A 115343-nucleotide genomic window follows, 5' to 3' on the forward strand; every position below is an offset into this window, starting at 1 on the left:
ACATGGCCCTACTCAATCTCATGAAATAAAGAGTGTAGAAGAACATTAGTAATCAAATCGGGAATAATCAATTGATAAAACCGATTGTTTCAATTGATTTGTTTGAACCACTTCATCGCTTTTAATCATCGATTCAACATTTCGTTGCTAAAGGATTGTTCCAGAAACCAAAAACCTACGTATAATCCGCCTGCACACCTTTTTGGATCCTGGAGAGTCATGTTTCGATTTTATCCCCCCCTCGCATTGTTCGGTTTTATTTTAAGTTCCTCAGCGTTAGCACAAACACCATCTGCTGATATTGAAGTCATCACGGTTTCTGCGGTTCGCGCACAAAATTCACTAGACTCACTTTCATCTAACGCGACAGTGCTTAACAACCAAACTGTGAATACCGCGCAAGCTGAACATATTAATCAGCTTATGGTGCGAGTCCCTGGAGCCTGGATAAGTCGAGGAAATGGACAGGAACACCTTACCGCAATTCGTTCGCCAGTGTTAACTGGCGCAGGAGGCTGTGGCGCATTTTTCATGGCACAAGACGGGATCTCCGCGCGGGCACCGGGATTTTGTAATACGAACCAATTGTTTGACTTAAATACCGAGCAAGCGCAAAGCGTTGAAGTTATCCGCGGCCCTTCAGGTGTTTTATACGGTTCAAATGCTGTGCATGGCGTGATTAATGTCACCACGCCTGCAATCGCAGCCATAGATGGTCTGAATTTTAGCGTGGAAAATGGCGCAAATGATTATTTCCGGGCAAAAGTCGCTGCTGCCACACAAGGCAACAAACATGGTTTTGCGATTTTAGCAAACGGCACCAGTGATGGTGGCTACAAACAAGACAGTGGTTATGACCAACAAAAAGTCACCTTGATACATCAATTTGCACAAGACAACCTGTCCGTTAAAAATGTCTTCGCAGCTACCAATCTTAATCAGGAAACCGCTGGCTTTATTCGAGGATTTGATGCATATCGAGATCCGCAATTAAAAAGCACGAATCCAAATCCCGAAGCGTTTCGAGACAATCAAACCGCCCGTTTGTACAGCATTATTGAGATCACTGGACGTAACGGCGGGTTGTTTACCCTCAAGCCTTATTTGCGCTGGGCGAACATGCGGTTCTTGCAACACTTTTTGCCCTGGCAACCAACAGAGACCAACCGGCAGCGAAGCGCAGGCGCGCAAGCACAATTCGAGCAGACCTTTGATTCCATTACAGTTTTAACGGGTTTTGATACAGATATTACAAACGGGTATCTGAACGAAACTCAAGCACAGCCATTCTCACCGACGTTACCAGCTGGCGAACACTACGATTACTCGGTTGACGCACAAACCTATTCTCCCTTTGCCAAATTTTCTTGGGCCAGCTCACAAAAGTTGACATTGGATGCCGGATTACGTTTTGAAAAAACACGTTACGACTACGATAACCAACTTACGGATGGAAGCGCGTGTGAAGAAGGTGTCGAGAATTGCCGTTTTACCCGCCCCAGTGATCAAGTTGTCGATTTTGAAGAGTGGAGTTATCAAATAGGTTTTAATTACGCTGCGACTCCCACGCAGTATCTCTACGGACAGATCTCTAGTGGCTATCGTGCCCCGCAAGCGACAGAATTATTCAGACTACAGGCGGGTCAAAACGTGGCTGACTTAAACGCTGAATCTATCACAGGTACAGAGCTTGGGTGGCGAGGTGTATTGCCCAATCTAAGTTTCGATATCACTGTTTTTAATATGCAAAAAGACAATTTTATTTTTCAGGATACCGACCGCCAAAACATCAGCAACGGTAGCACTAGCCATCGCGGTGTTGAAGTGGCAGGCAGGATGAATTTATCACCGAGCTGGCACTTGGGTTTCAGTGGCACATTGGCAAGACACCGCTATGAGAATGATCTCACGCTAAGCAGAACGCCAATAAAAGGCAATGAAATCGATACTGCACCAGAGCATATGGCAAGTTTGCAATTAGGATGGCAATCACCTTTAGGGCATAGTGCAGAAGTAGAATATGTTCATCAAGGCAATTATTTCTTAGACCCGCAAAATACCGCCTCCTACGATGGCCATAACCTTATCAATCTGCGTGCAAATTATCAGATTAACGAGTCAGTAAACCTTGGGCTAAGGGTAATCAATCTGACCAATGTCGATTATGCTGAAAGAGCCGACTTTGCCTTTGGTGGCTACCGTTATTTTGTCGGCGAACCCAGAGCAGTTTTTGTCACTTTAGGGTTCAATATTTGATTCTGTGTTGTGGTTAATTCTGGACCACACGAGGCTAATTTTATCGGCGACAAAGCAGTGTTTGTGCTTATAATAATGACACACAAACACTAAAGAACACTGAACATGCTCTGTGCACCACAATTACTTCCTGAGTGGGCTAAGCAAGAAGCCATTATTCTTGCATGGCCAGACGAATTTACCGATTGGAAGCCTTGGTTAAAAGAGGTTAGAGAAACCTATCGAGAACTTATCAACGGGATTACAAATAATGAAACCGGGGTCATTTTACTGATCAGAGAAGCACAGGTCGAAAACGTCAAAGCGTTCTTACAAAATATGAAGAATGTTTTGTTAGTAAGCGCTGACTACAACGATACGTGGTGTAGAGATTATGCTTTTTTGACCTGCAGGGCAGGTGAGGAAAATATTCCGGTGGAGTTCACATTCAATGGCTGGGGTAACAAGTTCGATGCGCAAAAAGACAATGGCATCAATCAGTCGGTGTTAGCAAAATTGTGCAAAAATCCCCTGATTTCAATTCCTTTAGTAGCGGAAGGCGGGGCGCTGGAAATAAATCAAGATGGCTATTTGTTGTCCACCGAATTGTGCCTGACTAATCCACAACGTAACGGTGAAATGACCTTGTCTTCATATGCTGATCATTTTAAGAAACATCTGGGTGCAACTCAGTTTAGTGCACTTAAACATGGCCATTTGCAAGGTGATGATACCGATGGTCACATTGACACCTTAGCGCGTTTTACACCGCACAACGGGTTGGTTATTCAGTCATGTTTTAATCGTCCAAATGATGATCATTATCAAGGGTTAAGTGCATTGGTGAATGAAGTAAAACAATGTTTTCCTTCAGCCTCATTATTCGAACTTCCTTTACCTTACATCGTAAATAATGTTGGTGAGCGCTTACCAGCATCCTATGCCAACTATCTAGTAAACAACGGACAAGTTCTGGTGCCTACATATCAACAACCCGAGGATCAAGAAGCGCTTGAAATTGTTCAAAAAGCTCACCCTGATTATTCCGTCATTGGCGTAGACAGCCTATCTTTGATTCAACAGTTTGGTAGTATTCATTGCATTAGCATGCAGGTCCCCAAAGGGACGCTTAAAACTGACGTATTGGCTGAGTTTGGTCCAGCATTAACAGTTCACAAAAATGGTTAAACTATGAGTAAAAAATCCCTAAAAGTTGGTCTGGTCCAACAGGCCATCGCTGACAATGATAAAATGAAAAATTGGCAAAAAAGCGCTGAACAGATTGCCAATTTATCTTCACAAGGTTGCGAATTAGTGCTGCTTCAAGAACTGCACAGTACCCTGTACTTTTGTCAGGAAGAGAACACCGATAATTTTGATTTGGCGGAACCTATTCCGGGCCCTGCCACTGACTACTTTGCCAAGATTGCCGCTGAGAATGACATTGTGCTGGTCACTTCCTTGTTTGAAAAACGCGGTTCCGGCCTTTACCACAATACAGCGGTTGTATTTGACAAACAGCAGGGCATGGTCGGTACATATCGAAAAATGCATATTCCTGACGACCCAGGATTTTATGAAAAATTCTACTTCACACCCGGCGATTTGGGCTTTACCCCCATAGATACAAGTGTTGGTCGGTTGGGTGTGCTGGTTTGCTGGGATCAGTGGTATCCAGAAGCTGCTAGGCTGATGGCTATGGCAGGCGCAGATATGTTGTTTTATCCCACCGCAATTGGCTGGGACAAGACGGACACTGACGAAGAGCAACAGCGCCAACTTGATGCTTGGGTAACCATACAACGTTCTCATGCAGTGGCCAATTCAGTCCCTGTTATCGTGGCAAATAGAACCGGATTTGAGCCCTCTCCTACTCAAGGTGACCCTGGTATTGAGTTTTGGGGTAAAAGTTTTGTTGCTGGGCCTCAGGGCGAGATCCTCGCACAAGCCGAGCGTCAGCAAGAACAAACGCTTATGGTCGAATTAGACTTACAACGGACGGAAACAATCAAAAGGATCTGGCCATATTTTAGAGATCGCCGTATTGATGATTATGACGATTTGACGAAACGCTGGCGCGACTAAAATTTCCCTTGGCTTGAGTGTTTTTACGCTATGCTTTGATAGAATTTTATCAGTTTTTCGACTTGACCAGATGGTAGGCGCAGCGCACAAAGAAATGGAGTAAACATTGTTCAAATTCATCATCCTTGTTTTCGTCGTTGTTCAATGTGCAGCACAGGCGCAGACGGTGAAGTATATCGATAACACCGACGACGTAGACAAACACGGAAAGTATTTTGTGCAGTTACTTGAGCTTGCTTTCGAAAAATCCAAAGAACAATACGGAAGTTATAACCTTGAACCTGTTCCAGTTAGTATGCGTCAAGACCGTCTATTTAAAAGTATCGAAACCGGCATGATTGACTTGATGTGGACCGTGACCTCCAAGCCAAGAGAAAAAAATGCGTTAGCGATCCCTATTCCATTGCTCAAAGGGCTAATTGGCCATCGTGTGCTGGTCATTGAGCGGAGTAAGTTAAATGAGTTTGCACAAATTAAGTCTATTCAACAGCTTGCTAATTATACCGGAGTACAAGGTCACGATTGGCCTGACACTGTTATTCTTGATAATGCGGGTCTAAAGGTCGAGCGGATTGTGTGGCACAGCTCAATGTACAAGCTGGTTTCAAGCGGTATTATCGATTACTTTCCTCGATCGGTGCTTGAAGTCATAGAAGAGCTGGAACGAGCGAAGGACCCAACACTCGTCATTGATCCTTACCACCTCATTGTTTATCCCAGCGCCATTTACTACTTTGTAAATAAAGACAAAAAAGAACTTGCGAAACGGATCGAGTTTGGCCTCAGAGAGGCTATCAAAGACGGTTCGTTTGACAAACTTTTTTATAGCTTTCCAGGCCACTTCAAAGCGATGCGAGACATACCCACCAAAGATAGGATCATTTTTAATATCGATAACCCTTTGATGCCTGAGTCGGCATTACTAGACGAAAAAGCGTTGTGGATCGAACCGATCCAAGAATAAAATCTTGCGCTTCACTTCAGCCTAATACGCCTGTACAGAACAACCATTAAGCCGAAGCACTTGGACGCCCGCTGACTTCCTTATACCAACGTGTAAGATGAGTTTGTTCTTCGGATATTTTTATTTTCACCACTCGCGCAAAATCGATTGCACACAAAGTTGTAATGTCAGCTATGGAAAAATGCTTGCCCGCGACAAATTCATGATTCGATAATTGTCGTTCCAACACATTCAGATATTTACTCGCGATCTTACCTGCCACAGCACCATACTCGGGAACCGGAGTCATGCGATCTTTGAAGTAGCCCGTAGAATGTTGAAAGCACATGCCGATTTGCATGAAAAGACCAAACTCTACCTGACGCTGCCACATTTCTATTTGGGCTTGCTCTAATGCGCTTTCCCCCATTAGCGATGGGTTGGGATGCAGCACCTCAAAGTAACGACAAATCGCAACAGACTCACTGATACAAGTCCCATCATCCAATTCAAGCACAGGAACTTTGCCAATAGGATTTTTCAGACGCATCTCTGGCGTGATGTTTTCACCTTTTTGCAGATCAAGCTGCACATACTCCATTTCAATGCCTTTTTCTGCCAGAAAAATCCTGACTCGTCGAGGGGTCGGTGCGGTGTGAGTATCGTATATTTTCATTATGATTTATCGATGCGTAGTAGGTGATAAATAGCATAGACGCCAATAGGTGCTAACGGCAAATCACCAAAAATGGGAATAAATCATTAGGATCAGTGATAGCTGAAATGTTGTGGTTTCAATCGTGTTTGAAACTCAAAACATAGTTGACTGACAAATTGTTGTGTAACGACCATACTTTCGAGAAAGGGTTTAGCGACAACCCAACAGAATCTGTTTGTCTAAATCCTGATTTTGCGCACCACTGCGTAAGCTCTTCAGGTTTGACAAACTTACTCCAGCTATGTGTTCCGATTGGCAAGTAGCCCATGACATATTCTGCGCCTAAAATCGCCACTATCCATGATTTAACCGTGCGATTTAACGTCGCAAGAATAAGCAACCCGCCAGGTTTGACCATAGCACAACACTGTTCGATGAGTTGCTGCTGGTCAGGAACGTGTTCAACCACCTCGGCATTGATCACCACGTCATACTGCTTGGCCTTAGCATCGAGCTGTCCCACTAGACCATGAATATACGTCACATCAACCTGACTTTTTTGAGCATGAGCTTTGGCTACCTCAATACTCACCGCACTTGGATCGATGCCAGTCACCTCAAAACCTTGCTTAGCAAGTGGTTCACTAATCAATCCGCCACCACTTCCTACATCTAGTATCGTCAATGGCGACTGCCCGTCCAGGTCGGTGCCAAAATGATGACGAATTTTTTGAACAATGAATTCCAGGCGAGCACGATTAAACTCTAAGGCAGTCTTGTATTTTCCATCAGGATCCCACCATTGGTCCGCTAAGGCATCAAATCGCGCGATTTCCTGCTCGGAGAGATTTTTTAAGCTTGTGCTGAGTGAACTTTTATCTAACATAGTGAATATATACTGATGTGAATACGATTCGGATTGAAACATGCCAAACGCGGTGAACGTTTTAGACACACCTTTGCAACTATGTTGCGCCAACGGGGGCTATACCCGTGAAGGATTCTGTTATGTCCCTAATGGTGATTTTGGAAATCACAGTGTCTGTGCCATAGTGACCGAGGCTTTTCTAACTTACTCCAAACAAATTGGCAATGACCTGTCCACACCGAGGCCAGAATATGCTTTTGATGGTTTGAAGCCTGGCGACAAATGGTGTTTATGCGCGGCCCGATGGGAACAGGCAAGACTCGCCGGATGTGCGCCCAAAGTAATCTTAAAGTCGACCAATAAAGCCTGTCTCAAAGTGATTAAGTTCGAACATTTAAAAGAGTATGCCTGTGATAATTAATTCCAATAATGAACAAGTCTGGACTACTAGGTTCTAGACAAAGTCCAAATCTGCCGAGTTCTTACAATTACAGATCAGAAATTAACCGTCTTTATAGCGCCGCCATCTACACGTAAATTGGCAGCAGTGATATTTGAAGCACAATCACTGGCAAGGAATACCGCTGCATTAGCAACCTCTTGAGAAGTTCCTAAACGACCAAAAACCGAAACAGCCTTTGCTCGTTTGTATAGATCCGGTTTCTGCTGCTCTACCTGCTGCCAAAACCCTCCCTCGTGATAAATTGGACCAGGTGATACTAGGTTAACGCGAATATTGTTTTTACCTAATTTAGTAGCAAGCTGAGTCGCATAGGATATGAGCGCGGCTTTGATTGCTCCATATTCTGTTTCAGTAGGCATATTTGATGTCATCACAGAAGCGATAGAAGCAATAAAAATAATGTTCGGGGATTTCCCTTTCTGTAGATGTGGGATGGCCATTTCTGTAGTACGTATATGTTGTAACAAGTCAGCTTCAAATGCTTGTTTCCAGCGTTTAATACCTTGTTCTTGATTCATACTGGTTACATTACTTATTAAGATATCTAATCCTCCAAGCTGCTCAACCGCCTCGGAAAACCATTGTTCATAGGCCAAAGTGTCAGATACATCGACACTTTTTCCATAAGCCGTCGCACCAGCTTCACGCCATTTTTTTAGCGCCTCACTTAGCGCAACGTCTCCTCTAGCGCAGGTAGCAATTGCAGCTTTTTCCGCTATCAAAGTATCGGCAATGGCATGTCCAATACCTCTACTACCACCTGTAATAATTGCCCTTTTGTTTGCTAAACCTAGATCCATAATTTAATTCTCCAACTTACACTTTCTCTAAAACTTAAGATATGCGAACAAAAAACGGCCCCGCCACATCAACGGGGCTCGAAAGTCCCCGCTTCACGAGAGGGGCAGGACAGGGTGAATTATTCGAAGCGATAATGAACACGTAGCCCGAATATACGTGGTTCTAGATAACGAGGTTTTCGGAACCGACCTATGAAGGCCCCCTCTACACTTAGTGCGGCAAGGGAAGCTTCATCGTCGACATTTTTAACAAAAGCCTCCAGCTCCCAAATGTCATCATTATCTTTGATTGAAATGCCTAAATCTGTTTGCTGCCAACTGTCTAATCTGTCCGTAGGAATATTGTACAAACGTGCCCAATATTCGTCCTGCCAGTAGCTCTGCAGTCGGTAAGTGACATTCCAACCTTCAGTCAGGTCTGTAGAGTACTGAATCCCCAGTTGCACAGATTTTTCAGGTGCATACTGCAATTCCTTGCCTTGTAGGTTGACTGGCTCACTGGACGAAGAGAATGCCACGTCAGGAGAGGTGAAAAAATCTTCTACAATTTCTGTGTCGAGAAACGCTAAATTGAGATCTATTCTGAGACCTTCAACAGGGGCCAAGACAAATTCAAATTCCGCCCCTTTTACCTCAGCATCTACATTGGTATTAAATGTCGTGCTATCCGCTAGGATCCCGCCGACTTGAAGCCCGTCATATTTATAAAAAAACGTGGTAACGTTGGCCTGAAATGTTCGGTCGAACATAGTATTTTTTGTCCCAATTTCAATCGCGTTGATGTATTCGGGATCAAATGTTGGAAACGAGGTTGAGCTTGCACCTGGGTTGATTCCGCCACCTTTATAACCTCTTGAAAGAGTTCCAAAGAACAGGGAGTCATCCGTCATACTGAGGTCGGGAGTATAACTGAGCCCAATTTTTCCGGTGAATTCTTCCCACGCCCCCTCTCCTTCATTAAATTCAGTAGAACCGCCAGTCACAAATGTGATGGGAGATATTTGTCTAGTGCGTATATCTTTTTCTTCTTCGGTGTATCTCAATCCTACAGTCAATTTTAAATCTTCACTAAAGTCATAATAAGACTCACCAAACACAGCCCAAGATGTAGTTTCAAATTCGGGAGTTTGGAAACTGAAAGGCTCTTGTTCAGGTGTTAACCCCAATATGCCTGCTAGAAGTCCAAGTTCTGGAAGATAAAAGTCCACCTGAATGTCTGATTCGTACTTTAAATAGAAAGCCCCTAATGTGTAATTGAAATCGCCTGGAGAATAAGAAGCGAGTCTAATTTCCTGACTAAACTGTGAGCTCCCGCCCTCGTCATGGCGCACCATGCTATGACGAGTGGTGTCGGTTAGCCTTTGATCAGGTGTCAATTGATACGATATTGGAACAACAAACGCATCAGCGCCGTCAGCATTGTCAAAATCATCGAGCGAATCGAAGGATTTATGATGATAAGCCGTCACTGAGGTAAAGGTATGATCATCAAATTCATAGTTAAATTCGAACGATGCAAGTAATTCATCACTATCAATCTTTGGTTGAAAATCCAACCTAACTTGTCTTGGAGCATTTGGGTTAGATCTGACAGAACCATCCAAGTTTGTATTGTAAAAATCTGATCTTCGTAAACCCGCCAGTCCCAGCAACGCAGCTATTGAGCCATCGGTAAAATCTGAATTAGGAAAACCATTACCTAAAACATTTGGGTTGCAGCCTAGCTCTGCGTCTGGCTCACAAATTACGCCCGCTTGTACCGCTCTATCACTATGTTCCTTGAAATATTGTACAAACAAAAGACCATCCGCTTTTTCGCTAAATTCAATAGCCGTGGTACTTCTGATTGACCATTGGTCACGCCCGTCCACCTCATCAAACCCCACATTTTCTGCGATATTGTCGTTGTAACCATCTCTTTTCACCGTATTAAAAGCGAATCGCTGTTGAACATGATCAGACAGCGGAATGTTAATAAACCCAGTTGTTCGTAAACTGTTAAAACTTGCTATTTCGGCCGTTAATTTGGCTTCGAATGTGTCTTCAGGACGATTGGTGATAGCGTTGATCACTCCGGCAGTTGTATTACGTCCGTACAATGTTCCTTGCGGTCCACGTAAGACTTCTATCGACTGCAAATCGTAGAATTCGTTCTGAATTGTATTTGAGGTTAAGTAAACACCATTTATATGCACACCAGCACCCGGATCAGAAGAGGATGAAACGGCATTATTCCCAACTCCGCGGATATTGTAATTTGAGTTACTTGAAATCATCGTATTAGGTATCGCGAACTGAATGTCTAGTGCATCCTCAATATCCCTATCAGCGAGCATATCCTCGTTAAAAGCGCTAATAGCAATTGGTGTTTCTTGTAGCGATGTGACCCGTTTCTGCGCAACAACATCTATAACCTCTATACCAATCGAATCATTCTCTGTATCGGCTGAAACTGAGTTTCCGACTTCTTCAGCAAGCGCTGAAAAAGCGAATGGCAACATAAATGCGAATTTAATTGCGGCTGGAATTTCTGCGTGCTTTGACATCGTATCCCCTCATACTTTCCAATCTATTACGAAATTATTGTTTAAATCGTCAATAAGGGGAATTTATTGACTATTGTTATAATAGTCAACCAGTATTTGTAATTATTTTGTTAATTAATAGAAATATGTTTAATTATTTGCCTTCTTTACAATTAGGATGAGAAACATCAATAATGCAAACAGCCCTATAAACAGCAGAATTGTCTGTCCTATTGATATCTACACTTGTTATTGCTGATAACTAATTTTTTATTGACTATAATTTCAATAAAGTTTAATAATAAACTTTACTAATAGGATTTGACACAAATACATGTCATTGGCGCGACGCTATTTAGATATAAACAAGCCACCCCAACTAAGAGGTATTGAATATGCTTGGAAAAACAAACCATATATTGACTATGTTTGCATTTATTCAATTTATCTCAACATACGCCAGTGCTTCACCAGCTTTAGATGAGCGAGACAAAAAACTGGGCCAACAAGCATTTGATGCATACTGCAAGGCGTGTCATATGGGTGCACTGCCAGAAGCGCCAAAAACGGCGGCACTCGAGCTTTACCCTCCTTCTCGCATTGTCGAGTCCTTGGAATCAGGTGTCATGAGCACTCAGGGAATGCAATTATCTCGAGCCGAAAAAAGACAAATCGCTTTTTTCCTGACCGGCAAAAGGGCAGATAGCGCGTCGGTAGTACCCACTATGTTAGCGTGTAGTAGTGCAAAAAAAGACTCGATGCCCAAGTCTTCTGAAACCATTTGGAACGGATGGGGCAATGACCATAATAATTCACGTCATCAAAGCAATGAATCCAAACTCACAACAAATAATGTGAAGAACTTGAGTCTTCAATGGGCTGTTTCATTTCCAGATGCTACTCGCGTACGTTCACAACCTTTGGTAACCAAGAAAATAACTTATATTGGTAGTCAGTCGGGAACTATCTATGCACTTGATACTGACACAGGCTGCCTACACTGGCAGTTTGAAGCCAGTGCGGAGGTTAGAAGCGCGTTATATATGCAACACGATGAAGTCGGCTCACCAAAGGCACTTTTATTTGGCGATTTCAAGACTAATGTCTATGCAATTGACCCGCTATCAGGTCAATTGCGTTGGAAAAAGCATATAGGTTATCACCCGGTTGCAACCATCACAGGATCGCTGATTGCCGATCAAGAAAAAGTATATGTGCCTTTATCGTCAATGGAAGTCATCCCTGCCGCAAGATCCGATTATGAATGCTGTACTTTCCGAGGAAGCCTAGTCGCATTGGATATAGAAACAGGGGAGCAGCGCTGGACTAGTTACACTACAGAACCGCCGACTCTTAGGGGTAAAAATTCTGCAGGGGCATTTCAATATGGACCATCAGGTGCACCTATATGGTCAAGTCCTACTATAGATATAAAACGAGGCCTTATTTATGTCGGCACAGGCCAAAATTACTCTTCACCAGCTACCGGCACGAGTGACGCGATTCTAGCAATAGACATACTAGATGGAAAAAGACGCTGGGTATCTCAGGTTACACAAAATGATGCTTGGAACGGCGGTTGTGTTCGCAAAACTGCAAATTGCCCTAAAGAAAATGGTCCGGACTTTGATATCGGCGCTTCACCCATTTTAAGTTCGGATGATAAGGGGCGTGAATGGCTCATTGTAGGTCAAAAATCGGGGTTGGTTTATGGTCTTGACCCCGACCAACAGGGCAAGGTCATATGGACAACTCGAGTTGGTAGTGGGGGCACTATGGGTGGCGTGCATTGGGGAATGAGTGCCGCTCATCAAGATGTTTTTGTAGGTGTATCTGACCTGCCCACAAACAATCCATACAAGAAAGGCGAACCTAAACCGGGAGTTGCCAAATTAAACTTATCAGATGGACAAATTAAGTGGCATTACTCTCCTCCTAACGTGTGCAAAAAAGGAAGTAAATATATGTGTTTCAACGGTATTTCGGCAGCTGTCAGCAGCTCACCTGGGTTGGTCTATTTCGGTGGATTGGATGGTATGTTTCGAATATTGGCTGCTGATGATGGAAAACTGCTGTGGGAATTTAATACAAAACAAAGTATTTGGACCGTAAATGGTGTGAAAGGTTTTGGAGGTTCGATTGAGGCAGACGGCCCTGTAATAGCTGATGGCAAAGTGTTTGTGACGTCGGGTTATGACAAATGGGGAGAAGCGCCAGGTAACCTTTTGTTAGTTTTTTCACTTGATAAGAAATAAATACGATTAAAGTAGGAAACAAAAACAATGACCAAATACAATAATTTGTGGCTATTCACCTTAGTCTTTAGTTTTGCTTTACAAGGCAGTGTTTTGGAGGTTGACGAGTCGGCTTCAATAAAAAATACCACCACGACTATTGTTGGTATTAATCATATTGGATTATCGGTCAAAAATCTTGATCAGGTGCTAAAATTTTATCAACGGGCCACTGGTTTTGAAATCGTCAAACAAGAAGTGATCACCTTCAACGACACAGCTGATATGTTGTATGCAACAAACAATGTTGAGTTGAGAAAGGCTACGCTTAAAGCACCTAATATGTTGTTTGAACTCACTCAATTTAGTGGCAATGAAGACATTCCGCTGGAAAGAAAGCCAGTGATAGGCCCAGGCATGACGCATACTTGCTTTCAATCTCCCATAACAGATCCCGCCTTCACAAAATTCGTGCATGCTGGCGCACAGGTACTGACAAAAAGTAACGCGCCTGTAGACATTGGTGGTTATGGAGTCACCTACGCTTATGCCTACGATCCTGAAGGAAATATGTTTGAAATTGAACAATTGGATAAGACCATATTGACCCGTTCCGGTTATGACGCTTCTTGGCAGGACGCCGGCAAAAAAATGTGGATGTCCCAAGTAGCGCTAGCGACTCACGACATAGAAAGATTGATGCAATTCTATCAAAAGGTATTGGGGTTCAAGCCTTATCGGATGGGAACATATAGCAATAGCAGCAAACTCGATGACATAGTCAATATCGATGGAGTGTCTTTGAAAGGGGGATGGTTTAAGTTAGGAAAACGATCCAAAGTCATGGAGCTATGGCAGTTTGTCAATCCGCAAACACCGTCTACAACGTATAAACGAAAACCGACAGACTTGGGTTATACCTATTCACTAGAAGTCACTGACATACAAGCAGAATACAAGAGGCTCACAAATTTGGGCGTATATTTTTTCAGTAAGCCTTTACCCTTAGGTGAATTTTGGCATGCCTATGCAAGAGATATAGATGGCAACGTGTTTTCTTTAAGACAACCGCTAAACCCAGAATCCTCCTATGCTCTAGCATCAATTGAAGACTAATAGCAGGAACCAAAATGTCGATTTTTTATCTTTACATGCTCTCGAGAAACATCAAATTAGTAAAGGGTGTATTTTGCGGTATTGTCCTGCTTATCAGTCCCCTACTACATGCAAAAACACCGGGGCATACGATGGATTTCCCTAGTGAATATGTGACAGTCAATGGTGTGAATTTGCACGTAATTGAAAGTGGTGAGGGTCAGGCTATGCTGTTCTTGCACGGTTACCCGTTTTTCGGTGCTGGATGGCAACCTTTATTAAAGCGGTTTAAATCTACACATCATGTTATTGCGCCGGACAATCGCGGATACGCATACAGTGACAAGCCACAAGGCGTTAATCAGTACCATATAAGCAAATTAGTCGACGATGTGCTCGGCCTAATTAACACATATTCGAAAGATCGAAAGGTGATATTGGTAGGACATGATTGGGGAGGGACACTAGCCTGGACAGTGGCACAAGTTTACCCAGGACACATTGAAAAAGTCATCGCAATAAATGCACCGCCACTAAACGTGTTATTAAAAAGTTTGGCGACAATTCCAGAACAGCAAAAAGCGTCTAGCTACATGGAGATATTGAAAAGCGATCGGGTTGAAGAGCACTTCTCCAAGTTGGGACCAGAAATCCTGTGGCGATATGGTTTTGATAAAATGCAGGACCGTGGATACATCAATCAAGATTATAAAGATGCATTTTTTGATGCATGGCGCCAGCCTGGGACGATTCGTGCTGCGCTGAATTGGTATCGTGCCAACCTGCCTGCAATCAATGATATCAAGGATGAGATTTATTGGCCTGATAAAAATGCCAGGGTGACAATTCCTAGTTTATTGATAACTTCTGAAAACGAAAAAGTATTTGTCCCCGAAACCTTTGCTTTAATTTCAGAATATGTAGATAACCTGGCAATTGAGGTGATACCTAATGCTGGACATACGCCATATTTTGAACAACCTGATGAGGTCGAAGCAGCAATACGCGCGTTTATTGAGCCGCAGCCACGTTAAGAATTTAATTTTTTTTGCAATGGTTTGAGGGACGTCTCGTATTTGCCAAGCAATGCTTCAAATGTGCCAAGGATCATAGTGACTGAAATATTTTCAACAGTCTGACGATCAACGTCATGCCTGGTTAGATAATGGCCAGCTGCAGCAGGAATACCAAAGGATATATCTACCGCAGGCACTGCAATACTCATATCAATACCAAAGTTGACATGAACCACTTTTGCTAAAGAGTACACTGCACTCTCTCTACTATATTCAGTAGGATCACCTTGTTCAGAAAGACTAGGCTCCGCTGCAAGTCTGTCTAAAATAAGCCCGCGCTCTTCAATGTATGACAGATAAGCTCGCGTTACTCGCCTCACTAGTTGCTCAAATGTTTCTGCCTTGATCGCTTCTTCATTTTGAATGTTTCTCAGTCGTTTGTACTCACGACGCAATAAAGTTTGAAGCAAATCTTTCATACTAGGAAAGTAGGCGTAAACTAACGACTTACTCACACCTGCTTCTTTGCCCAACCTATCCATGCTCAAAGCCGATACCCCCTCTGCACTTATCACTTCAGCAGCATGGTCGAGTATCAAGTTTTTGCGCACATCAGGAGAAAGCCGAGTTCTTGTTTTACCAGTTTGCGACATCTTACAAGCTTATCCAATTTGACTAAGGTAATTGAACCAATAGTATGGATACTCGTAATAATTGCAAGAAAAGCAATAAACTAGCAATAATGTAACTCCAAGTGTTGAGTGAACGCAGCATAGTTGCATTGCTTAATCCCAAGCTAAAATGAAGTGTCGTACTTCTAAGCGAAAAAACAATAACAAAGGCAAAGTGAATGAAAGCAGGTTTCGCCATTCTTTTTATAATTTTACTTACTGAAAATGTCCTAGCTAATCCAGGCTACTTTAGACATCCATCAATGCACAATAACACCGTGGTTTTTACCGCTGAAGGTGACCTATGGCGCATGCCTTTGGATGCAGAGGGTGCCGCTATTCGTCTCACCACTCATCCAGCAGAAGAGCATAGCGCGGTCATTTCACCGGACGGTAACGAGGTCGCATTTGCCGCCAACTATGAAGGTACAACCGAAGTTTATGTCATGCCAATAGATGGTGGATTAGCTAAAAGAGTGACCTTTGAAAGTAGCAGCCTGCGATTGCATCAGTGGGATAAAAGCGGTCATATTGTCTATGCAACAAATAGCCGTGTTGGCCCAACTGGCAGCTGGATCTTAAAACGAGTTGACCCTAATTCGCTGAATGTTCAAGCAATCCCATTATCAGACGCGGTTGAAGGAGTGATAGATGATAAAGCCAAAGAAGTCTTTTTTACGCAGTTTGGCTTGCAAGTTTCTAGCGACAACGCCAATCAGTACAAAGGTGGTGCAAAAGGTGAAATTTGGCGTTTCCAACTCGGAGGAGCCCGCGAAGCAACGAAATTAACATCGGATCATGATGGCTCCTTTAGGTCCCCTATGTTGGCAAACAATACACTGTATTTTGTGAGCAACCAGAGCGGTTTAGATAATATCTGGTCGATGTCACTCAATGGAAAAAACAAGCGCCAAATTACCCAGTTTGACGACTGGGGGGTGCGCGACCCGATGTTGTACGGTGAGCGAATTATTTTTCAGCATGGTGCTGATCTTAAACTACTAAACCTTTCAGATGATTCATTAAAAAGCTTAGCCATCAAGCTCACCTCAGATTTCCCAAATTTGCGCGAAAAGTGGGTCAATAAGCCGCTCAAATATCTCAATTCAGCACGCTTTAACGAGAAACAAAAGAAGGTTGTGATGACCGCGAGAGGAAAAGTCGCTGTTGCCGGTACCACTGCCGCCAGACTTGTAGAAATTGCCACGGATCCTGCGTCAAGGACACGCAACGCGCTGCTCAGTCATGATGGGAAGTGGGTGTATGCGTTAAACGATAGCAGTGGCGAAATGGAGATATGGCGCTATGCTGCAGATGGAAGTAGTAAAGCAGAACAATTGACCAATGATGGCCGCGTGTTTCGTTGGAATCTATACCTCTCACCTGACGGAAAATGGCTCGCTCATGATGACAAAGCAGGCAATGTTTGGCTCTTAGAGCTAGCCAGCGGTAATAACAAACGTATCATTGATGACAATACCGGCACTAGCGAGTTAGCCAGCCTAGCTTGGTCACCAGACAGCCGACATATTGCTGTTACCTACAACAAACGACATAGTGAACGCCGTGCCGTTTTACTTTACTCGCTTGATGAAGATAAAAAGCAAGTACTTACTTCGCAGAAATATGAGTCATTTTCTCCGACGTTTAGCCCAGATGGCAAATGGTTATATTTCCTCTCGAATAGAAACTTCAAGGCAACGCCAGGAGCCCCATGGGGAGATAGAAACCTTGGACCTACGTTTGACCGCAGAACACAGATCTTTGCTTTGAGTTTAACGGAAGATGTCGCTTTTCCATTTGAGGCTCCTAATGAATTAGACCATAACAATGTCGACAAAAGCGCTGAAAAAAATAACGACGATTCAAGCGAGCAAAACGAAGACGACACTTCTTCTTCTAACGTTGATTGGGAGGGTCTTAGTAGTCGATTGTGGCAGGTGCCTGTCGGTTCGGGCAACTATTCAAAGCTGTCCATGAATAAAGGCTTTTTGTATGTCGTCGACAATGTGACAGAGCCTGGCAGCAAACCGAGTCTCAAATCCATTGCGGTTAAACACAAAACCAAAGTCGAAACCTTCACAAATGGTGTGGAGGATTATCAACTTGGACAGGATGGGAAACTTTTGTACGTTCGAAAACAGGGCGGTGATAACAGCAACCAGTTTGTTGTTGCAGCCACGGCGAAATTCCCCAAAAATGTCAATGATTCACAAGTCCAGAGCAAGGATTGGAAATTGCGGATAAGCCCTCAACAGGAGTGGGCAATGATATTCAAAGATGCCTGGTTGATGCATCGTGACTCCTTGTTTGATGCAAATATGCGTGGAACCGATTGGAATGAAGTGAAATCCAAATATTTGCCACTATTAAGCAGAGTGACGGATAGACACGAACTTAATGACATCTTCAAACAGATGATGGGTGAACTTAATGCACTGCATTCGCAAGTAAGAGGTGGAGACACCTCTAACGACCCCAACTCACCGCGAGCGGCTAGCCTCGGTGCTACGTTTGAAGAGACGCAAGATGGTTTGAGAATAGCGCATATTTATCGCCACGACATCGAGATCCCAAGTCTAGCCTCTCCTTTGAACGCATCAGGTGTCGATGCGCAAATAGCAGACGTGATCACCCACTTAAATGGCCAAAAAATCACGAATAAAGCATCCCTTGTAAAACGTCTACGCAATCAAGCAGGAAAACAGGTTCGACTCTCTTTGATGCGCAAAGGCACTAGTCATGAAACCATTGTTAAACCCGTTAGTGCATCCCGTGATTTTCGCTTGCGTTATCAAGATTGGGTGCATACCAATGCTGCCATTGTCGAAAACGAAAACCAAAACATCGGCTATTTACACTTATATGCCATGGGGTCAAATGACATTGCATCATTTGCCAAAGAATTCTATGCGCAATACAAGAAACCAGGTTTGATTATCGATGTACGACGTAACCGAGGCGGTAACATTGATGCATGGGTGTTAGAAAAATTGCTTAAAAGAACGTGGATGTTTTGGCAAACCACCAATGGTGAGAAATTTGCTAACATGCAACAAACGTTTCGCGGTCATTTGGTCGTACTTGCCGATGAATTTACCTACTCTGACGGCGAGACATTCACGGCCGGCATCAAAGCTCTAGGCTTAGGCAAAGTTATTGGCAAGCAAACCGCTGGCGCCGGAGTGTGGTTGTCAGGTAGGAACCGTGTAGTCGATGGGGGCATTGCTCGCGTCGCCGAGTACCCAGTATTTGCCATGGATGGGCGTTGGATAGTAGAAGGCACTGGGGTTAAACCAGACATTGAAGTTAACAACCTACCCAACGCGACTTTTAATGGAGAAGATGCGCAGCTTGCAGCCGCTCTTAAATACCTTCAGAAAAAAATGAAAGATGAGCCGATTGACGATTTCGAGGCGGCGCCGCTGCCCAAAAGCACAGCGCCTGCAGGTGGAATTAACTGATCAGGTTATGACGAAAAGGCAACAGTAAGCGTCTGTTGCCTTTTAACAAATCAGCGGCTTTTGTCTATCTTGACTAGGATGTAAATACCGGATTGCGAGTGAAGATATTCCAATCCAACTTGGGCTTTTTGGGTTAGCTATTTTCTTTTTCCCATTGTTCGAGCATTTGAGCTGTTCGCTCATCCAAATCGGTTTTGTTTGATTGCAGCCACCACAGCTCCATGATCCGTACGTTCTTCTGATTAGACTTATAGAAAATATCGACAACATCACCAATGAGCGGGATCAGGCCCAATATAAAGTCTAATGCACTGTTCCTGAACATCGCCCAAAGCAGTGTTTTGGGCATGCCTATCGAGTGCCCCATGACGATGATACTCCCTGCCACTGCAAGCATGATCGCATCGCCAATACCGGGTATCAGTCCAATTAAAAAATCTAAACCCAGTTTTATTCGGGTAAAAGGAATGCGCACAGCTGTATCCGTGATATTTGCGATTTTTTGCGTCATGAGCAATGACTTTGGGACTTTCAGAACTTCGGTTTTATTCACTGTTTGGCTCCTAGCTCTTTGGCCAGTGAGGCTCGTTGAGAATTATCCGATTGCACTCGCCAACCGGCTATATTTTCTTCAACAAGTTGGTCGAGGAGATCAATGTGTGAGGGATCACTGTTGAGGGCAGCAATGTATTCATAGCGCTCCCCACCAGCTTCCAAAAAGTAGTCACGGTTTTCCATGCCAATTTCTTCAATGGTTTCCAAACAATCTGAACTAAACCCAGGGCAGACCACCTGAACAGACTTCACTCCTTTTTCAGGAAGGCTTTGCAAAGTGTGATCGGTGTAAGGTTTCAACCATTCTTCACGACCAAATCGCGACTGGAAGGTTGTCATATATTCGTCGCTGCTAATGCCAAGCTCTTGCGCTATCAATCGGGAAGTTTTGTGACACTGACAATGATAAGGATCGCCATTGGTTAGATAGCGCTTGGGGATCCCATGGTAGGAAAAAAGTAACTTATCGGCTTTTGCATGCTGTTGCCAGTGAGCACGGATCTTGTTAGCAACGGCTTTTATGTACATGTCATGATCACAATACTGATTTACGAATCGCAGCTCAGGTAACCAACGTCGCGATTGAAAATCTTGCGCCACGGCATCGAAAGTTGAGCCTGTTGTCGATGCACAATATTGAGGATAAAGCGGTAACACCACCAGTTTTCTCACACCCTGTTGCAACATGTGATCAATCGTTGTTGCCATTGCGGGATTACCATAGCGCATGGCAAATTCGACGACTACATCTTGTCCATACTTGTCCTGTAACCTTTTTCGTAATGCTTCTGCCTGATTCTTGGTGTGTGTTAGCAAAGGAGAACCACTCTCTTCCCATACTTCGGCATAGGCTTTGGCAGACCGTGCCGGGCGGATATTGAGGATCACCAAATTCAGAATCATCCACCAAATGAATCTTGGTATTTCTACCACTCTAGGATCAGACAAAAACTCTTTTAAATAGGGTTTTAATGCCTTTTTTGTTGGTGCATCAGGGGTACCTAAATTGGTGATCAACACACCAATCTTATCGCCTTGGGAATGAGTAAATTTAGGGCTACCAGTGTATTTCATCTATCTTCTTTTTGAATTATTGAACTCAGTTGCAATAATTACGCAACAAATCAGAATATGGACTTGGCCAATGAAGGGTTTTCTTCATCGGCCATTTTATTCTATGGCGTAAAATAAGTTGCGGCGCCAGGACCAACAGGCATACCAAAAACGAATACCCATAAATAAAACAAGCAAGTCCAGCCCACAAAGAACGTCAATGAGTAAGGTAACATCGTAGCGATTAGCGTGCCCATCCCCAGATCTTTTTTATACCTCGCAGCAATAGCTAAGATAAGACCAAAATAACTCATCATGGGGGAAATAACGTTAGTGACCGAATCACCGATACGGTATGCAGCTTGTATCACTTCGGGCGCAAAGCCAATTAGCATTAGCATGGGAACAAAAATAGGTGCTGTTACAGCCCATTGCGCGGAAGCACTGCCCAAAGACAAGTTCACCACGCCACACATTAGTATGAATAGAACAAATACTTCTGGGCCGTCAAGGCCGAGAGATGTAAGCAGTGCAGCACCTTTTACTGCGAGCACTGTTCCCAAATTCGTCCACTTAAAGAACGCGACAAACTGCGCAGCAAAAAATACTAATGTGATGTAAAGCCCCATTGAGCCCATGCTTTTCGACATCGCATTGATAATATCTTTATCATTTTTCATGGTTCCTGCAACGCGGCCATATACAAAACCCGGGATAGCGAAAGTGATAAAAATGAAGGCAACGATACCCTTTAAGAACGGCGAACCGGCCACAGCGCCGGTTTCAGGATGCCTTAATATACCGTCTTCAGGAACAATAGTAAGCGCCAGAACTGCACACACTGCAACAAAGGCCAGGCCAGCCATTTTAAGCGCTTTTTTCTCCTGCGCTGTAGGCGAGGTCATCTCTTGATGGTCGAGTTCAATCGACGCTTCACTGGGATCATAAGTACCTAGGCGTGGCTCGACGATTTTTTCTGTCACAAATGCCCCCATCGCAGCCACGGCAAAGGTGCTAATTGCCATGAAGTAATAATTAACTTCCGGCCCAACAACATAGCCTGGAGCAATCATATGGGATGCAGGTTCGGTAATTCCCGACAGTAGCGGGTCGACAGTACCTAACAAAAGATTGGCACTGTAACCACCAGAAACACCGGCAAAAGCAGCGGCTAATCCCGCTAATGGATGGCGACCAAGGGAATGAAATATCATTGCGGCTAGGGGGATGAGTACGACATAACCAAGCTCAGACGCAGTATTCGACAAGATGCCTGCCAGTACGATTGTCACCGTAACCATGCGTTTTGATGCATTCATTACCATTGCACGCATAGCGGTAGACAGTAAACCTGAGTGTTCAGCGACGGACACCCCTAACAAGGCAACTAGCACAGTGCCAAGGGGGGCAAAACCGGTGAAGTTGGTCACCAATCCTGTGACAATTCGTTGCAAGCCCTCGGCATTAAAAAGTGAAATCACTTCTATCATGCCATCAGGGTCACGACCTTTAGCGCCTAAAGGTCTTGGGTCTGCGACTGCAACGTCAAAGTAGCCTAAAATGCCACTGAGCACGACGATAAAAAGGGCTAAACTTGCAAATAATGTGATGGGGTGTGGGAGTAAATTACCCAGCCATTCAACGGTTGCCAGAAATCGATTAAACCAACCCGAATTCTGCGCAACAGGCGGCTGCTTGCCTGCTTGATTTTTAATCAAAACGGTTCCTCTGTCGTATTATTATTGTTTTCCACTTTCACTAGTCGTGTCTTTGTGCACGTTTACTGCTAAGGGATTATATTTTTTCACCATAATAACGAATTTTGTCTATAAAGGGCAGTTTCGATTCAATTCGAGCGGGCTTTTAACCAATCTTCAGTCACGGCTTTCAATAATAAAGTTATCCATAGTCCGTTGCAGTGTTTTACCGTTAGTATCCATATTGCTGAAAATTCTTTCCAATTCTTTTGCAGTATCTAAACCAATATTGGCTGCATCTAATACTTCGCCAGTGTCCTGCGCAATCTGGCGAATAGTGATGGCTTGTTGCTCAGACGCTGTGGCAACGGTAGTGGACAACTGCTCTACTCCCGTGACTTGTGCCACAAGCTCACTGGATAACAATTTTACGTCCGCCGCTCGTTTTAAAGATTGCTCAGCGGTAGAAACGTTACTCTCAATTGAAACCACCACATTATTACTGGCATCTTGCAAATCCGTAAGCAGATTGGAAATTCTGTCGGAGCTCTCTTTACTGCCTTTGGCCAGGTTTCTGACTTCATCCGCTACCACAGCAAAACCACGTCCCGCTTCACCAGCTCTCGCAGCTTCGATTGCAGCATTTAACGCAAGTAAATTTGTCTGTTCAGCAAGTGAATTGATAGTCTCTAAGATCCCACTAATAGAAGAGACTTGCTCTTCCATTCGGCTTGCTTTTTCTCTCACCTCGAGCATATTTGTTGATATTTGTTCAAGTGCTTCACTATTAGCCAGGTTAGCTTCAATATTTACACTCACTTTTTCTTGTAAAGCGCCGCTTGCATCAAACGTCTGTGACGCTGAACGCGCTATCTCTTCACTTGTCTGCGACATTTCTTCCAAAGAGGTTGCTATGTTATTGGCTAATAAGTGGGTTTTATCAGCGCCTAGCAGGACATTTTGAGTCGCTGTATTTAAATCGTCACTAAGCCTGGCACCCGAGCGGATTGATGAGGCTAAGCCAACGATCAAGTCTTTAAACGCGTAAATGGTTTGGTAAATCGCTCTGGAAATATCACCCAATTCATCATCGCCTTTCATTCTGACATCTAAGGTCAAGTCGCCATTTTCAGCAATTTTTCGCAGCAGCACAGTCAAACGATGCAGGCGGATCCTTAGTGAGCGCACCAAATGAATATTTACGATAGCCAACATAGTAATAACGACTACAAGTGCTACGACTTCAAACCAAAGCATCGCTGATGCATTCATCCTATTAGTCTCGGCTTCTTCGTGTTGAAGTATCCACTGCGAATCCAAAATCTGTTTTATCTGACCAATCTGTCCTGTGGCCAACCCAAACCATTGCTCTGCTGGCATTAAATTTTGGTCAATGGTGCCCGGCTGACTGTTGATTATCGTCTGATGAACGAGTTGAATTTGCTTAGATTGCCCAGATGACATGGCGCTGCTGAATTTATTGATTTGTGCTTCGTTCAATAAAATCCGGATGTATTGTGATGCTCCGTTGATACCGTTGACGTAACTCGTTATATCGGCCTTAGCCTGTTGAGTTAGGTTTCTGCGTGCAAGCAGTCCGTTTATTTTACCTCTTGCCTGTCCTGCATACTCCTTGAACCAAGCTAAAGCAAGCGCACCATTTGTTCCCTTTCTTATGGTTTTGGTATTGATATAAAGTCGCAAATTTTGAGCCGCTTCAAGGGCATAGCGGTTCAATAAACTGTAGTAGGTAAATGCCCCAGGAGCATTTTGAGCGTTAACTTGCGAGCGAATATTCTGTTTGCTTTTAACATGCTCGAGTAGACTACTGGCGTACCGCTGTACATTGATTTCGTCTGGCCATGACCGAGACAAAAAACTTTGCATGTCACGAATGGATTGATCGGCTTTTTCTCGTTGAGTTGTTAATTTCGATTTAGCTGATTCGTTTGGAGAGCCGAGAAAACCCGCTGTAAGACCCCTTTCTACGGCGTGGTTGTGAGCAACTTTTTCAAAGGCATCAAGCAAGAACAGTAGCTGTCTGTCATAGTTGCTATCTTGCACATCTTTCCAAGCAGAATATATACTCAGAACGGCAAAAAATAACACAGTCGTTGAAAATGTGAATAGGCTGATAAAGGTTATTTGAACAATTGAAAATTTATTAAGCAGGCGATTGATTAGAGAAAGCACAACAAGTCCTCTTTGTTTGGCGTTTACGGTTCCATTTCCATCCTATACCAATATGGTAAAAAAAATAGCCTGCGCATTAAAAAAACTGACAGCTTAGGTAAAAAAGAAGTAACTTTGTGGTTAACAGCGTTGATTTTCCTTAATTCACAGGAAATTCGATAAAATCAAAGCATCGGCAATACTATCGTGAAGCATGCGCCATTGAGGATCTTTGATTGATTAACGGTGACATGTCCTTTGTGCCAGTGCACCACCCGACTCACAATGGCAAGGCCTAAGCCATAACTGTTGGATTGCCGATTTCGACTTCCTTCTGCTGTCACAAACGGGCTAAATATAGAATCCCATTTTTCATGTGGCACCCCAGGTCCGTCATCATGTACTTCTATTGTCAGTTTATTGGAGTGTTCGTTTAAAACGATCAACACCTTTTCTTGTGCATAATCGATAGCGTTAGACAACAAATTAGTGACTGCTCGCTGTATCCAATGAGGATCAATTTTTACCAGACTTTTACACAAAACTTTTCTTTCCAGAATGATATTGTTTTGTGCAGCCAGCGGCTCAAGTTCAATCGCACAAGACTCAACTATATCCTTCAAGTTCACCTCTTCGAGCAACAATGCCTGAGCTTTTCTTTCCATACTGGCGTAGGACAAAAAGGCATCTAGCATAGATTCTAGACGGGTAAGTTCATCCTCCACACGTTCCAGATAATGAGACTTTTTGTCAACATCATGGGTATCCATAGCTGCTTCGATGCCAAATCTTAGACAGGAAACTGGCGTGCGAAGATCATGTGAAAGACTTTCGGCCAAGAGTTTATTGTCAGCGACCAGCGTTTCAATTTGTGCCGCCATACGATTGAAATTTAATTCTAAGTCTTGAATATAAGAAAACTTACTCGGGACAATGCGTTTTTCCAGTTTGCCTGCGCCAAAGTCTTCGGCGGCACGGGTTAACAGCGATAACCTTGTGGTCAGAGGCACGAGCCACAATGCTAAAGAAATACCCACGCCAATATACAGAGCTAACGTCAGTGCAATTTCTAGGTTTTCATTCACTGGGCGTAGTTGAGCAATCTGCATTTGTAATAACATGTCTGGATGATTGCTCAGCGTTTTAAATAGCAGCGCAGTATCACTGGTTTGTAGGAGTAGTTTTCCACTTTGCCCAAGTTCGGTATTTAACTGTGCAGGAAGTGCCAAGTTTGCCAATGGCTCGATCGACAATGCCAGATCAAACTGTGAAGCAAGTTGTTCTGTTAAATCATCCAGATCTTGTTCCGGTGTTATATTAAGCTGCTTGGCGATACCATCTACAATGCGTTCATATATTTGCAGCTCTGAAACAGGCTCATATTGCAGCTCATTTTCAGCAATTAGATCTAGGATCCAACCAATCAATATCAGGCTGCCTACAACGGTAAATAGAACGCTGAGATAAATCCTTTTCATTTTGACCGCGGCTTAAAAAGTGGTTTACCCTGGTTATTCATCCCAAGCGTCCGCAACAAAAAGATATCCTTTACCCCAAATCGTTTTAATTTTTTTAGGCTCTTGCGGATTATCATTGAATTTTTTTCGAAGATTGGACACCAGCACATCCATACGCCTGTCCAAACCATCGTATTCTCGACCAATTAGTGCTTTAAATACAGCATCGCGATCTAGCACTGTTCCAGCATTATTGGCCAGTAGCCACAACAGTGAGAACAAACTTGTTGATAATTCAACATTGTCGCCCTTAAAACTTACTCGCTTCGAATCAGCGTTTACGTGGAGCTGTCCAAAAACTAACTCGTTAACGCTACGTACAGGATTGGTTTCCTGCATTCTTAAAATTGCTTTAATTCTTGCTAACAACGCTCTAGGACGCACCGGTTTAATGACATAGTCGTTTGCACCTACTTCCAAACCAACCACTTCATCAAATTCATCCGCACGGGCAGTCATCATGATTATCGGTACATGGGAAAACTGACGGAGAGCTTTACATACATCAATTCCATCCATTCCCGGTAACATCACATCCAACAAAATCAGGTTAAACGTGTTCTGTTTTACACAGTCGACGACCTCGTCACCCCGAGCGATGTGGGTGACATTAAATCCATGTTCTTGTAGATATTCCGTTACCCATTGTGCCAGTGTGATGTCGTCTTCCACCAACAGGATATTTGCGTACTCAATCATAATATTGTGACTCTCTCACCATAAATTAAAATAGCCGCCAGCGCCGTTTCCTTGCGCTTCCTTCATATAACCAACTTACCTCGATAGTAGCACTTGTAATCACTAAAGGCTCTTCTGCAGGTGAGCTGCCTAATGGCATAAGAGACAAAGTTACATCTTCCGCTGACGCCATTTCATAGGTAAATTGACCTTGACGTTTTTGCTCCCAACAATTTAATTTTAACGATGTATTCGATTCGATCAGACACACAGTGGTTGGGATCTCTGATTGCCAGGTAATGTTCACTTGCGCATAACAACGCCTTCCTTGAGTTAATGCCACACATTTATTCGGCTGCACGATCATCTCAATATCATTAACAGGCATAGACTCTTTGCCCAATTGCTCTTGCGCGTCTCCAGACTTGATGAAGGCAAACAACCCGACAACGACTGCAATCCGTTTGCAGTTAAAATACATAGCTGACACTCATTTTAAAACGCAATACGTTTTGACGAGCCACCAAGGGACTGTCATAAATACTATTTGAGTAATGACTAAAGGTTGAGCCTATGGTGAACAACCAATCTTCGGCAATGGGATAATGAGCAACGGCCTCTAATTCAACGCGATAGCCCGAACCTGGTTCGTAGAACGGCCGATTTTCTCTTATTTCATGACTATCCACCCCAAAGAAATAATCCGTCATATCCTCTGAAAATAAACTGGCGCCGATACCATAAGACACGTCCCAGTTTCGATACTCCATCGTACGATTGTAAAACGCGTCGACAACCCAACCGCGATGATAACCGGTAAGCAAATCTACAGATACGTCTACCCAAGCGACGGCATTATCTAAATAGCGTAAATATCGAATACCCTGATTTGGAGCAAACTTCCGTGTATCAATACCTGACAATTCTGCAATTTCTTGGTCACTTATTAGGCCAACGTTGCGCTGATCAAATCCGGCAAGATAATTTTTATTGATAATGTTAATTTCAAAGTCTTTGTCTAAGTGCAGTTCGTAACCGATTTCTGTCGCACCAATGACACCAGATGATCGATAGCGATTAGATTGAATAAAAAAACCTTTGTAATAAAGGTCGATCCATACACTCAGCGCCGCAAAGTCATCAAAGTCATCTTGTTCACCGCCAACAATCAATGTCGAATCTTTGACCAAACCTAGTTCAATAGTTAGATTCCAATTAAACTCGTCTGAAAAATCCTGATCAGTGCTTGCATAAACGGGACAGCAAAGCAAAGCTAGGAAACTGCTAATCAGGAAGTAGGGTTTGAACATGAAAGGCCACTGTAAATTATTGTTATCACGATGAATAATAACAAATCCACTTGATTGAGGGCAGAATCTATCCCGCTTAAAGTGTTTATAAATTGTAATTTTTTGTACAGTTTGGCAAAAGCTTGCACAAAGATGCCTGTTACAACACGAGCTGTTTACATACAGCTTGGCATATACCGATGTATTAAAAACGGTATAAAATTCAAATATATCCACTGCCTATGTGACAATTTTTAGGCTATGCTTGTCGAATAATGCATCAATATTAGGAAGGCAGCATGGCAGCGAAAAAGAATCAATCGACTTCAAGTGAGCAGACCCCCCCAGAAAATAACGATGTTCATTCAGAGTTAGACACTCTGCGGCACATTGTGTTTGGTGTTGCTAAAGCACAAATTGAAGCGGATCTTGCAGATCTAAGAAGCCAGATGGGAATCCAATTTGAGCAGCTTCAACATTCTATGGAGAGCAAATTTGAACAAATGCATAAAGACATGCAGCAAGGATTTGATGCGCTCAACGCACGACTAGAGGACGTCAACAAACATCACGAAAATCGCTCGGATGAGATACAGTCTTACGCTGATAAGTTGTCTTCTGAACTTGAAATGTCCGACACCAATAGTCGACAAGATGCTGATGAGTTGCATTCTCGAGTTGACAAAGAAGTGAGTAAACTAACTGAGAAATATGATGCTCGCTTTGCAGAAGCACTAGAAAGGCTGGATCAAGTTACCAAAGAGCTTAGCTCTTCAAAAACAGACCGCAAAACCTTGGCCAAACTACTTTCGACTATGGCTGTGAACCTTGAGACAGACGAAGATTAACCTTGCATGACAAAGGATGTTAAAAGCACTACGCGGGAATCTGATCAGGCTGATTTAGAAAAGCTTAGAGAGATCTTGCTAGGCAATGAAAAACAACAGATCAAGCAGGTCTTACAAGACAATGCACGACAGGTCGTCGGTGATGTGGTGATCGAAGCGCTGCATGACCGACAAAGGCAGGATGGCGGATTGAACAGTGTGTTGGTGCCCATTGTCGAAAAATCCGTGGAAAAATCGGTTAACGATCACAGTGATCAATTTGTTGGCTATTTATATCCACTGGTAGGCCGGTTGGTGCGAAAATCGGTTACCGCATTTTTAGCGGAATTTCTCGAAAAAACCAATGAGCTAATTGAAAATAGTTTGACCTTTAAAGGTATAGCTTGGAGGTTTAAGGCTTGGCAGGCTGGAGTCAGTTTTTCTCAGTATGTAGCAAGTAGAACCTTTGTATTCCGGGTTGAACAAGTCTTGTTGATTCATGCTGATACCGGCATCTTGCTGAATTCAGTGTCGCGTAATGAAAGTGATTCAAAAAACGCCGACTTAGTATCTAGTATGCTAACGGCCATCAATGACTTTGTTGCAGATTCTTTTAATGTTCAAAATGACAACAGTGAGCAAAATCTCGAAGTTGTAAAAACCGAAGATTTTTCGTTGGTAATAAAGCGCGGCCCTCAATTAGTTTTGGTGGCAGCAGTCACTGGCAATATTCCACAGGATATCTCCACCCAATTTCAGGTTTCACTCGAATATATTCACAAACTTTTTGCCAAGGAAATCGCAGAATTTTGTGGTGACACCATTCCCTTTGAAAGTACTGAACAACAACTTCAGGAATGTTTAGTTGCAGAGCTTCACCCAGACGCCGAGAAGAAAAAGAAGACGCCGTTTTTAGCCATCTTTGTTGTTCTACTTGTGCTTTGCGGTGTTGGCTATTTTGCCTGGTTAAGTTACGAGCAGAATAGTCTTTTTGATAAGGTGAGTGAGCTAAATAACGAACCAGGGATCGTGATAAATGAAATAGAGACACTGGGGATAAGCGAGATTTCGGTGCAACTATTGAGAGATCCTTTAGCGATCAATGTTGAACAGTGGATAACTGAAAATGGGCTTAATCCAGCACTCGTACATATTGAGGAAACTCAGTTTTTGTCACTTGAAGCCGATATAGTGAAGTCGCGGTTACAAAAAATCGCAGACCGTTATTCAGGTGTATCGTTACAATGGATGGATGAAACCCCGCAATTGTCTGGCACCTTGCCTAATAATCTGCGTCAGCAATTATACCGAGACGTACAGGCTATTCCTGGTATTGATAATGTCGACAATTTGACTCGCAATGTCACGTCAAAAGAAATTGAATTGGCGGATGAAAAAAGCCCAGAGATACTCGAGGCGTTATTTGAAATTAATGCCGCGAGGATAGACAGTACTCAAATTGAGTTTGCTCAAGGACAAAGTGCTTTAAGCGATGATGCCAAAATTCAACTCGATCAACTGGCAAATACATTAAAAAATAGTATCGAGTTGTCTAAAAGTTTGGAGTTGAACGTTGGATTGATTATTATGGGGGCAAGTGACTCCAGCGGCTCACCGCAATTCAATCAATCGTTAAGCCGTAAACGTGCTCAAATGGCACAACAATATTTGATAGAGCGAGGCATTGAACCCGGTTATTTGAACGCCGTTGGTCTAGGCGTAGTAGAGCTAAAAACCACCGGCGAAGGAGCTAGAAAAGTAATATTTAACTTAATCGATTTTGAAGCGAAGTAATTAAGGTCAATTACAACAACCGAACATTAAGGAAAGAACACTGGCATGATCCAAAAAAAGATATGCTTGTTGGGTGCCTCAGGGGTAGGCAAAACAAGTTTGGTGAAACAATATGTTGAGGGTATTTTCTCGGAAAAATACCTCACAACTATTGGTGTCAAAATCGATAAAAAGCAAGTCGACCTCGGCGTTGAGCAAGTTCAGTTAATGTTATGGGACATCGAGGGTATTGACCGCTATTGCGGCTTCCAGCCTAAATATCTACGTGGCGCTTCCGCGTACATCATCGTTACAGACCAAACCCGTTCACAAAGTCTCGTCGAGGGCATGGAAATTCATCGCATGGCCAGAGAGGTATCCGATGTGCCCTCGTTACTAGTGATCAACAAGTGCGACTTAGAAGTTGCTTGGCATTGGACAGAAGGAGAGCTTAATGGTTATAGCAAAGAATTTGTTGGATGCTTTACAACTAGTGCAAAAACTGGCGAGCAAGTGGACGACTTGTTCAAATGTCTTGCTCAGATTTCACTGAAGTAACCCACTATGCAACAGTCTCTCATTCAAGCACTTGGGATCATTAACTGCACAATCCTAAAGCGGCTCAAAGACAAAAACTTTGAAATCGTACACTGCAGTGATGATTGGTTTTATTCACTCGCCCCAGAAGCGGTTGGCAAAAAACAATTTGAATTCGGTGATAGCTCCGTTTATTTGACCGATTTCTTTTTAGATGCAGAAGATTTTTGGCAAATTGGTAATGATGGTCAAATACAATCAGGCGTTTGGACAGAGCAATCTCAAGACAAATTACTTCGACTAGAGGCCATTGCTGCCGTGTCAAAAGGCGAATGCTATCTGGTCATCAACAATCTCGAAGTAGAATATGCCAAACAACAAAAAACACTTCAAGTCGCCAGAGAACTGTTAATTTCCAACGACAAAATCCTTGCTCAGCATGAATATATCCATGAGAGACTTGATGAAGTCTTAAAACAAAATCTTGATCTAATCTCTCTTCAGGAACCACTTAAAAAAATTGTTGAGAGCGCTAATTTTGGCATCTTAATATGTGATGCACAACTACAGCCAGAAAGCCAAAATCCAAACGCTTACTCTTTGTTTGAGATAAACCCCAAGAGCACAGAAAGCAGTCCGGTTGGGGTTGTGTTAGATCTGATGCAAAAGCAGGTCGCGGAATTTGAAAGAGTATTGCAAACCGGCAGTCGTTGGCACGGCGAGCTGTTTTGGCACAAACCCCCTTTCACAAGCAAATGGTTACAGCTAGCGCTTTACCCTGTCAAAGATGAGAATGGGAACACTCAACATTGGGTGTTTATCTTCAGCGACATTTCGAAAATTAAGTATCTTTTGCAGCGCAACGAAAAACTCAGTCTTTATGACAATGTTACTGACTTGCCTAATCGTCAATTTTTCTGGCAAGAACTTGAGAATAGCATTGAAACGGATGCACCTTTTTTTGTTCTTTATATTGACGTTAAACACTTCAAACGAATTAATGAATTGTATGGTCACCTTGCCGGCGATCATTTGCTGGTTAATTTGGCAGAAAGGCTGCTACCGTTATTAAACAAAGAAGATATTTGTGCCCGTATTGGCGGTAACGAATTTGGCATTCTGTTAAGAAATCAAAAATCTCAACAGCACTGCATTGATTTTGCTCGGCGGATGATTGAAGCCGTTGAAAAGCCTTTTTACAACGATTTAAAACAAAAAATTCAAATAGGTATTAATATCGGCGCAGCTCATTATCCTGCTGATGCGTCAGACTCCGAAGAATTAATGAAGTTTGCCGATTTAGCCATGTTTGCCGCCAAAACATCGTCGAAGAGTACATTGAAATTTTACTCTAAAGAGCTTAAGGACGCTTCACAAAAGCGTTTGGAATTGGAAGCTTCATTACGTTATGCCATTGAAAAGGAGCAATTTGAGCTATTTTTACAGCCCATGCTGGACCTTAACACAGGTGAGATTGTTAAAGCTGAAGCATTGATCCGCTGGCGCCTAGATAATGATGTGTTGGTAAGCCCAGACGAGTTTATTCCTCTTGCTGAACAAACCGGTTTGATCGTTCCCATTGGGAAATGGGTGCTGTCCAAAGCTGGGAAGATGCTCAAGTTACTATTGCAACACAAATCCAATTTAAAAATTTCAGTCAACCTATCGCCACGACAAATCGCTGATCGCCATTTATTTGAGTTTATTCAGTCGGTGATTGAACACTGCGGTATTCCAGCAAAAAACCTTGAGTTGGAGTTAACTGAGGGCGTATTAATTGATAACTTTGAAAAGGTCCAGATGTTGTTGCAAGAATTTCGAAAATTGGGAATAACCATTTCGATCGACGACTTTGGTACAGGTTACAGTTCACTCGCCTATTTACAAAAATTGCCTATCGATCACCTGAAAATTGACCGATCGTTTGTGCATGAGCTTGATGTTAATGAAAGCAATAAAGCGATTGTATTGGCTGTTATCGCAATGGCCCATAGTCTCAAACTCGGGGTCATTGCAGAAGGCGTCGAGACCAGCGAACAACATCAATTTTTGGTCTCTAATCACTGTGATACGGCACAGGGTTTTTTATTTAGCAAACCCGTGCCCTTTGATGATTTTTGTCAGCAGTTAATTAAAGAGACTAAAGCCAAAAACTAGCCTTAATGACGAAGTTCATTAACGAGGTTTTTTGCTGCATCGATAATATTCTCTTTACTGGGCAACACTTCATAAGACGCTGTACCCAGCGGTATGAATGAGTCCTCTGCAGTCACTCTAGCGCAAGATATTTTCTGTTTTGGTTGAGATTCTTCCATTATCAGTGTCATTAATGCCTCGCTGATAGAGCCTGTCTTGCGACATTCATCCACGATCAACGTATGTTTACACTGTTTAACCTGTTGCAAAATAGCCTCTTCATTCAGTGGTGCCAGCCAGCGCAAGTCAATAACGCGAACGTAGATCCCCATGTTTTCGAGATCTGCTTGAGCCTGACATGAAAGATAAAAACCATTGCCGTAGGTTAAAATGCACAGATCTATTCCCTCACCTCTGACACCTATATCTCCGAGCAAAATAGGGGTATCGTTTTGTGGCTCAACATAATCATGGCACCAAAGTTGATCACCATCTTCGAGCAAATCCTTTTTCATATAGAGCGCGATAGGTTCAAGAAATACGATCACTCTTCGTTCGACCTGAGCAATGTGAATGCATGATCTGAGCATACTTACTGCGTCTGCCCCATTAGATGGGCAGGCGATTATCACACCGGGAATGTCACGAAAGACCGCAAATGAATTATCATTGTGAAAATGCCCACCGAAACCTTTTTGATAGGCCAGACCAGCAATTCTGATCACCATAGGATTAGTAAACTGGCCATTCGAGAAGAAGGATAATGTCGCTGCCTCACCTCGAATTTGATCTTCTGCATTGTGTACATAAGCTAAAAACTGGATCTCAGGGATCGGTAGGTAACCATTGTGGGCAAGGCCAATAGCGGCCCCTAAAATAGACTGTTCATCTAGTAGCGTATTAACAACCCGGCTAGGGCCGAATTTTTCGCTAAGCTTTGCGGTTACGTTGTACACTCCACCTTTTTTGCCCACATCTTCGCCAAATATCAGGGTGTTTTCATGGCTTGCCAACACATCCATTAATGCCCAATTGAGTAATTTGGCCATGTGCTGCTTTTTACTCAAGTTATGCTTTTCATGTTCAAACAAAGTTTGTCTTTGCTGCTTGTTAGGCGGCTTATATAAACTTTTACCATTGGCTTGTGGGATCAAACTCGCTTTGATCATCTGTGCATTAGTGAGTTTAGGCCGGGTACTCGCTTTGACACTCAGCTCTTCAATGGTGGCGTCCATTCGATTGTACAAACTAACAATTTGCTCGCCAGTCATAACGTTATTTTCTAGCAAAATTGCAGCTGTGTGCAGTAATGGATCTTGAGCCTCGGTGCGGGTAATGGCGTCGTTGCTCCGATAAGCAAATTCGGAGTCGGAGCCTGCATGGCCGAGTAACCTCACGGTATGAACGTGTAAAAAAACAGGCTTATGCAACTGTCGAGCAATTTGTGCCGCTTGTTGAGCGTTTCGATAGGTATCTAACACATTGAGCCCATCACATTCTAAGTAATGGATCCCAGGTTTGTTTTGAAAATTTGCCTTAATCCAGCCCTTAGGTGTTGCGGTTGAAATACCGATATCATTGTCTTCGCAGACAAATACTATGGGCAATGGCACCGATTGAAATGCCGCCCAGGCAGCCGTATTGAATGCGCCTTGCGCCGTGGAGTGATTAACCGAAGCATCACCAAAACTGCAAATAATCACACTGTCGTCGGGCAAATTAGTGAAACTGGCAGAAGAAGACAGGTGTTCACGATGAGCCAAGGCCAAGCTAAAGGCTGCCCCAACAGCTTTAGGTAAATGTGAGGCAATGGTACTGGTTTGTGGCGGGATATTTAGTTCATGACTGCCCAAAACTTTGTGTCGCCCGCCCGAAACAGGATCATCTGCGGCGGCGCAGAAACTAAGCAACATATCAAATATTGGATCCTGACCAGTTTCATGTTTAGCCCGTTGTATAACAAACGCGCCACTTCGGTAGTGCAAAAATGCCATATCTGTAGAACGAAAAGCCATGGCAATGGCAGCATTACCTTCGTGACCGGCACTACCTATCGTATAAAAGCTTTTTCCTTGTTTCTGTAATTCTCTGGAACGTAAATCCAGATGGCGACTCATTACTTGTGTTTCAAAAAGATCTTTTAGCTGCGCCGCGTTCATAGACGCGGCCTCAAGAGAGAGATTTACAGAAGAGTCAGGCAACCTTCCGTTTAAAACGCACTCGACAAATTGCTGCTTAAATATTTGATTGCGGTCTTGCACTAGCCACCTCTTTTATTGGTTTTTTGGGTGAGATGCACCATAGGTTGATACGAAAACTGACCGTTGATAAAAATTACATGAATGCCTGGATACCAGTTTGTGCCCGTCCCAGGATCAGCGCATGGATATCATGAGTGCCCTCATAAGTATTCACCGCCTCAAGATTCATAACATGGCGAATGACGTGAAACTCATCGGCAATGCCATTGCCGCCATGCATATCTCTGGCAACACGGGCGATATCTAAGGCCTTTCCACAGGAGTTTCGTTTGATCAAGGATATGGCTTCAGGAGGTAATTGGTTGTTGTCCATGAGACGGCCAGCTTGCAAACAACCGAGCAAACCAACACTAATTTCAGTTTGCATGTCTGCCAACTTCTTTTGAATTAGTTGTGTTGCCGCTAAAGGGCGGCCAAATTGTTCACGATCTAAACAGTATTGCCGTGCCGCATGCCAACAGAATTCTGCCGCACCTAGGGCGCCCCAGGCAATCCCATATCGCGCTTTATTTAAGCACCCAAAAGGTCCCTTTAAGCCGCTGACATTTGGCAGAAGGTTTTCTTCTGTCACCAACACGTTGTCCATGACAATTTCACCTGTGATAGAAGCACGTAAGGAAAATTTGCCTTCTATTTTTGGGGCGGACAAACCAGGCATACCTTTTTCAAGAATAAAGCCTCTGATCACGCCATCAAGTTTCCCCCATACAACAAATACATCAGCGATTGGCGAATTGGTGATCCACATTTTGTTGCCTGTTAGGGAATAACCACCATCAACCTTTTTTGCATGAGTTGACATACTTGCTGGATCAGAGCCAGAATTTGGCTCAGTTAATCCAAAACAACCAATCCACTCTCCAGTTGCAAGCTTAGGTAAGTATTTCTTTCGTTGTTGTTCGCTGCCGTAGGTGTAAATCGGATGCATAACGAGAGAAGATTGCACACTCATTGCGCTTCTATAACCGCTGTCTACACGTTCTACTTCACGGGCAATTAATCCATAGGCCACGTAGCTAACTTCGGCGCAACCATATTCTGTTGGCAAGGTGGCGCCCAATAAACCGAGTTCGCCCATTTCGCGCATGATGGCCGGATCAAAATGTTCTTCGCGATTCGCCTTTAACACCCGGGTCATCAACCGATCCTGGCAAAATTGGTGAGCGGAATCACGAAGCATTCTTTCCTCTTCACTCAACATCGCATCTAGATTTAAAGGGTCTTGCCAATTGAATTCGGGTTGTTTAGACATATGGTTTCCGCAAAGTATTGAAGGATATTGTCCTAACCTATCATGTTAAATTTAAGTTAACTACGGCGAAAACCAAATAATTTGCATGCTTTTTTCGCAGTTCTGTAACTTGCAAATTACACTTGTTGCATCATCAAATGATCCCGTTAGCTTTCATCTGTTTTTGGACAAAAAAAAGCGCAACACCAAGAGATGTTGCGCCAAAGCACTGAGTACAAGGGTTACGATTTAGCGTATGGCCACAAGAAGAGTCATACCAGGTCCAAATAGGGATGAACCTGAGAGTAAATCGTATAGGTAAAACGTTGTGGGGGAATGATCGGATCAATTTTTTTATTAAAAAATTTTGCGACACTTTTTAGATCTCAAAAGTTCTTTTGAGTCTGCATCCTCTATAAGGATTACTCACATAGCATTAGCAAGTTGCATCGAAACAACTTTGCTGTGGTCTTCCGAAGACAGTCGCCCAACTTGATGAAAGCCAAATGATTGGTGAAAATCAGCGGATATAGGGTTAGCGGGTATGAGATTATACTCGCAGCATATGTGCCCTATTTTTTGATCACGAGCAAATTTAAAAAGGTCATCGTATAACATTTTGCCCAAACCGATCCCATGTAAGGTCTGGTCAATCACGATCCGATCAACGTACAAGAAGTTTTTGTAACGTAAATCAAACCAACGATAGTTCTCACTGTCATACTCCGTCTTGGGTGCCATAGCCATCAAGAAACCGACTATTGATGGGACTGATACGGCATTTTCTTTTAATGTGTCATGGCCGTTATGCACGTCATTTTTCGGCAGCTTTTCGATCACTTTATGATAGGCGCAGCGATTGTGCAGATGTTCAACTCTGGCCAAATCCATAGGGCTGGTGAACTGCACAAAGTTATCATTCAATTGCTTGATAAATTTGAAGTCATTTAATTTTGCGTTCCTGATGCGAAATTCTGTCATTGTCGACCCGTAGATAGAGAGGGATAAACTGTTGTACTAGTATTATCGTAAAAAGGAGCAAAAAAAAGCGCCTGTGCGGCGCTTTTTAAGTTTTATTTAGTGTTGCCACTTCCTGCGCTATCCTTCATGAATCTGAAGAAGTCACTATCCGGTGCAACAATTAACACGTCTTGTTTGTTATCGAAACTTGCTTTGTACGCATCCATACTGCGAAGGAAGGCGTAAAACTGTGGGTCTTGCGAATAAGTTTCAGCGTAAATTTGTGCAGCCTGGGCTTCACCTTCACCTTTAATCTTACGTAAATTACGCTCAGCATCAGCGAGCATTACAGTGACTTTTGCGTCAATGTTGGCCTTGATGACCTCTGCTTGTTCGCGACCTTCTGAGCGGTGCTCTCTCGCTACAGCTTCACGTTCAGCACGCATCCGTTGGAAAATAGAATTACTGACTTCTTGAGGTAAATTTATTTGTTTCACTCTCACGTCAACAATTGCAATCCCGAGTTCGTCTGAGCTACTAGAAGCTTGATTCATTGCTTCATCCATTAATTCAGAGCGCTCTCCAGAAACGATTTGCGAGATGGTACGGGTACCAAATTCTGAACGCAGTCCGTTATTCACTTTCTGTTTAAGAAGTGCTTCGGCTTGTAGTTTATTACCGCCTGTAGACAAGTAATATGTCGCAAAATCTTTGATTCGCCACTTCACGTATGAATCAACAATCAAATCTTTTTTCTCTGCAGTAACAAAACGGTCAGCCGGATCGTCCAACGTTTGTATGCGCGCATCCAGCGTGACAACGCGATCAATCAAAGGCCATTTAAAATGTAGGCCCGGGTCGAATACCGTGGTAAGGCCTTCAGTGTCGCGCTCGACTTTACCAAATTGGATCACAATGGCTTTTTCGCCTTCAGGTACAACAAATAGTGAACTGAAACCCACCAGCAACAAAACAACGATCAAACCTAAACTTAAATTTTTCATATTTTAGTTTCTCCCTGTTCTGCTTCTGTCACCACGAAGGGTGGCATTTGGCGTGGAGTTGGAGCTTTGCCCCGTCGTATCATTCTGACGCAATCCTTCCAAGGTGCTTCGAGAGTTGGGGCGGTTTTGTCCAACGCCTTGTCTATCGAGTATCTTGTCTAGCGGCAAATACATCATGTTACCAGTGCCTTCGTTATCGACCATGATCTTACTAGTGCTTTGATACACCTGCTCCATGGTTTCAAGGTAAATGCGCTGTCTGGTTACTTCAGGGGCAGCAATATATTGTGGTAAAAGTTCAGCAAAACGTGCGACTTCACCTTGTGCTTCCAAGGTAACTCGCTCTTTATATGCTTGCGCTTCTTCAGCCATACGATTGACTTGTCCACGAGCCCGAGGTTCGATTTCTCGAGCATAAGCTTCTGCTTCACGAATAAAGCGCTGCTCATCTTCCTGTGCGGCAATTGCATCATCAAATGCTTCTCGCACCGCATTAGGTGGGCGAGCATCTTTAAAGTTGATATCGACAATTGACATGCCCATGTCGTAAGGCTCGATAATCGATTCCAATTCTTGCCAAACTTGTTGACGTGCGTTTTCACGACCACTAGTTAGAATGTCGTCCATCTTCGAGTGACCAACAACATAACGAATGGCACTGTTAAGTGCTTGATTCAAACTTTGCGTGGGATCCGTGACTGCGAAGGTAAACTTATAAGGTTCAACGATTCGATACTGCACTTCCATCTCAACCCCAACCACGTTCTCATCTTCAGTAAGCATGCTACCTTCTGATGACATGGATTTGATTGATTGCACGTTGACTGGAATAACTGAGTCGATAAAAGTTGGCTTCCAACGCAAGCCTGGCTCAACAAATTGGCTAAACTCACCAAAACGCAACACCACACCACGCTCTGCTTCACGAATAGTATAAAAACCACTGATGAACCAGATTACAACAAGAAGAACGGCGATAACTGTAAGCCCTACGCCACCGAGGTTTTTTCCTCCAGACGCGCCACTGCCGCTGCCACCTTTATTCAATTTTCCAAAAAGGTTTTTGAATATATCATCTAAATCCGGTGGTCCTTGGTCACGTCCGCCCTTATTTTTCCAGGGGTCGTTGTTATTTCCACCAGGCTCATTCCAAGCCATGTTTACTCTCCGTTAAGGTTAAAGCTAAAACCGAACCAACGTGATTTTATTAACTCAACGTTAGAACGTATGAATTTATTAATGTTTGACCACCAAGCTCGATAAATCGACTTCAGTGCGTTTTTCCAAACGGTTCCAGTCGCTTGTTGGCATTCGAATGTCAACTAGCCAGTCACCGTCTTCCGCGTAAGATTCTGCCGCGATACAGTTCATACGAAATAAAGTGCCACGAAGTTTACCTTCTTTGGGCGGAATTCGTAATGTAAATTGAACCATGCTCTTTGATAAACATTCAGTGAGGGCAATAAATAATAAATCAATCCCTATCTGCTGCTGTGCTGACAACCAAACACGAATAGGCGTACCTTCATCATTACGGTCAATCCTTGGCTCTACCCCTTCCAGCCGATCTATTTTGTTACAAATCATTAGTTGAGGGATGTCAGAAGCGTCAATTTCTTCCAAAACGTCATTAACTTGGTCGATGTTGTCCATATGTTGATCATCGGAATAATCAATCACATGAAGGAGTAAATCAGCTTCTTGAGTTTCCTGCAAAGTCGCTTTGAACGCCGCAACGAGATCGTGAGGAAGATGGCGAATAAACCCTACCGTATCAGCCAAAATCGCCGAACCCACGTCTTGTAATTGTATTTTCCGAAGTGTTGGGTCTAGCGTGGCGAACAATTGATCGGCTGCATAAACTTCAGCATTGGTAATGGTGTTAAACAAGGTCGATTTGCCAGCATTTGTATAGCCAACCAGAGACAATGTCGGCATTTCAGCCCGCTTTCGTGCCCGACGGCCTTGTTCACGTTGTTTCTGTACTTTTTCCAGGCGTCGTAAAATACTTTTGATTCTGGCACGCAGTAGTCGTCTGTCTGTTTCCAACTGGGTTTCGCCCGGACCACGTAAACCGATACCACCTTTTTGGCGCTCCAAGTGAGTCCAGCCGCGTATCAAACGGGTCGATATGTGTCGCAATTGGGCTAATTCAACTTGAAGTTTACCTTCATGAGTTCTGGCTCGTTGAGCAAAAATATCCAATATCAGCCCAGTACGATCGAGCACACGACACTTACACAAGGCCTCTAAGTTGCGCTCTTGCGAAGGTGATAGCGGGTGATTGAATATGACGATATCCGCATTATTCGCACGCACGGAGTTGGCAATCTCTTCTGCTTTTCCGCTGCCGGTGAAATATTTTGGATGTGGGGCATGGCGGGAACCAGTGATTACGTCCACTGCGTTCACCCCTGCAGACGAAACTAGCATTTGCAATTCTTGAAGGTCTTCTTTGCTAGTATCGTCAGAAAAATCGATATGAACTAAAACAGCCTGTTCGCCTGCTTCATAACGGTCAAACAAGCCGCTCTCCTAACTGGTTTTATTCACCGTTGTCAGAGTCGTTTTGGGTGCCTGCGGACATGTTGATCGCTCGAGAGGGAACAACAGTTGATATGGCATGCTTATAGACCATTTGACTGACGGTGTTTTTCAATAGAATCACGAACTGATCAAAAGACTCTACTTGACCTTGTAATTTGATTCCATTAACGAGATAAATTGAGACTGGAATGCGTTCTTTTCTTAGCGCATTCAAAAATGGGTCTTGTAAAGATTGCCCCTTAGCCATCACTTTTCCTTATCCTTTTATTTTTATTATGGTTTTCACCTGATAGGCAAATTATACAGTAAAACTCGGGGCTGTATAGTTGCGCTCAAGTGACAGTATTGCTGACATTCATAATGGTAGTCAAATTGTGTTTTACAACTCCGTCCAGAAAATTTAATTTTTCCCAATTTCGTAACCAGGTAATTTGTCTTTTAGCTAACTGCCTTGTAGCAGCTATCCCTTTGAATATCATCTCATTGTGGTCTATCTCACCGTCAAGGTATTGCCACATCTGACGGTAACCCACACAACGCATAGATGGCATGTCTAAATGCAAATCTCCGCGATTTTTTAAGGTTTCAACTTCTTGCTGAAACCCGTATTCCACCATTTGCAAAAATCGCTTTTCGATTCGCTGGTGCAGTATAGCGCGATCTTGAGGCATTATGGCAAATTCTTTTACCGAAAATGGGATAGGTTGCGATTTTTCCTTGGTGAGTTGGGTTAATGACTTTCCGCTTAGTGCGTGCACCTCTAAAGCTCTAATTAATCTTTGAGGATCGTTAGGATGAATACGTTGCGCAGACACTGGGTCTATTTCTGCTAGCTTGTTGTGCATTTCTTGCCAACCAATGGCTTCGGCCTGTTGCGTTAAATCTGTGCGCACTGCTTCATTTGCCTGTGGTAAGTTAGACAAGCCGTCTACCAAGCTTTTGAAATACATCATGGTGCCCCCAACTAACAGTGGGATCTTTCCTTTTTGTGCGATGTCATGCATGTGTGCTAACGCATCTTGACGAAAATTGGCAACCGAATAGGTCTCACTTGGGTCGAGGATATCTATTAATCTATGCGGTGCCAGAGACAACTCTTCTGTTGTAGGTTTTGCTGTTCCGATATCCATGCCTTTGTATATCAACGCTGAATCGACACTTATGATCTCGCAAGGAAGTTGCTGGCAGAGTTCGATTGCGAGGGCTGTTTTACCAGAGGCGGTCGGCCCCATGATAGAAATGGCCAACGGCAGTGTTTTGTCTTCTTGGATCTGATTAGTCATCATATTGACTTAACCATTCTTGCATAGGCACTTTTTTTGCCACCCGTTTTACCAACTCTGCACCATCTGTTTGCTGAAGCAGCCACTGAAATATAAATTCAGCTTCGTTTTGATGATCCACTACTCGATTAATTTGTGCTGTGGACAACGCGTAATAATAAAGCTCGGCGGCGGTTTTTTTTTGTCCCTGTGTTTGCAGGCCATCAAGAATGTCGGACAAAATATCGGCCCAATTTAAAGCTCGGGTGCCGGAAGGCACTTGTTTTAGCAAAATCCGCGGGCCCGCAATTTGTATTTCTAGTCCACATATCTGTAGTTGCTCAATGATCGGTTTGGCAATGGTGAGGTTGTCGCGAGTAAGTGAAACGGGCATTAGTAGCGGCTGTTTGACCGGTGGTGTTGATCCCATTTCCCGACGCAACCGCTCTACGTTGATATCGACTAAATTGGCGTAATAGACGAGATTGTTGATGCCAAATAGCGCTTTGTCTGGCGCAGTAGAGAAAATGGTCATTGGTAGAGAACTATTTTTTGCTAGCTCATTAGTCCGCATCAATGACTGATAATTGCTAAATGAAAGGTGCTCATCTTTATTCGCTGAACGCCCGTAATGTGTTCCTGATCTACTTTGTAAGTTAGCACCAACTTGTGATTTAACACTTTGATTCAATGAGGATCGTACGGAAACATCTTGAGTATCTGACGAATAATCGTGATGTTGCAAAGGTCTAATGTATTGATGTTCTGGAAGTGGCTGCTCAAGAACTTTTGACGCCTTATCGCTTGCGACATGACAAGGTTCACTATTTTCAGAGATTTGCAACGAGGCACTCAACGCTTCGTTACTTACCCGGAAAATAAAGTCGTGTACGAGTCGTGCTTGGTGAAACCTGACCTCATGTTTAGCCGGATGGACATTGACATCAACTTGTTGTGGGTTGACTTCAAAATACAATACATAGGCCGGATGGGTATTGGGATCAATCAGACCTTCATATGCTTGCCTTAATGCGTGATTAATCAATTTATCGCGCATCACCCGGCCGTTAACATACACATATTGAATATCGTTTTGGGGTCGCCCATTGCCCGGAAATGACAACCAACCTTTCAGTGTCATATCGCTGTATTCACTATTTACGTAAATACTGTTGTCGGCAAACTCTTTTCCGCAAACTGCTTCAACTCGTTTCAGAGGGTTCGTAAGACTTTGGAGTTTGGGGTACTTTCGCACAATTTTGCCATTGTGTTTTAAGATAAAGCCAACATCAGGGCGACTTAACGCGATGCGTTTAAGTGTCTCATCAATATGCTGAAATTCGGTTTTCTCCGCTCGCAGAAACTTGCGCCGAGCCGGCGTATTAAAGAACAGGTCGACAACGTCAATACAGGTGCCTTGCGGATAGGCAGCGGGTTCGACCTTTACTTGCATATCACGGCCTTCCGTTGACGCCTGCCAAGCTTTGTCTTGGTCCAACGGCTTAGACGTTAAGGTTAAACGAGAAACAGAGCTAATACTGGCAAGCGCTTCGCCCCTAAACCCTAAACTCATGATATTTTCTAAATCGTCCAGGTTGAAAATTTTGCTTGTCGCATGTCGGCTCAACGCCAATGTCAGTTCATCTTTGGCTATACCTTTACCATTGTCTTTGATACACAGACGCTTGTGCCCACCGCGTTCTACTTCTATTTCAATAAGTGTAGCGCCCGCATCCAGGCTATTTTCGACAAGCTCTTTGACCACCGAAGCAGGCCGTTCGACCACTTCGCCTGCAGCAATTTGGTTAGCGAGCTCAGTAGAGAGGATTTGAATTGGCAAGGTGAACCTTTTTAATTTTGCGCAGGTAAATAGCAGTCGATCAGGTGCTGGGAATGGTAAGTACCTGTCCGATCCTTACTGTATCAGTGCGCAGGTTGTTCGCTTCTTTGATGGCTTTTATTCTAACATTGTAGCGTTGCGCCAGCAAAGACAATGACTCACCACTTCGAACTCGATGGGTGCGTTTTTCTGCTTTGGAAAGGCTCGCCCACATAGTGCCATCCGGTGGTAATTTCTTGAAATATTGTCTGATTGCCTGAAACACTGAATCAGCCAAACGTTGACGATGTTTTGCCCAATTCAGATTCTTCTCTTCTTTAGGGTTAGAGATAAAACCTACTTCAACCAAAATCGATGGAATGTCTGGTGACGTTAACACCGCCAAACTTGCGGCCTGCGGTCGTTTTTTATGAAGCTTAGTGACATCTTTAAGTTCTTTGATGACGATCTTACTGATGTCATAACTGGTGGTTAAAGAATGATCCATCGACATGTCTAACAGTGCTTGAGCTAAGTATCGTTCGCTAGCGGTGTCTTGGATCACCTCGGCGGCCCCGCCTAACAACTCTGAATGTCGCTCAGTTCTTTCCATCCAGCGCCCCAATTCAGAGTTTGCGCGGCCCATGGACAATACCCAGACTGACGCACCATTTGGTTGAGGCGTCGTGAATGCGTCTGCATGAATGGATACAAATAAATCTGCTTTACTACGGCGGGCAAGTTCTGGACGGTCGTTGGGTGAAATATAATAATCACCCGTTCGGGTCATCACCGCTCGCATTCCAGGCTCTTTGTCGATCTTTTCCGCTAATTTTTTACTTACGCTCAGGGTGATGTTTTTTTCATAGGTGCCACTTGGCCCAATGGACCCCGGATCTTCACCACCATGTCCAGCATCAATTGCGATAATGATGTCACGATCCCTTGTCGAACGATCTGAGGTCATCACCGCCTGTTGAGGCTGTTCATTTTTATCACTTAAATCGATGACCAACCTGTTTTTGTAAGGAGCTGTTGGCGGAAGAGCAAAAATTTCGGTGTTGGCGGGGATGTCTAATTCCAATACCACACGAACTGAATTTTTATTTTTCGGTGTGCTGTACCTGACTTTTTTAACGAGTTTGCTAGTGCTTTTCACGTTACTGAGATCGAAATTCGACTGGGTATTAGCCAGATCGATCACCAATCTCGTTGGATTTGAAAGGGTAAAATAAGAATATTCAGGTTGCGCGGAGAGATCTAACACAACACGAGTGTTAGATGGTGAAGGCCAAACTCTTAGCCCTTCAACCACATTCGTGGCAAAGCCATTCTGACTGACAAGTATCAGCAGTACGCACAAACATGCACGGATTAATTGATTAGGTTTTACAGGTTTCATTATTTTTATAGTTATCGACAATCTTAGCGCCATAATCACTGGCAGCCTCTACTGTAATCGTTCTGCCGTGTAAGTGATACTCTATACTAATCTGCAGGTCAGCGGAAGCCAATAAGCCCGCGCCTTTTTCCGGCCATTCAACGAGGCATAAACAATCACTGTCAAAGTAATCTCTGATACCCATGTATTCTAGCTCTTCGGGATCAGCCAATCGATACAAATCAAAGTGAAATACACGCCATTCACCGATTTCATAGGGTTCAACCAACGTGTAAGTCGGGCTTTTTACATTGCCTTGATAACCCAATCCATGCAAGAACCCGCGACTGAAAGTCGTTTTTCCAGCTCCCAACTCGCCGGACAGGTATATCACGGTATGTTGATCGCACTGTTGTGCTAGTTTACTTGCAAACTCTACAGTGGCCTGTTCATTTTCTAGTTGAAGCTTTAGTGTCATAGGTCAATTAACTAACTGTCGTAAAAATGGAAATAAATCTGAGGCAATCATACCACGCTGGCCATCGCGCTTAGCAACTAAATCAGCTGCGCCAGAGTGTAAACATGCTCCATAGATACTCGCCTGAGCACTGGACATTCCCTGGGCAATGAGCCCGCCGAGTACGCCTGAAAGCACATCTCCCATGCCCGCAGTCGCCATTCCTGGGTTTCCGTCGGCACAGACAAACATCCCTTGATGGTTATGGACTATGCTGCCAGGACCTTTTAATAGTGTGTTGCCACTGTATTTTTCGAAAAGCCTTTTTGCACTTACAAAACGATTCTTTTCAATGTCGTGGGGGGTTACGGCTAACATTCTCCCCGCTTCGGCGCTATGCGGAGTGATCACTAATTGTTCCGATTGGAATTTTCGCAAGTGGTGACTCAACAAGTTGAGGCCATCTGCGTCAATTACCACCGTTTTTTGCTCGTGAACTAAATAGCTAAGAACCTGGTTAAAGGTTTCTCGGCTCCAAGAGTCTTGCCCCAAACCCGGGCCAAAGACGATACAATCTGCCCACGCCATCCATTGATGAAGGTTGTCGCTCGTGACCATGACTTCGGCCCTGTCTAAAGCCACTTGGACCTCACTATTGGAATGGCAATAGACTTTGACTAACCCCGCCCCTACTCTCAAGGCCGCTTCGGCGCTTAATCTAATGGCGCCCGCCATTCCTTTGTTCCCACCAATACAAAGTAGACGACCATTGTTGCCTTTATGTCCGTTTAACGGGCGTTGCTTGAGCGGCATAAAATCCTTGAAAGAGATGAGTCTTCCTATGGGTTTAACCAATTTTGCGAATTCTTCACCGATATTCAGCGGCATGAATTGCAGCTGTCCAACATGTTGACGTGCGTCTCCCGTTAACAAACCTGACTTGACTCCGACAAATGTCAGTGTGCAATTTGCTTGCACAGCTGAACCTAATACTTGCCCTGTGTCCGCATCGATGCCTGAAGGTATATCAACGCTCAGTACATCCGCGTCGGCCCCATTGATTCGCTTAATGATGTTTGCGTAATCCTCAGATACTTGCCCCTTAACGCCGGTGCCTAACATGGCATCCACAATTAAATCAAAATTGCTAAGTTCTGTCGTTGATGCCTCTAGAATTGCCTGATTGGAAATTTTGCTCCAGTGTCGCTGTGCGGTTAACGCATCGCCCTTGAGGCTTCTTTTGGGGTCGATCGATGTGACCGATACAGTGAACTTATTTTCAAATAACAAACTGGCCAGCACATAACCATCACCGCCATTATTTCCTGTTCCTGTGACGATAACGATTTTGGTCTTTTGCGGATAATGTTTGGAGACCCAATTAAACAAGGACTCCCCGGCACACAACATTACCTCGTATAAAGGGATAGATAGATTAGCAGCAGCTTTTACTTCGCCATCTCTAAAGGACTGCGAAGAATAAATATTTTGTGATAACCTGCACGAGGATAATTCAGCGTTCAAGGACCTATGTGACACAGTTTTCTCCCGAATATCTCGACGATTTAGCTAAAAGTATCAAGGCGTGGGCAAAATCGCTAGGTTTTCAGCAAGTGGGAATTACAGATACCGACGTTTCCCAACATAACCATGCATTAAAAAGCTGGGTGGAACAGGGTTACCACGGTGACATGGCCTTTTTTGAGCAAAACCACGAGCTGCGCACTGATCCCGCTAAACTTGAGCAAGGCACATTGAGAGTTATTAGTGTCAGAATGAACTATTTACCGCCTGATGCCAGTTTTGCCCAAGATCTTAAAAACGATAGTACCGGATACATTAGCCGCTATGCGCTTGGGCGTGATTATCACAAATTAATCCGTAAGCGGTTAAAACAACTGGGCGACAAGATACGCGAACATTGCGAGCAGATTCAATTCAGACCGTTTGTCGATTCTGCCCCCATCTTGGAACATGCCTTAGCCGAGAAGGCCGGGATCGGGTGGACTGGTAAGCACTCACTTACACTTAACAAAGATGCTGGCTCGTGGTTTTTCCTTGGCGAATTGTTTATCAATATTCCATTGCCTGTCGATCAACCCGTTGAAGAAAATTGTGGTGCTTGCACTGCATGTATGACGATTTGTCCAACACAAGCAATTGTAGCGCCTTACACTGTCGATGCGCGAAAGTGTATTTCCTATCTGACTATCGAGCACAAAGGCCCCATCCCCCTAGAGTTAAGACCATTAATTGGTAACCGAATTTATGGCTGTGATGACTGCCAACTCATCTGTCCCTGGAACCGTTTTGCAGATGTCACCGATGAAAGTGATTTTTTGCCACGAAGTCTGCTTAAAAGCCAACCGTTGACCGAATTATTTGCCTGGGATGAAGAAACTTTTTTGCAAAATACCACCGGCACCCCCATTCGGCGCATTGGATATCAAAAATGGAAACGCAACCTTGCCGTTGCCATGGGCAATGCGCGTTACTCCACAGAGATATTGCAAGCCTTACGAGAGGCACTGCCTTTGCAATCTGAATTGGTTCAAGAACATATTATTTGGGCGCTTGCACAACAGGAATCAAAAAGTCGTTTAATTGAGACCACGTCTAATGCCAACGACGTCGAGCGATTGAAATCAAGACTGGTGCGCAGTGTTGAAAAAGGACTACCTCGAGACGCTTAATGAGATCTTGCAGGCATAACACATCAAACCGACTTTTCCAGTTATTCTTTTTCTGCAAAACGCGCCCTAATGCGCTTAGCTAAAGGTTTTTCCAAAAAATGCGTGCTAAGCGTTGCCAAGGTTAATACCATGACAATAGCGAGTGACACCTGATAGGGGCCAATTTGCGGATAGATACTTAGCGATAAAAACGCCAGCGCCAGCACAAATGCCTGCCAAATAAAAATGGAAAATCCTAAGTCACCCAAGGATTTCGTTCCGGGTAGCGTCATAAGCTTGGCGAGCAGTCCTCTTCCCCGGGCTAAATCGACGATGATCAACATATAAAGCGGCATCAACAGTCCATAACGCAATACGTACATAAAATGCAATTCAATGGCGGGAACGCAAGCAATCGCAATCAGAATGACGGTCGCCACATCTCCCCATGCAAATAATGAAGACGATTGTCTGCCCACCGCTTGGTTGTGCATTGGAAACACGCGCGCAAGTAGCATCCCAGCAACAAAGTAAGGCAACCAGAACACTGGAAAGTTACTAAAGAACAATTGCAAGGTCATACTCCACTGAACCCCGGATAACACTAATCCTCCGTAGAATGCGGCGGGAATAAGGGAAACAATCGGAATAACAGACAACAAGATCTTTTGCTGACGCACCGACAATTTGCTTAATTTGGCGACCAACCACGGCATGATCAAATATAAAAACACCATGACTGAGATCGTCCAAGTAGGCCAACTCCAGACCGGAATCAATGGCGGGATCCACGCTTGAATCAGTGCAGCCGTTGCCACAATACTAACCATTAAAAGGCCGACTGGGCTCCCTTGGCTCACATAAGCACCAATATTGAGCGTCACCAGCAAAAATAAGACGAACAAATGGATCGGATAAATACGTGCAAATCGCTGTATCCAAAATTGTTTTTTACTGATTTTAAACTTCCCGTTTTCTCCCCAATAAAGATAAGCCAAAATAAAACCTGACAACATGAAAAAGAGATTTGTGGACACCCAACCATTAGACATGATTGTCATTACAAATTCAGGCGCATTCTCAAGGCTAATGAATAACCCTTTGGTTTCCTCATTCTTGCCACTGTGAAAAGTATAAACGGCCCAAAGGTGGTGCAGGAAAATATGGAAGATAGCGAAAAACCGAATGCCAGTCAGTGCAGGTAGCTGTTTCGGATGATGGTTCTTTTTGGGGCAGTTCACGCTGACGATCCTCGTGATTTACATTAGTGCATTGCAAACACTATAAAACCTGAACCATACCTTAGGTAAAGAACTTTTTTCGCGACTTTTAACGCCATATTCGCGAAATGGAATGCACAAATATATGTGACAAATTTTTGATAGGCATCAACTGACCAAAATCCTAGTCAGTTGATGCTACAAGCAATTAGCTATTATGATAAGGCTTGCTCAACCTATGTACGGCATCAACAAAAACCCCGGCATTTTCAGGCGGTACATCAAGGTGAATTCCGTGCCCAAGGTTAAACACATGACCATTTCCTTTGCCAAACCCTTCCAATATAGTTGCGACCTCTTGCTCGATTCGGGCAGGCGGAGCATATAAAATAGATGGGTCCATATTGCCTTGTAATGCAACTTTGTCACCCACTCTGGCTTTGGCATCGGCAATATCAATCGTCCAATCCAAACCTAGTGCGTCACAACCCGTCGCTGCGATGGATTCAAGCCACATCCCGCCGTTTTTCGTGAACAAGGTGACCGGGACTTTTCTACCGTCATGCTCTCTGATTAAGCCGTCGACAATTTTATGCATGTACTGCAATGAAAACTCTTTGTAGTCGCGGGGACTGAGCACACCGCCCCAGGTGTCAAAAACCATTACTGATTGAGCACCTGCTTTGATTTGCGCATTCAAATAGAGGATCACTGAATCAGCAAGCTTATCCAGCAGTAGATGCAGTGCTTGCGGGTCAGCAAACGCCATTTTTTTGATTTTGGTAAACGCCTTACTTGAACCGCCTTCAACCATATAGGTAGCTAGTGTCCAAGGGCTTCCTGAAAATCCAATTAACGGCACTTCACCGTTTAACGCTTTGCGTATAGTACGCACGGCATTCATTACATAACTCAACTCATCTTCAGGGTCGGGAATCGGAATTGCTTTAATTTGCTCCATTGTTGTTAAAGGGCGCTCAAATTTTGGACCTTCCCCGGTTTCAAAATACAAACCTAAACCCATCGCATCGGGAATAGTTAAAATATCCGAGAACAATATCGCCGCATCAAGCGGAAATCGTCTTAAAGGTTGTAATGTGACTTCGCAGGCCAACTCAGCGTTTTTACACAGGGACATGAAATCACCTGCTTGTTTGCGAGTTTCTTTGTATTCGGGAAGATAGCGGCCAGCTTGTCTCATCATCCAAACAGGGGTCGTATCAACAGGTTGACGAAGAAGAGCTCGCAAATAACGATCGTTTTTTAGTTGCATTAAAAATTCCGCAAAAATGGTGAAACTGAAGTGAGTCAATGTCCGAAAAATCAGGGTAATACCGTTGCAAAAAGGTATTAAACAGCGACTGTTTCATAAAGTCCGACATTGTATTGAAAAAGCAAGAAGATCGCACGTATAACGAAAAATCACTTCATTTTACATTTAAAGTTACAAATAACTTGCAAAACGGTTCAAAATGCTGCTATAACACGTCTGCGTTACAAAATTATAACAATAAAGAAGCTCGTTGACGGGCCCTCCACGCTAAAAAATTCTAGCCCTGCTTATGCAGGGCTTTTTTATTGCTAATCAGCTCTTTGGTTTTCTCTATAAGTCGCCCTGCGATGGACATATTGGGCGGTACAAAGGGCATTTCATCTAATTCGTACCAGGCTGCTTCCAAGATCTCATGACCATCTACGTTTATCTCCCCCGAGTCGTGCTCTGCAATAAACCCCATCATCAAAGAATGAGGAAACGGCCATGGTTGACTGGAAAAATACTCCAGGTTTTTAATTTTGATGCCGACTTCTTCGAAAACTTCTCGATGCACGGCCTCTTCAAGGCTTTCTCCACTCTCCACAAATCCTGCTAAAACTGAAAACATCTTGCGCTCTTTCTGAGATTTACCTTGAGCTAGCAGTATTCGATCTTGGTTACGAATCGCCACAATAATGCAAGGTGACACCCTCGGATAACAGCGGTGCTTGCAGGTATGACACTGCATTGCCATTTCCCAATCGACTTGCTCCATGCTGCTTCCGCATTGCCCACAAAAACGGTGAGTGCGCTTGAATAAAATAAATTGCCATGCCCTTGCCGCAACGGAAAACAAATCTTCATTGTTACTTAAAAATATACCTCTGAGACTCATCGTATCTAACTCGCCCAAGGGTAATGTTTCCAGCCCTACATCAATGGCATAGCAGGCCAATCCACCAAACTCGCCGATGTTGATAATCTGATCACCATAGTGATGAACAAAAGGTAAATCTTGCCATGTCGCTTTTAACCAACCACTGTGTTGCTTATTTGCGACTACACGTTCACCACTGAAAATTAACCAATGGGCAGTTGTGTCATGCCCAATACTACTAATGTCTACTAGCATCTTGTTCACATATGTTGCCTTATAGATACGTAAAGGATAACGCGATTTAATTAAGATAGGCGATCACTAATTTTGCATCTGTGAATTCTAACTTTAAGATTCTTAGGTAATTTTATCCTTGAGTAGTGTTTTGTTGAGTAGGTGCAAATGATATACTTAAAATTCAGCTGACACGTGCTCCTGCTAAGGAAGATTTATGTTAGGCCAAGTAGAAACTGCGAAACAAAAATATGCGGGTATTGACCAGTCTGTCGATACTTGGCTTCAAGAAAGACAACAACTGCTTGTGCAGTATTGTCAGCTCGCTGGTTTGCCTCCTTTCGAAAATCGAAGTGGTGGGTTGCCTAGCCTAGAGAGTATTCGGTCGTTCTGCGAAACCTTGGTTGATTACGTCTCAGCGGGACATTTCGAAGTCTATGGCCAACTCACTGCAGACACGAAAGACTTTGACCATAACAACACTATTAATCCGATTATCTCAGAAACAACTGAAGACGCATTGGCCTTTAACGATGCCTATGCAGAAATCGGTGAGCAAGACCAATTAGCTTCTTTTGACAAAAGTTTGTCGCATTTAGGGCAACGACTTGAAGAAAGGTTTGCTTTGGAAGATGAACTATTGAATGCAATCAAGACACAACCCTCTGCCCTTTAGGAATGCATTAGAAAAATGAAATATGGTGAGCAACTCTCCAAAGCAAGGGAATACTGTGAACACAAAGGTGCAAGATTTACGCACCTTAGAGAAAAAGTCTACGAATTATTGTTGAAAAAAGAAGGCTCCATCGGTGCCTATGAGCTGCTGGATGAGCTCAAGCTAACTGAAGCTAGTGCTAAACCAGCGACGGTATACAGAACTCTCGACTTTTTGCTGGAGTTTGGACTGATACACAGGCTTGAATCAACCAATGCTTTTGTCGCTTGTCATCATTTTGACTGCAATCACCCCGTACAATTTCTGATATGCGACAACTGTGGTTTGGTAAAAGAAATTCAGTCTGAAGGTCTGAAAGAAAAACTAGATAAACAGGCACATTCGGTTGGCTTTAACGTAACTAAACAAACCATCGAAGCGCATGGAACTTGCGCAAAGTGTCAGTAAACTGGCGTAACAAAGTGTCACGCAAACCCACATTAACAATTGGGTTAACGTAAATCGTATAAGGATAACTAACAACTATGAACGCTGATTTTATCAACCCGTTTATCTCCGCGTTGACAAACGTTCTCAAAACCATGGCTCAAACAGAGCTCAAACCGGGTAAACCGCAAAAGAAAAAGGACGCCAAATCTTTTGGTGATGTGTCTGGATTAATAGGCATGGTGGCCCCAGAAACTCAAGGATCACTTTCCATCACATTTGAAGCCTCGTTGGCCCTAGACATAATGGAAAAAATGTTAGGTGAACGCCCAGCAGAATTAAACGATGAAGTGTCTGACATGGTTGGTGAAATAGCTAATATGGTTTGTGGTGGTGCTAAACTGGCGCTAGCTGACAAAGGGTTCGAATTTGGAATGGCTTCTCCAGTGGTTGTGTCAGGCAAAGACCATTCGATTAACCATCAAGTTGACGGTCCAAAAATGATCATGCCATTCCAGGGCGAATCTGGAAAAGCCTACTTAGAAATTTGTTTTAATAAGTAGTGTCGCAATGTGGATACAGAATTTGATAAGCCTGCGGCCAATGAGCCGGGGCTTTCATCTCATTACTGACGATGTAGTTAGTCAAATACCACAAATCCATTCTTGCTCGATCGGCGTATTACACCTTTTTATACAGCACACCAGTGCTAGCTTGACTATCAATGAGAACGCCGATCCGACGGTTCGACAAGATTTGGAAGCACACCTTTGTCGCTCGATCCCTGACGGAACGGAACGATACTTGCACAACTATGAAGGTGATGACGACATGCCTGCACATATTAAAGCCAGCGTATTAGGTTCGGCTTTGACGATTCCGGTTTCCAATGGCAGGCTAGCGTTAGGTACATGGCAAGGCATATACCTTGGAGAACACCGCATTCATGGAGGCTCACGGAAAATTATTGCAACATTGAACGGTGATATAAACAATAATTAATATAATAAGACTGAGTCTCAACTCAGCATTGGATAACTTTTAAAAACCACAAAAATCAGGATGGAAGAATGAAAAAATTACACATAGCACTGGCAGTTGCCGCTGCCATCACAACACATGGTGTCGTTGCTGACGAACCCGATTACAAACAATGGGTCGGTGGATTTGCAGAAGTCTACAAACCCGATGAAGAAAAGTTTTTTGATTTCACCTCTTATGACGCTGGATTAGGTTTGGGCTTGGAATATGGATTCAGACATGATGAGCATTGGGGTGGTCGTGTAGAATATTCGAAAATCAACCTGGAAAGTGATGCCAATCTCGATGATGACACTGCGGATCGTTTTGGATTTGACGCAATGTACTTTTTGGAAGATGACTTACTTTATATTTTTGGCGGTATCAAGCACCTAAACATGCCACAGTCTGGCGGAATGGCGAACTTGGGTTTGGGTAAGCACTTTAACGTAGGCGAAAACCTTAAACTTATTACAGAAGTCGCGGCTTACCATGATTTTGGTCAGGCTTATAATGACGTCAGCGCCAAACTAGGTTTAGCTTATGCCTTTGGTAAAACTGCGCCAAAACCGCCAGGTGATGCCGACCAAGATGGTATTAATGACAATCTGGATCAATGCCCGAACACCGCTATTGGAGCTCGTGTAGACAGCAAAGGTTGTAACGTTGATCTAGATGGTGACGGAGTTCTCAATGGTGTTGATCAATGCCCTAACACTCCCGCAGGTACTCGCGTTGACGCAACTGGCTGTAACTGGGACAAAGACATGGACGGTGTTGGCAATGATTTGGATCGCTGCCCAGACACACCAGCAGGTACGGTTGTTGGAGCTAAAGGCTGTAGCCTTGAAATCGACAGCGATCAGGATGGTGTTTTAGACACAGTAGATCAATGTGCTGACACACCTTTGACTGATAAAGTTGACGCCAATGGCTGTAGTATTTTCGAAGAAGTTGAAGTTCGTGAAACGCTAAATGTTTTGTTTGGTAACAATAGTGATGTTATTCAAAACCCTGATGATCCTAAATTCCAGGAATTTGCGGACTTCATGAATCGCTTCCCGAATACCCAAACTGCTATCGAAGGTCACGCGTCTGCACCAGGTCGTGCTGATTACAATATGACGTTGTCGCTCAAGCGTGCCAGAGCCGTTAGACAGCTACTTATTGATAAGTACGACATTGCTGCAGATAGACTAAGCGCTGAAGGGTTTGGTGAGACACAACTACTTGATGAGAGCAATACTGCAGAAGCTCATCGCATCAACCGCCGCATTGAAGCACGCGTTACTGCAACACAAAAAGAAAAAGTGTTACGTGACTAAGCTCGACTGATATAAACGTAAAAAGCGGCTTTAAGCCGCTTTTTTGTTGTCTTCTCGATAACCCTGGATTGGGGTTAATCAAAACTATTCGTCCGAGTAAGCAGGGCCTGCATAGTTATCGAAGCGCGAAAACTGTCCTTGGAAGGTTAATCTGACTGTACCAATTGGACCGTTACGCTGCTTACCAAGGATAATCTCAGAGATCCCTTTGAGTTCAGTGTTTTCGTGGTACACCTCATCGCGATAAATAAACATGATCAAATCCGCATCTTGCTCAATTGAACCTGATTCACGCAAATCAGAGTTAACCGGGCGTTTATCGGCCCGTTGCTCCAGACTACGGTTAAGCTGAGACAATGCAACAACCGGCACTTCCAACTCTTTTGCCAGAGCTTTGAGTGAGCGTGATATCTCGGCAATCTCCAAGGTTCTGTTTTCACTCAAAGAGGGTACTCGCATAAGCTGAAGATAATCGATCATGATCATGCTGATCCCGCCACGATCACGTGCCAATTTTCTTGCTCGGGTACGCACTTCCATGGGCGTAAGACCAGAGGAATCATCTACGAATAAGTTGTCTTTGTCTTTAAGCATGGCCATGGTGTTGGAAATTCGTGCCCAATCTTCGTCATCAAGCTGTGCGGTACGAATTTTGGTTTGATCAACACGGCTGAGTGAGGCCAGCATCCTCATCATGATTTGTTCGGCAGGCATTTCCAGCGAAAAAACCAATACTGGCTTTTCTTCTAGCAACATGGCGTTTTCACACAGGTTCATCGCAAAGGTGGTTTTACCCATCGAAGGACGAGCAGCAACGATGATCAAATCCGATGGCTGCAAGCCACTGGTTTTTTTATCCAGGTCGGTATAACCGGTGGAGACACCCGTAACTTCCTTGTTGGTTTTTATCAACGCTTCCAAGCGATCGATGGTTTTACCCAGTACCGCTTCTACGTCTCTAGGCCCTTCGTTGGCGCCAGTTCGCTTTTCGGCGATTTCAAAGACTTTGGTTTCAGCTAAGTCTAATAATTCGTGGCTGTCGCGGCCCTCGGGGTTGTACCCCACGTCTGCAATATTATGTGCGACACCAATCAATTCACGAGTAATCGCCCGCTCTTTGACAATTTCAGCATACGCCACAACGTTTGCTGCACTGGGTGTGTTTTGTGCAAGCTCACCCAAATAGGTAAAGCCACCAGCTTCTTCAAGTTCGTCGTGGTTTTCTAGTTCTTCAGAGACCGTAATGATATCAACCGGCAGATTGGCAGCAAGCAAACGCAGAATGGCTCGAAAAATTGTGCGATGGGAACGATTATAAAAATCTTCTTCAACAACCACTTCTGCTACTTTGTCCCAAGAATCCGGGGCAATTAACATACTGCCCAGCACCGACTGCTCTGCCTCCATGGAATGAGGAGGGATTTTCAACTTTTCTATTTTGTCGTCGGTATTTTTGTTTGGAACAGCTTTCACGGGATCTAATGAGTTAGCAAACGGCCGATCATTATGCGCGATCTTTTGCTTAGACTAAAGAGGAAGTTGCCTGCCGTCTGTCTATTTTTCCTTCTAGCTTGCTCCTAGCACCCTTGGATCAAGGAATAGGTTGTACTGCAGATGAGGGTAATAATTTTTGAAAGCGAGCTTGGTCCTTAAGCTGTTGCAAATCAGGATCCAAAGCTATGAACTGCCGATAATAAGGTTCAGCGGCCACCGCCTCTTCGAGTAGTGTTATTGAAGCCTCATCGCCACCATGCTCCAAGCTCGCCAGTGCTTTAAAATATAAAAGCTCAGGATAACGATTAGATTGCTCTATCGCATTATCTAAAAGCTTCATGCCTTTGTCTGGTTCTGCTAAATACACATAATATAACCCCAGTTGGCCGCGCGTCAGCCAATCTTCGTTATTGATATCGAGGTTTTTCAGGGCAAACTCTACAGCCTTGCTATAGGCATCTTGCGCCTCGGCTTCTTTGCCAGGAATAAATCGATAACTTTCCGCTAAACGCCCCCATATTCGGTGATCATCAGGCGCTAGTGCCAATGCCTGCATTTGCATTTCTGCTGCTTTTTCAAACTGTCCAGCGTAATAGTAGGAGGTGCCGATATTAGTATATGCTTGGCGAGTTGGCTTTAATTGCAAGGATCGCTCGTAAGCGTCTAGTGCTTTTTGGGTTTCACCCATCATCCAATAGGCTGCCCCGAGTCCGCCAAATCCTAGGGCTGAGTCAGGAGTCAAGCGAGTGACAATTTCATAAGAGTTTGCAGAGTCAGCAAATTGTTCCCTTACGTAATAATAATTGGCAATGGCTTCATGCGCCTTCCAATAATTTCGTTTTAAATCTACGGCACGCATAAAAGCCGCTTCAGCGTCCGAAAAAGCTTTCTCTTCGACAAAGACTTCGCCTAGCTCAATAAAGGCATCGACCGCGGTCGGAGACAGCTTTATTGCCGCATAAAGTTCATCTTTAGCTTTTTGATACCAGCCACGGTAACGATACAACCTGCCCAGAGCAACTTTGACATCTGAGTTAAGTCCTTTATTCAGTTTCTGCGCTTGATCACATGCCTGTTCGGCACTTTCAAAATCATCAATAGCGTTTGAAATTTGATACAGGCGCAAATTTGTTTCGCATATACCTGCATAGGCTCTGGCAAACGACGGGTCGATTTCCAATGCCTGATTAAACAACTGTTTGGCAGTATTCATGACATCCGCATCTCGGGAACTGCGGAATTTTTCGCGGCCCTGCATATAAAAAATGTAAGCTTCAATATTGTCAGTTGGTGTTTCTTTTAATTGATTTTCTGAATTCACTGACAGCGCGATTTTAAGTTCATTAACTACGGAAGAAGCAATCTCTTGCTGCACGGCAAAAATATCATTCAATGTACGATCGAAAGTTTTACTCCAGGTACGGTAACCTTTTTCGCCGTCAATAAGTTGAACCGTTACCCGAATTCTGTCGCCCTCTCTGCGTGCACTGCCCTCCATGACATGTTTTACGTTCAATAAGAGTGCGACTTCGCGAATATCAACTTGCTCACCTTGAAAACGAAATGACGAGGTTCTCGCCGCAACATTAAGCTCTTCAATACTTGCCAGATAGTTTAGGATTTCCTCCGCCAGCCCTGCAGAGAAATAATCTGTGCCCGCAACGCCATCAAAGTTTTCAAACGCCAATACTGCAATTGAATTAGCAGGGAATTTGGACTCTTTAACCACTTCAGGTTTTTTATCGGGCTGCGGAAGCGTATCGAGTAGAAATACTACTAACCACCAGGTACCAGCCATCACAAGCGCGCACATCAAGATGGCTACCGCTTTGCCAGACTTTTTTTGCTCTGGTGTTTGGTTAAAATTCTCGCCACGCCACAAGGGCAGATCGAACATCAAACCCTTGCTGTTAAAATCAATAAGCCAAGCCAGAAAAAATACTGCAGGGAATCCGGCAATGGTGATAACAATGAGGACTCGAACACTCCAATCGGGTAAGCCCAAGGGTTCAAAGGTTAAGCCAGCCACTTGCAGTATTAACCACCCGGCCACTGCATAGGTTACAATTACCGAGGTGATTTCACGACGACGTACTTCTGCGACCAATTGTTTGAAAAAACGCGATATTATGATGACTTCCCCTGTTTTTATTCTTAAACGAGCGCCCAAATCAAAAGATTGCTTCACCATATGGCATTTCTGAAAAACCAGTATATGCTTAGTATCACATCGAATCCAGAATACGGAAGAAGATATGCAAGATTCAACAAAATCAAATAGTTCCTGTGACTCAAATGTTCAGAAATCTGAATCTAACAAGTCTGTCGATTCAGCTGAACGTGTAGGTAAACCAGATAACCGACCAGGAAAACCTGACAATCGTGTCGGCAAACCGGACAATAGACCAGGTAAACCTGACAACCGTTAATCACAAACAAAGGCACCCGTTATTTGTGTGCCTTTTCTTTTCGCGCAACAATTTCATATCATCGGTCTTTTTAAAATGAATGAACGGTTTATCGCGAACCAATCCTCGTCTTGAAGATCGTCACCCGTCCTGACCCCTTGTTGATGTAACCAGCTAAAATCGGCTTCCTTTGTCGAGAAGATGATTTTACAGGTCTCAATCCCCATATCGCTGGGAAAATCACTGCTTAATGCGACGCTGAGTTGGTTTCTGCCTTTACCAATGTGCACAGCAGTTTGTGGGTTAATCAGCTCACAGGTCTTTCTTGGTGGATAAAAGTGGGCGATTTCCTTGTTAGCACTGATCCACAAGATAGTGAAAAACAGCGTTTTAGTAGTGTCATTGTTTTTTATCTCAAGCACCATCGATTCGCTAGGTTCAAACTGAGTTGTACCGCCATTTGCAAGCACGAGTGAACCATCAGACAACTGCTTATAAACATTGAATGCGACATCAAGCTCCGACTTAACATTGTTAAGTTGCATGACACGTTTAAACTTAGCGATTTTTTCCAGGTTGTTGAACAAAACCTGCGTAACATTCGGCTCAGTGACGCCATGCAGTGGCATACACAATTGATCCTGCTGTTCTAAAAAAACCCATGCTGGAAAACCCGCCTGTTGTTTTGTTACCAAACCCTGTGGCAAACCTGATCGCTTATCGACTATTTTGGCAAGCACTTGGCCACTGTGCTGAACAAGCTTTAATACACTGGATTGTTCAATTAGTGACTGCAACTCTGCCTTATCTGAAATTGCCACTTGACTTAAATCGACGCTGAGTAATTGCGCAGCGGCTACCGGTTCTACTTCGATACATCTCGCACCAGGGACAACCTTACCCGATGATTCAAGCAATTGTGCTTGGCTGCTTAACCCACCAACCTCTTCAATTTTTAGAGAACCGAGTCGCTCCTGCGGATTAGCCGTTTTGCTTTGAGAGGGATAAATGTCCCATTTTGCACCCACGTGAATGCCATGAGCGATACCGCCATCCAAGGTCACGGAATTACCTTGTACCTTGGTGATGCGTATGTGTGCAAAGGGTTCAATATCCGCGACACCAAATAACTCCCGGTCGATAGCGCCTTCAATCTGAGGGTTTTGATCCGCCACTTCGGCTACTACACCTGAGCATACTTGTTCGAAAGCGTCTCGATAGGTGTTGCCGGGTTTTGCGTGTAACAAAGCACGAGTTAAAAAGTACGTCATAACACCATGGCGGACCCCTTCGCCATCGATAGTAAATTCCCACTCTTTTGATGTTTGTGTGTCTCGGCAACCGGAGATGACCGTGTAGTTTTCACTTAGAGTTAGCCATCCACCTGCACCGATTTTTTCAGATCTACTTGATGATGACGAATGAGTTAATGCTGCGATACTTGGCGATGCCGGTGAGCGTTTGTCCAGGTCACGAACCTCGGTAGGAATACTGCGACTTCTTGCTGTATCGGCGACGTCACGGGTCATAGTTCCAGAGTGACACGCATCAAAAATAAGCGTGGTGTATCGTGTTTTTTCTGCGATTCGTTGCAACCATGCATTAAATTCTTTGTCACGGATCTCACGCCAAATTACGTTTTCGCCATCAGGCTCGGAATCATCGGTAGGGAGAATACAGTTATCTTTACCGCTTCCCTCGGCAGAAAAATCCTCTTTGACTTTGCATTGATGACCATGACCGCTGTAATGAAAAACTAAGATGTCGTCTTTTTGTATCCTTTGGGCAAGTCGGTCCATTTCGCCAATAATGGCGTCACGTGTGGCACTTTCATTATGCAAACTGGTGATATTTGCAGGGTCAAAGTTGAATTTGTTTATAAGGACGTTTTTCATCAGTTTGGCGTCATTAACACAACCTCGCAACTGATACTGTTCCTCCATATAAAGATAGGTGTTTATCCCTATTATGAGAGCATATTTTTTTGGCATTGTTTTGTCCCTAACCCATTGTTCGACTAGTTTAGATGGGCGGTTGGTTTATCGCCAACTTTTGAACAAAAAGCGTTTGAACACAATAATATATGGTAGTTATTTTTACCGAAGCCAGGTCTTTCCCGAAACACTTAAAAAAATCCCGAGATTCCCGAGTGCAAAAAAATCCACGTCGTTCCCGAGTGCTCTTATCGGGAATCCAGTCAGGTTTTTAGAAATGAGAATGCAACTGCGTTCAAGAGATCCCGCACTAAGAGCGCCTGCGGGAGGACGTTGTATTGTGGTGCGGGATGACGTTGTATTATGGTGCGTGATGACGTTGAATTGGAGTGAGGGACGGCTTTGAATTCCAGAACTGGATGACATGCAATTGAACGAAAAAAGGCGAGTACGAAGCTCGCCTTTTAATCTACTCTTTATTCGATTTTATTTTTCGTCAATTTTTATCCGGCCGCTGACGGTTGAAACATTTACTCGGCCATTTCCACCGTTATGAGAGAACTCTAACCAACGGCTGGGGCCATACTTGGCTTTTTGTGGTTTGTCGTCTGTCAGTTTGTTGACAATCCGACCACCGGCATGTCCTTGCAAGTCAAAACGGGCCGACACATCGCGATTAAAGTATAGGTTTACATCGCCGCCGACACTACTTGCTCTAACATCTCCTTGGCGTGCCAAGTCTAATTTGGCTTCGATAGAACCGTTCACTGTGCTCAGATTCAATTGCTCTACTTTGCCCAATTGCAATTCAATATCACCATTGACGGTTTCAGCTTTGACTTCCAAACTCCCCACATTAACGTCGATATCACCATTGACAGAATCGTATTGGGCTTCACTGGCTTGAGAATCGCGATCCCTGATATCACCGTTTACGGTTTCGATTTTGATGTCACCACGGAGGTTTTTAGCATTAATATTACCGTTCACTGCTTCAATTCTCAGACGACCAGATAAATCCCCTACTTCGATGTTTCCATTAACGGTATCGATATCCGAACTACCGTTGACATCGTACACCTCAACATTGGCATTAGTAGAGGTATAGTTAACATGACTTGCCTTGGGTACGAAGATTTCCAGGTTATCTCCATCATCGCTGTCCCACGTCCAACTGCCACGGTTTTTCTTCACTTTGACTTTGATCAGCACTTCATTGCCGTCACGTTCAAAAATGAATTTAGTGGTGCGATCACCTAACTCGCCAACCACACGCACTTCGTTTTTATCCCAGCCCTTGATCGACGCATAACCGCCTAAGTGCTCAATTTGCACATATCCATCTTTGTCTGCTTTAAGCGTTTCATCGACCTTCTCTCCTGCTAAAGCGGCGAGGCTTAGCAACGACAGTCCTATTCCGAGCATTATCTGCTTCATCATCTTACCCTTACTTAATATTCTGTTTTTACCGCTTACCTGATGACAGGTGCCGTCGAAAAAATTTCTTTTCTTTACACTATTCATTAGATTTGTCTCCACTTTGGAGAGTGCACTCGTTCAATTAAGTCAATTTGTTGCTGATGGACGCTTTGTAGCATCTTGAGCAACGCCAAATTATTTGGGTCCTGTTTGAGCGCCGCTTTTATCGCAGTTGCGGCTTCATCTAACTCTTCTAGTTGTTTTTGCCAGTTTTCAGTGAGTGCTGGCTGGTCCTGGAATTTCACTAATAAGGCATCTTTTTGTGCCTGGTGCTGGGTGCTCAGCGCTGCAATTAACTCGTCTCCACCGATTTGAGGATCTGATTGCTGCATACCAAACCAAGTCAACGCACCGACAAAAGCGACCGAGGCGGCAATGGCATAAATCTTTGGTTTATCACTACGCTGTGTTTGTTGGCTTATCTCATTGGGAGAGGCCTCATCTGCCAACGCAATCTCAATACCTGCCCACAAGTCACGCTCAGGCTGTTTGCTCTTATCAAGCGAGTCGATCTGAGTACGTAAATCTGCTTCAAAATCTTTTTTATTCATAACCCATCCACTCCTTCAACAAATGCTTTGCGCGATGGAACTGCGCCTTACTGGAGCCCACTGCCATATCCATCATTTTGGCAATATCTTCATGTCGATAACCTTCGATGGCATGTAATACAAACACTATCCTTGCCCGCTCTGGTAAACGTGCTACATAGCCCTCTAAATCACCTAAATCGGTCTGCTGCTCTGCGGCATGATGCATGGCTTCTGAATCTTCAATGTTGAACATTCGTTGCCACCAACCACGCTGCTTACGCAAATACGAAATCGTGATGTTTGAAGTAACCGTATGCAACCAGGTGGAAAACTTACTATCACCTTTAAAATTACCAATTTTGCGCCAAAGCTGAATAAACACTTCTTGCGCTGCATCTTCAGCCAACGCCTGATCACTGGTCAGGCGAAAACACAGGGCGTACACCTGACCAATATAAGTTTGGTAGAGTGTTTGATACGCTTTTCTGTCGCCTTGTTGCACAGCAGCAATCAAATCTCGTTCCGATTTCTCGGCAAAAGCTTTGTGCGCCTCAACAACATTTCCTTGTGTATTCAAAGTGTTCTTCGTTTTCTTGTTTGTGTTGAAAGATTAGTCGCAGGGTAGATCAGAAAGGTTTAAACAGCCAAAAATAATTTTATTTTTGCCATTTTGGAGGCGATAACTGTCTGATTTTTTTACAAACTTTCGATTAGAGAAATTAACCCACCCTGTTACTGGTTGTTTTTTAACCAGTTTATTATTGGGGCACGAATTATGCGTCCCAATTCGCCGTTATTCACTGACTAATAAGAATCTATCATGAACACATCTATGGCACGGGTAGTATTTGTTTACGGTTTTGCACTTTCATTCTTTTTATTTCATGCGTTTGCGGATGCTGGGTTGATTAGAGGATCAGGAAGGGGTTCTCGCACCGCTTCTGCAGCGGAAGAGTTCTATTTAGTCAATAATATTCACGCTAATCGGCTTGGACTAGCCTTTGATTATCAAGCAATTAGCAGTACATCTTTGCAAGTTGGTCGGTTTGCCGCTGGTGCTGCTGAAAGAGGATGCTATCGAGAGTTTGAATTTGGTGATCCTGAATATGATAACTTCGTGGATGATCCATGTTATTACCAGTTCAATTTAGGTGAACGGCTTCAGTTTACAGGGTTTACTTCGATTTTCCTCAGCAATGCTGACCGTATAGAAGCTATCTGGTCAATCAGACAAGGACTGAATCGCTGGCAATTTGTGAGTGATGCATCAAACAGCGAAACCACCTTGGATGTGTTGATGCCCGCCGATTTGATTCCTGGTGAGTATTCTGTTTCATTGACGTATTATTTTTACTCCGGCAACGACACAAGCTTTTTTTATAACCCAGATAATCACAATAATTTCCCAAATAACTGCGGAGAATTAATTCCTGGTGATCCAAATTCTTATACCTGTGCATATGATTACGAGCAACGAGACAGTCTTTCATTTGGTGCCACAGAAAGAATGGTAATATTGGCAGCTGTGATCGATTCACCGTCCAGCTTGGTATTGTTGTTATTCAGCGGGCTGTTGCTTATCAGAAGAATGAAGAATTAAGCGGGCTTTTTCCTTCTCTTCTTCAAGTTTTTGTTCGATGAGATTTATCAGCGATTCAATTTCTTCAATAGTTTTCAGTTCAGAAAAAATTGGATCTTGGCCTGTCCACCATTCTCTCCAACCATTTTTTATGGCTTTTTTTAGCTGCTGCGCTGCAGCATTTGGTTGGTTCTTGAGGGCGGCTATCCTCGCTCCCAAATGATCTACAAAGTTGTCTTGCATCCCCGAGTTTTTTGCTTCGACATACAAACTTTCGCATTTGGATAGTATTTCCTTAGATTTATCAATTTGATTCGAATATTTAAAAGCCCAAGCAATCTCAATAGCTGGGCTGCACATGGGCATTGCGTAAAGTTCTTCTTCATTAAACAAGGGAAAAGCATCAACGAAAATTTGGCTAGACAATGCCCTATCACCTACCAACGATTGGTACCAAGCAGCTTCAAACTTGACCCATGGATCATCTGGGTAGGAAGCGATTTGCTCGTCTACGACTTTAAATAGAGTCTCATATCGTTTTCCTGCCAATAAAAAGGTCGCCTCGTAAAAAGGGTCATCGGTTAGATTTTTAGCTTCCTCTACAAACCCCAAGGTAATCAACGTACCAATGTAACTCTTCTGATAAAACTCATTTTCTGGAGAGAGAACAAAAGCTTTTCGCCAGAAGCTGAGGGACTCGGCCAATTCTCCTTGTAAAAAATGAAGATCGGCCAACCCCGCGTACCCTAGAGGAGATTGAGGGAAATCTTTTATGACCTGAGAATACAAAATCGCCGATTCTTCATTTCTGCCCAGTCGTGACAGTTCGTAGGCACGATTATGTAAAACGGCTAGAGAAATTGGATCTAAAGAATAGGCATATTCCAAGGACTCAAATGCTTCAGACTGCCGATTGAGTTCAGAAAGTATCAGATACTTCCACAAATAAGCTTTAGCTAAACTTTGATTTATTCCAATGGCCTTGTCATATGCGCTAAGAGCCTCATCCAAATTACCTTGCATCTGAAAGGATCTGCCCATAATCGCGTATGCTTCTGCAATAGTAGAATCTCTGGTAATAGCCTTCGCTAAACTGTTATCCGCCAATGCAATTGCGACGTCAGTTTCCAAAATTCCAAAGTTTTCACTTCCTTTTTCCAACATCAACAAAGTATCTGCATTACCCACATAAGCCAGCGCGTATTCCGGATCCAGTGCAATGGCTTGTTCAAAGTATTTCCGAGCCTGCTTCATCCCTTCGGTGGTTTGCAGACGGTATTGCTCACGCCCTTTTAAATACATTACATACGCATCTGTCACTGCAGTTTTGGCTGCACTGGTGACTTCACCCGCTTCCAAATAGCGATCTTCAAGAAGATTTACGATAGAGCGACTAATTTCTTCTTCAACGGCGAAGATATCTTTAAATTCGCGATTGAAAGTTTCGGTCCAGAGTGTCATGCCGTCGCCACTATCAATGAGTTCAGTGCGAATTTTTAAACGATTACCTGTCACGCGAAGACTTCCGGTGACGATGGTGTCTACTTGCAGTCTTCTGCCAATATCAACAGGGGTGAGATCTCTTTTCGCCAGCGCAAAAGTAGAGCTTGCGGCAGCAACGTTCAATTCACTGACTTTACCTAACAAAGAGGTGAGCTCTTCGGTTAAACCTTCTGTAATAAAGGCTTGATCCTGGTCAGGGCTGAGGTCGCGAAACGGTAAAACAGCGATAGAGGTTGCGCTTTTAACCTGACGAATGCCCTCTTCTTGTTTAACGAGATCTTGTTTCACCTCATTGAAATAGACAAACCCTAACCAGCCAGAAAGCAGCACTATCGCGGTCAAACCCAGCCAATTACGCTTGCCAAAACGCGAAGGGGCGCCAGATTCCAAATCGGGTATGGGTTCCAGACCGTCCCAGGTAAAATTAAAATACCAGGACAAATAAGCAACGACCGGAAAGCCTGCGAACAGCACAATGGCCACAAAGGTGCCAACCAGTTGGTGCATATTCAACATGGGCTGTATAACGGAAACGACCTGCAACAACAGCCACACCAAGCCCACATATGGCAACAAGGTTGGCAAAACGTTTCGACGACGTACTTCAGACACAAAGGTCTTAAACATCTGGGTTCCTAGTAAACATGTGACGACAATTGCGCTACAAACTAAGTGAATTCAGCCGAACAGCTGTTTAGGAGATATCGACTCACTTCGTTGAGTGTTTGTTTTTTATACGATTTATGTTGACTTAGTTCTGAATAAAAATCAATCGTCGTAATCACGATGGAGCCAAAATAATTTAATTAGATTTGTGGTTTTTTTAACCTTTATAGTAATACTCAACTACAATTCGTATTTGCAAGAATCCGGTGAACCAAGGTAAGAATAATGAAAAAGGATAGCTACGCTTTCTCGCATATACTCGTTGTTTTGAACTACAACGAAGACGCCACTGTGCCCCTGGCTCGCGCCACAAGGCTATGTAAAGCCTTTGATGCAAAAATGACGGTGTTTGTTTCGTCGTATAAAATCATTAACGGGAGTTCTTTTGACGATATTGAGGATGACTTAACTCAATTCGTTAATCAGCGTCAAGATATAATCAATCAACAACTGGCCAAATGGGAGGCCAGCGATTTCCTCAATAGAATTATCATCTCGTGGCAACAAAAACCCTCAAAGGCCGTGTCACAACTCATCGCCAACACAGATTTCGATCTAGTATTAAAAGTACCATATCAGCAATCGGAATTTAAACATTTGTTCAGAAGCGGGCTTGATAAGTACTTTGTTAGCGAATGCCCACTGCCGGTTTGGCTGGTAAAACCGCGCCTATGGGATGATAGTTTTGAAGTGCTCGCCTGTGTTGACATGGGAGATGATGATCACGACAACCGTATGCTTAACAAAAAAATACTGGCTGAAAGTGATTGCCTCTCTCAAGCATTGCAGGCGCAAATGCATGTAGTGGACTGTTTTTATGGTGAAATTGGCACCATGCGCATTGATTACAACAGTAAAAGAGGATTTAAACGAGAAGCCAGTATCCAGCAACAACACGTGGAAAAGCTTAAGCTGTACATCAATGAATATGCTCTATCAGAGGATGTTTTACACTTTGTTGAAGGTATGCCTGATCATGCATTACCCGACAAGGCAGCAGACATTAACGCTGAAGTTGCGGTGATTGGCAACAATGAAGATACCAATGTAATGGACAGAATTTTTGGTGATACTGCCGTCGAATTGGCTAAAGCCATGCCTTGTGACTTACTTGTCATCAAACCCAATATTCCAAAATAAAAAAATTACATTATGGAACAAAACCTTAAAGAAAAAACAGGTAAAACCCTCGAACAATGGAAGGCTTTACTCACGACTAAGGCATTTACTAAACATGGCGAGATCATGGCTTTTCTCAAAGGAGAGCTTGGCCTGACGCATGGCTTTGCCAACTTTATTGCACTAAAGTTTCGTGAAGCTGATGCGGGCTCTTCTAATGCAGATGACCTGATTGCATCCCAGTACCAAGGAAAAGATTCCTTGAAGCCGATATACGAAATGTTGAATGAGGTCATTTGCGCATTTGGCGAAGATGTTGAAGTTGCACCGAAGAAGGCAGCAGTAAGTTATCGCGTAAAACGTCAATTCGCCTTAGTGCAACCCTCGACTAAAACTCGCATTGACTTAGGATTAAAGCTTAATGATGTCCCCCATGAAGGGCGTTTAGAATCCTCCGGCCCTTTTGGCACCATGTGTACTCATCGCGTTCAACTTAAGGGTGTGGATGACGTTGATGATTCAGTCCTTGTTTGGTTAAAACTGGCATACGAGCAAGCCAAGTAGCGCATGCGAGGAGATCCCGCATTAAGAGCGCCTGCGGGATGACGTAGAATCAGCGTGCGGGATGACTTAGAATCAGTGTGCGGAATGACGTAGGTTTGGACTGCGGGAAGGCGTTTTTCTTTCCGTCTTTCCCAAATGCCCAAAACTACGTCTTTCCCGAATGCTCTTATCGGGAATCTGGTTGCAGTAGGTCGTTTTCAGACAATAAAAAACCCTGCGTCAGCAGGGTTTTTTCAAAACTTTTAAAAAGTATAAAAGCTTAGGCTTCTTGAATGATGACCAATTTAACAGTAGTCGTCACTTCAGAGTGCAACTGTAGGTCAATATCAAACTCACCTGTCTCACGTAGAGTACCAGTAGGTAATCTAACTTCAGACTTAGCAATTTCAACGCCTGCAGCAGTGATTGCGTCGGCAATGTCACGGGTTCCTACAGAACCGAACAACTTACCTTCGTCACCCGCTGGAGCAGCGATAGTCACTTCACCTAGCTCTTGTACTTTTGCAGCACGAGCTTCAGCAGCCGCTAGCGCTTCAGCAATGTTTGCTTCAAGTTCAGCACGTTGTGCTTCAAACTTTTCTACGTTTGCTTTTGTAGCAGGAACTGCCTTTTTCTGTGGGAAAAGGAAGTTACGTGCATATCCTGATTTTACTGTGACCTTGTCACCCAAGCCGCCCAGGTTGGCGATCTTGTCTAGTAGAATGATTTCCATCTTTGCTACCTCTTAAATTACGCCAACGATTACTTGTGTGAATCAGTATATGGAAGCAATGCTAGGAAGCGCGCGCGCTTGATAGCAGTTGACAACTGACGCTGATATTTAGCGCTAGTTCCAGTGATACGGCTAGGTACGATTTTACCACTTTCAGTGATGTAGTTTTTCAGCAAAGCGATATCTTTGTAGTCGATCTCAACTACGCCTTCTGCTGAGAAACGGCAAAATTTACGACGTCTAAAAAAACGAGCCATTATCTGTCTCCTTATTCTTGATCTTGAGATTCAGCTGCTTCAGGAGCCGCTGCTGGTGCTTCTTGCTTTTCAGAACGCTCTGGACGACGATCTCCACGATCTTCGCGACGTTCTTCTTTAGCCATTGGTGACTGTTCAGTCACAGCACTCTTGGTACGCATAACTAGGTTACGCAATACAACATCATTGAAACGGAAAGCAGTTTCTAACTCTTCAATTGCTTCTGCAGATGCTTCAGCATTGATTAGAACGTAGTGTGCTTTGTGCAATTTTTCGATTGGATAAGCCAACTGACGACGGCCCCAATCTTCTAAACGGTGGATAGTTCCGCCGTCGTTTGTGATAATTCCAGTATAACGCTCGATCATACCTGGAACTTGTTCACTTTGGTCAGGGTGGACCATAAACACGATTTCGTAATGACGCATTGTTGCTCCTTACGGTTGTAGCCTCTTACAGCTCAGCCGACACTGTATTGAGACAAGGAACTAAAAGGTGATGGCTGATTTAAGGGCGCGAATTGTATAGAAATACATCTTTGATCACAAGCTTTTATTAGAAAAACCGTGAGATTGGGGAGATTATTTAACCCAAATCCGCGAAAAGTAGGAGAATCTATAAAAATCATGGGATTAGCCATGCTCTAAGGCCACTAACACCCCAACGCCAACGAGCGCCATTAGCGACCAAAACCCAGTGCGTTTATTGACTCTTTCACCGAGTATTTTTGCAACAAACAATGACAAAACCACACTGGTCGCAAACAGAGTCTGTACAACTGCCGCTTTGGTATGAGTAAAAGCCAGCATTTGTAAATAAAGTGCGGCGAAGGTGCCAATAACTGTTGCCCCCAAAAAAAACATCCAGGTTTTTTTCACATTCGCCGTTTTTGGCAACCAACGCTTTTTTGTTAACAGCATCAAAATGACAATAATAAACAAACCACCAATCAATCTGATCTGGCTAGCATTAAACGCATCAATATTTGTTGTGGTTAACACGTCTCGACTGACAACGGCTCCTACTGCTTGACATAGTGCTGCGAGTCCAGCGTAAACATAACCAGAGAGCTCAAATTTGTCGACAGTGTCGCGCTTTTGAATTTTGATGATCATATCCACGCTGAATAGGACAAGCGCAACACCAAGCCACTGTTGCCAACTTAACCATTCAGCAATCCAAGCCATGGCGAGCAATGCGGTAAAGATGGGAGCCAGGGTTTCTGCCACCAAAATAGATTGACTGTCGCCAATTTTGTTCAGAGCTTGAAAAAAGAAGGTATCACCAAGACCAATCCCAATAACCCCGCTAAGTAGCAACCAGAACCACGTTTGATTGGATATTGACACCGGCGGCAAGAAAAACTCAGTAATTACTAACAAAATGGCAATTGCCGCTAAGCCTTTCCATAAATTTAGTGATAGCGGTGAAAAATGTTGTCCGAGTACTCGAAACATTCTCGCGGCAACAGCCCAACACAAAGCTGTGCTGAGCGCAGCGATTTCTCCGATCAACTTAAATCACCCAGAATCAAATTAAATGCTGTTGGAAGATTCTTCTTCCAATTCTCGTAACTGTTGACGAATAGTTGACCGGAGCTTCTCTAGATCAGCATGCGCCCACATTTCTTGGGGCACTGCATCGGAAAGGACTTGTAAATCTGCTGTACGACTTTGAATCGTACAATATTCTATGAATGCCAATAGTTCAGCCGGATCTGAAGGACTTTGAAACTGAATAGTGTCACTATCAAAAGAGGCTTTTCGAAGATTGGCTAAACGAAGCTGCCATTTTTGGACACTGGGTTCATCAGCATTTTCGAGCATTAAACCTGCTGCATCGAAAGCGCTTGAGTTTTCTCGTTGATGATGCATTCGAGCATACCAATATTGTCGTTCATAAGCCGCTTCGCGCCAATGTTCGTTAGCGATTTGCTGATTTTCATCCAACTCGGCATAACTCTTTTGGAAATAAGAGGAGGCAGCGTCTAGGCTTGCAGACAAAATCGCAACCTGAGCAAGCCGAGAATAAGAAAAAGCCAAAAGATACTGCCATTGAATATTTTCAGATCCCATTGAGTACTTTTCAGCTGCCAACAGCAGATCATTTAGTACTAAGTTTGCCTGCTTATGTTGGCCGATTAATATATGTTTATTCGCTAGTTGCCATTTCACACTGGCCAGTGAGAATTGGTTGTCCTCATTATCATCGCGCTTAACAAGTATTTCGCGGATCCGCTTCTCACCTTTTAACGCGTCAATTGATTCGCTGACTTTAAGGTCGTTAGCATAACGGTCGCCCAACCATTGATAAGACTCTGATGCCGCTAGAAGCCCTTCGATGGTTGCCGAAGATTTTCCCTTTTCAGCAAATTTTACTGAATCGTAAAATAATTGCGTGGCGCTCTCTATTTGACCTCGCTGTGCAGAAATTTTCGCTAAATGATAAAACGCTCGGGACAACTCTAACTTGGCCGCTGTGCTATCTGGTTGCAGCTCGACTAATTCAAACGCAGTTTTTTGATACAACAAAAAGTGCTGTGTAGCCTTGTCTTGGTCACCTGCTTTTAGGTAGGTCATAGCAATCCAGTACTGCGCTTGGGCTAATTCCATAACATAGTCAAATCCGCTAGGATGGATCTCTACCAATTCATTATCTAATTCTAAGGTCTTTTCAAAGGCTAATAATGCATCATCAAATTGGTCATTTTCTAAAAATACTCTGCCAATCTGGTAAAAGGTTTTACTACGACTTAACTTAGCCGCAGTGGAGTCATCTTTGGGTTCTACTGTTGTTAAATATTCTAATGACCTTGAAGAACCATTTTGCATAAGATCTAATCGGCCAATGCTGTCTAACTGCTCGCTCTCATCAGCAATTAAAAACTCGATTAGATCATGACTCTCTACAAGTTTTTGTTGTGCTTGTTTTTGCACAACTCTAGACTGATAAGCATTAGTGGCTGTGAACACAAAAAGTGCTACTACGACGCTTACCCCAGCAACCCACATTCTCTTTTGCACTTGTACACGTTTAGTAGAAGCTTTAATCAATGCACGCAATTTAGGGCTGAGTGAACCTCCCTGTTTAAGAATGAGCATACCTTCGTCTAGAGCTTTGCCTGGTCGCAATAAAAATGCACTGGGACGCGTGGCACTTTTCCACTGGGTCGCTTGTTGCTCCAAGGAATCTTTGATCGTTTGAATACGCTGCTGGCCTTCGAGAGATTCCAACATTCTAGGCCAATGCTCAAATAAACAATCATGCACCAAAGCAACATGGGCGATGCCTCGACTGTCATTTGCTTGGACAAAAATCCCAGCAGAGACGAAGACCTTAATCAAAGTTTTAGCACGATCGCTTTTGCCGAGGTCCTCCATACTGATCCAAAATCTTTCGTATAGACCTTTATCGCTCTTTTTCACTAACCGATTGATGATCCGTGAAAAGTGACGTTTCTCGGATCTATCGAGTGCTTCATAGGCGGCTTCTGTGGTTTTGGCAATAACCCGCTCTAGTCCTCCAAGATTGCGATAAGTTGAATAATTCAATAAGCCATTGACCGATTTGTTGGCAAATAACTGCTGAAGGATAAATTGCAAAAGCGGCAAGCTATTTGGAAATTCCAGCGCGCGGTGCACTAAATAGTCATCTAACCCAGGCTGACCATCTTTGCCTTCTTCAAAAGTAAGTACTTCACCGGTACCCGGTAATGTAACCATTTCCTTTAATTGATCGGCATTGGGTGGCAATACATCTAGTTGTCCGCCATTTTGTTTCAACCATAAAAGCTCGGGGAAATCCGACAGGTTTTGATAAAAATCATTGCGAAGCGACGCAATCACAAACACGCCGCACTGTCGAATAAAGTCAGCAAGCATGTCGACAAACAAAGATTGTGTAGCAAAAGTAACGTTTTCGCTCATGAACAGCTTTTCTAGCTGCCTAACACCGATCGCAACTCTTTCAGTTGAGGGTAAGGCATCAATACGCTCTTTCATAAGCGCAACAAATTGCTGAGGTTGTTCTTTAACAAGCTGAATAGCGGAAGATCGCTCTTGGTCTGCGACGAGCTCAATATCGGTTAAACGAATTAATGCATCGATTAACCCTGCAATCGGATCTAAACTTAAATCAACGGGTTCAATGCAAACCGTATGAAATTTAGCAACATCAGGAGAGAATTCAAGACGATTGAGGGCAGGCAGAATCCCCGCTTTAAGCAAGCTCGATTTGCCTGAGCCACTTTTCCCCAACAACAACAAAAACGGCTGAGCTTTTTGGGCTTTTCGGGTGAGTTTATCCAGTGCCTGTTGAATAACTTCGTCTCGTCCTTTGAAACGATCAGCATCAGTGAAATCAAATGGATGTAACCCGACAAACGGATTATTTGGGTTACGTTTTAAGGAATCCAACTTATTGCGTCCTACTTTCACCTAAAGCCCGCAAGTACCAAGCGCTAACCTGGCGCGGTTCATTCTAAAAGCCGGGCCCACAAAACGTGAGAAAATACGGCACAAAATGCGCTAGCTCGTTTTTGAGAGGCCCTTTCCAATGATTGCTAAGTTAGCACTAAATCGTTTTAACCGCATTAACAAATTGTTAATGGGTGCAGGAGGTTAGGTCAATATATAGTGCGCTGTGATTTAATTTAACCACGCATAACTAAATTTCATAAACACAGATTGTTCAGAAACTCTGCGGGTTGTCAGATCGTCATCTTGAAAACTGCCATCTGAGTAGCCAATAAAAAATTTGGTCAACGGATTAATTTTATAAGAATACAACAACTGCGTACTCAAACTGCGGCTACTACTTTGAAAATCTGAGGTATCAACAATGTAGTTGTCTAAGTTTCTTTGGATGTCTGAATACAACACGATTAACCTTAAGAACTGGCGCTGATCAAATTGATAAGTCAATCTGGCATCAGTGAGGTTTGCAGTGAAGAGCTCGGCGTCATCGACCTCTAGGGTGCGATAAGTATGTCTCATATTAAGTTGTAGGTGCTTACCTAAGCTCACGTTCATTCGGGGATTGATATTTGTGAACTTGCCTAAACGGTTATTATCAAAATCTATGCGGTCCCCGTAGCGGACGAAGGTGGCGAAGTACAAAGAGGGATCTGGGCGCATTTCAAAGAAGAAGCTAGCCGAATCCTCATTAAACAGCGTTGCATTGCCATCGACTGCCAGAGAAGATTCATCTTGTCTGACCCCTACTTTGTCGCGAGTTTGCAAACCTACTTCAAAATAAGACTGCCACTTCCCTCTGATGCTGGCGAAGATTTCAGCTTCTTCTTCTAACAAATCGCCGGCATTGTTGTGCGCGATATCCCAATCACCAAATACTTCGATTCGGCTCCACCAGCTGTTTTCATTGTACCAGCGATATGCGCCACCGATGATGCTTGTTTCTCTATCGATACCTCGAAAGAAGCCCAGGTCCGCTCTGAAGTTTTCATCATTGCGAAAATGATCGGCACGAAATGTCCAGTCACGCTCTTCGTGGCGGTAATTTATTCTGAAAGCCTGTCCGCTAAATTCGTCTTCTTGCTGCAACCGTAACGCAGATTCGGCATCAAACTCTTCCGACAGGTCAATGGGGTATTGAGTTTGCGAACCCACCCATTGTACGCGGAGAGTGTCTTGATCGGTGATTTGATATTTGCTGTCGATGCCATAAACATAGTTGTGATAGGAATCTGAATCACGGAGGGTGCTCACCACGCCCACCGACAATTCATCAGAGTGATCGTATCGATAACGCACAGCAAGGTTTTTCGATTCTTCTTCTATTTCAGCAACATTTGAACGTAGATTCCCAGGCACCAGAAATGTAGTGGATTCGTCGTTTGCGGCAAAAACACCTAACGAATGTTCATCCATTCGCCCAGTCACTTTAACGCCATAATCAGGCGCATTAATATTCCGTGTATAAATCAGGTTGAATGAACTAGTAAAATAATCGGCATTTTCCAAAAAGAATGGCCTGCGCTCACTGAAAAACAAAGCGTTGGTATTGTTAATACTCAGTTGAGCAATGTCAGATTCAACTTGGGAAAAATCAGGATTGATAGTCGCCTGCAGAGAAATCTCAGGTGTGATCCCCCAGGAAACATCCAAGCCGACTTCTTGGTTGTCCGAATAATCCCAATCCAGTGTCTCAATGGGATCTCGGCTTCGACCTTTAGCCACCACAAGGGTTGGAACCAACGCCATGTTTTGACCCTGCTTGGCTTGTCTAAACCCAGACATGTCACCCAATTGGCATAGGTTACAAGAATTGTTTCGATCAGTGGGCAAGTTGGAAATGCGATAGCGCTCCTCCCGTGGATAGAAACGCACAAATTCAGCCCCCCAAATTTTGTCTTCTTCTCCTTCCTTAAAGTTAAGAATTCGAAGTGGGATCGCAATCTCTACTTGATAACCCTGTTCCGTGATTTGACCTGCTGAATCCCATATGGCATTCCAGCTATCGCTCTCACGACCGGTCATCTCATTTTGAATAGAGTCCGCTTGAATACCATAAGGATTGGTAAAAAACTGATAGGCCAATCGACTATCATTGAATGTGTCTAGCTTAAAACCGACTAGATCCTCGCTCCACACTTTGTCACGATCTCGGTAAAAAGCACTGATTGCCTCAGGGTCATCGTCATACGCCATAAAACCTATGTAGAGTGTTTCATCATCTTCAAACAGTCTAACTTCAGTCTTGACCGGTGGCTGCGTATTTTCGTGAGGACGAACAACGTAATTAAGCGTAACAAGCTTTGCAGATTGCCATTGAGGATCATCAAATTGACCATCTAGTGTAACAACGCCTTTAACGTTAGGAATGACAATCGGAGATTGTTGTTGATTTTCAGGCAGCACTTTAATTTGTGCAAGCACTTGCGAATTTATTGTCATGACAAGAAACGTAACACTTACCGCAAAAACTCGTTTAATCATGGAACCCCAAAAATCTAAAAATGCCCAGTATCTCGGCTGCCCGTAGTGGCGCGAGAGGGTATAGCATCTCTCAATGCAAATACACATTAATAAGTTAAATCAACGTGTTATTGGGATAAAAGGATAGTTGCTGAAAAGCTTAAAAACAAATCTAGCTAGCACCAGGTAAGCCTCATAATTCAACACATAACGTGCCCTGCTAAGTGAGTTAATGGATAACTGTAGCGAGCTTCCACTGACTTTTTATTGACGAACCAAAAAACGTGCTTTGTTTTAACCCCTTTTTTATTTCTAAATCGTTGATGGGGTAAAGACGCAAATTTAATCTAAATAAAAAGGACGCTCCAATGCAAAATACCACGACAAATTCTTTGCACGCACCGAGCTTGAGAATCGGTGGTTCGATCACAGCAGGCGCAGCGATCACATTTTCTATTTTTGTGCTGATGCATGAACTTGTTGCTCAAGATGGAGGCGGTATTGAGCCGCCAACAGAGTTAGTTATGGTTGACCCGTTTTTAACGGTTGAAGACCCAAAAACAATTGAAAAGCATAAAATCAAACCCATTGAGCCACCGAAAAAAATGCCAGAACAATTGCGACCTGAATTAGAAATAACGCCGGACGACAACCAGCCAAACGTTAATGTAGATATTCAACCGCCGACCACTAGTTATGCGAAAACGGAACAGGTGTTTTCTTTAATCGATGGAGAATCACGTCCGATATTCCGTATGGCGCCAAAGTACCCGACCAAAGCAGCCCAGGATGGTCTGGAAGGCTGGGTAGAATTGGAATTTACCATCGACGCCAGTGGTGCAGTAAAAGACATCCGTGTGATTGATGCTAAGCCAAAGCGTATATTTGATCGTGAAGCACGCAGAGCACTACAGAAGTGGAAATACAAACCTTTAGTGGTAGATGGTCAACCTATTGAACAGCCAAATAGAATGGTTGTGTTAGACTTTAAATTAGAAAGTTAAAGGTAGAGTCAAACTATTAACATTTACGAATTTATTGCAACGCTTGATGATGAATCCAATGGTAATAAGGAGTTTCGATGAGTTTATCGATTGCCATCAGAAACTGGTTTTCCACCAGCCAATCTAACGAATGGTTGGTGGTTAAGTTTGCACAAACCAAAGACAAAAAGTTGTTTGAACAACTCTACGACAATTGTGCTGATGACCTCTATCATTTTTTGACAACTCAATCAGATCCCCATTTGGCCAAGGATATTTGTCAAAAGACCTGGTTAAAGGTGATTGAGAAACCACATTTATACCAAGAGTCAGGACGTTTTATTGCCTGGCTATTCAGCATAGGTAGAAATGCGCTAATCGATGAATTCAGAAGATCCAATCGCTTTACATCGCTGCCTGAAAACGCTGATCAATTTGGCTTTACCATCAACCATGAGTTGACTACAAGCCACCATATTGAACAAAACTTTGAGTCGGTGTCAGACGCATTCGATCATGCGTTGTTGAAATTACCCTTTGAACAACGCGAAGCGTTTTGTCTGCAGCAAGAAGGCTTTGGGTTAAATGAAATCGCCACCATTACCCATTGCGGCGTAGAGACGGCAAAAAGCCGAATTCGTTATGCTAAGCAAGCATTGCGTTTAACATTAGAGAATTATCATGACTAAGCAACATGAAGATGTGCCAAAGTCGCATATCGAATCACAAATGTCAGAGCTTTATCAACAGCGAAAGTCTAAACATAGAGCCAACAGCAGTATGAAACGTGGTGTGCTGAAAAACTTGGAGCACAGCGGCTCTTGGTTTACCGCAATGAATCGTATTCAACACGTCGCCATCGCAGCGGGGACAGTATTGCTGATCAGCTTAATTGCCATTCAGCTTCACCAGATCAGACAACCGGTTACGCAAATTACTCAGGCAACTATCGAATTACATAGTATTAGTTCGCAAGACTCTAATGAGGACAACGCCCTTGGTCAACGTTACGCGCAGCACTATCAAGACTATCTAAAACAAAAAGCGCTATTGGCAAGTCATCACCAGAAATCGGCCATATTGTCGCAGTTTGATGAAGGTTGGGAACTTGTTACTTGCAAACAGGAATTGGTAAAAATATCTCAAGAGCTGGTCGACACCTTGAAAAAAATGGATGCGGTGAATGCTTCGTTGAAAACCGGGGACAGCGTAAAAATCACCTTTAATGTGTCTGGTTTAATTGTCGGTATTGAACCTAGTCCTGCGCCACTGCAGTGTTAAGCATTTATATATTGAGATGAATTCACACAGTTGGATAAATGGTGTTGTGGTTAGGGGGCATCAAGTAGCATCTGGCAACAACCCAAACTCACCATATCCCAAAGGTTCAGTTGAAATGCAATTGCCCTTTTTTAAATCGTTGGGGTTGGATTTAACCCAATGTTATCCCGCGACATTAAACGTGCAATTGGCTATCAATACATTTTCAATCATCAAACCAGACTATTGTTTCCCTAAGGTGAATTGGACATCCCTCATCCCACCAGAAACCTTTTCCTTTGTTGCATGCAAACTATGTTTTGAAGGTAAAGAATATGACACATGGCTGTATTACCCTCGCCCAGAGACCAAACCTGAGCATTTTCAACCTGTAAATGTCGTTGAAATGATAACAGAATACATTCCAACAATTGAGTACGGAAAAAGCGTAGCGGTTGCGTTTAACAAGGAAAAGGTAAATACAATTTTTTGACGTAAGGACCCAGTTGTCAGATCCGGTCGCTGTGTCAGAGAGATCCCGCTCCAAGAGCTTCAGCGGGATGACGGGTTGATTTCGCCTCTGCCGGATGACGGGTTGATTTCACCTGTGCGGGGTGACGTTATTCTTTCCGTCATTCCCTATGGCTCTTGTCGGGAATCTGGTTGGTGCATTAATCCCCGTAAAAGAGATCTCGCCACAACCAGAAAATTTCCTATTTAAAAACCAAATCCATGTTGTTTTTGACTTTCAGCTTCAATCGGTTTGACGAGTTCCTCTCCTTGATTTGCGACTTTATTTACCTTGTTTGAAACCGGGTAATATTCGTAATCATCTGGATAGGTATACCACGCAAGGCCTTCACATTGATCGTTGTCGCCAGCGAACCACTGTTTACTCTGGTCGCGGTCGAACATTAAAGGCATGGCGTGATGTAAGGGTTCAAGAGGTCCTTGGGCTGGCCTAGTAATGATAGTAAATGAACCGGGATTATACTGGTTAGGCGACTCATATAAGCCACCAAATAAAATCGGGTCCCCATCTTTACGGCGGACAAAATAGGCCTGCTTTATGCCGTTTTCTTGTTTCCATTCATAATACCCCAACGCCGGCACAATGCAGCGCTGTCCCTCTTTCCACGCGTGCCGAAAGGAGGGCTTTTCGGATAAAGTTTTTAAGCGGGCATTAAAGGTTGAAAATTCAGTATTGGCGGTTTTCACCCAGGAAGGCAGTAATCCCCAACGAAATACCTCACAGCCATCGGGCGTGACAATAGGCGCCAATTGAGTTGGCGCAATATTGAATCCCAGCTCAGCCTGCGCAGGCCAGTCGGCCAATACGTCCACCCAACCGTGCATTGCTCCTACATGGTTAGCGTAGCGTCCACACATTACTAATTCTCAGTCTAAACAATCGATAAATACAGTATGGCAAAAATCGAAGATCCTAAAAAGCCAGCGACGATTTAAAGTTTGCCATTTGGCTGAAACAGGATTAATTTTGGTAAGTGTATTTTTTAAGCAAAAAGGAAGCTAAAAGTGAAAAAACAAATAATTGGCGTAGGTATTTTACTCTCTTTCATATCAGGGTGGGCCTCTGCAGAAGATAGCCCAAAGGAAGCCTGCCAAAACGCAGCCGAGCTTTATGCCGACAATGATGTAACCGGCGCTTTAGAAGAAGCCAAATGGTGCGTGACGTTACTCGAGCAGGAGAAACAACAAAGTGTAAACCGTGTTTTCCCAGATACCTTAATGGGTTTTCAGGGGGCAGAAATTGAACACCAAAGTGCCATGGGATTTTCTTCCACAGTTAGGGATTACAATCAAGGCGATCAAACCATTACCGTGACCTTAAGTGGTGGTAGTGCGATGGGTGGAGCAATGAATGCATTTGCGGCATTGGCACAGTATGGCGGCGGCACCAAAACTCGTATTCAAAAACGCAGCGCAACCATCAACAACAGTGATGGTCAGGTTCAAGTTATGGTGTCGCTCAAAAGTGGTGGCTTGTTGATGTTTGAAGCCTATGACATAACACAGACCAAAGTAGTCGATTTTGCTAAAGCATTCCCCGTCGAAAAACTGGATGACTCACAACAGTGATAGCGCTTATCTACAACTATAAATAAACTTATGTTGCGTCAATAAAAAATTGGCGCGACAGTAGATGTTTTAACTGTGGAGACATCTATGCTCAAATTATACGGTTTTGACGTGAGCAATTATTACAATATGCTCAAGCTCGCGTTGGCAATAAAAAAAGTCGACTACCAGGGCATCATCACTTATCCAAATCAAACCCCAGAATATCTTGCCATTTGTCCCACAGGAAAGGTCCCAGCGCTGCAAACCGATGAAGGTATTTTGGTCGAAACCAATGTAATTATGGAATACATAGATGAGAACTATGGAGACGCTCAATTGTATGCCGGCTCCTCTTATCAAAAAGCCCGAATTAAAGAATTAGCCAAGATGATTGAGTTGTACCTTGAGTTACCCGCTCGACGTTGCCACACAGAGGCGTTTTGGGGTGTTCCGGTTCATGAGCAAACCAAAAAAGAAGTCAAACGTGCTTTGCTCAATGGTATGCAGTCGCTATCTCGTGCTGCATCGTTTTCACCCTATGTCGCGGGTGACACCTTCAGCGCCGCTGACATTTTCTTTTTATACTCAGCAGATTTAGCGTCATCAGTCGCCAGAAAGCTTTTTGATATAGACTTACTAGCCGAAGCCCCTGGGGCCGCTGCACTCATGAAAAAACTCAATGAGATGCCTGAAGTTCAAGTGATCGCGCAAGCAAGAACTGATGCAACTCCTGCTTTTAATGCCTATCTGGCTGAAGCCTTTAAAAAGAAATAGAGTAGCGTAAATGAATTTGACCAAGATCACTGTGGCCTTAGTGGGTGTTATTTGCATTGCTTATGTGGGTATGCGAATTATTGCGCCGCCCATGCTAGAAAAACAGCTCAATCGCGTTAGCCCACTTGCCGATTATTCAGTCAACGAACAGGCTGCTGCGATACACAATCAGCTCATCGTGGGTGACTGGCATGCAGACAGTACGTTGTGGAATAGAGATTTACACGAACATGGGGGTTATGGTCATGTCGATCTGCCCAGATTGCGACAAGGAAATGTTGCACTACAGATGTTCACAACTGTCACCAAGTCCCCCGATGGCCTGAATTACGAACAAAACGATGCAGATACCAGAGACAACATCACCCAATTGGCCTTCGCACAGGGTTGGCCGTTATCGACCTTAACCAGCTTAAAAGAAAGAGCCCTGTATCAAGCAGAAAAAATACATAAGCTTGCGCAAAAAAGCCCTGAAGATTTTATGTTGGTCACCTCGAAAGCTTCCTTAGCAGAATTCTTGCAGGCGCGCCTCTCAAACATTGATTTGGTAGCTGGATTGATTGGCACCGAGGGCTCTCATGCACTAGATGGTGAAATTGAAAACATTCAGGTTTTGTATGATAAGGGCTTTCGGATGATGAGCTTACAACACTTTTTCGATAACAAGTTGGGGGGCTCATTACACGGCACCAGCAACGCTGGTTTATCGGATTTTGGCCGCGAAGCCGTTCAGGTAATGCAAAGCATGGACATCATCGTCGATGTTTCTCACTCTTCGGCACAAACCGTTAGAGATGTATTGGCTATCAGCCAAAAGCCCTTGGTGATCAGCCACACCGGTTTTAAAGGTCATTGCGCGAATAAGCGCAACATCGATGATGAATTAATGCTGGAAATTAGTCAGCAAGGAGGACTGATTGCGGTGGGTTATTGGGATGAAGCCGTGTGTGGCATCACCCCAAGCGATATCGCCGACGCGATTATTTATGGCGTGAACTTGCTCGGCGAAGATCACGTCTCTTTAGGTTCAGATTTTGATGGTGCGGTGGAAACAGGTATCGATACCAGCCACCTGCCACTGATTACGCAAGCTTTGCTGGAAAAAGGCATCGATACAGACGTCATTAGCAAGGTAATGGGTGGAAACATGCTTAAATTTTTACAGCAAAATTTACCTGATAACTAGAAACTTAAAAAAGTGACTTTTGGCACTTGTTAGTTTTGCTTGATTAATGAATGATAAATCTCATTAACTATCTGATTAACAAGGAAAAAGAATGGACTCTGAAAAAACTATTCTACACGCCAAGAATTTGCATAAATCCTATGGCAATGTCAATGCTATTCAAGGCATAGACTTTGCCATTGACCAATCTGGTGTGGTGGCAATTTTGGGTCAAAACGGGGCTGGAAAAACCACGTTAATTCAGTGTGCCCTGGGGCTAGAAAAAACTACCTCTGGTGAGCTGAAAACCCTTGGTCACCTTCCAGGGAATTTAAGTGCAAAACAACAAATCGGTGTGATTCTCCAAGACGCAGACCTACCCGATCTGCTCACCGCAAGAGAGCAAATCATCTTGTTCGCAAGCTATTACCCTAATCCATTCTCGGTGGAGGAAGTTATTGAGCTGTGCAACCTAAGAGACTTTGTTGATAAGCGCTACAAGAAACTCTCTGGTGGACAAAAACGGCGTGTGCAATTTGCTTTGGCAGTAATTGGTGACCCCAAATTAATCTTTCTGGATGAACCCACCACTGGGCTTGATATAGAAGCCCGTCGAAATCTATGGCAAGTGATTAGAGGTTTCGCGGCTAAAGGCAAGACCATTGTCTTAACTACCCACTATCTTGAAGAAGCCGACGCCTTGGCTGATCGGATTATCGTGATGAATTCAGGCAAGATTGTTGCTGATGCAACGCCCGAAGATATCCACAATCAAGTCCGCGGCTCAGCAGTTCGCTGTCAAACACAGCTGACAGAAGCTCAACTTCGTGCATTGACAGGGGTTGAATCGGTTAAAATCGCCGGACGCTTCAGTGAGCTGCGCTGCTCAGATGTCAATGCGGCATTGACCGCGCTTTTAGCCAGCGATCCGGTTATCACTGACCTGACAGTCACTCAGCCGAAACTGGAAGACATTTTCACCCAATTAAGCCAGACAGGAGAGGCATCATGAGCAGCTTGATTCGTTCATTTAGCTTAGAAGCAGGGGCTGAATTATTAAAGGCATTTCGCGCACCGGAGTTTATTATTCCAACCCTAGGGATGCCAGTGGCGTTTTATTCGTTATTCGGCATCATGATTTCGGGTAGCAATTCTAATGCAGCTTACCTGCTTGCAACCTATGGCGTGTTTGCGGTGATGGGCCCTGCTATTTTTGGTTTTGGCGTGAGCGTTGCTAATGAACGAGACAAAGGCTGGTTGGCCATAAAACGAGCTGCGCCTAGCCGAGGTGCTAGCTACATAGGCGCCAAGGTGTGCAGTACGATTTTATTTTCTAGTGTGTCGGTAGCTTCGATCTATGCGGTTGCCGGTTTTGCTGCAGGCGTAGCGCTACCTACACAAGTCTGGGCGAGTATGTTAGCGGTGCACATTTTGGCAACCTTTCCGTTTATTTTGGTCGGGCTGTGTATTGGTTTTTTGTGTAACAGTAATGCAGCGGTTGCCATTTCAAACGTATTCTTTTTGGCTTTTTCTGCTTTAGGCGGCTTATGGATCCCCATCATGATCTTTCCGCAAGCCATGCAAACCTTTGCGCATTTTTTACCGACATTCCATTTGAGTGAGATTGCGTTGGCGATCTCTGGCGCACCAGGTGAGCGAGATGTGCAATATCATTTATTGGCCATTGGTGTTATGACGCTTTTGTTATTGGTCGCCACATCTATTGCTTGGTCAAAGCAACGTAACAACTAAAGAAAGGGAAATCATTCATGATACGTTCAATATTTGTCATCGCAACAACCATTATTGTTGCTGGACTTGCTCTGCTGATCAGTCTTTTGCCTACCCCTGAAACTAGTTTCTCAGAGCAGGCCGAATTAACAACTAACAGCTTGTTTATCAACGATATCGCAGTGTTTGATGGGCGAAAATTTCATCCTTCAATGGATGTTGCAATTAAAGATGGATTAATCGCGCAAATGGGGCAAGAGCTGGCTGCCCCAGACGATCTGCCGGTTATAGAGGGCAGCTCAATGACACTGATCCCAGGATTGATAGATGCGCATACCCATTCTTTTATGACAGCATTAAATGACGCTTTGCGCTTTGGGGTCACTGCCCATTTGGATATGTTTACCTCTGAGTACGAATTAGCAAAGACGATATTAAAAAGGCAATCTTTGCAGCAAAGCGATCAAGCAGACTTGTTCAGCTCAGGGACCATGGCAACCGTTGATAAAGGCCACGGCACCCAATATGGCTTTCCTATCGACACTATCGGTAGTATCGACGAAATAGAACAATGGGTGAGTGCGCGAAAACAAACGGGCGCCGACTACATCAAACTGGTTTACATGCCTTATCAAAATCGTATTCCCAGTTTGGATCGAAGCACTGCAAGCGCGATAATAAAAGAAGCCAAAAAACAGCAGCTCATGGTCTTAGCTCACATATCAAAACAGGCAGCGGCTAGAGATATGATTGAAGAGGGCATTGACGGTCTGGTTCATGTTTTTGCCGATTCTGTCGTTGAAGACGATTTACTCTTGCTCGCAAAAGAAAAAGGCGTGTTTGTCATCCCAACCTTGTCTGTGATTGCCGGAGTCGATGGTAGAGGCAATCAACAGGCACTTCTTGCTATAGAAGGCGTCGAAGACTTACTTTCAGGGCAACAGCGTTCAACCCTAAATGGCAGTTTCGGACAAAATATTCCAGGGTTTGATCTCGATATCGCACTGCAAAATGTTAAACAGTTTTTTGATGCTGGCGTACCTATTTTGGCAGGCTCAGATGCGCCTAACCCTGGCACAGCTTACGGAATTAGTACTCACGGTGAAATGCAGCTTCTAGTAGAGGCCGGTTTAACCGCTGAACAGGCACTGGTCGCTGCAACGTCGTTACCTGCTCAACTGTTTGAACTTGAGGGCCGAGGACAAATCGCTGAAGGCGCCAGAGCGGATTTATTGTTGTTAAACGGCAACCCACTTACCGACATCACGCAAACACTACACATCGCATCGATTTACAAAAATGGTTTCAAGGTAGAACCTAACGTTACAAAGACGCAAACCACCAGCATCGCAGCATCGGCTTTACTGGGTGACTTTGAAGGCAATACTGAGCAATCACTTCAAAGTCAGGGGAATATGCAATGGACGCATTCCGATGATTCCTTTGCAAATGGAAAATCCACAGCGCAAATTAGCGTTATAAGCACTGACGACGGCTCGTCAGTTTTGCAAGTAAAAGGCGAAGTCAACGCTGGCTTCCCTTACCCTTGGGCAGGTGCCGCGATAGGAGATTTCACGCCTCCGGTAACCGCTATTGATGCGTCAGGATTTACCCACGTGGTATTCGATGTAAAAGGTAAAGCAGGTAATTACCGGATCATGGTCTTTGATGCGGTCAACCAAGGAATTCCCCCAAACCAGACATTTGAAATTACTGAGCAATGGCAAACCATTGAGATCAAGTTAGAGGGTTTTAAAGGATTTGAAGCCAAGGTATTTTCTGGCCTTTCGTTTGTTGCAGGACCCGATTTAGGTGAATTTCACTTCGTGTTGGATAATGTGCGTTTTGAATAATCGAACAACGCAGAGATAGGAATAAATAGCGTTGCTTGCAGGCGTTGCTTATCTGGGATTGCGGTTGGTTATTGAGTCGTTTAAGTCGATTCACTTCAACCGCCGTATTGACGTCCAATAGAGCCAATCGCGATAAAAATGCGTTGAACGAACACACCCAACTGAATTTGTTTCTCTGATTGTGATGTATCGAAAAAAAGACACTAATCTGACTATTTTTCGCTCCATCACAATGAGTAGAAATTTGCGCTTTCTACGATCTTCAACTATATGAATTTATGAACAAATTTTAACCAATATTGTATTACCTGAATTCTTCGAAGCCAAGGGACGGTCAAATGCTTAATATTTCACAAACCAGAAAATCTGGTCAAACCTTTGTCAGTAGCCTAATTGTTTTTACCCTGTTATGGGTGGCATTGTATGTCGGCTCTCACTGGCTTGCAGACAAGGGATCTGGTTTATTGCATATAGACTTGACCGATTCATATCATCTTACCCCTCAAGGGGAATTCTTAATCAACGATGTCCTTGCGATTCACTGGGCAATGGGCGAGACCAACGCAGAAATCATACTGAAAAGATTGGATGAACGAACAGGCAAAATAAGAGTTTTATTAGAAAATCTCAAAACCAATTCTGCCCGTCTGCAAAATAGTCTGGAAGGACAATTCGAATCGCCACTGGGTCTTGAAGGCAGCCCAGTCGCTATTATCAACGAAGCTCGCTCTCGCGCCCATTGTGACGATAATTGCTACCTTTGGGACGAAGCATTAATAAGCATACAAAGCCTCATAAAAGATGTTTCCAATATAAATAGCTATTCTGATACCAACGACATAGCCAACCAACTGTTAATCACCCTATCAGACTTAAAGCAACAAATTGACGCACAAAAACGCGACGTCAAAGCGTTAAAACCCAGTAGCGCCCGTTCGTTTTTCTGGTCGAGTCCTACCGGAAGCTCAATTGAAGTGATTTTCTTTGCCGTGTTTGGCGTATTGGCAAATTTGTTAGTGCATTCAGCTGAGTATTTGCGAAAAGGAAACTTTAAACCCAGCGAGCGCTGGGTTGCTTATGCAAAAATTGTTTATGGGCCTATTTTAGCTTGGATATTAGTGACCGCCATCGCTGTTGGATGGTTCGATCTGGGCGAATATGAAGTAGGCGTGCTAAGCCTTCCTTTGCTGGCGTTTATTCTTGGATTCTATTCAAGAAAAACCGTCGCACTATTCGACAGATTAGGCAAAAAAGTCTTAGGTGAAGCCGAAAAGTCTATAGAAAAAGGGCCAGCAGAGATTACAGCGCGCCGCAAAGCTGCTCTGGACAAATTTATGCATTCACTGCGACCTAGAAGCCCCGCCGAGATCAAACGCACAGCCTTTGATCTAAAAGATGACATCGTAAAAACCATCGTCATGGAAAAGGAGCTAAACAAATGAAACCTTTACTGATCTGCCTCGTGGCATGCACCTTGGCGATTAGCGGTTGCCTGACTACGTCACAAACAACAAAAGATGTCGCAGGTACAGTTATTGATGCAGCAGGAATCATGCACCAGCAACATATCAACACCATTGATGCCTACATTAAGTCGTTAGAAGCAGCGAGAGACGACACCAACACGCTGTTCAACGTCATTCAAAACGATAGCGTACAGGCTAGAGCTTTAAAAAAACAAATTCTGGAATTAACAGCGCAAGCAATGACAGGCGACGCACTGTTGAAATACCAAAACAAAGTTCAACAACAGATATTTTCAGGACTTGATCAGAGAATTGAAGATGAATTTTGGCCGCCAGTTGTCGCCAAACAAAATGTATATAGAAGTCAAGCTGATGCCTTGGGTGATGTGGTGAAATCCCATACCTGTGCAACAAGTCCTCAAGGATGCGGTGCAATCGCCATGGCGGACTATCAAAAGATCAACAAAGAATATCGCGACTACAGCGTTGCTGCAGAATATATTATCCACCTTGGATACAAAAAGGAGACTGAGATATGGCAACAGGCAGTAGAATCTTTTGAGGAGCAAAAAATCAATCTGGAGTCCAAAGTTTCAAATTTTATTGCTAAGCAGGATTTGCAACTAAATATCTCGACCGAGGCGCTAGCGCAAGAGCTAAAGCAGGTCGCCAGCAATTTTGATAACACAATTGCCCAGTTAGAAAAAGACAAAGCCATCGCTGCACAACATTGGGCTTCCACAGAACGATCGTTGAAAGTATTACAAAGCGAACTTAGCAAACCTGCCATCTGGGAGTCGATATTAAGCGGAATGTCTGACCAGGCTAAAACTTTGTTAACGAGTTACAGTGGCACCATCAATCAGGCCGTAAGCGGTGTATTTGGGCAAGATATTGGCAACCTTGTCAGCAACTCTTTTGTCAGTCAGGTAGAGGGCATCATTGATATTGGTGTTGGAAATATTAGCTCAACGGTTGGTAGTGCGATTAAAGATGCGCAAACGGTTTTAAATAAGGAAGCCGAGCAGTTTAATACCACCAATAACATTAACGTCAGGTTATAGGGAGCGACAAATGCCAAACTTTAGACCGCCAGATATCGATCCAGCGCTGACTCAAGAAGCGCAACAAGTTGTGAATGAAGCCTCGGCAAAGATGGAAAGCTGGTTAGTGGAGTCATTCGAAAAGTTGGAAAAAGATTTCGACAAAAGCCTTAGTGACATTCAGGCTACCCTCGATGCTGAAAAAAACAAATTTATTGAAGAAGAGCAGCGCCAAGCAAAACAGCTTCAAGACCAATTGAACCAGCTTAAAGCTGCCACACAGTTTCTTACGCCACTTGACCCGGATCAAAATGCAGTGATCGAAAAGCTAAATATTTTGGCAAGTCAGGCAGAGCAAGATTTGAAAGCTCGCGAAGAACGCTGGACAAACTTCGGTAGCAAAGCGGTTTCCATCGCACATACCGGAGTCAAAACCTTGATCAAAGGCGTTCTTTAAAGGAATTTAATATGCTGAGACTCGATGACGGATTTTCTCGCGGCCGCCCAGAATTTAAGGCTGAAGTTCAGCACTTACAACGTTCGTTGAATCTCATTGGGTTTCAAATGGTAGCTGACGGTTTTTTTGGAACAGCGACTCAAGAAGCGGTAAAGCTGATCCAGCAATCTCACGGGTTACATGAAAGTGGAGAAGTCGACACAAAAACCTGGCAAGTGATTGAACAACGGATGGTGGGCAACATCATCGCCAATGAGAATGTTAGTCAAGTCACCCCCGTTTTCAACCAAACCCAAACTGCACCAGCGCAGAATTCCTTGTTGGCAGGCTTTCGTGGAGATTTGGCCTGGATCCACGCGCGAGAAGGCCATGCAGGCAAAGCTTATTGGCCGGGCGGTGCCTCGGGAGTAACGCTAGACCCGGGGTTTGATTTGGGCCAACAAGATCACGAAGAACTAAACGAACAATATTCGAACATTCTCAACGCAGATCAACTTTCTGCATGCCAACATTGCATAGGGTTAAAAGGTCGAAAAGCTAAAAGCCACCTCAATCGTTCAGCCACTTTGTTAGGTATTAGAGTGAGCAAAGGTCAGGCACTTAACATTTTCCCGACAATCGTACATCCCTACTGGGTAGCAATTTGTAAACGTTTCCCTCAACTGAAACATGAAAATACGCCTCATGCCGTACAAACCGCTTTGCTGTCGTTAGCGTTTAATCGCGGAGCGAATAACCGTGCACTTGCTATATTGAGTTCTCCCCTTTCACAGGGTGATTGGTCAGGATGCGCAAACTTAATCAGAAGCATGCAGCAAGACCACGCATTAGAAGGAATTAGAAGACGTCGCAAAATGGAAGCCAATCTTATAGCGCCCAATTAGGAAATTGTTAGGTTTGGAACAATTAGCATTGTCCTCGTTGGCTTTGAGCAATGATGGAGTGGCGCTATTTAACGATACTGAAACAATGTCATGCTTACCGTCTTGGCTCTCATTCTGCGACGGTTTCCCGAATCTTTATAAACATGGCTCTGCTAACGGGGACCCGGTGACCCTGTGCAAGCTGCAGTTCGCCATTTCCTGATGGCATACGTTTTAGTTCTGTGATGTATTTTGCATTGACGATATAAGACCTGTGAACCTTTAAAAAACCTGATGTCAGCTCGTCTATCAGACGCTGCAAACTACCAGAGAATAGCACTGATTGATCTTTGCAAACCAGCTCAACATAGTCCCCAGCGGCCTTGCAAAAAATGATGCTGTCCATCGGCACGAGGGTAATTTGACCAGCTGACTTAATCTTGATCACTTGGTCTGCTGGCTTTTCGTACGTAAGCGCTAATGCCATTTTGAGTTTTTCTGCCTGATGTTTGGTATTTGATAATTCTTTCTCAAGTGTCACTTTGCGCTTCGATTCGACAACAGTCAGCGCAACTACAATAGCAGCAATAAGGTAGTAGAAAAATGAGTCGAGAAATTCATTTTTTGTTACGAATGTGGCCAATAATAACGATAAAAATATCAGCGCGTAGGTATTTTGGTGGCTAGATGTGCTCGGTTTAATTAGTTTTAGTTTTTGTGCACAGGTCCACAGCAGCCACAAGACAGCAGGGATCTGTACCGCAACAATAGCTTTATAATCGTAATCTTCCGTTACAATTTGCACGGCCAAGGTCAAAAGACTGGAAGCAGATACAATTAGCAATAATCGAAATCTAGATACATTGCGAATAGTCACTAGCAGCAAACATTGACCAAAGAAGAACGCACATAACGCTATTGCAAACAATCTGGCGTCTTGAAGGTAATAAGGGTAAGCGTATATACCCCGGGAAACCTCTATCAGCAGCTGTACTATTGCTATGATCACCAATGCTAATAATGGCCTTGATGAGCGTTTGAACCCTCGACTCAGTAAAAAAGCTAACCCAATTAGCATGGCGCCAAGGGGAACAAATGTCAGAGCGTAATGCTTGTTGTATTCGTCTGTTGTATTAATAAATTCTCCTACATACAAACGATTAAAATACCCCTGGCGAGAAGTGATGTTTCGATGGCTTGATATTAAAAGCGTTAATGTATTTGCACCCTGATGAACAAAAGACGGATCGACAAAACCTACCCAGTCAAACGCGCCTGCGACTTCATTTTCTGGTGTGATAGAGGCTAAGCCTTTACCCCCGATGTAATTGCCGTTGAGATAGGCACTTGCACTCATATTGCCAGAAATGAATAGACCAAGAGGTTGCTCCGATTCAATCTGTTTAGTGGTTAAGTCTATTGAAATAGTGAGCCAAACAGCAGGGCCAGACATAACGTAGTCGGACAGGTTTATTTCTCGGCAAGTAGAAAGGGAGAATTCAACGTTACTGATATCCTCCTGGATGGCAGGGCATTCTAAACTTTGACTGAATGCCACAGGCACGAACAAAAAAATGAAAGAGGATCCAATTACAGAAATAATTTGTCTTAGCAGCACATTGCTTCCAATCACAGAAAAAAAGCGACCATTCACAGAGAATCGATTTTAATGGAGATATCCTTCATTAATCATACGCTGAAACCTTGGCAAGGTGTAATGTCTATCTGGTGTTAATAATAAATGCTCACTCCTTAGTCACTTTGCTAGGCAGATAAATCTAGTATGTGTTTAAGTGAAGTAAGGGTTTTACGCCTAATGCATGATCAACAAAATTGGGAACAAAAATATGTCACGTTCAACCAGGTTCATTGCCCTAGTCATTATCTCGTTAGGCTGCTTATTTGCTTGTGTTGACACTAAGGTTAATCAGAACAACTCTCAAAATGATACTCAAAGCCATGTTAATGACACACCGCCATATGGAATTTGGTTTTGGCGTGATGATGATTTTGCAACTGAGAGAAACGTTAGCGTCTCTAGAGAAGAGCATTCTTGGTCTGCAATGGTCGATGGCAAGGCAGTGTCGGTCGAGAAAGTAGAAGGCAAATTGGTTTTTGAGTTGCCCAACCATGAACGATTTGTCGGCCAAATTAGTGAGAACAAAGGTTTGGAAGGAACCTGGTACCAGCCAGAATCTAAGTACTTTTATTCTTCGATGGCGACAAAAATTCTCTTACCTTTAGTTTCAAACAATGAGTGGTCAGGAGATATTACTATTCAACCAAGGCCATTCCATTTATTCCTTGATGTTTTTAAGGACAATGATGGAAATCCCACAGCGGTTCTACGAAATCCAGAACGCAATGATACGCTTCGCTCGTCTATTTTCAGTTTAACCAAAGGACCGAGCAAAAACGGCGCTCAAATTTGGCATCTAGTCGCTAAAAGACGCTGCGGTGACATCAAAATACCGCTGCTATATTCTGTGAACGATTCACTGCAGCTCACATATAACATGGTTGACCAGCCTGTCGTTTTAAGTCGAGCTAAAACCGACGATTTGGACAAATATTACAGTCGCTCACCGGGCGAAGCCAATCGTAAACTTACCTCTGTGGAACAAATAGACGACGGCTGGGAGGTTGCACAGGCAAGTGACGTTGGATTCGATAAAGAGATACTCAGCCAACTTGCAAATAAGTTAGCCTCCAACGACCCAAGAGATCGTTCACCTCAACTTCTGCATAGCTTGCTTGTCAGCTATAAAGGTCAACTTGTTGTTGAAGAATACTATTATGGACATGATCGTGAATCAGTTCACGACACACGCTCTATGGCAAAAGTATTTGGCTCTGTGCTTGTGGGGGCGGCGCAGCAAAAAGGCTTTGATATTACTCCTGCCTATTCGCCACTTCCCGCTGTGTTTGCGTCACACGGCAAAAAAGTACCTCCGGAAAAATCGTTGATCACCTTAGAGCACTTCTTAACTTACACTAGTGGCTTGGATACCAGCGAAGACTCAAATTCAGCCGGATCAGAAGATAGGTTATGGGAACAGCGCAAAGAGGATTTTTGGCTATACACGGCTAGGCTTCCAGTACTCCATCCGCCTGGGAAGCTTTATGCATACTCATCCGCCAGTGCAAATATGGTAGGAGCTGCTTTGGAGCAGGTCACAAGCACTCCGGTAAACGAATTTTTTCATGAGGCCATTGCAAAACCGCTTAACTTTTCCACTTACCATTGGAATTTAACACCAAATGGCAAATCCTATTTGGGGGGCGGGGTTTATATGCGTCCAAGAGACATCTTAAAAATCGGTGCACTGTATGCTGCAAATGGGAAATGGCAGAACAAACAATTAATTCCTCAAGAGTGGGTCTCTTTGTCGACAACCACTAAAATCAACATCACGCCGCAAACAACAGGTTTGACTGAAGAAGAGTTTTCCAACAATTATTCCGCCGACGGACAAGGCTACATATGGTCAGTAAAGGAAATCCTAGCCGGGAACAATGCCTACAGAAGCTACACAGCATCGGGCAACGGAGGTCAAATGATCATCGTAGTTCCCGACTTAGAACTGGCAGTTGTTTTTACTGGAGGGAACTATCGCATGTTCTCAGTTTGGGGAAAATGGCGGCAACAGATTGTTGGTGACTTTATCATACCCGCTTTAAAAATTGAGTAAACATCCTCTAAGTAGCAAATTTAAACGACGCAATTTGAGCCCTACTGATTACTTTTTCACTCCTCTTCAATCGTCACGCTAAAGACCAGTGCATCATAGTCAGGTGGTGTTTTATGTCCCGGGCTACATCGAAATAGAAAGGTATTTTCGCACTGCGGCTCTACAATCATTCCCGCATTTTCTGTCCACTTCTCTTCAAATCGATGATCCCCTCTTTGCTCCGTATATACGTTGTTAATCGACAACTTCTGGGTTTTACTAAACCCTGTATATTCAAAACGAGGCTCGTATTTTGGGTTGTGCCATGAACGCAGAGTTTTTATTCTCTCACCCTTCTCCAATTCAACATAACCCGCATCGACATGTATATCCATTCCCTGATTTGTGTCTGGGGCGGACAAAAAATCAACCTTTATTTTGAAACGTTCTGGGACTACCATCCAGTGAGAAGTCTTAACTTTAACACCATCAAATATGATGTAGTCTGGCCTATTGGCAGCCCCCCCTTTATGGCTTTTGGCCATATCAACCATTGCCTGCTGAATCGTATAATCAACGCTTTTGTATGTCTTCATTAATTACGCCTGAAGTAATCGATGCTAAACCTTAGAGTTTTACATATTGAAAAAGCGATATCCAGGTAACCAACGACACACAACACTTGATTACGAGGATACCGCAAGGACAAAGGAACTTTGTTAGGATTTAAACGGGTCAAAAAATTCTAAAGCTTTGTCGAAGTGTCGTCGCTCGATTAACTGACCTTTTTCGTTGTACAAGTAATTTATTGCCGCTGCGCCGCCAAAATAAGGGTTTTCCTGAGGTGTTTTATTACCATCAAAGAACCGATCCCATTCAATGCGGGTATTGTTGGCATTGAGCTGTCGATCATGCACCTGAATTGGCTTACCTGTTTTATCAAACTGGATTTCTTTTATAAAACTACCCATGGTGTCATAAGTGTTTTCAGCACGGTGTAAGCCATCTGAAGATTCCATGGGATAACCTGCACGGTCAAAAAACCTTACTGCGCGCTTGTCTCCTACGTCGTTGTATAGATACTCACCAATGTGAACATTAGGGCCGTTTCCTTCAACGGCATTTCCTTCTTTGTCATAGACTTGCCAGCGAATAAAGTTGCCGTCTAAATCATAAAAAATGCGGTCAATTGCAGCACCAGAAGTATTGTTGGTTATCTTGCCAGTTTTGCCAAAATTATACATAAACTGCACTTGTCCTTTGGCGTCAAATTTGAATCGTGTTTCATGAAATTCCACATCTGGGCGCAATGTGACCAGGTCCCCTGCAACGCTGTAGCGTTTCTCGACGATGCGTCCTTCGTTGTCCACACTCCAGTGATAACGATGAGCACCAAAGCGGTTGTTCAACTTGGTATTGTCATGTTTAAAATAGTGTAAGGCGATTCGTTGCCCGTCATCATCAAGCGTGTATTCAGCATAATGAGGAATGTAATTCGAATGGATTTCTTGTCCTTGATCATCAAGGTAGTAATGCACTTCTTTATTGTCCGAATAATCAATTCTTACGCCCGCACTAAACCAATAGTAAGTATCAAAACTGCCCAAATAAACTGCGGGAGTATTCCCTACAAAACTGCGTATTTCAGATATCCGATTTTGATCATCGTAAATAAATCGATAGTGAATGCGGCTTAGCGCCTCTTTTTTGTTTAGAGGATGAATACCAACCAAAGGTGAAAAAGGTGTTTCTTGAAACTTCAGATGCGCATAATATTCGACTTTAGCCATTACCTGAGATGCGGCCAACAAACCAAAAGTGATCAGCAGTATTTTGATGAATTGCATTTAATGTCCTATGAATTTAAGCAAATTTATCCCGTGATGGTTCGTTTCAAATATTTATTGAACGATGCACGAAATATTTCTGTGACTGTTTAACACCTGCTCATTATGAAAAACGCAGACATCGGGACACAAATCCAATTGCACTCATTTTTGTCCAATTTAAATCCAATGTGGCTATTGATTTGGAAACCAAACAATTTAATTGGTAGATAGTACTTAAATTCTTAGGGCATGCTGAAATATGTAGATCAAAGTGCTCAGTAGTGCATGAAATTTACAAATATTAATTGAGCTTTAAACAAAGCTATACCGACATTTCTTATCCAGGATTGGGGTTAACTATCAAATAGTGCGACAACTTCTGTTTCGTTTACCACGTTAACGGTGAGATATAATCGTTGGTTGTGCTCGTTGAACACTAGATTTTTACCTATCGCAACAGTACCAGACGGATACTGCACTATTGTTTGTGCTGATTGTGTTGCATAGGTATAGAACATAACACGATCCTGAAGTGAGTCTCGCATAATGTAATAAATCCCTTTGTCAGCAGCATACCAATTGCCCCAGTCCTTTTGCTGAAGAGAACCAACTAGCAGATGATCGTTTTTGTTCCCATCTAACTGCCAAATTCCATCGCGATCAGCCTTGCTAATAAAGCGGTTGCCATTTCGGTGCTGGATAATACCGCCGCCATTGAATGTCTCTTGGCTAGGCGGCGCAACAGAATCTAAAGAATATTTCCATATTTCCCAACGACCCGTAATTGCAGTTGCCGCATATACAGCTTTACCATCAGGGCTCCATGAAGGCACAAAGTGATCGCCTGCACCTTGGCTAACTTGTAAAACCTGCTTGCCCTCTACTGACATTCGAAAGACATGTCTAAACTGATGCCCCGCTTGCAACGCAACAAACGCAACAAACTTACCATTAGGTGACGTAACCGCCTGGCTTACATCACTATAATTTTCCGGGAACTGATAGGGGGTATTAATATTGTCGTTTATATCAAGGCGAAAGAAAGCTGCCTGATTATTCACGTATTGTGCGTAGTCTATGTGATTGTTTGCCTCAGAGAATACAGGTTCAGAGTTGGGGGTTTGCTGGTCGTTTAACGGAACAGGCTCAGATTTGGGATCCGTTACATCTACGCTAAGAATGTTCTGAATGCTATTCACATTTTCAATCAACAAAATAGATTCATTTGCAGAAATTGAAAGATTTCTCCCCAGTATGTCGAGAGCGGTTGGCAGTTTGTCTTGTAAATTCTGACGCCACAACCCAGATTGCCCAGCGCGAGTCGATGCAAAAACGATTGTTTGATTGTCTTGCAGCCAACGGATACCGAAGATTTTGGCATTGTCGTAAGTCATTCGTGTGGTTTGTTGACTAGCTATGTCATAGACAAAAACATCCTGTGCATTGGTTGACGGGGAGCGTACAAAAGCGATTTTACTACCATCATTTGAAAACGCAGATTGCCCATCCAGATACAGCCGAGTTGAAAATGGAATAGGTAAAAGTGACCGCTCACCGCTAGAAACATTTACTTTGTAGAGCCCACCGATATTTTGTTGTGGTCTTTTGTCAAATACGAGTAGCTCGTTATCATTGTTCGACCAAGCCACTTTGCTTAACAGCGTATCAGTACATTGTGTAACTAACTGACTTTGGGCTGTTTCAACGTTTAAAATATAGATGCCGCATCGAGAACGTCCCCGCCCTCTTATAAACGTAATGTACTTTCCGTCTGGTGAAAATCGTATGTGGGATTCTGGATCTGGATGATTGGTCAGTTTGATTTCCACTGCCTGTGAAGAACTAGGATTTATAGTTAATTCGCGCAAATAAATATCATACTGGCCCTGTGCAAACTTACTATAAGCAAAGTGTTCTCCACCAGGCGATATTGCAGAAAAGACCTCCGTACCTTTTATATTAAGTTGGTTGACCGCTGAATTTGCGGCAAATTCATTGAATTGTGTTTGGCTGTCGTGCAGGAAATAATAACTACCTATAGCCAAAAGCATTATTGCGGCAAAGAGCACCGTCGGCACAAACCTCTTCTTTAAGGGTGCATCGAAAAGTTCTTCAGGGGTTGCATGCTTTTCCTGTTGAACTGAGACCTTACCAACCTGCTCGTCACTGACAGTCAGTAATAGCTGATAGCCTTTTTTAGGAACAGTTAAAATGGCATCACTTTGCATGTCTATTTGTTGCAGATCTGAACGAAGCTGCCATATGGCATTGGTTAATCCCTTTTTGCCTACAGGTTCATTTCCAAGCCATATTGCGTCAATCAATTCATCACGAGAAACAAGGCGGTGGGAATGCTTGGCCAGATAAATTAGAACCGCCATCACCTTGTTCCTCAATGTGATAACCGCCTCATCTTTTAAAAGTTGATTTTTACTTTCATCAACCTGCCAACCACCAATAAGCATATGTTCTCAACTCACTACGACAATGGGCTCAGTATAATCAAAGCCATTATTAAATACGATGCGTTTAACCTTGCAAGTACGGCGATTAGACATTTATTGGACATAAATGAGCAAGATTGGATTTGTATCCCCCACCTGAATTTACCCAGACTGTTTCTACATTTGAGACAAAATAAAAAAGGAAGAAATAATGAAATATCAAAGCGCTATTAACTGCGCGAAATTAAGTATTTTCGCGATGGTGTTTGGAATGTTAAGTGCATGTAACAACTCCGATTCTGAGTCACCGACAATGGAAGAACCGGCGAATGTGGTTCAGATCAGCACCACCTTAACCTCAGCAAGTCAAATTCCTAGAAGAGAGTCTCAAGAAAAAGCATCTGGAACCTTAACTTTAAATATGGATACAAGTACGTTAAGTGCGCAGATTTCTTTTGAGCAACTCAACGTAACGGCCGCGCACATACATCAAGGGTTTGCAGGGGAAATAGGCAGCGTTTTCGCAGCGTTTGAAGCCACATCGGATCCTTCAGTAATGGAATTAACAGAAACTGAGTTGACCGAAGCGCAAATGGCTCGACTGCTAGCCGGTGGCTACTATATTAATCTGCACAATGATAATTTTCCTGAGGGTTATTTGCGTGGTCAAATTTTAACTGAAGAAATTTCCACACGAATTTTTAAGTTGTCTGGGGCGCAACAAATTCCCAATGTTGTCACCACTGCCACAGGCGCCGCTTATATAACCCTAAATCATAACCAATCGACGGTGCGAGTGAATGCGTTTATTGATACGCCAAACACGCCCATCGCGGCACATATTCATTCTGGAGACATCTCCGAAAACGGTGCTCCCATCCTGGAGTTGCAACAAGATATAGAAAACCCCGAGTATTGGTACAGTGACGAGCAAACCCTTGCTCAAGATCTTTTTGAACTGGTCACTAGTGGCAGAGCATATCTAAACATCCATACTGATGCTCACCCGGAGGGGGAGTTGCGTGGTCAAATCGTCAATCAATATAAACAAGTGTTTAGTTTTTCATTGGATAGTCTTCAAGCCAGAGCTCCTCGCGTGTCAGAGCAACAAGGAATAGGTAATGTGATACTAAATCGTGAAAGTGGTGAAGCGAGTTTTTATATTGCCACACAAGGAATCGAAGATGCCACGCAAGCTCATATTTTTAGTGAGCAAGACACTGCCAGTGATCCAATAATACAGCTCAATCAAGATGCCAATGATCCACAGCGATTTAGCTTAGACACATCATTAAATTCAGACGAAGTTGAACAACTTGTTCAACAAGAGTGGAAAGTTTCTGTTGGCAGCACCGAATATGAACAAGGCGCAATAACCGGTCAAGTGCTTGTCGAACCCTCACCAAGTGGCTTGGTTCTCGATCAGTCGTCACTTGTTGCAGAGCGTAATACCTACACAATAAACTTCAATGGACAGGCACTGGGAACCGCGATTATTGATATGCAGCGAGAAGGTGATGTGATGACAATTACAGAAATCACTGACGCAGTGCCCTTTGGTATTACCGAAACCCTAAGCGTAAAAATTGACACTCGTACACTAGCACCTATTTCTTATGAAGGAACTGGAACTGCTGAAGGTACGGAAGGAACACGTTTTATAGATATTAATTTTAACTGGGATAAAAATCGGGTTACAGGTAGCACAGATTTACAAACAGACCCATTTGAACAACTACTGCCCGAGCAAACTGTTGAGCAATTGGGACTATTTTATAGTATACATACCTTGCCTTTGGCAGAAGGCCTAGAATATCCAATTACGGTTTTTAATGCTTTGGATAACTCTTTAACAGAGCGCCAACTCACAGTAGTGGGAATAAGAGAAGTCACTGTAGCAGCCGGTACTTTTCAAACCTATGAGGTTTTTTTAAACGGTGCAGACGTCAATCAAATATTCTTTGTTAGCCAAGAGGCACCTAGACGACTCATCCAAATCGGATTTGATAGATTTCCTATCACTTATGAGCTGCAACCATAGCCGACTCATCGCATAACCGTTTTTATATATGGCAGATGAGTGAATAACCCTTCTGCCTACACTTTAATTTAGAACTGAATCATTATGAATCTTAACGAATATAAAAAACGCTATTCAGTTGATGATGCGGCCCCAGGTTGGGACGCCATTGATAAGGCGCTAGAGAGGCTTTACTTTACACAAAATCCTATGCACTGGGGTACTAGCCTCAATTATCATCTTGGTGGGAAAAATCCTCTGGATGGGATAAGTGCATACCGAAGCCAATCAAGCGGTACTCTCCATCTGCATTTTTGTAGCTACGGGTTTTCTTCACTGTATTATAACGAAGAAGCCGTAGGCGGTGAGTTCAGTCAGTACGGTTTTGAACTGACTTTCAGGCTTGCAATTGAAAGCGATGAGCAAAACGAACAAAAATGGGTTTGCGGGTTGATGCAGAATTTAGCAAAGTATGTGTTTAGCTCCGGAAAGTGGTTTTCTGAATATTTATGGCTTCCTGCAAACGGTCCAATTCATGCTGGCTTCGATACTGATATTGTCGGACTCGCATTTGCCAAAGACAGTGAATTGACGCCGATAGACACTCCTCATGGAAAAGTCGAGTTTATCCAGATGTTTGGGATCACCCAAAATGAGCTTGATTTACTGAAAAACGGAGAGAAAACTTGTCAGCAGCTGTTATTAGCGCACCAACAAGAAAATCCTCTTTTAATCACTGACCTGAGTCGAAAGAACGGTTAACATTCAAAACAACGGGCAACCTACACTACGTGTTGCCTTGTTTACCAGTCATTAGCCACCCATTTAAGGAATCAAAATGAAGTTAAAAGGTCTATTTTACTTCTTGTTGCTCTTTTTGGTCTTTGCAGCCAATGCAGAACCTTCCGCCAAGCAAATAGCGCAGCGGTACATGCAACATTATTCAAACGCCAACTTTCAAGACATGGCAACTTTGATGGACCCAAACATTCGATTTGAAGACCTTACCTTCCCTGTTAATCAAGGCGGGCCAGCGATATATGAAGGTAAAACCTCACTTATCGGAGCACTTGAGGACTTTAAACAGACGTCAAAACTCATTCGTCTTGGGTTTGAATTTGAGTCAATTTACGCAAGTGAAAATATTGTCACTTTTATTGGAAGGGTTAATTCTTTGTACGCAACGTCGGCAGAAAATCAGACCTATCAATGGCAGGCCCGTCAAGTTTCGGTGATCCAAGTAAAAAATAACTTGGTCATTAGTCACAGCGATTACGTTGATTACGCCAACCCATCGGAAAAAATTATTGAAAAAAATGAGCGTTGAACAGGCTGCTGTTTAGCACAACCCGATTACACCCTTTGTTCATTATCAATATTTGCATTGGTGATTATTCGCGCACAATATAATCCATCAGCCTGCGTGTAATTCACCACAAAATTAAAGCGTTTAGCTAGCTGATTAACCAATAATATGCCTATGCCAAAGCCTTCACTTTGGCTTTGAGTATTGAAGCGATTAGTAAAGGTAACCCCTGTGCAATCCGATTTCACGCTAATTTCATTATCCGTACAGTGGTTGATAGCGTTCCTCAATAAATTTTCCAACACCACGCCAATGACTTCTCTGGGAGCTATTAAATAACAAGTTTGCTCAATGTCGGTCATTACGATGAGCTTTTGTTTTTGTACCAAGTCCCGGCTAGCACTGATAATGTCCTCCAGTATATTCGTCACTTCTACAGACACATGCCATGTGTTATTCGAACTTAACCATAAGAACGCACTGCTGGTTTTTTCCATTTTATTCAATGCTTGCTTGAGCCGTTCAAGGGCGCGGCTAGACACATCATCATTACTTTTAATCAGCTCCGTAGCATGTTTTGCTACCTGAATGGGTGTACTCAATTCATGACTAATGCCTTGATTAAAGGTAATTTGATCGTTCAACATGTGTTCCCGCTGCTGCAAATTTTCCGCTATGGACAAAAACAGCGATTTAATGTCTTTCTCTCGAATTGTTTCGCCAAGTTGCTGCACTTCTGTATACCCTGCAGACGTGTTCACCACTTCAACAAGCTTTTGGAAAGGTCGTAAAATTATTTGGGAAAAGAAGCGTGTAAAAAACAGCGTACAAACCATCATGACGACAAACAGAGCTGCAAATAAAGAAGACAAATCGTCCAAGCTATTGGTGACCAGCAATTCATCCGTCACATCGTAAACCAGGAACGATTGCGTATCAGCACTGCGATTCAGGGGTAAAACGTGGAAATAGCGGTCGTTGTGGCTAATCTCTGTGATTTCATTAGTTTGGAAGTTAGCACCAACAAACGGAAGATTGCGCTGTTCAGTGTAATACACGATGTTAAATTTAATGATTTGACCATTGTCTAGATTAGTCTGTTCATTTTCGATCTCCAGCGCAGCTGTTTTGAGTTTGCGGTCAAAAAAGCCATCTTCAATAGCATACAAGCTAACTATCGTTAACAAACAACACATGGCAAATGTGCAAATCGAATAGCCTACAAAAAAGGCATTTAAGCGCTTGCCCAATGTCATGTTTGGTCCTCGTGACTAAGTTTGTGCTTTAAGCAATAGCCAATGCCTTTGACTAACACTATTTCGATTTGTCGAGAGACTTCCTTAAGGCTTTGGCGCAAATGATAGATGTGCGCCCGCAGCGGATCAGATTCAGGAACATCCTCCCCCCAAAGTGCTCGTGTCAATACCGCATGACTCACAGGTTCAGGCGCATGCTCAAGGAGTTTTCCGATAATAACCAGTTCTGTAGCAGTTAGTTTAATCGAATGCTCATTTACTATAGCTTCAGTGCGAGCGGCGTTTAAATGCAGCTCACCAAATGCCAAGGTTTGCTGTGAGTTGGGTTTAGGCAATTGCAGCAACACTTTTATACGTGCCTCAAGCTCTTTAAAAGAAAATGGTTTTGTTAGGTAATCCCAAGCGCCCGCCTCGAAGCCTTTCAACTTAGTATCCAGTTGGTTATTTGCCGTCATGATCAAAACTGGGGTATGCGCCAAAGCATTATCTGCGCTCAAAGAAGCACAAATTTGCAGCCCACTTTTCCCCGGCAAATTCAAATCTAACAAGATAAGATCATAGTGCTGGCTATTGATTAGGGCCTGAGCATGATCACCCCGATAAGCAAAGTCGAGTTCGTAAGGATGCTGATGAAGAAAGTCAGCTAACCCTTCAGCAATAGCCACATCATCTTCTACCAACAAAATTTTCTTTAAGGTTGTCATTGCTTTGTTTCTAACCAATCGTAGACCATTGGAACCAGACTCTTCTCCATAGCTTTGCGGCCTCCCAACAATTGAGTCATGGCCACAACTGTTAGTTTCTTTGCAGGGTCTACCCAAAAAATAGTGCCTGCTAAACCGGCCCAATAGTAACTATTTTTATTTAAGTATTTTTCATCTTCGAGCTTCACGCCAACGCCATACCCATATCCGGTTTTAGGGTATATGGTTTCAGGTATAGCGGGCAGATTTGCGGGCAGTTGGTTCACAACCACTTGTTTTAGCTTATCTTCAGCGACAAAACTTTCATATGCTGCAGGATTTGTTAAGACACGTAAAAAGTGCATATAGTCGGAGGCAGTGCCGGTCATACCGCCCCCACCTGAAAATACATGTTTGTCCCACTCAGTCGGGTCTTCAACTCTAATACTGGATTTAGATTCTCGGTCGTAGCGATAAAATGGGGCAAGGGTTTTGTCTGTCATCCCCTTAGTAATAAACCCAGTCGATGTCATCTTTAATGGGGTGAAGATTTTTTCATGCATATATTTGTCAAAGCGTTGTCCATTCACTTTTTGAATAATCGCGCCTAAGACGTCACTTGACATACTGTATCGAAACTCTTCTCCAGGGTCGCTCATTAACGGAATACCATCTAGTTTACTCATCAATTCAGGTAACGAATTTGCGCGTTCAAGGGGTCCAAACATCCAGTATAGCCAACCCGTAAAGCTATTCCATTCCCCCCCGTAACCAAAACCCGCTGTGTGATTCATAATTGTCGAAACGGGTATCTTTTCGTCTCTGTCAAAATTTGGATAAAGGGTTTTTAACGGAACATCTACATCTAAACCTTGGTCATGCAAGGTTTTTAGCATAGCAACAGCTGTCACAGGCTTACTCATCGAAAACCAGCGAAAGCGCTGGTCCTTGGACATAGGCGTTTTCTGCTCAATATTCGAATAGCCAATAGCCTGATCAAAAATAATTTGGCCTTCTTGTTCAATGATGACCACCATCCCTGGAATATTCTTTTGTGCAACTAGATTTTCAAGTTGCAATTTCAACTCATTGGCCTGCGCATTGGCTTTGCCAGCCAAAAGCACAATACTCATCAGAAGTGATGTAAAAAATTGTCTTTTCATTTTTTAATAATCTCAGTAATCGTGTTAGTGGGTGTCAGAGTAACAATGCGGATGTAAAGACAACGTGAATTGTTATTAAAAAAGTTATTTAGGGATTTTATTCATGACGGGTTAACGCAAATCAGATAAAGTCGAAACAACGGTATTGATTACATGAGAAGCAATATGCCAACAAACTTCAGGTTAAAATATCGACAAGCACTGACAACATCGCTACTTATTGTTTTTCTATCAGCGTGCACAACAATAGAAAGTGGCAACAGCCAGTCATCTAATCTTCGCACACTGACAGAGCAAAATCTGATCGATATTCTGGTTGGTTCCTGTATTCAATCGACTCGAAACTGCGACCCAAGCGACTCTATTAAAGAAGTCAAAAAAGCCTTGTCAGAAGGAAAAGTGTTTCGCCTTATACAAACAGAAGATGTGCCGCAAGAAGACATGGTTATCGCTGTTCAAGGAATTGGCGGCGGCGGACCTTGGCAGTACGTTATTGATCGCACTACAAAACAAGGATTAGAAAAAATCGAGGACCCCAGAAAGGCGGTTGTGACGTTATTTAGTGAGTATACAAACCAACGGGTTGCAGCATTGGTGCGTTCAGAAGCGGCAGGAGCCACTGCCACAGCATTGTTATTAGGTGCAGAGATGGGAATCCCAACATTAGATGGTGGCATTACTGGGCGAGCCGTTCCTGAAGTACAACAATCAATTCCTTGGATTAATGGCATTGCCTCGGTTCCTACTGCAATCATTACCCCTTGGGGGGATAAAATCATTATTGCCGATGCAGTTGATGAGTATCGCGTGGAAGACCTAGCACGGGCCATTGCGGTTGCCAGTGCTGGTGATGCATGGATTAGTATGACACCCATGGCAGGCAGTCAGCTTGATCGCGGAGTACTTAAAGGCAATATTTCTGAGGCGGAATTGTACGGAAGAACGGTAAGAGAAGCACGTGAGCAAGGCAATGATCCCATTGCTGCGCTAATTGGCGTATCCAATGGCTACAAGCTATTTGAAGGCATAGTGACCAAATCTACAGAGCAAGGTGACCGAGGTTTTAATTGGGTCGAAGCTGAATTTGATGGAACAGGAAATTTCACAGGACGCCAATACCGTATGTTCGTCAAAAACGAAAATATAGTGGGTTGGCTTGATGAAAAGCTTAATGCCATGTCTCCAGACTATATTTATAACTTAGACCCGGATACAGGTGAATCTACACTAGGCATTGGTTATGGCGGCTATGTTGTGGGTGAAAAGGTAGTCATTATTGCGGTGCCTGCACCGGCCCAGTGGCGCAGCAGAAAAGGCATAGAGTTGATGGGCCCAAGGCACTTCGGATTTGATTTTGACTATATACCTATCGAACAACTTCAAGAAAAAGCTAGTCTGGAAGACTAGCTTTAAGACTTGTTACTGAGTCAAAATATAGCCCTTAGCATCTAGATTTTGTCAACCCACCATTTGTTTTTCACGTTGATAAACAATAATACTAGCTATACGGAGTGCGCCTAAAACTAGCAGTACCGCTGAAAGTGCATACATCATGTCTGGTTTCATTTCATGCTTAAACAGCAAGATCAGAAACTCTCTAATGATAAATACAATAGCGGCATCAACAATGAATGTGAGCCTCAACTTGTGTGAGTCAAAGTATTCAATAAGTGATCGGCTCAGTTCTACTAAAACATAAAGCGTTAAAACGTCGGTAATAATGTCTATGTAATGTCCAGTTATGCCTTCAAGCTTGAGTAGCTCCCACACATCTGCGAACAGTTGGAAGGCTCCAATAGCCAGGGCTAACATAATAAAAAACAGTATTACCCCAAAGATTATGTCGACAAGCTTGTCATAGAAGTGTCTTATTTTTTCACTTAGCACAAATGATTCTCTTTATTTTAGTGGTAGAAAAAGTAATGTTTTGCTTTACAAGAAACAACACCTGATAACCGTTGCATAATTTTTCATTGAGCACAATCATTCTGCATTTAGCAAGATTTAACTTTTTACTTTATGTTTAGCGCAAAAAATAACCTTGCATATTGCGTGACCCTTTTCGCTTTAGTTAGCTCAACAAATTGCGGCTCAACTCAGGTATTGCCTACTCAACTAACGATAGACAAGCATGGTCAATCTGCAACTTAAAATCAGGTAATGTTATCAATCTACATCAAGAACGCGAGTCAGGTTGTGTAAGTTAATGGCCTTCCAGGTGCGTGATCTGTCAAATAACCCCAATTACTTCTAATAAAACCTTAAATACACTTCAATTCACGACTATTTTATAGCCAAAAATAGAAATACAACCCAAATTTGCAATGTATTCGAATTATAAACCGTCCCTTACAACTTAAATAAGTTGCTAATAAACTGTGGATAAAATCGATTTTCATGATCTGCATTTAATTTTTCGATACTTAATGTTTAGTACACTAATCATTTGTGTTATATTTATTTTCTCAGAGTGTAGTCTACGCTCAGTGGTTTATACACAGCGAGTAATTAATGTCTAAGGACAAAAGAATGAATTTATTTAACTGGAAACGTATCGTAATCAAAGTTGGCAGCGCATTAATTGCCCCCAACGGGAAAGGTTGCAGTAGCCATTATCTGCTTGGTATCGCGCAATTTATCGTACGATGCAGGGAGTTGGGCGTGCAGGTAGTCTTGGTATCATCCGGTTCAGTCGCAGCGGGCGCACACCTGTTTTCACAGAAAGAACCAACATTGGCAATCAAGAAAGCCATGGCAGCCGCCGGTCAAACAGACATGATGGCAACTTGGGATAAGTTGTTTGATTTCCCCACTGCACAAATACTCTTAACGCACGCCGATCTGCGAAACAGAGACAGATATATCAGTGTGCGACAAACCATATTCAGCCTGCTTGATAATGGCATGTTGCCCGTTATCAATGAGAACGACACTGTCACCACAGACACGTTAAAGGTAGGTGACAACGATAACCTCTCGGCCATGGTAGCAGCGGCGGCAGACGCGGATGCACTCATTATCTGTTCAGACGTTGATGGGCTGTACGACAAGAATCCGCACACCAACGACAATGCACAGCTATTGTCTTGGGTGTCTAAAATCGATGAGAAAATTTATGCCATGGCGGGTGGCGCCACAAGCCAAGTAGGCACTGGTGGCATGAAGACTAAAATTGAAGCAGCAGAGAAAGCGACTTCCCACGGGATCAATACTTTCATCGTTAACGGCTTTACCGAATTATCATTCAATATGCTTTTAGAGGGCAAAAATCCAGGCACTCACTTCCAGCCTTATGAAGAGCCCATGCAGGAGCATCTCCATTGGATGACCCACACCTCAAAAGCGCAAGGAGAAGTTATCGTAGAAAACGATTTTAACACCGCACTGGATGCTGCGAGTGAAGAGTTGACCGCGCAAGAAATTGTCAAAGTAGAAGGCGATTTCGCGGTCGGAGATACCATCCTGGTGCGCAAAGATGACGGCACTAAACTGGCTAAGGCCAAATCAAATTATAGCAGTTGCCTATTAAGTTTTCTGGCTGACCAGCAAGACAAAGACTTTACCCAGAAGATGCAAAACAAGACCGGACCTGTGATTTCTGACAAAAATATTGCCGTATTGGAGGCATCATGAACCTGATTAAAACTATAGCTAAAAACGCGGCCATCGCTGCACAAACCTTGTCTTTGTTAAATGAACAAGAAAAAAATGCCGTGTTAACCGACATGGCCAAAGCGTTGCGTGAAAACAGTTTGCTTATTCTCAAAGCAAACAAACTAGATTTGGACAACGCACAAAAAGGTAATTTAGCAGCCGCAATGATCGACCGCCTGCTCCTTGACGAAGGGCGAATTGAGGCCATGGCAAACGGGATCGAGACAATAATTAATTTGCCAGACCCTGTTGGCAAAGAACGACTAATCGATATGCGCCCAAATGGATTGGAAGTGAAGAAAATGCGCGTACCCCTGGGTGTAATATGCATGATTTATGAAGCACGCCCAAATGTGACAGCAGACGCAGGGGCGCTGTGTTTTAAATCGGGCAACGCGGTAATACTTCGCGGCGGTAAAGAGGCACTTAATTCAAGCCAAGCGATCGCGAAAGTTCTTCAAGACGTGCTGCTCAAACACAATTTACCTGTGGAGCTTATTAGTGTGGTCCCTGACCCTGACAGAGCCTTGATGCTGGAATTACTAGCACAGCGCGATTATATCGATGTAGTTATTCCTCGCGGTGGAGAAGGCTTGATCAGATATGTCACTGAAAATAGCAAAATTCCTGTTATCCAACATTTCAAAGGGGTATGTCACTTATACGTTGATAAAGACGCAGACTATGTGACGGCGCTCAAGTTACTGTTAAATGGTAAAACGCAGCGAACTGGCGTTTGCAACGCGATAGAGTGTTTGTTAGTACACAAAGACATTGCTCATGAGTTTTTACCCTTGGCAGCAGAAGCACTCAAGCTACATGACGTAAAGATCAACGGCTGTAGTGACTCGATGCAATTTTTTGAGCATGTTACGCCGCTGGAAGAAGACGACTTTGGTCAGGAATATCTGGACTTAGAAATTGCTGTTCGCGTTGTTGGCAACACTGAACAAGCTTTAGCACACATTGCTCAGTTTGGCAGCAACCACACTGAGGTGATTTGCACTAAAAACGATGACACTGCACGAGACTTTCAGCGCGCAGTAGACGCTTCTGTTGTAATGGTAAATGCATCGTCACGGTTCTCAGATGGCAGTGAATTAGGTCTGGGTGCCGAAATTGGTATTGCAACGACTAAGCTACATGCATACGGGCCAATGGGATTGGAATCCCTGACCACTGAAAAATACCTTGTGTCCGGTAGCGGTCAAGTTAGAGCTTAAAGAGGAGGTGCATTGATGTTAGATCCCGACATTAACATCGCGTTTATCGGTGGTGGAAACATGGCTCAAGCGATCATTGCAGGTTTAATCAAACAGGGGCACAAGCGAGACAAGATACTCGTATGTGCTCCGTCGATTGAAACTCGAGAAAAATTGTCCTCTGAGTACCACATACGAGTTGAACGTGAAAATAGTAAGGCCGCGGCATTTGCTGACGTCATCATTTTAGCCGTCAAGCCAAACTTGATTGGGGAAGTGTGCATAGAGTTAAGTGACGCGATGGAACAATTGCAGAAATACCAATTGGTGATCTCTATTGCCGCAGGGGTAAAACGCGATTACATTTCCGATTACCTTAGTGGGTCGTCTCGAGTGGTTTGCGCTATGCCAAATCTGCCTGCAGCGATCTGCAAAGGCCTCATTGGCATGCACACTCACCAGAGTTGCGATGTCCGTGATGTGACAATGGCAGAGCAAATTATGCAAGCCGTTGGCGAAACTGTCTGGGTAGAAGATGAATCTCAAATGCCTGCAATTGTTGCCACAGCAGGCAGCTCACCAGCTTACTTCTTCTTATTTATGGAATCCATGGAAAAAGCCGCAGTTGAACAAGGATTAGATCCGCATGTTGCTAAAACATCGGTATTGCAAAGTGCCTTGGGAGCGGTATCCATGGCGGTACAAAGTAACCAATCACTATCGGAACTGCGCCGCCAGGTTACGTCCCCCAAAGGCTCTACTGAGCGAGCAGTTGAGGCGCTTATAGATGGGGACATAGGAGATGTTGTGTCCGACGCAATGCAGTCAGCGGCCAACCGTGTGGATGAACTATATGAGCTACATTAGTCAAGAATCGCTTACGACTATCCAATGACACAAAACTACTTCTCCTGAGGCATTTGTTTAATGTAGAGGTCGTGTTTGGAATAAGGAATTTCGATATTGTTTTCTCTGAATTTTTTAAGTATTTCACAATTCAAAATATCAATAATACGGCCTTTTAGTTCTGGTTTATCAATCCAGACTAGCAACTCAAAATCAAGAGCTGAACCACTAAATCTGCGGAAGCGAACTCTGGGTTCAGGTTCTGTACAAACTGATTCCTCACTTAATGCAATGGCCATTAATAGGTCGCGAACCAAGTCGATATCAGTTTCGTAGGATACGCCAATCGGGACACGGCACCGGGATTTTTCGTGTGGTCCCCCTGATTCATTAATAATTTTAGAGTTTCCCATAACGGAGTTTGGGATGGTAATTTCCACATCGTCCCTTGTTAGCATACGAGTACTACGGATCCCTATGTGGGTAATTTCTCCGCGTTCACCGGAATCTAAAACCACATAATCCCCCACTTTGTAGGGCGCGTCAGCAATAATAAATACACCAGAGAATAGATTGGCCAAAGTATCTTTTGCGGCAAACCCCACTGCGATACCAATGATTCCCGCCGAGGCAAGCCAGGCCGTCATATCGACTTTCCAAATCGAAAAAATTAAATAGACAGCAAGGACTATAATGACAATGTTGATAACATTCTGAAATAGCGGCAAGGTTTTGTGATTGATGCTTTTGAATCTGGTGGGGTGAAGCATGAGACTTCTAAGTAACTGCCTGTTTCCCCTCAACAAAAAGGATGTCCAGATCAACATACCAACTGACAAAAGTATCGATGTTCCAATAAAGAGGTACAGCGTGTCTGTGGTTAATACAAATAACGCACTTGTTAAACCTATGAGAAGAACGCTGTAATAAATGGGACCGTGTAGTAAATCCAAAAAACCATTGGCCACGCTGATTCTAGAACGAGAAATTAACCATCTTAACCCCGCAATGAAGATGTATTTAAAGATAGAGGCAACGACGAAAGAAATCATAATGACCAGTGCAGCTTGCATCATTAAACTGTCGCCAAATGTTTTCAAGAACGATGTTATGGATATCTGAAATTGCTCTATCATTTTCGTTTCTGCACTTATTAATGTTTTTATAAGAAAGATTCTAAGGATCAACCTGTAGTCAATTCTTTTGATTGCTGTTGATTTTGAGGAACCTTAATCAATTATATGCGCTTGTTTAGCAAAGTAATCAAATTCTGTTTCAACATTCATTCAACCTTTTAGAGCTTGTCGAGCTATTAGCGTGAAATGTTTAGTATCTAAACTATCTGAAGACTTCTTGCTTCACTTCAAAACGTGATGTTTTATTAGTTTTGGTTGTGGCGAGAACTAATCGACGTCATGTATTTAGCATCGAAAATGCTTCAAGTTTTTCAAAGGCAGGTTTACCGATGAAGTAGCCTTGAAATAACTCAATACCTAAGCTCTTTAATGTTTCAAGTTCCTCGCGTGTTTCTACGCCTTCAACGATGACTTTAGAACCAAGTTTTTGGAAAGTTGTCACTATCCCCGAAACAATGATTTGCTTCTTTTTCAACTTGTCGATATCGCGAATAAGCTCCATATCGATTTTAATGATATCTACCTCTACATCTGCGATCAGATTTAAACCAGAGTACCCTGCACCAAAATCATCAATAGCAGTTAAAAAACCTCTGAGCTTGTAATGATTAACTATATTCTGCAGGTGCGTCGTGCTTTTTACTCTTTCAGTTTCAGTAAATTCAAAGACTAATTTGTCAAGCGGAAAACAGAATTGACGCGCTGCTTTAAGGGTTGTCCTAATGCAGGATTCAGGATCGTATATCGCGTTAGGCATGAAGTTAATACTGAGCTGAGTATCTATTCCCAACTGACTCGCTAGCTCAATCGCCTTAACACGGCAAGCCTGGTCAAACGCATATCTATTGTGTTCGTTAACTTTTTGAAAAACCTGCGCAGCACCTCCTCCATCAGGTGTTCGAACAAGTGCTTCATATGCAAAAATCTGCTTACGTTTAATATCTACGATAGGCTGAAACGCCATCGAAATATCAAAATTCAAAGCATCACCGTTTTTGCATTTTTTACATTTACTCATTAGAAAACCTTCCTTTGTTTCAGATAGATTTGACCAGATTAATTACACTATTAATTTGTAACTTGCTCGGCAAAAGTTTTGCATATAAAAGTTATCAACATACAAAAGAAATGCCTCTATTCATAGCATAAATGTTTGAGGCTGAAATGCTCTGTACTGACCAAAACATCGAAGATTAACAAATTGAACTTACCAAGTTGGCCCTAGTTGAGGCAGTTTAAAGGTACTTTTACTTATTAAGAGAGGTTTAAAATAGCGCACACCAAAAGCACTAAACATTTCTGTTCGGGCTCAAAGGATAATGAGCCTCGACCCGAGTTCGCTGTGCGCAAAAGCGTGCCAAAGTGAAGAGTGCAGAAATCCGTAAAGACCAATAGCAGTTTTCTGCTTCAGTCATGTGCCGTGTATTAAAGACAAATTTAAGTGAACTTTACGCTTAGCTAATACAACCACTGAGTAATATAGCTTTCGGAGACAGTCGTTGTTGGAGACGCTCAAAGAGTCATTTCTTGCCATCAGTGGAATGTTCGGTAGCCCATAGATACGTCGTGAGGTTGACGAATCTTGCGACGTCCATCATGAAGTAAATACTGTTCGTAAGAACAACCTTGGAAAGCAGATTGTAGACAAGCGGAAATATATAAAAGCTGATAAGCCATTATGAAGTGAGGATAACGTCTTAGAAACGTAATTTCGCACCTAACGCATCAAATATTGAATGGGTTTGCAACATAGCAATCTAACATACTTAAGAGCGCTTTTCGTACTTCGCAACCGTAATCTACGTGTTTCTCGACGGGTGCTCTGTTGGTCGATGCACAAAAAAATTCCAGGAATTCTCTCAATTACAAAACTAGATTGGCATTCAATAAACGCTGTGAATCCATTCATTATGAAAAAAGCCCGCTCATAGGAGAGCGGGAAAAAACGCAAAACAACATCACTTACTTAGTCGGAGGTAGACTACTGGCTAGGTGTCACAATTTCGTCACAGATGATTTGTATTTTGGTCATGACATAATGGTATATGCTGAATTACTTGAAGGCGGAATCTATTTAATCGTTGCTGACTAACCCGATACAATGTAGTTAAGCCAGAAACATTTTGACTAGCGCAACCTTTCCAACTTTAGACTAATGTAATAGTAACAAACTAGTGTGTAACCGTTGATGCAATACCTCTTAATATGTAGGAAATTGGTTTGTTCGTTACCCCAGCTGCCGAGTGAACTTTCTTAGTTCTAGAAAGAATGTTTCTGTGTCCTCAAGCCAAAGCCAATGACAATTTCCTTCTAGACCCACAAACCTTGCATTGGGTATTGACCGGGCTAAGTATTTACCATTCTCAACACGAACGACTTTATCGCCTTCCTTATGGACAACAAGGGTTTTTATTGCAACTTGCTCTAAATCGTCGCGCAAATCGATATGCTTCGCAGCCAATAAAAGACGTTTGACCATTTCTGGCCCAGAGGCAGAACGGACCATTTTTGCCCACCAATTGATAAGAGGAAGGTCTTTCTCAAAAGTGGGAGCAAAGTTAGCGACACTTATCGGCTTACCCCAGTTAAGCCTTATTTTTTCGATCCATTTGTCAAAGACAACATCTGGTACAGAATACGGATAATCTAAATCGGAGGTCCATTTAGCGGATGTTCCGTATAAAACTAAACTATCAACGACACCACTATTGTTTTGCGCAGCAAACCTAATGGCAGGAAGACCTCCAATTGATGTACCTACCAATGTGACTGGACCAAGAGAGTAGAAATGAATAATTTCGCGGATCGCTTCAGCTGTCTCTTGCATTGTTGGAGGCTGTCCTGTTCTTTCGGACAACCCAGACTCTCGTCGGTCAAAAATAACAACATTGTACTCTTCGGCGAAATCCATTAAGAAATGGCTTAGTCGAGGTTCTTCAATTGCTATTTCAATGTGCGAAACAAAACCTAATAAAAAAACTAATGTTCGTCTTTTTTTATTATCAAAGTGCATCGCCGCTATAGATGAATTCCCACAAGCTATATAGTCGACTTTTGAGCTTAAATGCGCCTTTTTATTAGAAATCAAACTTGTATTGTAAGTTGATTCATTAAGAATCGTGGATCTCAAATTTTTGATAGCGATCGTCACACTCGAATCGTTGTTAGCCAAATTCGCAGATTCATATTGGTCCAATGCAAGCTCTGCCTTTTCTTTCATACCCTTTTCTATAAATTTCGAAACTACGGCCTCTACTGCAACGTCGCTTTCGGGGTCTGACAATATTGACATATTTAAATATTCTAAAAGTGTTTCAGGTGGAATTTTGTCTTCATTAACTGCAGTCAAAATAAT

At 43.4% G+C, this 115343-nt stretch carries 98 protein-coding genes (1 of these 98 cut by a window edge); 45 read left to right on the plus strand and 53 right to left on the minus strand.

Annotation, left to right across the window (positions count from 1 at the left end; translation table 11 throughout):
- Positions 1–219 precede the first annotated feature (219 nt).
- From FM019_RS00515 to FM019_RS00530, 4 genes are all read left to right on the plus strand, one after another.
- Complete coding sequence (locus tag FM019_RS00515; protein ID WP_143833933.1) at positions 220–2256, plus strand: TonB-dependent receptor; 2037 nt, start codon at positions 220–222, stop codon at positions 2254–2256.
- 105 nt (positions 2257–2361) lie between these two features.
- Positions 2362–3423, plus strand: coding sequence for an agmatine deiminase family protein (locus FM019_RS00520; RefSeq protein ID WP_143833934.1), 1062 nt, complete (start codon positions 2362–2364; stop codon positions 3421–3423).
- A gap of 3 nt (positions 3424–3426) precedes the next feature.
- The gene (locus FM019_RS00525) at positions 3427–4320 is read left to right on the plus strand and encodes a carbon-nitrogen hydrolase (RefSeq protein ID WP_143833935.1); all 894 of its coding nucleotides are present in this window, start codon (positions 3427–3429) and stop codon (positions 4318–4320) included.
- A gap of 106 nt (positions 4321–4426) precedes the next feature.
- On the plus strand, positions 4427–5284 hold the full coding sequence (locus FM019_RS00530) for a substrate-binding periplasmic protein (RefSeq protein ID WP_143833936.1): 858 nt from the start codon (positions 4427–4429) through the stop codon (positions 5282–5284).
- A 46-nt stretch (positions 5285–5330) separates the two neighbouring features.
- Here the strand turns inward: FM019_RS00530 and FM019_RS00535 are convergent, their stop codons facing one another.
- Together FM019_RS00535 and ubiG are read right to left on the minus strand one after the other, a co-directional pair.
- Entirely contained in the window at positions 5331–5939 is a 609-nt protein-coding gene (locus tag FM019_RS00535) for a glutathione S-transferase family protein (protein WP_143833937.1), read from the minus strand.
- 118 nt (positions 5940–6057) lie between these two features.
- A complete protein-coding gene (ubiG, locus tag FM019_RS00540) occupies positions 6058–6807 on the minus strand; it encodes a bifunctional 2-polyprenyl-6-hydroxyphenol methylase/3-demethylubiquinol 3-O-methyltransferase UbiG (RefSeq protein ID WP_143833938.1) in 750 nt (249 codons plus the stop codon).
- 40 nt (positions 6808–6847) lie between these two features.
- On the opposite strand from ubiG, the gene FM019_RS00545 reads away from it, so the two are divergent.
- Positions 6848–7210 (plus strand): DUF2237 family protein, encoded by a 363-nt coding sequence (locus FM019_RS00545; protein WP_143833939.1) that lies wholly within the window; start codon positions 6848–6850, stop codon positions 7208–7210.
- Between the two features lie 74 nt (positions 7211–7284).
- Here FM019_RS00545 and FM019_RS00550 read toward each other — a convergent pair whose 3' ends face one another.
- Both FM019_RS00550 and FM019_RS00555 read right to left on the minus strand, forming a co-directional pair.
- Positions 7285–8052, minus strand: a complete 768-nt coding sequence (locus tag FM019_RS00550; protein ID WP_143833940.1) for an SDR family NAD(P)-dependent oxidoreductase — start codon at positions 8050–8052, stop codon at positions 7285–7287.
- Positions 8053–8171: 119 nt separating this feature from the next.
- The gene (locus tag FM019_RS00555; RefSeq protein ID WP_143833941.1) at positions 8172–10598 is read right to left on the minus strand and encodes a TonB-dependent receptor; all 2427 of its coding nucleotides are present in this window, start codon (positions 10596–10598) and stop codon (positions 8172–8174) included.
- A gap of 374 nt (positions 10599–10972) precedes the next feature.
- Here FM019_RS00555 and FM019_RS00560 point away from each other — a divergent pair, with 374 nt between their 5' ends.
- From FM019_RS00560 to FM019_RS00570, 3 genes are read left to right on the plus strand one after another with little or no spacing between them, the layout of a single operon-like run.
- The gene (locus FM019_RS00560) at positions 10973–12832 is read left to right on the plus strand and encodes a PQQ-binding-like beta-propeller repeat protein (protein WP_143833942.1); all 1860 of its coding nucleotides are present in this window, start codon (positions 10973–10975) and stop codon (positions 12830–12832) included.
- A gap of 27 nt (positions 12833–12859) precedes the next feature.
- Entirely contained in the window at positions 12860–13927 is a 1068-nt protein-coding gene (locus FM019_RS00565; protein ID WP_143833943.1) for a VOC family protein, read from the plus strand.
- 14 nt (positions 13928–13941) lie between these two features.
- Positions 13942–14940, plus strand: a complete 999-nt coding sequence (locus tag FM019_RS00570; RefSeq protein ID WP_143833944.1) for an alpha/beta fold hydrolase — start codon at positions 13942–13944, stop codon at positions 14938–14940.
- Here FM019_RS00570 and FM019_RS00575 read toward each other — a convergent pair.
- A complete protein-coding gene (locus FM019_RS00575) occupies positions 14937–15575 on the minus strand; it encodes a TetR/AcrR family transcriptional regulator (RefSeq protein WP_143833945.1) in 639 nt (212 codons plus the stop codon). The two genes, FM019_RS00570 and FM019_RS00575, sit on opposite strands and share 4 nt — an antisense overlap.
- 197 nt (positions 15576–15772) lie before the next feature.
- Here FM019_RS00575 and FM019_RS00580 point away from each other — a divergent pair, with 197 nt between their 5' ends.
- A complete protein-coding gene (locus FM019_RS00580) occupies positions 15773–19057 on the plus strand; it encodes a S41 family peptidase (protein ID WP_143833946.1) in 3285 nt (1094 codons plus the stop codon).
- Positions 19058–19190: 133 nt separating this feature from the next.
- On the opposite strand, the gene FM019_RS00585 is transcribed toward FM019_RS00580, so the two are convergent.
- The 8 genes from FM019_RS00585 to FM019_RS00620 form a co-directional block, all read right to left on the minus strand.
- Entirely contained in the window at positions 19191–19610 is a 420-nt protein-coding gene (locus tag FM019_RS00585) for a DUF4112 domain-containing protein (RefSeq protein ID WP_143833947.1), read from the minus strand.
- On the minus strand, positions 19607–20686 hold the full coding sequence (hemH, locus tag FM019_RS00590; RefSeq protein WP_143833948.1) for a ferrochelatase: 1080 nt from the start codon (positions 20684–20686) through the stop codon (positions 19607–19609). Before hemH ends, FM019_RS00585 begins: the two co-directional genes overlap by 4 nt.
- A 101-nt stretch (positions 20687–20787) precedes the next feature.
- Positions 20788–22383, minus strand: a complete 1596-nt coding sequence (locus FM019_RS00595; RefSeq protein WP_143833949.1) for an AbgT family transporter — start codon at positions 22381–22383, stop codon at positions 20788–20790.
- Positions 22384–22539: 156 nt separating this feature from the next.
- Positions 22540–24426, minus strand: coding sequence for a methyl-accepting chemotaxis protein (locus tag FM019_RS00600; protein WP_185969132.1), 1887 nt, complete (start codon positions 24424–24426; stop codon positions 22540–22542).
- Between the two features lie 293 nt (positions 24427–24719).
- Positions 24720–26012, minus strand: a complete 1293-nt coding sequence (locus FM019_RS00605; protein WP_143833951.1) for an ATP-binding protein — start codon at positions 26010–26012, stop codon at positions 24720–24722.
- A 33-nt stretch (positions 26013–26045) separates the two neighbouring features.
- Entirely contained in the window at positions 26046–26750 is a 705-nt protein-coding gene (locus FM019_RS00610; protein ID WP_143833952.1) for a response regulator transcription factor, read from the minus strand.
- Positions 26751–26775: 25 nt separating this feature from the next.
- On the minus strand, positions 26776–27210 hold the full coding sequence (locus FM019_RS00615) for a DUF3019 domain-containing protein (protein ID WP_143833953.1): 435 nt from the start codon (positions 27208–27210) through the stop codon (positions 26776–26778).
- The gene (locus tag FM019_RS00620; protein WP_143833954.1) at positions 27200–28039 is read right to left on the minus strand and encodes a MipA/OmpV family protein; all 840 of its coding nucleotides are present in this window, start codon (positions 28037–28039) and stop codon (positions 27200–27202) included. The genes FM019_RS00615 and FM019_RS00620 overlap by 11 nt, the downstream gene beginning before the upstream one ends.
- Positions 28040–28317: 278 nt before the next feature.
- Between FM019_RS00620 and FM019_RS00625 the strand changes: the two genes are divergently transcribed.
- The 4 genes from FM019_RS00625 to FM019_RS00640 are packed head-to-tail and all read left to right on the plus strand — an operon-like array spanning position 28318 to position 33312.
- Positions 28318–28866, plus strand: a complete 549-nt coding sequence (locus FM019_RS00625) for a hypothetical protein (RefSeq protein WP_143833955.1) — start codon at positions 28318–28320, stop codon at positions 28864–28866.
- A gap of 6 nt (positions 28867–28872) precedes the next feature.
- On the plus strand, positions 28873–30639 hold the full coding sequence (locus FM019_RS00630; RefSeq protein ID WP_143833956.1) for an OmpA family protein: 1767 nt from the start codon (positions 28873–28875) through the stop codon (positions 30637–30639).
- A 45-nt stretch (positions 30640–30684) separates the two neighbouring features.
- On the plus strand, positions 30685–31176 hold the full coding sequence (locus FM019_RS00635) for a Rab family GTPase (protein ID WP_143833957.1): 492 nt from the start codon (positions 30685–30687) through the stop codon (positions 31174–31176).
- Positions 31177–31182: 6 nt separating this feature from the next.
- Positions 31183–33312 (plus strand): putative bifunctional diguanylate cyclase/phosphodiesterase, encoded by a 2130-nt coding sequence (locus tag FM019_RS00640; RefSeq protein ID WP_143833958.1) that lies wholly within the window; start codon positions 31183–31185, stop codon positions 33310–33312.
- 2 nt (positions 33313–33314) lie between these two features.
- On the opposite strand, the gene FM019_RS00645 is transcribed toward FM019_RS00640, so the two are convergent.
- The 12 genes from FM019_RS00645 to FM019_RS00700 all read right to left on the minus strand — a co-directional run bounded on the left by FM019_RS00645 (position 33315) and on the right by FM019_RS00700 (position 47752).
- Positions 33315–35552 (minus strand): dehydrogenase E1 component subunit alpha/beta, encoded by a 2238-nt coding sequence (locus FM019_RS00645; protein ID WP_143833959.1) that lies wholly within the window; start codon positions 35550–35552, stop codon positions 33315–33317.
- Positions 35553–35625: 73 nt separating this feature from the next.
- Positions 35626–36804, minus strand: a complete 1179-nt coding sequence (locus tag FM019_RS00650; protein ID WP_143833960.1) for an acyl-CoA dehydrogenase — start codon at positions 36802–36804, stop codon at positions 35626–35628.
- A gap of 405 nt (positions 36805–37209) precedes the next feature.
- Entirely contained in the window at positions 37210–37764 is a 555-nt protein-coding gene (locus FM019_RS00655; RefSeq protein WP_143833961.1) for a GNAT family N-acetyltransferase, read from the minus strand.
- 92 nt (positions 37765–37856) lie between these two features.
- Complete coding sequence (gene hflC, locus FM019_RS00660) at positions 37857–38747, minus strand: protease modulator HflC (RefSeq protein WP_143833962.1); 891 nt, start codon at positions 38745–38747, stop codon at positions 37857–37859.
- Positions 38748–38750: 3 nt separating this feature from the next.
- Entirely contained in the window at positions 38751–39905 is a 1155-nt protein-coding gene (gene hflK, locus FM019_RS00665) for an FtsH protease activity modulator HflK (protein WP_143833963.1), read from the minus strand.
- A gap of 78 nt (positions 39906–39983) precedes the next feature.
- A complete protein-coding gene (gene hflX, locus FM019_RS00670) occupies positions 39984–41273 on the minus strand; it encodes a ribosome rescue GTPase HflX (protein WP_143833964.1) in 1290 nt (429 codons plus the stop codon).
- A 19-nt stretch (positions 41274–41292) separates the two neighbouring features.
- Positions 41293–41541 carry an RNA chaperone Hfq gene (gene hfq, locus FM019_RS00675; RefSeq protein ID WP_143833965.1) on the minus strand — a complete coding sequence of 83 codons (249 nt, stop codon included), beginning with the start codon at positions 41539–41541 and terminating at the stop codon, positions 41293–41295.
- Between the two features lie 85 nt (positions 41542–41626).
- The gene (gene miaA / locus FM019_RS00680; RefSeq protein ID WP_143834252.1) at positions 41627–42577 is read right to left on the minus strand and encodes a tRNA (adenosine(37)-N6)-dimethylallyltransferase MiaA; all 951 of its coding nucleotides are present in this window, start codon (positions 42575–42577) and stop codon (positions 41627–41629) included.
- Complete coding sequence (mutL, locus tag FM019_RS00685) at positions 42570–44396, minus strand: DNA mismatch repair endonuclease MutL (protein ID WP_143833966.1); 1827 nt, start codon at positions 44394–44396, stop codon at positions 42570–42572. Before mutL ends, miaA begins: the two co-directional genes overlap by 8 nt.
- Positions 44397–44436: 40 nt before the next feature.
- The gene (locus FM019_RS00690; RefSeq protein ID WP_143833967.1) at positions 44437–45777 is read right to left on the minus strand and encodes an N-acetylmuramoyl-L-alanine amidase; all 1341 of its coding nucleotides are present in this window, start codon (positions 45775–45777) and stop codon (positions 44437–44439) included.
- The gene (tsaE, locus tag FM019_RS00695) at positions 45758–46234 is read right to left on the minus strand and encodes a tRNA (adenosine(37)-N6)-threonylcarbamoyltransferase complex ATPase subunit type 1 TsaE (protein ID WP_143833968.1); all 477 of its coding nucleotides are present in this window, start codon (positions 46232–46234) and stop codon (positions 45758–45760) included. The genes FM019_RS00690 and tsaE overlap by 20 nt, the downstream gene beginning before the upstream one ends.
- A 3-nt stretch (positions 46235–46237) precedes the next feature.
- Positions 46238–47752, minus strand: a complete 1515-nt coding sequence (locus FM019_RS00700) for an NAD(P)H-hydrate dehydratase (RefSeq protein ID WP_143833969.1) — start codon at positions 47750–47752, stop codon at positions 46238–46240.
- Between FM019_RS00700 and queG the strand changes: the two genes are divergently transcribed.
- The gene (queG, locus tag FM019_RS00705) at positions 47746–48906 is read left to right on the plus strand and encodes a tRNA epoxyqueuosine(34) reductase QueG (RefSeq protein WP_143833970.1); all 1161 of its coding nucleotides are present in this window, start codon (positions 47746–47748) and stop codon (positions 48904–48906) included. The two genes, FM019_RS00700 and queG, sit on opposite strands and share 7 nt — an antisense overlap.
- 41 nt (positions 48907–48947) lie before the next feature.
- Here the strand turns inward: queG and FM019_RS00710 are convergent, their stop codons facing one another.
- The 3 genes from FM019_RS00710 to nudC form a co-directional block, all read right to left on the minus strand.
- Positions 48948–50126: an acyltransferase family protein gene (locus tag FM019_RS00710; RefSeq protein ID WP_185969133.1), complete on the minus strand. Its 1179-nt coding sequence runs from the start codon at positions 50124–50126 to the stop codon at positions 48948–48950.
- Positions 50127–50313: 187 nt separating this feature from the next.
- A complete protein-coding gene (hemE, locus tag FM019_RS00715; protein ID WP_143833972.1) occupies positions 50314–51378 on the minus strand; it encodes a uroporphyrinogen decarboxylase in 1065 nt (354 codons plus the stop codon).
- A 277-nt stretch (positions 51379–51655) separates the two neighbouring features.
- Positions 51656–52492, minus strand: coding sequence for an NAD(+) diphosphatase (gene nudC / locus FM019_RS00720; RefSeq protein WP_143834253.1), 837 nt, complete (start codon positions 52490–52492; stop codon positions 51656–51658).
- 196 nt (positions 52493–52688) lie between these two features.
- On the opposite strand from nudC, the gene rsd reads away from it, so the two are divergent.
- The 5 genes from rsd to FM019_RS00745 all read left to right on the plus strand — a co-directional run bounded on the left by rsd (position 52689) and on the right by FM019_RS00745 (position 55918).
- Positions 52689–53147, plus strand: a complete 459-nt coding sequence (rsd, locus tag FM019_RS00725; RefSeq protein WP_143833973.1) for a sigma D regulator — start codon at positions 52689–52691, stop codon at positions 53145–53147.
- Between the two features lie 15 nt (positions 53148–53162).
- A complete protein-coding gene (locus tag FM019_RS00730; protein WP_143833974.1) occupies positions 53163–53594 on the plus strand; it encodes a transcriptional repressor in 432 nt (143 codons plus the stop codon).
- Positions 53595–53671: 77 nt separating this feature from the next.
- The gene (locus FM019_RS00735; RefSeq protein ID WP_143833975.1) at positions 53672–54136 is read left to right on the plus strand and encodes a chemotaxis protein CheX; all 465 of its coding nucleotides are present in this window, start codon (positions 53672–53674) and stop codon (positions 54134–54136) included.
- A gap of 7 nt (positions 54137–54143) precedes the next feature.
- The gene (locus FM019_RS00740; protein WP_143833976.1) at positions 54144–54575 is read left to right on the plus strand and encodes a secondary thiamine-phosphate synthase enzyme YjbQ; all 432 of its coding nucleotides are present in this window, start codon (positions 54144–54146) and stop codon (positions 54573–54575) included.
- Positions 54576–54643: 68 nt separating this feature from the next.
- Positions 54644–55918 carry an OmpA family protein gene (locus FM019_RS00745; RefSeq protein WP_143833977.1) on the plus strand — a complete coding sequence of 425 codons (1275 nt, stop codon included), beginning with the start codon at positions 54644–54646 and terminating at the stop codon, positions 55916–55918.
- Positions 55919–56002: 84 nt separating this feature from the next.
- Here the strand turns inward: FM019_RS00745 and dnaB are convergent, their stop codons facing one another.
- Positions 56003–57391: a replicative DNA helicase gene (dnaB, locus tag FM019_RS00750; RefSeq protein ID WP_143833978.1), complete on the minus strand. Its 1389-nt coding sequence runs from the start codon at positions 57389–57391 to the stop codon at positions 56003–56005.
- A gap of 118 nt (positions 57392–57509) precedes the next feature.
- The gene (locus FM019_RS00755; protein WP_143833979.1) at positions 57510–59603 is read right to left on the minus strand and encodes a tetratricopeptide repeat protein; all 2094 of its coding nucleotides are present in this window, start codon (positions 59601–59603) and stop codon (positions 57510–57512) included.
- A gap of 64 nt (positions 59604–59667) precedes the next feature.
- Here FM019_RS00755 and FM019_RS20770 point away from each other — a divergent pair, with 64 nt between their 5' ends.
- Positions 59668–59841 carry a hypothetical protein gene (locus FM019_RS20770; RefSeq protein WP_185969134.1) on the plus strand — a complete coding sequence of 58 codons (174 nt, stop codon included), beginning with the start codon at positions 59668–59670 and terminating at the stop codon, positions 59839–59841.
- 53 nt (positions 59842–59894) lie between these two features.
- On the opposite strand, the gene FM019_RS00760 is transcribed toward FM019_RS20770, so the two are convergent.
- The 4 genes from FM019_RS00760 to FM019_RS00775 form a co-directional block, all read right to left on the minus strand.
- Positions 59895–61811 carry a caspase domain-containing protein gene (locus tag FM019_RS00760; protein WP_143833980.1) on the minus strand — a complete coding sequence of 639 codons (1917 nt, stop codon included), beginning with the start codon at positions 61809–61811 and terminating at the stop codon, positions 59895–59897.
- Positions 61812–62240: 429 nt separating this feature from the next.
- Complete coding sequence (locus FM019_RS00765) at positions 62241–63278, minus strand: DUF4097 family beta strand repeat-containing protein (RefSeq protein WP_313901671.1); 1038 nt, start codon at positions 63276–63278, stop codon at positions 62241–62243.
- The gene (locus FM019_RS00770) at positions 63278–63784 is read right to left on the minus strand and encodes a hypothetical protein (protein ID WP_143833981.1); all 507 of its coding nucleotides are present in this window, start codon (positions 63782–63784) and stop codon (positions 63278–63280) included. The genes FM019_RS00765 and FM019_RS00770 overlap by 1 nt, the downstream gene beginning before the upstream one ends.
- Positions 63777–64343, minus strand: coding sequence for an RNA polymerase sigma factor (locus tag FM019_RS00775; RefSeq protein ID WP_143833982.1), 567 nt, complete (start codon positions 64341–64343; stop codon positions 63777–63779). The genes FM019_RS00770 and FM019_RS00775 overlap by 8 nt, the downstream gene beginning before the upstream one ends.
- A gap of 243 nt (positions 64344–64586) precedes the next feature.
- Between FM019_RS00775 and FM019_RS00780 the strand changes: the two genes are divergently transcribed.
- Complete coding sequence (locus FM019_RS00780) at positions 64587–65366, plus strand: hypothetical protein (RefSeq protein WP_143833983.1); 780 nt, start codon at positions 64587–64589, stop codon at positions 65364–65366.
- Here the strand turns inward: FM019_RS00780 and FM019_RS00785 are convergent.
- Positions 65325–67475: a tetratricopeptide repeat protein gene (locus FM019_RS00785; RefSeq protein ID WP_143833984.1), complete on the minus strand. Its 2151-nt coding sequence runs from the start codon at positions 67473–67475 to the stop codon at positions 65325–65327. The genes FM019_RS00780 and FM019_RS00785 overlap by 42 nt on opposite strands.
- Before the next feature lie 264 nt (positions 67476–67739).
- Between FM019_RS00785 and FM019_RS00790 the strand changes: the two genes are divergently transcribed.
- Both FM019_RS00790 and FM019_RS00795 read left to right on the plus strand, forming a co-directional pair.
- Positions 67740–68654: a universal stress protein gene (locus tag FM019_RS00790; protein ID WP_143833985.1), complete on the plus strand. Its 915-nt coding sequence runs from the start codon at positions 67740–67742 to the stop codon at positions 68652–68654.
- 12 nt (positions 68655–68666) lie between these two features.
- Positions 68667–69197, plus strand: a complete 531-nt coding sequence (locus FM019_RS00795) for a DUF5655 domain-containing protein (protein ID WP_143833986.1) — start codon at positions 68667–68669, stop codon at positions 69195–69197.
- A 259-nt stretch (positions 69198–69456) separates the two neighbouring features.
- Here the strand turns inward: FM019_RS00795 and rplI are convergent, their stop codons facing one another.
- The 6 genes from rplI to FM019_RS00825 all read right to left on the minus strand — a co-directional run bounded on the left by rplI (position 69457) and on the right by FM019_RS00825 (position 77122).
- Positions 69457–69909 carry a 50S ribosomal protein L9 gene (gene rplI, locus FM019_RS00800; RefSeq protein ID WP_143833987.1) on the minus strand — a complete coding sequence of 151 codons (453 nt, stop codon included), beginning with the start codon at positions 69907–69909 and terminating at the stop codon, positions 69457–69459.
- 29 nt (positions 69910–69938) lie between these two features.
- On the minus strand, positions 69939–70166 hold the full coding sequence (rpsR, locus tag FM019_RS00805) for a 30S ribosomal protein S18 (RefSeq protein ID WP_143833988.1): 228 nt from the start codon (positions 70164–70166) through the stop codon (positions 69939–69941).
- 11 nt (positions 70167–70177) lie between these two features.
- Positions 70178–70594: a 30S ribosomal protein S6 gene (gene rpsF / locus FM019_RS00810; protein WP_143833989.1), complete on the minus strand. Its 417-nt coding sequence runs from the start codon at positions 70592–70594 to the stop codon at positions 70178–70180.
- 204 nt (positions 70595–70798) lie between these two features.
- A complete protein-coding gene (locus FM019_RS00815; RefSeq protein WP_143834255.1) occupies positions 70799–71677 on the minus strand; it encodes a DMT family transporter in 879 nt (292 codons plus the stop codon).
- A 24-nt stretch (positions 71678–71701) separates the two neighbouring features.
- Positions 71702–74581, minus strand: coding sequence for an ATP-binding protein (locus FM019_RS00820; protein WP_143833990.1), 2880 nt, complete (start codon positions 74579–74581; stop codon positions 71702–71704).
- A gap of 231 nt (positions 74582–74812) precedes the next feature.
- Complete coding sequence (locus tag FM019_RS00825; RefSeq protein WP_143833991.1) at positions 74813–77122, minus strand: carbohydrate binding family 9 domain-containing protein; 2310 nt, start codon at positions 77120–77122, stop codon at positions 74813–74815.
- Positions 77123–77469: 347 nt separating this feature from the next.
- Here FM019_RS00825 and FM019_RS00830 point away from each other — a divergent pair, with 347 nt between their 5' ends.
- The 4 genes from FM019_RS00830 to FM019_RS00845 all read left to right on the plus strand — a co-directional run bounded on the left by FM019_RS00830 (position 77470) and on the right by FM019_RS00845 (position 79837).
- Entirely contained in the window at positions 77470–78105 is a 636-nt protein-coding gene (locus tag FM019_RS00830) for an energy transducer TonB (protein WP_143833992.1), read from the plus strand.
- A gap of 77 nt (positions 78106–78182) precedes the next feature.
- Positions 78183–78773 carry a sigma-70 family RNA polymerase sigma factor gene (locus FM019_RS00835; protein WP_185969135.1) on the plus strand — a complete coding sequence of 197 codons (591 nt, stop codon included), beginning with the start codon at positions 78183–78185 and terminating at the stop codon, positions 78771–78773.
- Positions 78766–79365 carry a hypothetical protein gene (locus FM019_RS00840; RefSeq protein ID WP_143833993.1) on the plus strand — a complete coding sequence of 200 codons (600 nt, stop codon included), beginning with the start codon at positions 78766–78768 and terminating at the stop codon, positions 79363–79365. The genes FM019_RS00835 and FM019_RS00840 overlap by 8 nt, the downstream gene beginning before the upstream one ends.
- A 16-nt stretch (positions 79366–79381) precedes the next feature.
- The gene (locus FM019_RS00845) at positions 79382–79837 is read left to right on the plus strand and encodes a hypothetical protein (protein WP_143833994.1); all 456 of its coding nucleotides are present in this window, start codon (positions 79382–79384) and stop codon (positions 79835–79837) included.
- Between the two features lie 224 nt (positions 79838–80061).
- On the opposite strand, the gene FM019_RS00850 is transcribed toward FM019_RS00845, so the two are convergent.
- Complete coding sequence (locus FM019_RS00850) at positions 80062–80733, minus strand: SOS response-associated peptidase (protein WP_143833995.1); 672 nt, start codon at positions 80731–80733, stop codon at positions 80062–80064.
- Between the two features lie 147 nt (positions 80734–80880).
- On the opposite strand from FM019_RS00850, the gene FM019_RS00855 reads away from it, so the two are divergent.
- The 10 genes from FM019_RS00855 (at position 80881) to FM019_RS00900 (ending at position 90799) form a co-directional block, all read left to right on the plus strand.
- Positions 80881–81444 carry a hypothetical protein gene (locus tag FM019_RS00855; RefSeq protein ID WP_143833996.1) on the plus strand — a complete coding sequence of 188 codons (564 nt, stop codon included), beginning with the start codon at positions 80881–80883 and terminating at the stop codon, positions 81442–81444.
- Positions 81445–81531: 87 nt separating this feature from the next.
- A complete protein-coding gene (locus FM019_RS00860) occupies positions 81532–82200 on the plus strand; it encodes a glutathione S-transferase (protein ID WP_143833997.1) in 669 nt (222 codons plus the stop codon).
- A 10-nt stretch (positions 82201–82210) separates the two neighbouring features.
- The gene (locus FM019_RS00865) at positions 82211–83386 is read left to right on the plus strand and encodes a dipeptidase (protein WP_143833998.1); all 1176 of its coding nucleotides are present in this window, start codon (positions 82211–82213) and stop codon (positions 83384–83386) included.
- A 91-nt stretch (positions 83387–83477) separates the two neighbouring features.
- Positions 83478–84377, plus strand: coding sequence for an ABC transporter ATP-binding protein (locus FM019_RS00870; protein WP_143833999.1), 900 nt, complete (start codon positions 83478–83480; stop codon positions 84375–84377).
- Positions 84374–85117, plus strand: a complete 744-nt coding sequence (locus tag FM019_RS00875; protein WP_260681490.1) for an ABC transporter permease — start codon at positions 84374–84376, stop codon at positions 85115–85117. The genes FM019_RS00870 and FM019_RS00875 overlap by 4 nt, the downstream gene beginning before the upstream one ends.
- Before the next feature lie 17 nt (positions 85118–85134).
- A complete protein-coding gene (locus FM019_RS00880) occupies positions 85135–86949 on the plus strand; it encodes a CIA30 family protein (protein WP_143834001.1) in 1815 nt (604 codons plus the stop codon).
- Between the two features lie 338 nt (positions 86950–87287).
- On the plus strand, positions 87288–88391 hold the full coding sequence (locus FM019_RS00885) for a hypothetical protein (RefSeq protein WP_143834002.1): 1104 nt from the start codon (positions 87288–87290) through the stop codon (positions 88389–88391).
- Positions 88388–89479 carry a hypothetical protein gene (locus FM019_RS00890; protein WP_143834003.1) on the plus strand — a complete coding sequence of 364 codons (1092 nt, stop codon included), beginning with the start codon at positions 88388–88390 and terminating at the stop codon, positions 89477–89479. The genes FM019_RS00885 and FM019_RS00890 overlap by 4 nt, the downstream gene beginning before the upstream one ends.
- A gap of 10 nt (positions 89480–89489) precedes the next feature.
- Complete coding sequence (locus tag FM019_RS00895; RefSeq protein ID WP_143834004.1) at positions 89490–89915, plus strand: hypothetical protein; 426 nt, start codon at positions 89490–89492, stop codon at positions 89913–89915.
- 11 nt (positions 89916–89926) lie between these two features.
- On the plus strand, positions 89927–90799 hold the full coding sequence (locus FM019_RS00900; protein WP_143834005.1) for a pesticin C-terminus-like muramidase: 873 nt from the start codon (positions 89927–89929) through the stop codon (positions 90797–90799).
- A gap of 109 nt (positions 90800–90908) precedes the next feature.
- On the opposite strand, the gene FM019_RS00905 is transcribed toward FM019_RS00900, so the two are convergent.
- The gene (locus FM019_RS00905) at positions 90909–92336 is read right to left on the minus strand and encodes a LytR/AlgR family response regulator transcription factor (RefSeq protein ID WP_143834006.1); all 1428 of its coding nucleotides are present in this window, start codon (positions 92334–92336) and stop codon (positions 90909–90911) included.
- A gap of 289 nt (positions 92337–92625) precedes the next feature.
- On the opposite strand from FM019_RS00905, the gene FM019_RS00910 reads away from it, so the two are divergent.
- Positions 92626–94470 (plus strand): serine hydrolase, encoded by a 1845-nt coding sequence (locus FM019_RS00910; protein WP_185969136.1) that lies wholly within the window; start codon positions 92626–92628, stop codon positions 94468–94470.
- 56 nt (positions 94471–94526) lie between these two features.
- Here the strand turns inward: FM019_RS00910 and FM019_RS00915 are convergent, their stop codons facing one another.
- The 3 genes from FM019_RS00915 to FM019_RS00925 all read right to left on the minus strand — a co-directional run bounded on the left by FM019_RS00915 (position 94527) and on the right by FM019_RS00925 (position 98743).
- Positions 94527–95045: a hypothetical protein gene (locus FM019_RS00915; RefSeq protein WP_143834008.1), complete on the minus strand. Its 519-nt coding sequence runs from the start codon at positions 95043–95045 to the stop codon at positions 94527–94529.
- Positions 95046–95168: 123 nt separating this feature from the next.
- Positions 95169–96296 (minus strand): hypothetical protein, encoded by a 1128-nt coding sequence (locus FM019_RS00920; protein ID WP_143834009.1) that lies wholly within the window; start codon positions 96294–96296, stop codon positions 95169–95171.
- 335 nt (positions 96297–96631) lie between these two features.
- On the minus strand, positions 96632–98743 hold the full coding sequence (locus FM019_RS00925; RefSeq protein WP_143834010.1) for a winged helix-turn-helix domain-containing protein: 2112 nt from the start codon (positions 98741–98743) through the stop codon (positions 96632–96634).
- A 190-nt stretch (positions 98744–98933) separates the two neighbouring features.
- Here FM019_RS00925 and FM019_RS00930 point away from each other — a divergent pair, with 190 nt between their 5' ends.
- The 3 genes from FM019_RS00930 (at position 98934) to FM019_RS00940 (ending at position 102069) form a co-directional block, all read left to right on the plus strand.
- Positions 98934–100763 carry a CHRD domain-containing protein gene (locus tag FM019_RS00930; RefSeq protein ID WP_143834011.1) on the plus strand — a complete coding sequence of 610 codons (1830 nt, stop codon included), beginning with the start codon at positions 98934–98936 and terminating at the stop codon, positions 100761–100763.
- An 84-nt stretch (positions 100764–100847) separates the two neighbouring features.
- On the plus strand, positions 100848–101504 hold the full coding sequence (locus FM019_RS00935) for a suppressor of fused domain protein (RefSeq protein WP_143834012.1): 657 nt from the start codon (positions 100848–100850) through the stop codon (positions 101502–101504).
- Between the two features lie 76 nt (positions 101505–101580).
- A complete protein-coding gene (locus tag FM019_RS00940; protein ID WP_143834013.1) occupies positions 101581–102069 on the plus strand; it encodes a nuclear transport factor 2 family protein in 489 nt (162 codons plus the stop codon).
- A gap of 26 nt (positions 102070–102095) precedes the next feature.
- Here FM019_RS00940 and FM019_RS00945 read toward each other — a convergent pair whose 3' ends face one another.
- From FM019_RS00945 to FM019_RS00955, 3 genes are read right to left on the minus strand one after another with little or no spacing between them, the layout of a single operon-like run.
- Positions 102096–103304: a sensor histidine kinase gene (locus tag FM019_RS00945; RefSeq protein ID WP_143834014.1), complete on the minus strand. Its 1209-nt coding sequence runs from the start codon at positions 103302–103304 to the stop codon at positions 102096–102098.
- Entirely contained in the window at positions 103301–104008 is a 708-nt protein-coding gene (locus FM019_RS00950; protein ID WP_143834015.1) for a response regulator transcription factor, read from the minus strand. Before FM019_RS00950 ends, FM019_RS00945 begins: the two co-directional genes overlap by 4 nt.
- The gene (locus tag FM019_RS00955; RefSeq protein WP_143834016.1) at positions 104005–105150 is read right to left on the minus strand and encodes a serine hydrolase domain-containing protein; all 1146 of its coding nucleotides are present in this window, start codon (positions 105148–105150) and stop codon (positions 104005–104007) included. Before FM019_RS00955 ends, FM019_RS00950 begins: the two co-directional genes overlap by 4 nt.
- A 165-nt stretch (positions 105151–105315) precedes the next feature.
- Between FM019_RS00955 and FM019_RS00960 the strand changes: the two genes are divergently transcribed.
- On the plus strand, positions 105316–106557 hold the full coding sequence (locus FM019_RS00960; RefSeq protein ID WP_185969137.1) for a DUF917 domain-containing protein: 1242 nt from the start codon (positions 105316–105318) through the stop codon (positions 106555–106557).
- A gap of 51 nt (positions 106558–106608) precedes the next feature.
- Here FM019_RS00960 and FM019_RS00965 read toward each other — a convergent pair whose 3' ends face one another.
- Positions 106609–107037 (minus strand): phosphate-starvation-inducible PsiE family protein, encoded by a 429-nt coding sequence (locus tag FM019_RS00965; RefSeq protein ID WP_221934345.1) that lies wholly within the window; start codon positions 107035–107037, stop codon positions 106609–106611.
- A gap of 642 nt (positions 107038–107679) precedes the next feature.
- On the opposite strand from FM019_RS00965, the gene proB reads away from it, so the two are divergent.
- Genes proB through proC form a run of 3 tightly spaced genes read left to right on the plus strand, consistent with a single transcriptional unit; the run spans position 107680 to position 110873 of the window.
- Entirely contained in the window at positions 107680–108783 is a 1104-nt protein-coding gene (gene proB, locus FM019_RS00970; protein WP_143834018.1) for a glutamate 5-kinase, read from the plus strand.
- The gene (locus tag FM019_RS00975) at positions 108780–110027 is read left to right on the plus strand and encodes a glutamate-5-semialdehyde dehydrogenase (protein WP_143834019.1); all 1248 of its coding nucleotides are present in this window, start codon (positions 108780–108782) and stop codon (positions 110025–110027) included. The genes proB and FM019_RS00975 overlap by 4 nt, the downstream gene beginning before the upstream one ends.
- Positions 110028–110042: 15 nt before the next feature.
- Positions 110043–110873 carry a pyrroline-5-carboxylate reductase gene (proC, locus tag FM019_RS00980; RefSeq protein ID WP_143834020.1) on the plus strand — a complete coding sequence of 277 codons (831 nt, stop codon included), beginning with the start codon at positions 110043–110045 and terminating at the stop codon, positions 110871–110873.
- A gap of 35 nt (positions 110874–110908) precedes the next feature.
- On the opposite strand, the gene FM019_RS00985 is transcribed toward proC, so the two are convergent.
- The 3 genes from FM019_RS00985 to FM019_RS00995 form a co-directional block, all read right to left on the minus strand.
- Positions 110909–111988, minus strand: coding sequence for a mechanosensitive ion channel family protein (locus FM019_RS00985; protein WP_143834021.1), 1080 nt, complete (start codon positions 111986–111988; stop codon positions 110909–110911).
- Between the two features lie 277 nt (positions 111989–112265).
- Positions 112266–113006 (minus strand): EAL domain-containing protein, encoded by a 741-nt coding sequence (locus FM019_RS00990; protein ID WP_143834022.1) that lies wholly within the window; start codon positions 113004–113006, stop codon positions 112266–112268.
- A 1209-nt stretch (positions 113007–114215) separates the two neighbouring features.
- Positions 114216–115343 carry the 3' portion of an alpha/beta hydrolase gene (locus FM019_RS00995; protein WP_143834023.1) on the minus strand. It continues 465 nt past the right edge of the window, so the window shows 1128 of its 1593 coding nt (coding positions 466–1593); its start codon lies off the right edge, out of view; the stop codon is at positions 114216–114218.

The organism is Aliiglaciecola sp. M165, from assembly GCF_007197995.1.
In the GTDB taxonomy this organism is placed as follows: Bacteria; Pseudomonadota; Gammaproteobacteria; order Enterobacterales; family Alteromonadaceae; genus Aliiglaciecola.

Excerpts from the sequence above, each read along its gene's own strand:
- FM019_RS00555 (WP_143833941.1), bottom strand. The coding sequence starts at position 10,598 with ATGTCAAAGCACGCAGAAATTCCAGCCGCAATTAAATTCGCATTTATG.
- FM019_RS00985 (WP_143834021.1), bottom strand. The coding sequence starts at position 111,988 with ATGATAGAGCAATTTCAGATATCCATAACATCGTTCTTGAAAACATTT.
- FM019_RS00655 (WP_143833961.1), bottom strand. The coding sequence starts at position 37,764 with ATGACAGAATTTCGCATCAGGAACGCAAAATTAAATGACTTCAAATTT.
- FM019_RS00825 (WP_143833991.1), bottom strand. The coding sequence starts at position 77,122 with ATGATTAAACGAGTTTTTGCGGTAAGTGTTACGTTTCTTGTCATGACA.
- hemE (WP_143833972.1), bottom strand. The coding sequence starts at position 51,378 with ATGCAACTAAAAAACGATCGTTATTTGCGAGCTCTTCTTCGTCAACCT.
- FM019_RS00890 (WP_143834003.1), top strand. The coding sequence starts at position 88,388 with ATGAAACCTTTACTGATCTGCCTCGTGGCATGCACCTTGGCGATTAGC.
- rpsF (WP_143833989.1), bottom strand. The coding sequence starts at position 70,594 with ATGCGTCATTACGAAATCGTGTTTATGGTCCACCCTGACCAAAGTGAA.
- FM019_RS00860 (WP_143833997.1), top strand. The coding sequence starts at position 81,532 with ATGCTCAAATTATACGGTTTTGACGTGAGCAATTATTACAATATGCTC.
- FM019_RS00515 (WP_143833933.1), top strand. The coding sequence starts at position 220 with ATGTTTCGATTTTATCCCCCCCTCGCATTGTTCGGTTTTATTTTAAGT.
- FM019_RS00690 (WP_143833967.1), bottom strand. The coding sequence starts at position 45,777 with ATGAAACCTGTAAAACCTAATCAATTAATCCGTGCATGTTTGTGCGTA.
- FM019_RS00975 (WP_143834019.1), top strand. The coding sequence starts at position 108,780 with ATGAACCTGATTAAAACTATAGCTAAAAACGCGGCCATCGCTGCACAA.
- FM019_RS00755 (WP_143833979.1), bottom strand. The coding sequence starts at position 59,603 with ATGGTGAAGCAATCTTTTGATTTGGGCGCTCGTTTAAGAATAAAAACA.
- FM019_RS00620 (WP_143833954.1), bottom strand. The coding sequence starts at position 28,039 with ATGTTCAAACCCTACTTCCTGATTAGCAGTTTCCTAGCTTTGCTTTGC.
- ubiG (WP_143833938.1), bottom strand. The coding sequence starts at position 6,807 with ATGTTAGATAAAAGTTCACTCAGCACAAGCTTAAAAAATCTCTCCGAG.
- FM019_RS00565 (WP_143833943.1), top strand. The coding sequence starts at position 12,860 with ATGACCAAATACAATAATTTGTGGCTATTCACCTTAGTCTTTAGTTTT.
- FM019_RS00550 (WP_143833940.1), bottom strand. The coding sequence starts at position 8,052 with ATGGATCTAGGTTTAGCAAACAAAAGGGCAATTATTACAGGTGGTAGT.
- FM019_RS00955 (WP_143834016.1), bottom strand. The coding sequence starts at position 105,150 with ATGAAAAGACAATTTTTTACATCACTTCTGATGAGTATTGTGCTTTTG.
- FM019_RS00785 (WP_143833984.1), bottom strand. The coding sequence starts at position 67,475 with ATGTTTAAGACCTTTGTGTCTGAAGTACGTCGTCGAAACGTTTTGCCA.
- hflC (WP_143833962.1), bottom strand. The coding sequence starts at position 38,747 with ATGAAAAATTTAAGTTTAGGTTTGATCGTTGTTTTGTTGCTGGTGGGT.
- FM019_RS00570 (WP_143833944.1), top strand. The coding sequence starts at position 13,942 with ATGTCGATTTTTTATCTTTACATGCTCTCGAGAAACATCAAATTAGTA.
- FM019_RS00760 (WP_143833980.1), bottom strand. The coding sequence starts at position 61,811 with ATGCCAAAAAAATATGCTCTCATAATAGGGATAAACACCTATCTTTAT.
- FM019_RS00740 (WP_143833976.1), top strand. The coding sequence starts at position 54,144 with ATGTGGATACAGAATTTGATAAGCCTGCGGCCAATGAGCCGGGGCTTT.
- FM019_RS00605 (WP_143833951.1), bottom strand. The coding sequence starts at position 26,012 with ATGAAAAGGATTTATCTCAGCGTTCTATTTACCGTTGTAGGCAGCCTG.
- FM019_RS00925 (WP_143834010.1), bottom strand. The coding sequence starts at position 98,743 with ATGCTTATTGGTGGTTGGCAGGTTGATGAAAGTAAAAATCAACTTTTA.
- FM019_RS00900 (WP_143834005.1), top strand. The coding sequence starts at position 89,927 with ATGCTGAGACTCGATGACGGATTTTCTCGCGGCCGCCCAGAATTTAAG.
- FM019_RS00735 (WP_143833975.1), top strand. The coding sequence starts at position 53,672 with ATGAACGCTGATTTTATCAACCCGTTTATCTCCGCGTTGACAAACGTT.
- FM019_RS00935 (WP_143834012.1), top strand. The coding sequence starts at position 100,848 with ATGAATCTTAACGAATATAAAAAACGCTATTCAGTTGATGATGCGGCC.
- proB (WP_143834018.1), top strand. The coding sequence starts at position 107,680 with ATGAATTTATTTAACTGGAAACGTATCGTAATCAAAGTTGGCAGCGCA.
- rpsR (WP_143833988.1), bottom strand. The coding sequence starts at position 70,166 with ATGGCTCGTTTTTTTAGACGTCGTAAATTTTGCCGTTTCTCAGCAGAA.
- FM019_RS00885 (WP_143834002.1), top strand. The coding sequence starts at position 87,288 with ATGCTTAATATTTCACAAACCAGAAAATCTGGTCAAACCTTTGTCAGT.
- FM019_RS00875 (WP_260681490.1), top strand. The coding sequence starts at position 84,374 with ATGAGCAGCTTGATTCGTTCATTTAGCTTAGAAGCAGGGGCTGAATTA.
- FM019_RS00945 (WP_143834014.1), bottom strand. The coding sequence starts at position 103,304 with ATGACATTGGGCAAGCGCTTAAATGCCTTTTTTGTAGGCTATTCGATT.
- FM019_RS00790 (WP_143833985.1), top strand. The coding sequence starts at position 67,740 with ATGAAAAAGGATAGCTACGCTTTCTCGCATATACTCGTTGTTTTGAAC.
- FM019_RS20770 (WP_185969134.1), top strand. The coding sequence starts at position 59,668 with ATGCAAGATTCAACAAAATCAAATAGTTCCTGTGACTCAAATGTTCAG.
- FM019_RS00525 (WP_143833935.1), top strand. The coding sequence starts at position 3,427 with ATGAGTAAAAAATCCCTAAAAGTTGGTCTGGTCCAACAGGCCATCGCT.
- FM019_RS00745 (WP_143833977.1), top strand. The coding sequence starts at position 54,644 with ATGAAAAAATTACACATAGCACTGGCAGTTGCCGCTGCCATCACAACA.
- FM019_RS00910 (WP_185969136.1), top strand. The coding sequence starts at position 92,626 with ATGTCACGTTCAACCAGGTTCATTGCCCTAGTCATTATCTCGTTAGGC.
- FM019_RS00840 (WP_143833993.1), top strand. The coding sequence starts at position 78,766 with ATGACTAAGCAACATGAAGATGTGCCAAAGTCGCATATCGAATCACAA.
- FM019_RS00880 (WP_143834001.1), top strand. The coding sequence starts at position 85,135 with ATGATACGTTCAATATTTGTCATCGCAACAACCATTATTGTTGCTGGA.
- FM019_RS00770 (WP_143833981.1), bottom strand. The coding sequence starts at position 63,784 with ATGAATAAAAAAGATTTTGAAGCAGATTTACGTACTCAGATCGACTCG.
- FM019_RS00795 (WP_143833986.1), top strand. The coding sequence starts at position 68,667 with ATGGAACAAAACCTTAAAGAAAAAACAGGTAAAACCCTCGAACAATGG.
- FM019_RS00640 (WP_143833958.1), top strand. The coding sequence starts at position 31,183 with ATGCAACAGTCTCTCATTCAAGCACTTGGGATCATTAACTGCACAATC.
- hfq (WP_143833965.1), bottom strand. The coding sequence starts at position 41,541 with ATGGCTAAGGGGCAATCTTTACAAGACCCATTTTTGAATGCGCTAAGA.
- FM019_RS00850 (WP_143833995.1), bottom strand. The coding sequence starts at position 80,733 with ATGTGTGGACGCTACGCTAACCATGTAGGAGCAATGCACGGTTGGGTG.
- FM019_RS00730 (WP_143833974.1), top strand. The coding sequence starts at position 53,163 with ATGAAATATGGTGAGCAACTCTCCAAAGCAAGGGAATACTGTGAACAC.
- FM019_RS00940 (WP_143834013.1), top strand. The coding sequence starts at position 101,581 with ATGAAGTTAAAAGGTCTATTTTACTTCTTGTTGCTCTTTTTGGTCTTT.
- miaA (WP_143834252.1), bottom strand. The coding sequence starts at position 42,577 with ATGACTAATCAGATCCAAGAAGACAAAACACTGCCGTTGGCCATTTCT.
- FM019_RS00545 (WP_143833939.1), top strand. The coding sequence starts at position 6,848 with ATGCCAAACGCGGTGAACGTTTTAGACACACCTTTGCAACTATGTTGC.
- FM019_RS00635 (WP_143833957.1), top strand. The coding sequence starts at position 30,685 with ATGATCCAAAAAAAGATATGCTTGTTGGGTGCCTCAGGGGTAGGCAAA.
- FM019_RS00960 (WP_185969137.1), top strand. The coding sequence starts at position 105,316 with ATGCCAACAAACTTCAGGTTAAAATATCGACAAGCACTGACAACATCG.
- FM019_RS00650 (WP_143833960.1), bottom strand. The coding sequence starts at position 36,804 with ATGTCTAAACAACCCGAATTCAATTGGCAAGACCCTTTAAATCTAGAT.
- FM019_RS00990 (WP_143834022.1), bottom strand. The coding sequence starts at position 113,006 with ATGAGTAAATGTAAAAAATGCAAAAACGGTGATGCTTTGAATTTTGAT.
- tsaE (WP_143833968.1), bottom strand. The coding sequence starts at position 46,234 with ATGACACTAAAGCTTCAACTAGAAAATGAACAGGCCACTGTAGAGTTT.
- rsd (WP_143833973.1), top strand. The coding sequence starts at position 52,689 with ATGTTAGGCCAAGTAGAAACTGCGAAACAAAAATATGCGGGTATTGAC.
- FM019_RS00560 (WP_143833942.1), top strand. The coding sequence starts at position 10,973 with ATGCTTGGAAAAACAAACCATATATTGACTATGTTTGCATTTATTCAA.
- FM019_RS00580 (WP_143833946.1), top strand. The coding sequence starts at position 15,773 with ATGAAAGCAGGTTTCGCCATTCTTTTTATAATTTTACTTACTGAAAAT.
- FM019_RS00575 (WP_143833945.1), bottom strand. The coding sequence starts at position 15,575 with ATGTCGCAAACTGGTAAAACAAGAACTCGGCTTTCTCCTGATGTGCGC.
- FM019_RS00615 (WP_143833953.1), bottom strand. The coding sequence starts at position 27,210 with ATGTATTTTAACTGCAAACGGATTGCAGTCGTTGTCGGGTTGTTTGCC.
- FM019_RS00630 (WP_143833956.1), top strand. The coding sequence starts at position 28,873 with ATGACAAAGGATGTTAAAAGCACTACGCGGGAATCTGATCAGGCTGAT.
- FM019_RS00835 (WP_185969135.1), top strand. The coding sequence starts at position 78,183 with ATGAGTTTATCGATTGCCATCAGAAACTGGTTTTCCACCAGCCAATCT.
- FM019_RS00870 (WP_143833999.1), top strand. The coding sequence starts at position 83,478 with ATGGACTCTGAAAAAACTATTCTACACGCCAAGAATTTGCATAAATCC.
- FM019_RS00920 (WP_143834009.1), bottom strand. The coding sequence starts at position 96,296 with ATGCAATTCATCAAAATACTGCTGATCACTTTTGGTTTGTTGGCCGCA.
- FM019_RS00895 (WP_143834004.1), top strand. The coding sequence starts at position 89,490 with ATGCCAAACTTTAGACCGCCAGATATCGATCCAGCGCTGACTCAAGAA.
- FM019_RS00780 (WP_143833983.1), top strand. The coding sequence starts at position 64,587 with ATGAACACATCTATGGCACGGGTAGTATTTGTTTACGGTTTTGCACTT.
- FM019_RS00625 (WP_143833955.1), top strand. The coding sequence starts at position 28,318 with ATGGCAGCGAAAAAGAATCAATCGACTTCAAGTGAGCAGACCCCCCCA.
- FM019_RS00610 (WP_143833952.1), bottom strand. The coding sequence starts at position 26,750 with ATGATTGAGTACGCAAATATCCTGTTGGTGGAAGACGACATCACACTG.
- rplI (WP_143833987.1), bottom strand. The coding sequence starts at position 69,909 with ATGGAAATCATTCTACTAGACAAGATCGCCAACCTGGGCGGCTTGGGT.
- FM019_RS00950 (WP_143834015.1), bottom strand. The coding sequence starts at position 104,008 with ATGACAACCTTAAAGAAAATTTTGTTGGTAGAAGATGATGTGGCTATT.
- hflK (WP_143833963.1), bottom strand. The coding sequence starts at position 39,905 with ATGGCTTGGAATGAGCCTGGTGGAAATAACAACGACCCCTGGAAAAAT.
- nudC (WP_143834253.1), bottom strand. The coding sequence starts at position 52,492 with ATGCTAGTAGACATTAGTAGTATTGGGCATGACACAACTGCCCATTGG.
- FM019_RS00930 (WP_143834011.1), top strand. The coding sequence starts at position 98,934 with ATGAAATATCAAAGCGCTATTAACTGCGCGAAATTAAGTATTTTCGCG.
- FM019_RS00915 (WP_143834008.1), bottom strand. The coding sequence starts at position 95,045 with ATGAAGACATACAAAAGCGTTGATTATACGATTCAGCAGGCAATGGTT.
- FM019_RS00845 (WP_143833994.1), top strand. The coding sequence starts at position 79,382 with ATGAATTCACACAGTTGGATAAATGGTGTTGTGGTTAGGGGGCATCAA.
- FM019_RS00520 (WP_143833934.1), top strand. The coding sequence starts at position 2,362 with ATGCTCTGTGCACCACAATTACTTCCTGAGTGGGCTAAGCAAGAAGCC.
- FM019_RS00535 (WP_143833937.1), bottom strand. The coding sequence starts at position 5,939 with ATGAAAATATACGATACTCACACCGCACCGACCCCTCGACGAGTCAGG.
- FM019_RS00830 (WP_143833992.1), top strand. The coding sequence starts at position 77,470 with ATGCAAAATACCACGACAAATTCTTTGCACGCACCGAGCTTGAGAATC.
- FM019_RS00865 (WP_143833998.1), top strand. The coding sequence starts at position 82,211 with ATGAATTTGACCAAGATCACTGTGGCCTTAGTGGGTGTTATTTGCATT.
- FM019_RS00765 (WP_313901671.1), bottom strand. The coding sequence starts at position 63,278 with ATGAATAGTGTAAAGAAAAGAAATTTTTTCGACGGCACCTGTCATCAG.
- hemH (WP_143833948.1), bottom strand. The coding sequence starts at position 20,686 with ATGAAATACACTGGTAGCCCTAAATTTACTCATTCCCAAGGCGATAAG.
- proC (WP_143834020.1), top strand. The coding sequence starts at position 110,043 with ATGTTAGATCCCGACATTAACATCGCGTTTATCGGTGGTGGAAACATG.